We start from the raw sequence: 111,383 nt of genomic DNA on the forward strand, positions 1-111,383 counted from the left end.
CGGGTCAGCGGCCTGGTGGAGAAGCCCGAACCGGCCGACGCCCCCTCCCACTACGCCATCATCGGCCGCTACGTCCTCGACCCGGCCGTCTTCGACGTACTGCGCAAGACCGAGCCGGGCCGCGGCGGCGAGATCCAGCTCACCGACGCCCTCCAGCAGCTGGCCGCGGACGAGAAGATCGGCGGCCCGGTGCACGGTGTGGTCTTCAAGGGCCGCCGCTATGACACCGGCGACCGAGGCGACTACCTGCGTGCCATTGTCCGACTCGCGTGCGAACGTGAAGACCTGGGCCCGGACTTCCGGACCTGGCTCCGTCATTACGTCACCGAGGAGATGCAGGAACGTTGAGCACCGCCGCGCCCCGCACCGCAGGCCCGGACCACCTCTGGTCGGTGGACGAGCACCTGGACGACATCCTCGCCACCGTCCGCCCCCTGGAACCCATCGAGCTGAACCTCCTCGACGCCCAGGGCTGCGTCCTGGTCGAGGACGTCACGGTGCCGGTGTCGCTGCCGCCGTTCGACAACAGTTCCATGGACGGGTACGCGGTGCGGGTCGCGGACGTCGCGGGCGCGAGCGAGCAGTACCCGGCCGCCCTCGAGGTCGTCGGTGACGTCGCGGCCGGCCAGTCCGACCTGTTCCGGGTCGGGCCCGGCCAGGCGGTGCGCATCATGACCGGTGCCCCGCTCCCGCCCGGCGCCGAGGCCGTCGTCCCCGTCGAGTGGACCGACGGCGGGCTCGGCGAGGGCCCGGTCACCGCGATGCGGGCCCGCAGCCTGGCCCCCGAGGGCGCCACCGGGCAGGTGCTCGTCCACCGCCCGGCCCGGGCCCGCGCGCATGTGCGCGACCAGGGCAGCGACGTACGGGCCGGTGACCGCGCCCTGACGGCCGGGACCGTCCTCGGCCCGCCGCAGATCTCCCTGCTGGCCGCGATCGGCCGCGGCACGGTACGCGTGCATCCGCGCCCGCGGGTGGTGGTGATGTCCACCGGCAGTGAACTCGTCCAGCCCGACGAGGAGCTGAGCCCCGGCCGGATCTACGACTCCAACAGCTTCTCCCTCACCGCCTGCGCCCGGGACGCCGGCGCCATCGCCTACCGCGTGGGCGCCGTCGCGGACGACGCCGACACCCTCCGCGACACCATCGAGGACCAGCTGGTGCGCGCCGACCTGGTGGTCACCACCGGCGGGGTGAGCGTCGGGGCGTACGACGTCGTCCGGGAGGCGCTGTCGTCCGTGGGCGACGAGGACGAACCGGGCAGCGGCATCGACTTCCGCAAGCTCGCCATGCAGCCCGGCAAGCCCCAGGGCTTCGGCTCCATCGGCCCCGACCACATCCCGCTGCTGGCCCTCCCCGGCAACCCGGTCTCCTCGTACGTCTCCTTCGAGCTGTTCGTGCGCCCCGCCATCCGCACCCTGATGGGCCTCACGGACGTCCACCGCCCGAGAACCCGCGCGACCCTGACCGCGGACGGGCCGCTGACCTCGCCGAAGGGCCGCCGCCAGTTCCTGCGCGGCCGGTACGCCGACGGCGAGGTGACCCCGGTCGGCGGCGCCGGATCCCACCTGGTGGCCGCCCTCGCCCAGGCGAACGCGCTGATCGTCGTCCCCGAGGACACCGAGTCCGTCGCGCCCGGCACCGAGGTCGAGGTGGTCCTGCTCGGCTGAGCCGCACCGGTTGGCGGTACCGTGTCGCGCACAGCAGGCCCGTGCGCCGCACCGCGGCGGGCCCGGACCGGGAGCGCCACACGATCATGACCGTGCCTTCCCGGGGGGAGACCCCCGGACACCCTGACCAGCGCCGTCTGACGCACATCGACGAGACGGGCGCGGCCCGGATGGTCGACGTGTCCGGCAAGGACGTCACCGCGCGCACCGCCCGCGCCACCGGCCGCGTCCTGGTCTCGCCCCGCGTGATCGAACTGCTGCGCGGCGAGGGCGTCCCCAAGGGCGACGCCCTGGCCACCGCGCGGATCGCGGGCATCATGGGCGCCAAACGCACCCCCGACCTGATCCCGCTGTGCCACCCCTTGGCGGTGTCCGGTGTGAAACTGGACCTGTCGGTCGCGGACGACGCCGTGGAGATCACGGCCACGGTGAGGACGACGGACCGCACGGGCGTGGAGATGGAGGCGCTCACCGCGGTCTCCGTCGCCGCGCTCACCGTGATCGACATGGTCAAGGCGGTCGACAAGAAGGCGGTCATCACGGACGTGCGGGTGGAGGAGAAGACGGGCGGCAGGTCGGGCGACTGGAGCAGGGCATGACACTGGACGCATCCGTCGGCGGCGCACTTCTCGCGCCGTACAGCGCCCTGGTGGTCACCGCCTCCAACCGGGCCGCCGCCGGCGTCTACCGGGACACGGGCGGCCCCCTGATCGCCGAGGGCCTGCGGCGCTTCGGCTTCGCCGTCGACGGCCCGCGGGTGGTCCCGGACGGCGACCCCGTGGAGGCCGCGCTGCGCGCGGGCGCCGAGGCCGGGTACGACGTCATCGTGACCACCGGCGGCACCGGCGTCTCGCCCACCGACCGCACCCCCGAGGCGACCCGCGCGGTGCTCGACCACGAGGTGCCCGGCATCGCGGAGGCCATCCGGGCGTACGGCCGGGACAAGGTGCCCACGGCGGCCCTCTCCCGGGGCCTCGCGGGCGTCGCGGGCCGGACGCTGATCGTCAACCTGCCCGGGTCCAGCGGCGGGGTGGAGGACGGCCTGGCCGTCCTGGAACCGCTGCTGAAGCACGCGGTCGACCAGCTGCGCGGCGGTGACCACTCCAGAACCGGAACCAGTGGCGGGGGTGCGAGCTGAACGGTTCATCCTGGCCCGTGGAGCTGGTGGCCGGCGACGTCGTCCTCCGGCCGATAAAGCTGCGCGACCAGCGGGCCTGGCGCGAGGTCAACCGGCGCAACCGCGACTGGCTGCGCCCCTGGGAGGCGACGATCCCGCCGCCCACCCCGTCCGGTCCGATCGTGCACCGGCCGACCTACCGCCAGATGGTCCGTCATCTGAGGGCGGAGGCGCACGCGGGGCGGATGCTGCCGTTCGTCATCGAGTACCAGGGGTGCCTGGTCGGCCAGTTGACGGTCGCCGGGATCACCTGGGGTTCGATGTGCTCGGGGCACGTCGGCTACTGGGTCGACGAGGCGGTGGCCGGCCGCGGGGTGATGCCGACGGCCGTGGCGATGGCCGTGGACCACTGTTTCCGTACCGTCGGACTGCACCGCGTCGAGGTGTGCATTCGCCCCGAGAACGGGCCCAGCCGCCGGGTCGTGGAGAAACTCGGATTCCGTGAGGAGGGGCTGCGCCCGCGGTATCTGCACATCGACGGCGCCTGGCGCGACCATCTCGTCTTCGCGCTCACGGCGGAGGAAGTGCCCGAGGGGCTGCTCGGGCGCTGGCAACGGGCACGCGCCCGGAACGAGCGGGCGGGCGGGGACGAGTGGGCGGACGGTGACGAGCGACGTAATCCCGAAATCCCGCGCCGCCCAGGTAATTGAATAAATGTTCGAATTTGATCGCGTGATGACCGTCTGAAGGTGGGAAAATTCCCGGCTTAAGTGGTCGCCTGATCGCATCGTTCGCAAAAAAAGTTCGAAATATCAGCCGGATCGTGCGACACACCGGCTCAATTGGCGGATGGCCTCACCTAAACCCCTCTACCGTGTGAGGCGTGAGCAGCAGCGGCCTCATCTACGCAGTCATCGTCGGGGCCTGGGCCGCCTACTTGGTGCCGATGTGGCTCCGTAGGCAGGACGAGCTGAACGAGGCCCGTCCGACGGAACGCTTCAGCACCGCCATCCGATTGTTGTCCGGACGGGCGGGAATGGAGCGCCGGTACGCCAAGGACCTGCGGGCGCGCTCCGCCGACGAGGAGGAGCAGAGCGTCCACGACCCGGACGCGGTCACCGATTCGGTGGACGTCCGGGCCTTCGCCGTGTCCCAGACCCGTCCGCAGCAGGTGCAGGCGCCCGTGCGTCCGCACCCCGCGCAGCGGCCGGAACGGGCGGTACCCGAAGCGGTCCCCGACGAGCCGACCGGACGCGCCCCGCGCGAGCGCGTCCCGTCCGCCCGGCGCGGAGCGCCTCCGCGAAGGGCGCAGCCCGCGCTCCCGGCCCAGCAGGCCCCGCCGTCGCAGGCCACCCCGTCCGCCCAGCCGCCGCAGCCGTCCCCGCAGCCCTCCCTGTCGGCGCAGGCCGCCGCGGCGCGCGCCCAGCGCTCGAGGGTGCTCGCCCGGCGTCGGCGCACCACCACGATGCTCTTCCTCGCCTTCACGTTCGGCGCGGTCGTCGCCGCGGTCGGCGGGCTCACCTTCCTGTGGGCGCCCGGAGTGCCCGCGGTGCTGCTGAGCGTCTACATCGCCTACCTGCGCTCCCAGGAGCGCCGCCGTTTCGCGTACCAGATGGACCGTCGGCAGGCCGAGGCCGCGGCACAGCGGTTGCGGGAGCGTCAGCCGCGCCGCCGTCCGTCCGTCGACGACATCGACCCCGACGAACCGGAGGGACCCGCGCCGGGCCTCGACCCCGATGCCGAACCGGGTCCGGAGACCGACCCCGGCCTCCTGGCGCTCGCCGCCGACCGGCGCGCGCTCGTCGAGCAGACCGACCACGCCGAGTGGGTCGACCAGCAGCGGGAGCGCCGGCAGCGGCCCGGCCAGGGCGGCGACAGCTGGGACCCGGTCCCGGTGCCGCTGCCCACGTACGTGACCGCCCCGGTCGCCCCGCGCGCCACCAGCGACGTGGACCTCGGCGCCGCGGACACCTGGAGCTCGGCGCGTTCGAGCGCCGTGGTCCCGGGCCCGGAGGAGACGGCCGGCACCGCCGACGGCACGGCTCCGGAGGGGGACCGGGCCGTCACGGAGGAGCAGGCCGGCGCCGACGGGCACAACGACGCCCTCCCCCACGCTCGAAGGCGCTCGCGCGGAGGGACCCCCACCGCGGCCTCCGCCCGCCGTGCCCGTGAGCGCGGCCGCACCCCGCTGTTCGATCAGTACGAGGACGGCGACCGCCCCCGGGCCGTCAACGAATGACCTTGGAAAACCCGCGGCCGACCCCCCACCGGCCACGGATTTCCGAGCACCCCGATCGGGGTGCTAAGGTTTCTCTCGTTGCAAGGGCCTGTGGCGCAGTCTGGTAGCGCACCTCGTTCGCATCGAGGGGGTCTGGGGTTCAAATCCCCACAGGTCCACCGCAGCTGAAAGCCCCCGCCGGGAAACCGGCGGGGGCTTCTTCGTGTCGACACGAACAACCCCTTGCCCTCCGGGACGGGCGTCACGCCGCCCTCGTCAGTTGGACGGTCCCGCCCTGTCCGAAGCGTGCGGGGCTAATCGGCGGGAAGGGCTTCCCGCAGCGCCTTGGTGACGCCGGTCGGCTCGTAGCCCTCGGGTACGCCTTCGACCAGGATGATGTCGCCGTCGATGTGCCGCGAGCGCAGCGGGGCGATCTCCCGGTACGCGGGGGAGTCCCACCAGGCCCGCGCCTCGGCGACCCCGGGGAAGCCGATCATCACGACGTGTCCGGGCCAGCTGCCCTCCTTCACCTCGTGCTGCGTGGCGTGCACGAGGAAGCGTCCGCCGTACGACTCGAAGGTGGCGGGGATGCGCTCGATGTACTCGACGATCTCCGGGTGCGGAGCGGCCTCTTGCAGGTGGGCTATGACGTAGGCGGGCATGGTGTCCTTCCGGTCGGTCGAACTCCGTACACCGGGATCTTGGCACGCCGGGGCCCCGGGGGCGATGACCTGACGGGTGAGCGAACTCCGCCCGCGGTGTGGGCTGGTGGCGCACATGCCCCGGCCGCCCGGCCCTCCGCCCACGGCGGGCCCGTCGTCACAGCTGTCGTCGACCACCGCGCCGACGGGGCCGGGGAGGGCCGTGGCGACCTGCCGCGGGGCCTGTACATCGGGGTGGGCCGGGGACGCGCCTTCACGTACACCCGGTCCGCCCGGTCCGCCGCAATGGGTATCCTGCCGCTGCTGTCGCCCCGGGGTGCGGCCGGGCGCGTCCTCAGGGTGTACATCCCCGACCGGCTCGGCCTTCGTCGGGCCGCCGCCGACGCTCGTACCGTGGGATCCACGGAAAGGACCGACATGCGGCTTCGCTGTGCCGTGCTCGACGACTTCCAGGGCGTCGCCACCACCGTGGCCGACTGGAGCCCCCTCCAGGAACGTGTGGAGGTCGTCAGCTTCACCGAGCACATCGCCACCGAGGGTGAACTGGCCCTCGCGCTCGAGGACTTCGACATCGTGGTGACCCTTCGGGAGCGGGTTCCCTTCCCCGCCCCCCTGCTCGACAGGCTTCCCCGGCTCAAGCTGCTCATCGCCTCCGGCATGCGCAACTCGGTGATCGACTACGCGGCCGCCGAACGCAACGGGGTGACCGTGTGCGGTACGGAAAGCACGTCGACCCCGCCGGTCGAGCTGACGTGGGCGCTGTTGCTCGGCCTCGCCCGCGGCATCGTCACGGAGAACAACGCGCTGCGCGCGAACGGCCCCTGGCAGTCCACGGTCGGTGCCGACCTGCACGGCCGCCGGCTCGGCCTGCTCGGCCTGGGGAAGATCGGCAGCCGGGTGGCCCGGGTGGGCCTCGCCTTCGGTATGGAGGTGGTCGCGTGGAGCCAGAACCTCACCGAGGAACGCACGGACGAGGTCGGCGTCCAACTGGCCGGCTCCCAGGAGGAACTCCTCGCCACCAGCGACTTCGTCTCGCTCCACCTTGTCCTGAGCGACCGGACCCGCGGGCTGCTCGGCGCGCCCGAACTGGCCCTGCTCAAGCCGACCGCCTACCTGGTGAACACCTCACGGGCGGCCCTCGTCGACCAGGACGCCCTGCTCGCTGTGCTGCGGGAGGGACGGATCGCCGGAGCCGGAGTCGACGTGTTCGACGTCGAGCCCCTGCCCGCCGACCATCCCCTGCGCACCGCGCCCCGGCTCCTGGCCACCCCCCACCTCGGCTACGTCTCGCAGAACAACTACCGCACCTATTACGGCCAGGCCGTCGAGGACATCGAGGCATTCCTGGCGGGCGAGCCCGTACGACGTCTTGGCTGAGCCATGTGGTGGTAAATCCGTGAGCACTTCGGCCATCACTGTCCCTCTGCCGCTCGTTTGAGCGGTAAAGGGACACTTGCCCTCCAACTGCTCACAACTTTCAGCAAGCCCCCCGCCCCCGGCCTCGGGTTCGGGGCGCCGAACCGTCGGGTGTGGCCGAGCGGTCGGCGGAACGAATGGACGTGGTGTGGATCCCGTGGGGCGGCCTGATCCTCGCGGCTTTGCGCGAACTGGCCACGGAGTGCTCAGGGGAGGCGGTGCCCCATCTTCGCCGACTGACGGTTGTGGCCCTTCGTGTCCCACCACTCCTCCAGCAACGCGCGCACGATGTGCACAAGTTGCTCAAGCCGGTCGGGGTCCGGGGCCGACGAGACGAGGACGTCGACGAAGGAGCTGTCGTCCCAGGGGAGCGTGACCGCCCAGCGTTCGTCCTGTCGTCCCGGGCGCTCCACCGTGATCCGGTATTCCAGCACGGCGGCGCCACCCGGACGGTGCTCCACCGACAGCTCGGCGATGGCGAACCTCATACTGCCGTCACCGGTCGTGTACGAACGGGCGAGCGCCTGCTCGGCCGGTTTCCTGGCCGTCATGCTCGCTCCTTTTCCTCGGTGTGGCGGGAGTGTCAGTCGGCGGTTCCGTTCCCCTCCGGTGCGTTGGCGGGTGGCTGCTGCACGACGAAAGACCCCTTGCCCCGTACGGTCACGATGAGCCCTCGCTCGCGGAGTTCTTGTGCCGCCCGCCGTGCGGTGAGCCGTGCCACCCCGTACTCGTCGGCGAGGTGATTCTCCGAGGGGATCGGCCTGTCCGGTGCCAGCTCGCCCGACTCGATCTTCTTCGCGATCACGTCGGCCAGTTGAACGTAGAGCGGTCGTGCGCTCATCGGATCCAGAGTCGGCGTCGACTCCTCTGTATCGCTCATATGTCCAACATAGGTATGCTCTCATGTCCACTAACGAGTGGATCCCTCTGTACTTGTCTGCAGAGGGCTGTAGCTCGATATAGCTTCATAGCCAAGAAAGCCCCGGCGAGGTGGATCAGACCTCCCGGGGCGCGGCCAACGCTGTATTGGGAGCGTCGACATGCATGACCTTATCCACCGCCTCGCCCATCGGCTGGGCCTTCTCTTCGGTCCCGGCACCGGAGCCCACCGGGCGGGCAGCCCCCGTCCCGCGCATCTTGCCGCCGGCCCCGTGCCCGCCACAGACTCCGCCTGCCTCCCCCCGCACCGTTCCCCGTACTGCCTGCACCTCCCCCTCGACGGCACCGACTCCCGGCTCGTCCGCCCCTACCTCGCCGCCCACGAACAGGAGCGGGCGGCACGTCAGTGGCGTCGCAGAGTCGCTCTCGTCCTCGCCGCCGACTTCGGGATCGACCTCGACCAGCACACCGTCGGCGCGGGGAAGGTGGCCGCGTGATGAAGTCGTACCCCTCGCTCCGGCTGCTGCCCTGGTCCTCGCCGGACGGAAAGCCCTGCTTCCTCGCCGACGGCGGTGAGGGCGGATACGTCTCGCGGCTGGCTGACGAGACGGAGGCCCGGCAGCTGGCCGACGGCCTGGACGTGCTCCGCCGTGCCCGGCGGGTGCTGGAGGACCCGATGTCCCCGTACGTCGAGGTGCGGTACGCCGGTGTCCGTCTCACCGAGTGCCTCGCCGGCACCCTGCGCGTCGCGGAATCCCGCGGCCGACGCCTGCCCTCGCCGGAAAGCACGGAAGGCGGAGGGGCGGACGAGTAGTCGGTGAACGGCGGTGCCGAGTGCCGCTACAGCGGCTTCGCGTAGCAGAGGCTGCTGTCGTGGAAGCGGTAGTAGCCGAACTTCTCGCAGGGCTCGTAGCCGCTGGAGGTGTAGAGGGCGACGGCCTCCGGCTGCTGGGTGCCGGTCTCCAGGACCATGCGGAGGCGGCCGGCCGCGCGGGCGTCCTCCTCCAGGGCGGCCAGAATGCGGCGGGCCAGGCCCCGGCCGCGCATCCCCTCGGCCACGTACATCCGCTTCAGCTCGGCGTCCCCGTCGCGGTTGCCCTCGCCGTTGGTGTTCTGGACGCGCCAGCCGCCGGAGGCGACGGGGGTGTCGTTCTCGTCGTAGGCGAGCAGGTAGACGCCGTTCGGCGGGCGGAAGTCCGCGGGGTCCATGGGGGTGGCGTCACCGCCGTCGCCGTAGCGGACGTGGTACTCGGCCTGGACCTCGTCGTTCAGCTTGACGGCGTCGGGGTGGTCGTAGGAGACGCGGCGGATATTCATGCGAAGTAAGGTATATCAATCCGGGTGAGGTGAGGGTCCGTTTTCCGGGCCCGGAACGGGACCCGTCCAGTGTGCCGGTATCGTGCCCTGATGTTCACTGTGACCTCCGTCAACGTCAACGGACTGCGTGCCGCCGCGAAGAAGGGCTTCGTGGAGTGGCTGGAGCGGACCTCCGCCGATGTGGTGTGTCTGCAGGAGGTGCGCGCGGAGCCGCAGCAGCTGCCCGAGCACGTCCGGGAGCCCGAGGGGTGGCACGTGGTGCACGCGCCCGCCGCGGCGAAGGGGCGCGCGGGGGTCTCGCTGTACACGCGGCGCGCGCCCGATCGCGTCCAGGTCGGCTTCGGGTCGGCCGAGTTCGACGGCAGCGGGCGGTACGTGGAGGTGGACCTGCCCGGCGTCACCGTCGCCTCGCTCTACCTGCCCTCCGGTGAGGTCGGCACCGAGCGGCAGGACGAGAAGATCCGCTTCATGGGGGAGTTCCTCGCCTATCTGAAGGGCCTGCGGGAGCGGGCCGCCGCCGACGGCCGGGAGGTCGTGGTGTGCGGGGACTGGAACATCGCGCACCAGCAGGCCGACCTGAAGAACTGGCGCGGCAACACCAAGAACTCCGGGTTCCTGCCGGAGGAACGGGAGTGGCTCTCCCGCGTCCTCGATCCGGCCGAGGGCGGGTACGTGGACGTCGTCCGGGCGCTGCATCCGGGTGTCGACGGGCCGTACTCGTGGTGGTCGTACCGGGGGCGGGCCTTCGACAACGACGCGGGCTGGCGCATCGACCTCGCCGTGGCCACGCCCGGGCTCGCCGCCCGCGCGGTCGAGGGCCACGTGGAACGCGCGGCCACGCACGCCGAACGCTGGTCGGACCACGCTCCGGTGACGGTGGTGTTCCGGCCCCGGGACTGAGGCGCCCGCCGCCCGGTGGGGTGGTGTGCCGGTGTTCCGGCCTCGGGGCTGACGCCCGGTGGGGGTGGTGCGCCGCGGGTATGCCGCGCGGGCGGAGTGCCACCGGGTCCCGGCCGCTGCCGGGGCCCCGGGCGCCGGCCCGCCGTGGGGGTCAGCTTCCGTCGGGGGGTGGGGGCAGGATGCGGCAGAGGGCGTCGAGCGCCGCTCCGAAGCCGTGGTCGGGAGGGGCGGCGTAGCCGACGACCAGGCCGTCGTGCGCGGGCATGGTGGCGGCCGGGTGCCGGAAGCCGGCGAGCCCGTCCACGGCGACGCGCTCCCGGGCCGCGGCCCCGGTCACCGACCGCTCGGTGCCGGGTGGCAGGCCCAGCACCGCGTGCAGCCCGGCGGCGATGCCCGTGAGGGCGATGTGCGGCGCCCGGTGGGCGAGAAGGCCGACGAGACGGTCCCTGCGGTCCCGGTAACGCTGCCGGGTCCGGCGGATGTGCCGGTCGTAATGGCCCGATTCGATGAAATCGGCGAGCGTCAACTGGTCCGTGACACCGGCCCACGCCTCGCGCTCGCCCTTGACGCGCAGGACGGGCTCCACCAGGTGGTCCGGCAGGACCATCCACCCCAGCCTCAGCGCGGGGGAGAGGCTCTTGCTGAGCGAGCCCAGGTACACGACACGCTGCGGATCGAGACCCTGGACGGCACCCACCGGCTCCCGGTCGTAGCGGAACTCCCCGTCGTAGTCGTCCTCCAGCAGCAGGCCCCCGCTCCCGCGTGCCCAGTCCACCGCGGCGGCCCGCCGCTCGGGGTGGAGCGGCCCTCCCGTCGGGAACTGGTGGGCGGGGGTGAGCAGCGCCGCCCGTACGCCCTTCAGCGCGGACAACTCCGCGGTGCGCGCCCCGTGTTCGTCCAATGTCAGAGGTACGGTCCGGACGCGCGCGGCCTGCAGGACCGACCGGTGGAAGGGCAGTCCGTAGGACTCCACCGCCAGGGGGCCGCGCAGCACCTTCCCGTCGAAGAGGAGCCGTAGGGCGGGTGCGAAACCGGAGCACACGACGATGGTCTCGGGGCTGGTGCGCACGCCTCGCGCGCGTGCCAGGTACTCGGCGAGGGCACGTCGCAGCTCGGGCCGGCCCCGGGGGTCACCGGGCCCGAACGCCTCGTGGGGCGCCGCGTTCAGCGCCCGCCGCGCGGCGGCCAGCCAGGCCGTACGGGGGAAGGACGCGGCGTCCGGCAGGCCTTGCCGCAGGTTGTGGGCGGGCGGCTCCGGCTGTGCCGGCGTCGGTCGGGGCGCCCGCGGGGGAGTGAGCGGCTTCGCTCTGGGGGCCACCCGTGTCCCCGACCCCTGGCGGGCGACCAGCCAGCCCTCGGCGACGAGTTCGGCGTAGGCCTCGGCGACGGTGTTGCGGGCCAGACCGAGGTCGGCGGCGAGCGACCGGTAGGGAGGGAGCCGGGTGCCCGGGGCCAGCCGTCCGTCCCCTATCGCCTCGCGCAGCGCGCGACCGAGCGCGGCCCGGCGGCCACCGCCTCCGGACATGTCCGGCTTCAGGTCCACGTACAGGTCGCTGCCGATGCGTTCGGCTGGATTGACCCATGAATCAGCCACGGGAATGCACCCTACACAGGGTCTTTCGGGTGCGTAGCGTGGTGGTCATGAGGACGGGGGGACGGAGTGAGGCCGGGATCCGGAGACGGCCCGGACACGGCCCGGGGCTACCCGGGCGGACCTGCTCCCCGCAGTTCACCGACCGACCGCAGCCGAGGAGAACCTCATGAACGCGTCCGCCCGCCCCGTCCTGGTCCGTGCCGGTTCCGCCGAGACGTTGCAGGACGGGGCCACCAGTCTCATCACGCTGCTCGCCGACTCCGACCGGACCCAGGGGGCGCTGACGGCCAACCGGGCCGGTCTGCGCAAGGGGTCGCCGGGCGCTCCCGCCCACTTCCACACCAAGGCGACCGAGATGTTCTTCGTGCTCGGTGGCAGCCTGCGGGTACTGCTGGGCGACCGGATCATCACCCTGGAAACCGGCGACTTCGTGACGGTGCCGCCGCGGCTGCCGCACGCTTTCGCTCCGGCCCGGGGCGAGGAGGCCGACGTGCTGGTCGCCTTCACCCCCGGTATGGACCGCTTCGACTACTACCGTCTGCTGGAGCGGGTCCACCTGGGGGAGGCCACCGTCGAGGACATCAAGGCCAGTTCCGAGCAGTACGACAACCATTACTACGCCAGCTCCCTCTGGGAGGCAGAGCTGGCCGGCGACTGACCGGCGACCGGTCGGGGACCGACGACCGGCGGCCGGCCGCCGGCCGTCAGTCCCGCTGGTGCAGGCGGCGGTCCATCGCCAGGGAGAGTTCGGCGTCGACCACGCTGCGGGCCAGGGGGCGCAGGCGGTGGACGGCGTCCTCGGGGGCGTGGCGGAGGATCAGCTCGGCGAAGAGGCCGGCCATGGTCTCGGCGTGGGCGCGGACCTCCCGGCCCGCACGCAGCACCTCGGCGAGCGGGATGCCCTCACGGACCAGGGCGGAGGAGACCTCCAGCAGGCGGCGGCTGATGTGGACGATCTCCTCGCCGTCGGTGCCGAGGTAGCCGAGGTCCATCGCGGCGGCGAGGTTCTCCGGGGTGACCTCGCCGGTGAAATGGTCGGCGAGTTCCTCGGGGGTGAGGCGGACCGGGGTCTCCTCGGTGGGAGTGTCCATGCCGAGGAGGTCGCCGACGTCGCGGCCGTGGTCGAAGGCCTCGGCGAGTTCCGCTATGCCGTTCAGGGTGTGGCCGCGCTCCAGCAGGGCCGTGATGGTGCGCAGGCGGGCCAGGTGCCGGTCGTCGTACCAGGCGATGCGGCCCTCGCGGCGGGGCGGCGGGATCAGCTTGCGTTCGCGGTAGAACCGCAGCGTGCGCACGGTGATCCCGGCCCGTCGGGCCAGCTCCTCCATGCGGTACTCGCGCCGCTCACCGGATCCTGCGTTCTCCTCTGCCACGCCAGCAGCCTAGGGCCTGCGCGCCGGACGGGCCCCGGGGCGTACCAGCGGTAACTTTCCTTGTGCGCCCCCTACCCATCGGTACGGCCCTGCCCTACTCTCCCCATTGCGCCAGTGTTCACTGGCGGGGTTTTCGGTGGTGCGCGAGGGCTGGAGGCTTCGGGATGGCCGAGCACGAGCATGTACGGGTCGCGGTGGTGGGGTCCGGGTTCGGCGGGCTGGGGGCCGCCGTGCGGCTGCGGCGCGAGGGGGTCACCGACTTCGTCGTCCTGGAACGGGCCGGCAGCGTCGGCGGCACCTGGCGGGACAACAGCTATCCCGGGTGCGCGTGCGACGTGCCGTCCCACCTGTACTCGTTCTCCTTCGCGCCCCATCCCGACTGGCCGCGCTCCTTCTCGGGGCAGGAGCACATCCGCGCCTACCTGGAGCACGTCACCGACACCTTCGGCCTGCGCCCGCACCTCCGCTTCGACTCGGAGGTGAAGCGGATGGTGTGGGACACAGAGCGGCTGTGGTGGGAGATCGAGACCGGCAACGGCACCCTCACCGCCGATGTCGTGGTCTCCGCCACCGGGCCGCTGTCCGAACCCAGGGTCCCCGACATCCCCGGGCTCGACACCTTCCCCGGCAAGGTCTTCCACTCCGCCCGCTGGGACCACGACCACGACCTGCGCGGCCGGCGGGTCGCCGTGGTCGGCACGGGGGCCTCGGCGATCCAGATCGTGCCGGCGATCCAGCCGCTCGTCTCCCGGCTCACCCTCTTCCAGCGCACCCCGCCCTGGGTCCTGCCCCGCATGGACCGGGCCATCAGCGGCGCCGAACGGGCCCTGCACCGGGCGCTGCCCTTCACCACCCGGCTGCGCCGCGGACTGCTGTGGGGCGTCAGGGAGTTGCAGGTGCAGGCGTTCACCAAGCATCCGGGCGAGCTCGGTCTCGTCGAGCAGTTGGCCAGGCGCAACATGGCCCGTGCCGTCAAGGATCCGGCCCTGCGGGCCAAGTTGACCCCCGACTACCGCATCGGATGCAAGCGGATCCTGCTCTCCAGCACGTACTATCCGGCGATCGTCCGGCCCAACGTCGATGTCGTCGCCGGCGGGTTGAGCGAGGTCCGCGGGTCGACCGTCGTCGCCGCCGACGGAACCGAGGCCGAGGCCGACGTGATCGTGTTCGGCACCGGGTTCCACGTGACCGACATGCCCATCGCCGAGCGGGTCGTCGGCGCGGAGGGCAGGACCCTCGCCGAGACGTGGACGGGCGGGATGGAGGCCCTGCGCGGCGCCTCGGCCGCCGGGTTCCCCAACTGGATGACGCTCATCGGGCCGAACACCGGCCTCGGCAACTCGTCGATGATCCTGATGATCGAGTCCCAGCTGAACTACCTCGCCGACTACCTCCGCCAACTCGACCTCCTGGGCGGCCGGGCGGCCCTCGACGCCCGCCGGAGCGCCGTCCGCGTCTGGAACCACCGGGTGCAGCAGCGGATGAAGCACACGGTGTGGAACACCGGTGGCTGCACCAGCTGGTACCTGGACGCGAACGGCCGCAACACCACCGTCTGGCCGGGCACGACCGGTGAGTTCCGGCGCGCGACCCGGCGCGTGGACCTGTCCGAGTACGCCGTCCTGCGCGCACCCGCGAAGAAGACCACCGCGCCCCACGAGAACACCGAGGTGGCCGCATGAGCAGGGGCAGTCTCGGGGGAAAGGTCGCCGTCGTCACCGGAGCGGCCCGCGGAGTGGGGGAGTTGCTCGCCCGCAGGCTCTCCGCGCGCGGGGCGACGGTGGCACTGGTCGGGCTGGAGCCGGACGCGCTCGAACGGGTCGCGGAGCGACTGCACGGCGAGAGCGGCCACTGGCACGCCGACGTCACCGACCACGAGGCGATGGCCCGGGTCGCGGGGGAGGTCGCGGAACGGTTCGGGCGGGTCGACATCGTGGTCGCCAACGCCGGTGTGGCCAACGGCGGTCCGTTCGCCGACTCCGATCCGGGAGCCTGGCGGCGGGTCGTCGAGGTCAACCTGATCGGATCGGCGGTCACCGCCCGCGCGTTCCTGCCCCTGCTGATCGCGAGCCGCGGCTACCTGCTCCAGATCGCCTCGCTCGCCGCGATCACCCCGGCGCCGATGATGACCGCGTACTGCGCCTCCAAGTCCGGTGTGGAGGCGTACGCGCACTGTCTGCGGGCCGAGGTCGGACACCGGGGAGTACGGGTCGGCGTCGGCTATCTCTCCTGGACCGACACCGACATGGTGCGCGGGGCCGACCAGGACGAGGTGATGCGGGAACTCAGGCAGCGGCTGCCGTGGCCGGCGAACAAGACCTATCCGCCGGGGCCCGCGGTGGACCGGATCGTGGCCGGGATCGAGCGGCGCTCGAGCCATGTGTACGGGCAGTGGTGGCTGCGCGGGATGCAGGGCGTGCGCGGATACCTGCCCGGCGTGATCGGGACCGTCGGGCAGCGGGAGATGCGGCGGTTCGCGGATCGCCTCACCGGCATGCGCACGGGCCTGGTCGGAGCCGGCGGCAACGCCGACGAACAGCATCGGACTACGGTGCGTGACTGATCGACATGCGCGGGGTGACCGTCCGTGTGAATCTGGTCGGGCAAGATCCCCCACACCCCAACGGGAGTGAACCCACATGGGCATGAAGGACCAGTTCCAGGAGAAGTCCGAGCAGATGCAGCAGCAGGCCAAGCGGAAGGCCGACCAGGCCAAGGAGCAGATCCAGAACCGCGGTCGCCGTCGCGAGGAGGACCCGAACAACCCGCAGCGCGGGCGGGAGAAGTCCGAGGAGCGTTACGATCGGGACCACGACGCCTGACGTCGTGTGCTGCTGAACACCACTGCTCGGCACGGCCGGTGAAGGCCGTTTGCTGAAGCGGGAAGGGGCGCCTCCGCGGGGGGTGCCCCTTCCCATGTCTCCAGGCCCCTCGCACCCCTCGCACCCCTTGTGCCTCCTATGCGCCTTGCGTCCCTGGTCCCTTCACGCCTCGTGTGTCCTCGGTGGCAGCTTCGGGCGGGAGCGGTCGGGGACGTCGCTGTAGGTCGGGGGAGTGGCCGGGGGCTCCGTCTCCAGGAGTTCCAGGGCCAGCCGGACCGCGTCGTCGAGCACCGGGTACCGGCCCTCCGCCCAGTCCAACGGAGTGCGCAGCGCCTCGAGATCGGGGGCGACGCCCCTGTTCTCCACCGACCAGCCGTACGCGTCGAACCAGGCCGCGTTCATCGGCACCGTGATCACCGTGCCGTCCCCCAGCCGGTGCCGGCCGGTCATGCCGACCACCCCGCCCCAGGTGCGCTGCCCGACCACCGGCCCCAGCTTCAGCAGCTTGAACGCGGCCGTGATCATGTCGCCGTCGGAGCTCGTCGCCTCGTCCGCGAGGGCGACCACCGGCCCGCGCGGGGCGTTGGCCGCGTACGACACCGGCTGGGCGTCGCGGGTGAGGTCCCAGCCCAGGATGGTGCGGGTCAGCGTCTCGACGACGAGTTCGCTGATGTGGCCGCCCGCGTTGCCGCGCACGTCGACGATCAGCGCCGGGCGGGACACCTCCATGCGCAGGTCGCGGTTGAACTGGGCCCAGCCCGAGCCGCCCATGTCGGGGATGTGCAGATAGCCGCACCGGCCGCCGCTCAACTCCCGTACGACCTCACGGCGTTTGGCCACCCAGTCCTGGTAGCGCAGAGGGCGTTCGTCGACCAGCGGGACGACGGCGACCCTGCGGGGCGGGCCCGTGCCCTCGGCCGGGGCGAACGTCAGCTCCACCGTCGTACCGCCCGTCCCCGCGAGCAGCGGGTAGGGCCCGGCGACCGGGTCCACCGGGCGGCCGTGGACATGGGTGAGGACCGCGCCCTCACGGATGCCGGTGCCGGCCAGCGGCGAACGCGCGCGGGAGTCGGAGGAGTCACCGGACAGGATGCGTTTGACCGTCCAACCGTCCTCCCGGGGCACCAGGTTGGTGCCGAGGAAGCCCTGGCGACGCTGGTAGTGCGGCGGGCCCTCGTTGCGGCGGGCGGCGGTGACGTAGGCGTGGGAGGTGCCGAGTTCGCCGAGCAGTTCACGCAACAGGTCCGCGAACTCGTCCGGGGAGGCGACCCGTTCGATCAGCGGACGGTACTGGTCGAGCGCCGCGTCCCAGTCGATGCCGCACATGCCGGGTTCCCAGAAGTAGGCCCGGATCAGCCGCCCGGCCTCCGCGTACGACTGCCGCCACTCGGCCACCGGATCGGCCTCGTGCAGGATGCGGCGGACGTCGATCCAGACGGTGGAGTCGCTGTCGCCCGGCTCGGTCGCGGGCACCGCGCGCGGCTCGCCCCCGTCGGCCACGACCAGCCGCGTCCCGTCGCCGCTGACCGCGAAGAGGTCCAGGTGATCGACGAGTTCGGACTTCTTCGCCTTGCTGATGTCGAAGTGCTCGAGAGTCGGCCGGCCGCTGGTGTCGTCCGGGTTCACGAACGTCTCGCCGAGCGCGCCCGAGATCGGCCAGCGCAGCCAGACCAGCCCGCCGCCCGCGACCGGGTGCAGCGCCGAGTACTTGGAGGCGGTGACCGGGAAGGGGGTGACCCTGCTCTCCAGGCCCTCGGTCTCGACGGTCACCGGGCCGCCGTCGCCGAGGTCGTCCTCCTCGGCCTCCACCGGGTCCAGGCCCCCGGCGGCCGGCCGGCCCTCGGGGCTGAGGGCGAACGGGGAGAGGGTCGCCGAGGACAGCGGCACCAGGTACGGGCGGCAGCCCAGCGGGAAGGACAGGTCACCGGTGTGCACGTCGTAGACCGGGTCGAAGCCGCGCCAGGACAGGAAGGCGAGGTAGCGGCCGTCCCGGGTGAAGACCGGGTTCTCGTCCTCGAAGCGGCCGTTGGTGACGTCGATGACGAACCGGTCCTTGAGCCGGGCCAGTTTGATCTGCCGCAGCGTCCGCCCGATACCGGGATGCGACCAGGTGAGCCACCCGCCGTCGGGCGAGAACGCGAGGTCGCGCACGGGCCCGTTGACGGAACGGATCAGCTCGGTGACCGGGGCGTCGGGGACGGGGTCGGGGTCGGGGGCGGAGCCCGGGCCGTCGTCGGCCTCGGCGGGGTCGGCCCCGCCGGTACCGGCCCCGCCGGTACCGGCCCCGCCGGTACCGGCCCCGCCGGTACCGGTCTCACGGGGGTCGACCTTGCCAGGGCCGGCCTCGCTGGTGTCGATGAGCAGCAGGCGGCCGTCGTGGGAGGCGACGGCGAGGCGTTCGCCGTCCGGGTCGGCCACCATCTCCAGCACCCGGCCCAGCCTCCCCGGGGCCAGTCGTCGGGTGGGGCGGCGGCCGCTCGCCCGGGGCAGGGAGACGATCTCGATCGCGTCCTCGCCCTCGGCGTCCGTCACATACGCCACCCGCCCGCTCGCGCCGAGCATCTCCGGCAGCCGCACCCGCACGCCGGGGGTGTCGGTGAGGGTGCGCGCGGGGCCGTCGCGGTGGGTGAGCCAGTACAGGCTGCCGCGTACGACGACGGCACTGGCCCGGCCCGTCTCGTCCACCGAGACGCCGTCCAGGTGGTGCGCGGCGGGCACCTGGTAACGGCGCCGCCCGGCGCGCGGCCCGCTCAGCGTGATGTCCAGCCGGCGCGGCACGGAGTCCGGGGACAGGCCGTCGACGATCCACAGGTCACCGGCGCACTGGTAGACGACCCGGGTGCCGTCGCTGGACGCGTGCCGGGCGTAGAACGCGTCGTGGTCGGTGTGGCGGCGCAGATCGGAGCCGTCGTACGCGCAGGAGTACAGGTTGCCGACGCCCTCGTGGTCGGAGAGGAAGGCGACCCGGCCGCCGACGAGCATCGGGGACTGCAGATGCCCGTCGACCTTGGCGAACACGCCGTGCCCGTCCTGCTCGTCGTCTCCGCCGTCTCCGTCGAGCAGGCGCCGTCCGTGCAGCCACAGCCTGCCCGTCGCCCCGCCCCGGTACCGCTTCCAGCCGGCCGGTTCGTGCGGCGGGGTACCGGTGAGCAGCAGGGTCCTGCGTTCCCCGTCGATCTCGGCGACCTGGATGTCGCTCACCGGCCCCCAGGGCAGTTTGCGCCCCGGATCGCCGTCGGTGGAGAGCTTGTAGGACCAGGAGAAGTACGAGAACGGCTGGCCGTGCGAGGCGACGGCGAGGATCTCGGGGCTCTCGTCGCCGTCGGGGCTCGGGGGCGTCCAGCCGCAGACCCGGGTGTCGGGGCTGCCCCAGTAGGTCAGCCGGCGGCCCGGCCCGCCGTCCACCGGCACCAGATGGACCTCGGGGTCGAGGCTGCGCCAGCTCGTGTACGCGATGTGGCGGCCGTCGGGTGAGAAGCGGGGGTGGCCGAGCTTGGTGCGGTCGACGGTGAGCCGCCAGGCCCGGCCCGGGGCGTCGAGTGGCGCGAGCCAGAGGTCGTCCTCGGCCACGAAGCACAGCAGGTCGCCGTTGAGGTGGGGCAGGCGCAGATAACTCACCCTTCCCATGCTTTTCCCGGTGACGGACCACAGCAACTCGTGGGGAGCGACGGCGGCTCTCCCGACGTGACCCAGCACACGTACGAAACGGTTTCGTTCCCTTAGAGGGGTGCGGTACATTCTTCGTGTACGAAACCGTGTCGTTCGGCGCGGTGAGACCCGGAGCGAGGAGAGGTGGGCGGGATGACCGAGGACGCGGCAGTGCGGCGCAGCCGGATCACCCCGGAGCGCGTGGCCGAGATCTACGCGGCCGTGCTCGACCTGCTTCGCGAGGTCGGGTACGACGCCCTCACCATGGACGCCGTGGCCGCCCGCACCCGGTCCAGCAAGGCCACTCTCTACCGCCAGTGGGGCGGCAAGGCCGAGCTGGTGGTGAGAGCCATGCGGTGCCAGAAGCCGGGCAGCACCGGTGACGTCGACACCGGTTCCCTCCAGGGGGACCTGCACGGACTCATCGGCCGTGAGGGCGACTACGTCATGGAGCAGAACGCCGCCCTGATGCGGGCGCTCGCCATGGCGGTGCACACCAACGACGACCTGCGGCGCGCCTTCAGGGACCTGCTCGTGGAACCCGAGATCGACGAGTTCCGGGGGATCGTCCGGCGCGCGGTCGAACGCGGCGAGGTCCACCCGGACAACCCGGCGCTGGACTACATGGTGCACATGCTCGTCGGCGCGTTCGCCACCCGGACGCTGATCGACGAACAGCCGCCCACGCGGGACTTCCTCATCTCGTACATCGACGCCGTGGTCCTCCCCGCCCTCGGCGTGTCCCCCCGCTGACCGCCCCGGTCGGCTCTCCCCGCACGACCCTCTCCATCCCACCATCACCACCTGACGGACGACACCGCTCACGTCGTCGGGCTGGACCCCCCTGCCCTGAGAATCCACGACCTGACCGGGAGTACTCCCTCGTGGCCACATTCCTCTATCGACTCGGACGTTTCGCCTTCAGGCGACGACACTTCACCGCCCTGTTCTGGGTGGCGCTGCTGGCACTCGCCGGCGTCGGCGCGGCCGGCGCTCCCGCGGCCGGCAACACCTCGTTCTCCATCCCCGGCACCGAGGCCCAGAAGGCCTTCGACGTGCTGGAGGAACGCTTCCCCGGCACCAGTGCCGACGGAGCGACCGCACGCGTCGTCTTCAAGGCGCCCGCCGGCGAGAAGATGACCGACGCCGGCAACAAGGTGACCGTCGAGAAGACCGTCAAGGAGCTCTCCGGCGACTCCCAGGTCGCCTTCGTCGCCGACCCGTACCAGGGCGGAGGCCTCAGCCAGGACGGCGCGGTCGCCTACGCGTCGGTGAGCTACAAGGTCTCCGGCATGGAACTGGAGGACTCCTCGCGCGACTCCCTGGAGGCCGCCGCCGAGGACGCCCGCGACGCCGGACTGACCGTGGAGATCGGCGGTGACGCGCTGCAGGCCGTCCCGGCGACCGGCACCGCCGAGATCATCGGCATCGGTGTCGCCGCGGTCGTCCTGGTCATCACCTTCGGCTCGCTGCTCGCGGCCGGCCTGCCGCTGCTCACCGCGATCATCGGTGTCGGCATCGGCGTCGCGACCATCACCGCGCTGGCCTCCACCCTGGAGCTCGGCTCCACCACCTCCATCCTGGCCACGATGATCGGCCTCGCCGTCGGCATCGACTACGCGCTGTTCATCGTCTCCCGCTACCGCACCGAACTGGCCGAGGGCAGGGAGCGCGAGGACGCCGCGGGCCGCGCCGTCGGCACCGCGGGCTCCGCGGTGGTCTTCGCCGGACTCACGGTCGTCATCGCCCTCGTCGGTCTGTCGGTCGTCAACATCCCGATGCTGACCAAGATGGGCATCGCCGCCGCCGGCACCGTCGCCATCGCCGTCCTCATCGCACTCACCATGGTCCCGGCGCTGCTCGGCTACGCGGGCGGCAAGGTCCGCCCGGCAGGCGAGAAGAGCAAGCTGCTCGGCGGCGGCCGCGCCAAGAAGACCGGCACGGAGACCGCCACGGAGACCGGCACGGCGCAGCGCCCGAACATGGGAACCCGCTGGGCGAGCTTCGTCGTACGCCGTCCCGTGGCCGTCCTCCTGCTCGGCGTCGTCGGCCTCGGCGCGGCGGCCGTCCCGGCGGGCTCCCTGGAACTGGGACTGCCCGACGACGGTTCGCAGCCGACGTCCACCACCCAGCGCCGCGCCTACGACCTGCTGTCCGAGGGCTTCGGCCCCGGCTTCAACGGTCCGCTGGTCGTCGTGGTCGACGCCAAGAACAGCGACGACCCGCAGGCCGTCTTCCAGCAGACCGGCGACGAGATCAAGGGCCTCGACGGCATCGTCACGGTGGCCCCGGCGCAGCCCAACGAAGCCGGCGACACGGCCACGATCACCGTCATCCCGGACTCCAAGCCGTCGTCCGTGGCGACCGAGGACCTGGTGCACGACATCCGGGACACCGGAGCGGACATCAAGGCCGACGTCGGCGCCGACATCCTGGTCACCGGCGCCACGGCGGTGAACATCGACGTGTCGCAGAAGCTCAACGACGCACTGCTGCCGTATCTGACCCTGGTGGTCGGGCTGGCGTTCCTGCTGCTGATCGTGGTCTTCCGGTCGATCCTGGTCCCGCTGAAGGCGGCCCTCGGCTTCCTGCTCTCCGTGATGGCCGCCCTGGGCGCCGTGGTCGCGGTCTTCCAGTGGGGCTGGCTGGCCGGCCTGATGGGCGTGGAGGAGACCGGCCCGGTCATGTCGATGATGCCGATCTTCATGGTCGGCGTGGTCTTCGGACTGGCCATGGACTACGAGGTGTTCCTCGTGACCCGGATGCGGGAGGCCTTCGTCCACGGGGAGAACCCCAGCCAGGCCGTGGTGACCGGCTTCCGGTACAGCGCCCGGGTCGTGACCGCCGCCGCGGTGATCATGATGGCCGTCTTCTCCGGCTTCATCGGTTCCAGCGAGGCGATGGTCAAGATGATCGGCTTCGGCCTCGCCGTCGCCGTCCTCTTCGACGCGTTCGTCGTCCGCATGGCGATCGTCCCGGCGGTGCTGGCGCTGCTGGGCAAGAAGGCCTGGTGGCTCCCGAAGTGGCTGGACCGCGTCCTGCCCAACGTGGACGTCGAGGGCGAGGGCCTGCGCACGCAGGACGACAGGAAGGGCGAGGACCGGGAACTGGTCCACGCCTGACACCACCGGACCGCAGGAGCCGACAGCCCTGCGGTCCCCCGTACCAGCCGGTGAGGGCCCCGTGGGGACGGGGAGCCCTCACCGGCTTCCCCGTTCCGTGCCCGCCGTGCCCGCCGCACCCGCCGTGCCCGCCGTGCCCGTCACCGGGACGAACCCGGTCGCCCGCCGTCCGCGCCGCCCGCTAGCGTGCCCCGCATGACGACAGCCGCCACTGACCACGAGGGCTCCGCCGCCCACCCCCGATTCGCCGAGGCCCTGCGGGAGATGGGGCTCTTGGAGGTGATCGGGCAGGTCCGGCGCTTCCCCGACGCCGCCCGTACCGCACCCGAGGCCGCCGCCGCGATCGGCTGCGAGCTCAGCCAGATCTGCAAGTCGCTGATCTTCGCTGTCGATGACGTGCCCGTACTGGTCCTGATGGACGGCGCCTCCCGGGTGGACCTGGAACGGGTCCGGCAGGAACTCGGCGCGCAGAAGGTCACCCGCGCGAAGGCGGACGTCGTACGGGAGACCACCGGGTACGCCATCGGCGGCGTGCCGCCCTTCGGACACCGCACCACGACCCGCGTCCTCGCCGACCGCTCCCTGCTCGACCACGACCTCGTGTGGGCCGCGGCCGGCACCCCGTACACCGTCTTCCCGATGGAACCCAGGACGCTGATCGCCCACGCCGGCGGCATCCTGGCGGACGTGCGCGAGCGCTCCGAGTGACCCCCCGAACGCTTTGGTGCTCCGCGGATCGCCGCGGCCGGGCTGCTGGTCGTCGGGATCGGGCTGATGCTGCGCGCCGGGTAGTGGTGGCGGGCCGGGTCCGATGGGGTGCGGGCGGGCGGGAGGAGGGGCACCCTGGAAGCAGGACTTCCGGAGGTGACCGTCATGACGAGCACGATGCGCACCACGGTCGGGTGGCACGTCGAGATGGAGTTCATGGAGGACGACCAGCACACGCGCGCGGCGGCGCTGCTCCGACTGCCCGACGGGACCGAGGTACGGGCCCACGGGCACGCGAGCCGGCACCACGTCGACGCGAACCAGCCCAGGGTCGGGGAGGAGGTCGCCGGCGCACGCGCGTTGAACGAACTCGCGATGCAACTGCTGACCAAGGCGCACGACGAGATCGACGAAGTGTCCGGCCGGACCTCGCACCCGATCCACGTGTGAGCGACGCGGGGTGAGCTAGCCGGCCAGGGCCGAGCGCACCGCCCGTACCAGGGCCTGGGCGCGGGGATCGGAGGTCACCGTCGTGCGGAAGCCGTTGGTGACGTAACCGAAGGCGACGCCCGACTCCGGGTCGGCGAAGCCCAGGGAGCCGCCGCGGCCGGGGTGGCCGAAGGAGCCCGGGGCCAGGAACGGCGACGCGCCGCCGTGCAGCATGTAGCCGAGGCCGAAGCGGGTGTCGACGATCAGGACGCGGTCCGGGCCCGCCGACCCCTCGGCGCGGGCGCGTTCGACGGTGGCCGTCTCGAAGAGGCGTACGCCGTCGACCCGGCCGATTAGCGAGGCGTAGAAGCGGGCGAGTCCGTCCGCCGTCGCGATGCCGTTGGCGGCGGGCTGGGCCACCGCGCGAAACGCCGGGTCGTTCGGGTCCGGGGACGGGCTGATCGCGGCGAAGGCCCGGCGGGTGACGGAGGCGGGGTCGTCGTAGGCCGCGGTGACCGAGCGCTTGGGGCGGGCGCGGAGCGCGCCGGACGGCTCGGGCCCCTCGACCGGGCCGACCCGCCCCACCCGGTGGGCCTCCGCACCGGGCAGTCCCAGCCAGAGGTCGAGCCCCAGCGGAGCGGCGATCCGGTCCGCGATCCACTCGCCGGCTCCCTGTCCCGTCACGCGCCGGACCAGTCCGTCGAGCAGCCAGCCGTAGGTGAGGGCGTGGTAGCCGTGGTCGGTGCCCGGCTCCCACAGGGGCGCCTGGGCGGCGACCGCCTCGGCGCCCCGCAGCGGGTCGAGCGCCTCCGCCGGGGTGAGCGGGCGGTCGAGGAGCGGGAGCCCGGCCCGGTGGTTCAGCAGGTGCCGGACCCGTACCCGCTCCTTGCCGTGGGCCTTGAACTCCGGCCAGTGGTGGCCGACCGGTGCGTCCAGGTCCAGTTCGCCGTACTGGTGCAGCAGCAGGGGGACGGCGGCGGCGACGCCCTTGGTCGCCGAGCGCACGACCTGGGCCGTGTCCCGCCGCCAGGGCTCGGTGCCGTCGGTGCCGTTGACGTCCTTGACCCCGGCCCACAGGTCGACGACCCGGCGCCCGTCCCGGTAGACGGCGACGGCGGCGCCCCGGTCCCCGAGGTGCTCGAAGTTCCGTGTGAATGCTTCCCGGACCGGCTCGAAGCCCTCGGTCACTGTGCCGTGCACCTCGACGCCCATGTCCGCCTGTCCTCTCGGTTCACCTCTGACATGGGGTGCAACAGCGGCCGTCCGCCTGTGATTCCTTGGGAGGAGCCTGGGTCAGCCCAGCACGATCGTCACATCGATGTTGCCGCGGGTGGCGTTGGAGTACGGGCAGACCGCGTGGGCCGCGTCCACCAGCCCGGCCGCGAGGTCGGCGTCCAGGACCGGGAGGGAGACGCTCAGGGCGACCGCGAGCCCGTAGCCGCGCTGCTTGTTGGGGCCGATGCCGACCTTCGCGGCGACGGTGGAGCCGGTGAGGTCGTAGCCGGCCCGGTTGCCCACCAGGATCAGGGCGTTGTGGAAGCAGGAGCTGAAGCCGGCCGCGAACAGCTGCTCGGGGTTGGTGCCGTTGCCGTCGCCACCCAGGGCGGGAGGCATCGCGACCTTCAGGTCCAAGTAGCCGTCCTGGCTGGTGACATAGCCGTTCCGGCCGCCGTGCGCGGTGGCCTCGGCGACATACATGATCTTCGTCGGACGGGTGTCGGTGGCGGCGACAGCGGTGCCCTCGGTCATGGCTGGACCTTCCCGGAATCAAGTGTGCGCAAATACATCGTGCACAAGGTACTGGTGGGTAGTAACTTGCCGCCACCAGGGGGGAGGAACTACGGGTAACGTGCGGTCGGTGCGTGTGGTCAGTCCGAGCGCTCCGCTGCCGCGTCCGCCCTCCGGGCCAACTGCCACAGCTCCTCGCGCAGCCTTGCCACCTCGGCACCCGTGAGCCCGGTCGTCGTGAGCAGCGCACCGGGTACCAGCGCCGCCCGCTCCCGCAGCTCCTCCCCGCGCCCGGTGCACGCGATCAGCACCGAGCGCTCGTCGTGCGTCGCCCGTTCCCGGCGGACCAGGCCCGCGCCCTCCAGCCGTTTCAGCAGCGGCGACATCGTGCCGTAGTCGAGGCGCAGGGCCGACGCCAGCTCCTTGACCGTCGTCTCCCCCCGCTCCCACAGCACCAGCAGCACCAGATACTGCGGGTAGGTCAGCCCGAGCTCGTCGAGAAGCGGGCGGTACGCGGCCGTCACCGCGCGCTGGGCGGCGTACAACGCGAAGCACAACTGCTCGTCCAGCAGCAGGGAGCCCTCGGTCTCCTCGTTCGTCACACGCCCATTGTCACGGACGGCCGGGCGCGCCGGGCGCGGCCGGTACCGATCGGGGGTCGAAGCCGTACGGCAGTTCCAGGCGGTGCGCGCGCATCAGGGCGTCGTCGGCGAGCAGGTCGGCGGTGGGGCCGTCCGCAACGATCACCCCGTCGCTGAGGATCAACGAGCGCGGGCACAGCTCCAGGGCGTACGGCAGATCGTGGGTGACCATCAGGACGGTCACGTCCAGCGAGCGCAGGACGTCGGCGAGTTCGCGGCGGGAGGCGGGGTCCAGGTTGGAGGACGGCTCGTCCAGGACCAGGATCTCCGGCTCCGTCGCCAGCACCGTCGCCACGGCCACCCGCCGCCGCTGGCCGAAGGAGAGATGGTGCGGGGGCCGGGCCTCGAAGGCGGCCATGCCGACCCGGGCCAGCGCCCGGTCCACCCGTTCCTCCAGCTCCGGGCCCCTGAGCCCGGCCGCCGCCGGACCGAACGCCACGTCCTCCCGCACGGTCGGCATGAACAGCTGGTCGTCCGGGTCCTGGAAGACGATGCCGACCCGGCGCCGGATCTCGGCCATGTGCCGCTTGCCGACGGGCAGCCCGGCGACGGTGACCGTGCCGGTGCCGCCGGACAGGATGCCGTTGAGGTGCAGGACCAGGGTCGTCTTGCCGGCGCCGTTGGGACCGAGCAGCGCGACCCGCTCGCCGCGCGCGAGGGAGAAGTCGACGCCGAACAGGGCCTGTCGGCCGTCCGGATAGGCGAAGGCGAGGCCGGAGACCTCGAGGGAAGCCGTCACTGCACCCGTATCAGCACTCATCACGACTCCCGTCACAGCACCCGGCCCAGCACGCAGACGACGAGGGCTGCGGCCGGGAGGGACAGCGCGTAGGACCACTGCGACCGGTCCACGGCCACCTCGTCGACGAGCGGCATCGCACCGGAGTAGCCGCGGCTGAGCATGGCCAGGTGCACCCGCTCGCCGCGTTCGTAGGAGCGGATGAACAGCGCGCCCGCAGACTTCGCCAGCACACCCCAGTGCCGGACACCGCGCGCCTCGAAGCCGCGCGACTCACGGGCGATCCGCATGCGCCGCATCTCGTCGGCGATCACGTCGCCGTAGCGGATCATGAACGAGGCGATCTGCACCAGCAGCGGCGGGAGCCTCAGACGTTGCAGGCCCAGCAGCAGCTCGCGCAGTTCGGTCGTGGCGGCCAGCAGGACGGAGGCGGCGACGCCCAGGGTGCCCTTGGCCAGCACGTTCCAGGCACCCCACAGTCCGTTCACGCTCAGGGACAACCCGAGGACGTCGACCCGCTCGCCCTCGGCCACGAACGGCATGAGCACCGCGAAGGCGACGAACGGCACCTCGATCAGCAGCCGCCCCAGGACGAACCCGGCCGGGACCCGGGCCGCGTACGCGACGAGGCCCAGCAGTACCGCGTACGCCCCGAACGCCCACAGGGCCTCGCGCGAAGTGGCCACCACGATCAGCACGAAGGCGAGGACCGCGGTGAGCTTGGTGTGCGGCGGCAGGACGTGCACGGGGGAGTGTCCGTGCCGGTACAGCCGGTGGGTGTGGCCGCCGCTCATGTCAGACGTTGGTCTCGGTGTTCGTGGGCGTGTTCGTGGGCGTGTCCGTCGGCGAGGACGCGTCCGTCCCGTGGCCCGTGCGGCGCCTGCGGGCCACCCAGAAGACCCCGGTGCCCGCGACGACCGTGACACCGACGCCGATCACGCCCGCGAGGCCGCCGGAGAGCCGGACGTTCTCGACGTCCTTGACGCCGTAGTCGGCGAGCGGGGAGCCGGCGGCGTCGTGCTCCTCGGCCTTCTCGTCGATGCCGTGGTCGGCGGCGACCCGCTCCAGGCCGTCCGGATCGGCGGAGGCGTAGAAGCTGACGCCTCCGGCGAGGACCAGCGAGGCGACCAGACCGGCGATCCAGACCCCGCGCGGGGACCGGGCGGCGGCCGAGGCAGGGGACGGCTCGGGCTCCGGGGCGTCGACCAGCTCGCCGTGCACCCGCAACTTGAGCCTCTGCCCCAGTCCGCGCGCCCCGTACACCAGGTCCGGGCGGACGGTGAGGACGGCGCCGACGGTCAGGGCCGTGATCACGGCCTCGCCGAGGCCGATCAGGAGGTGGACGCCCACCATGGCGGTGGCGACCTTGCCGATCGCGACGTCCGTGGTGCCGCCGATCGCGTAGATCAGGGTGAAGGCGAGCGCGGAGGCCGGGACCGAGACCAGGGCGGCGACGAAGGACGCCGCGGTCACCGACCGGCGGGTGCGCGGCAGCACCTTCACCAGCCCGCGGAACAGCGCGTACGCGACGACCGTCGTGACGAGCGCCATGCAGGTGATGTTCACGCCGAGCGCGGTCAGGCCTCCGTCGGCGAAGAGGACGGCCTGCATCAGCAGGACGACCGAGACGCACAACACCCCCGTACAGGGGCCCACGAGTATCGCGGCCAGCGCGCCGCCGAGCAGATGGCCGCTGGTGCCTCCCGCCACCGGGAAGTTCAACATCTGCACGGCGAAGATGAACGCCGCCACCAGCCCCGCCAGCGGTGCCGCCCGTTCGTTCCCGAGTTCACGGCGCGCGCCGCGCAGGCTCACGGCCACGGCGCCGGCGGCGACCGCGGCGGTGGTGGCGGACACGGGGGCGTTGATGAATCCGTCAGGGACATGCACTGTTCGATGATGCTCGCTCTTGCAACTTGCTCGCAAGAGCGAGGGAGTGGCCTTGGCGCATTCGTGACCGGCCCCGCACGGAGAGTGGGATTCCGGAATGTGTGCGACATTGGGGATGCGGGCGGGTATACGGCTTTCGTACAGGTAGAGCACCGTGAGGGGCCACCCATGAACGCAGTCGAGCAGTACGCACGCGCGCAGATCGTCACGGACGCGGACGCCCCGCAGGCCGCGGACCGCGGGGCGGTGCCCGTGACGCTGTGCTACGACGCCGAGCGCGCCCCCCGCACCGTGACGGTGCGGATGCCCGGCCCCGGGAACCACGAGTGGACCGTCCCCCGCGCGCTGCTCGAAGAAGGGCTGCGCACTCCCGTGGGAAGCGGCGACGTGCGGGTGTGGCCGTGCGGCCGGGTGCAGACCGTCGTGGAGTTCCACTCCGCGCAGGGGGTGTCGGTGGTGCAGTTCGAGACGAAGGCCCTGACGCGGTTCCTGCGGCGTACGTACACGGCAGTGGCGGCCACCGCGCCGGTCCCGCACTGACCGCGCCGGCGGGCGGCGGCCGGTGAACCGCCGCCCGCGTCCGGGTCAGCCGTCGCCGAGCTTCAGCAGGCTCGCCACGATCGGGCCCGCCGTCTTGCCGCCGTGGCCGGCCGCCTGCACGACCCCCGCCGCCGCCAGGTCCCCGCGGTACGCGGTGAACCAGCCGTTGGGCTTCTTCTGACCGTCGACCTCGGCCGACCCGGTCTTCGCGCCCTTGTCACCGCTCACCCCGGCCATCGCCGTCGCCGCCGTGCCGCTGGTCGCCGTGTACGACATCAACTCCCGCAGCTGCGACAGCGTCTGCGGCGACATGGTGCGCGAGGCCGTGGCCAGCGTGCGGTTGTCCACCTCCGGCGCCACCAGGTACGGCTGGTGGAACACGCCCGCCTTGACGGTCGCCGACACCGACGCCATGTTCAGCGGGTTCATCCGCACCCCGCCCTGACCGATCAGGGAGGCCGCCATGGGGGCGTCCTTCTGCACCGGCACCGCGCCGTCGAAGGACGACACCCCGACCTGCCAGTCGTCCTTCGCGAGCCCGAAGACCTGCTGCGCCTGCTTGGTCAGGTCGTCGTCCGTCAACTCGGGCGCCTGGCTGATGAAGGCGGTGTTGCAGGAGGCGCCGAAGCTGTCCCGGAACGTTCCGCCCTTGATGTCGAACTTGTCGAGGTTCTGGAACTTCCAGCCGCCGTAGCTGAAGTACTTCGGGCACGGGTGCTTCTCGTCGATGGACGCGAGGCCCTTCTCGATCAGCATCGAGGCGGTGAGCACCTTGAACGTCGAGCCGGGGGCCAGTGACCCCTGGAGGGCGGTGTTGAAGCCGCGCGAGGCGTTCGCGGCGGCGAGGATCTCACCGGTCGACGCCCGCAGCACCACCACCGACGACCTGGCCTTCTTGGCCACCTGCTCCTCGGCCGCGGCCTGGAGCTTCGGGTCCAGCGTGGTCCGCACCGTGCCGGGAGTGCCCTTGCTCAGCTCCAGCACGGTCCTGTCGGAGGCCTCCGCCTTCTTGGACTCCTCGCCGCGGACCACACGCAGTTCGATGCCGGCCTCGCCGCCCGCCGACTTGCCGTACTTCTCGCGCAGCCCGTCCAGGACCAGCCCGATGGACGGATAGGCGGCGGTGGTCAGTTCGCCGCCGTCCCGGTCCAGCGCCTTGACCGGCGGGGTGCCCGCCTCCCCGGTGACCAGCCGGTCGCCGTCCTTGAGGTCGGGGTGCACGACGGAGGGCGCCCACGCGACCTGCGGTTCGCCGTCCCCGGCCCGGCGTACGACGGTCAGCGCGCTGTCGTAGGCGAGCGGCTCGGTGAAGTCCCCGTACGCCACCGTGCCCTTGACGGAGAACGGGACCTTGTCGCCGGTACGGGTGCCGGCGGTGAGGGTGACGTCCTCGACGCGGGCGTCCTTGGTGTAGCCGGTGAGCAGGGCGGTGGCCGCCTCCGGGTCGTCGGTGGCCTCGGCGGCCTCGCTCACCTTGCCCTGCTGCCAGGCGGTGAGGAAACGCTCGGCCGCGTCGGTGACCTCGGCGGCGGACAGCGGGCCGGTCCTGGCCTCCTCGGCCTGCTGGGCGGAGGACGTCCGGGTGCCGTCCCCGTCCTCGCCCCCACCCCCGAACAACGCGTAGGCGCCGAGCCCGGCACCGCCGACGACGACGGCGATCACCCCGCCGAGCACGGCGGGCGGGGTCTTCCGTCGCTCGGCGACGCGCTTTCTGTTGCCCACTGCTTGTCCGATCCTCCGCAAAAAACTCCGCCGGGCTCCCCCGATACCCGTACGCTGCCCTCGTGGCGTTCCTCCGCCATGGCTCTCACCCGCCATGGCGCTCACATGCCAACGACGGCCACCAGCCTAGAGTCCCCCCGCCCGCGCCTCGTGCTCAGCCACCTGCTCGTAGCACGGCTGCGACAATCGGACCGGCCGCGTCGCCGCCGTGGCCGCCCTGCTGGGCCATGGCCGCCGCCGCCACGTCGTTCCGGAAGCCGGTGAACCAGCTGTCGGAGGTGGCGTTGCCGTCGACCTCGGCGGAGCCGGTCTTCGCGCCGATGTCGCCGCCGAGCCCGGCCATGGCCTCCTGGGCGGTGCCCTGGGTGGCGGTGAGCCGCATCATCTGCTTCAACTGGGCGGCGGTGCCCGCCGGAAGGCCCTTCGCCTGCGCCAACTGCCGGCCGTCGAGCTCCGGGGAGACCAGGTACGGCTGGCGGAAGGCGCCGGTGATCGCGGTCGCCGTCACCGACGCCATGTTCAGCGGGTTCAGCTGCACCTGGCCCTGGCCTATGGCGTCGGCGGCACGGTCCGGACCCGCGACGGCGGGAACACTGCCGTCGAAGGAGACGATGCCGGTCTTCCAGTCGTCCCGGCCCAGCCCGAACCGCTCCTGGGTCTCCTGGGTGAGCGAGGCGTCCGTGAGCGGGTCCTCGTCGATGAGCTTGATGAAGGCCGTGTTGCAGGAACGCAGGAAGCTGTCGGCCAGGGTGGCGTTCTCGTTCGGGTCCATGCCGGTGAGGTTCTTGAACGTCTGGCTCTGCCAGGTGGCGGTGGGCGGGCAGGGAGCCGGGCCGTTCATCGAGGCCACGCCGTTGTCGATGAGCATGGCCGCGGTGACGATCTTCATGGTCGAACCGGGGGCGACCCGGCCCTGGAACGCCGCGTTGAACCCGTCCTCGCGGTGGTTGGCGACCGCCAGCACCTCGCCGCTGCTCGGCCGCACCGCCACCACCGACGACTCGGCGAACCCCTTCACCGCCTTCTCGGCCGCGGCCTGCACCCCCGCGCTGAGCGTCGTACGCAGCCGGCCGGGCTTGCCCTTGGCGAGAGTCAGCAGCGTCGTGTCGCCGGCGCCCTCGCCCGCGGTCCCGTCGGCGTGCCGGATCACCAGCTCGACGCCGGGGGTGCCGCCCGCCTCGTCGCCGTACTTCTCGCGCAGGGTGTCCAGGATCGGGCCGAGGGAGGGGTACTCCTCCTCGGTCAGCACCGTGCCGTCCCGGTCCACGGCCTCGATCGGCGGCTGCGCCGCCTCCCCGGTGACCAGGGTGTCGCCGTCCTTCAGATCCGGGTGGACCACGGACGGCTGCCAGTCGACCAGCGCACGCCCGGTGGTCTCCCCGCGCACGACGGTCAACTCACTCTTGTAGCTGAGGGGTTCGGACTTCCCGTCGTAGGAGACGGTCGCCTTCACCCGGAACGGCACGGTGGTGCCGGTGGCCGTGCCCGGGGTGATCTCGACATCGGCCAGATGGGCGTCCTCGCCGTAGGCAGCCAGTAACGGGCCCGCCTCCCCGGCGTTGTTCGTGTACGACGCGGCCTGCTCGGCCTGCGCCTTCTCCCAGGCCGCGAAGAACGCCCCGCTCGCCTTCGCGACCTCCTCCTTGTCCGGCGGCCCGGACTTCTTGGGCACGGCCGCGTCCGGACCGCCGCCGCCCCCGCCGCCGTTCACCGCCGACACGATGTTGTAGACCCCGTACCCGGCCCCACCCACCATGACCGCGAACACACCACCGATGACGGTGGCCTTGACCCCCTTGCCCATCGGGCTTGTCCCCTCCCCGCCGGACCCCCCACGCCTTCTGAACGTGTTCAGGACGTTCGGCGAGTGAGCACTCTATGCGTAAGGAGTGACGACCGGGACGGCTGTTTCCGATTGTTGTCCGAACGGAGACGGGTGGTCAGGAGGCCTGAGTCAGTCGCCCACCTTCTCCAGCCCGACACCCTCCGGTGCCCGGTTGACCGCAACGCTCACAAGGCCTGCGGTACGTTCGCGCTCATGGCGTGGAGACGATGGCTGCTGGTGGGGCTCGCCGCGGTGCTGACCGCCTGCTCGGGTCCGGACCGCACCCCCGGCGACCGGAACGCGGCGATCGAGGGGACATGGCAGAGCGCCGGGTACGGCTACGTCTTCGACATCGCCCGGGACGGTGCGGGAAGGACCCGGCTCACCTCCTACGACCGGACGGCGGGGAGCTGCCTCGGCGGGGACTCGTCGGCATCGGTGGGCCGTGAGGGTGACGCGACGTCCTTCGGTGAGGACGGTGAGGTCGAGCTGCTCGTCCACCGGCAGGGAGACCGGCTGATCGTGCGGGAACCGGGGTCGGCCGGGCAGATCCACATGAACCGGCTCACGGAGCTGCCCGACTGCCCGTCCGACATCCCGAAGGACGCGGCCGACCGCCGGCTGCAGACCTTCGACGTCTTCTGGCAGAACCTCGTCGAGAACTACCCGCCCTACCCGCACCGGAAGCTCGACACGGCGCGCAGGGAGCGCGACCGGGCCGCCCTCGCCGAGCACAACACCGACCGGACGCTCGGCGAGCTGCTGGGCGACACGGTCCGCGAACTCGGCGACATGCACACCGGCATCGAGGGGGAGGACCTCAGCCTCTACGGCAGACGGCCGGGCACGCGCGAATCCGACGACGTGGACACCGACGCCCTCCGGTCCGCGGCCGAAGCGAGGCTGGGCAAGCGGCTCACCCCCGTCATCGACGACGAGGTGGAGTACGCCTCCGGGCTGCCGGACGGTCCGGGATACCTGCGCATCACCCAGTTCGACGACTTCGCGGACGAGTCGTACGACGCCGACCGGAAGAAGTTCGAACAGGCCCTGGACACGGTGTTCGCCGTCGCGGAGCGGGACGGCTGGCGCGGCCTCGTGCTCGATCTGCGCCTCAACGACGGCGGTTTCGACGAGCTCGGCATCGCCCTCGCCTCCCGGCTGACGGACAAGCCCCACTTCGCGTTCCAGAAGCGGGCCCGCGACACGCAGGCGGCCTCCGGGTTCACGCCGTACGAGAAGCTGCGGGTGCCGCCCAGCACCCGCCCCGGCTTCCACGGGCCGATCGCGCTGCTGGTCAGCGACCTCACGGTGAGCGCGGGCGAGACGGCGGTCATGGCGCTGCTGAACCGCTCGCCGAAGCCCACCTTGATCGGCCGCCCGACGCAGGGCATCTTCTCGGACCAGCTCTCGCGGACCCTGCCCGGCGACTGGTACCTCGACCTCAGCAACGAGGACTACCGGGACGCGGCCGGGCAGAGCTTCGAGGGCCGGGGCATCCCGGTGCCGCGGGAGTTCCGCACCCCCGTCTTCACGGCCACCGAGCTCGCACACCACTGCGACTCGGCCGTCGCCCGCGCCCTCGACCACCTCGCCGACAACCCACCGGGAACGACGAAGCCGTGCCCGCGCGGATCCACCTGACATCGACGAGGCCGAACAGCGACACACCACAGCGCCCCCGGACGACCGTCGGGCCAGCCGACGACAGCAGAGGGGAGCCCGCTGGAAGTGGGCCGGCTGTGCCCCGGGCGGTCCGCGGGGCCGGCGGTAACCGCGAAAGAGCCCCGGCCGAGGCCGGGGCTCTTTCGCGGTTACCGGTTTCGCTGACCTGTTCCAGCGCGACTGATATCAGAATTTCGCCAAGGGCTCCTTCGGGTTCGCGCCGTACTTGTTCTCCCCCGGCGTGCCCTCGGTGGCCAGGAACACCAGCATCACGATGAAGCCGACGAGAGGGATGAGCGCGATGAAGATCCACCAGCCGGAGCGGTTGGTGTCGTGCAGGCGGCGGACCGTCACAGCGAGAGTCGGCAGCAGGACCGCGATGGCGTAGATGGGCTGCAGTACCTGGATTCCGATGGCGGCGTCCACAGCGGTGAGCACGATGGAGACGATCACGCTGAACAGCGTGAACATCCAGTACTCCTTGCGGCGCGCCCGTCCGTTGAACACCGCGTACTTCTTGAGGACCTCGATGTACCAGTTCATGGCGTCCCCCCTGGGATCGACGTTGTCTGTCCGGCTGGATCAGGACAGCCGCAGAACGTTTACACGTGGAAAGGGGCATGTCAATACACGCGATCGCGCTGCTCACGAGACGTGTGGGGTCGGCTCGGGCGCCGCGCACCCTGACCACTAACCGGCCATTTCGGGGCAGGTGCGGAGAACAGTATCGGGGGTTCTCCGAGCGGGCCCGAACTTTTCCGGCGCCGACTCCCGTCCGTCATCGAACCGAAGGCGATCCGTTGCCTGGGTTATACCGTTCCGGCATGGAAGCGATGGCCGATCGTTGCCCGAAACGGGGGGGGAACGGGGCGGCCGGAGGCGCAGCACCCCCTTGCCTCAGCCCCCCCTTGCCGCATCGACACAGGGCCTGCCGGGCCTCGCGTCGATGCTCCACTGAGAGGCGCTCCCCCGCTTCCCCCAGGCGTCCCCGACAGCGCGAAGAGTCCTCCTCTGGTCTGAGGCAACGCGGACCAGAGGGAGCGAGGGCGATCTCCTGGTGGCGATCACGCCATCCCGGTGTCGTCCGCCTGCTCGCCCTCCGCCTGGGACGGCTCGGTCCTGGGGACGTCCGGGTGCGCGGCCGCGCGCTCGGCGGGATCGTCCCGCTCGCCCTCGGCCTGCGAGGGCGTGTGGGAGTACAGCCACGGTTCGTAGGCCGAGTCTGCGGTGTCTCCGGTTTTCATGACAGGCCTCCTCGGTCGCCTGCCTTCCATCCTCCCCCGCTCCTGCGCGGACCGCAGCAGAGCCAGGGCCGTGCCCTCGTGCCGTGTCCGCCCCGGCTAGACCCAGGTGTCCAGCCACATCCGCGCACGCCAGTCGTCGATCGGGATGGAGGTGCCGGTGTAGATGGGCCAGAAGTAGATGAAGTTCCAGGCGATCAGGAGGACCAGGACGCCGGCCGCCGTCGCGCCCGCGACCCTGCGGGTGTCGTGGGAGCGGGGCGGGCCGACGAGGGCGCCCAGGAGCATCGCCACCGCCAGGCACAGGAAGGGGAGGAAGACGATGGAGTAGAAGAAGAAGATGGTGCGCTCCTGGTACAGGAACCACGGCAGATAGCCGGCCGCGACGCCGCAGGCGATGGCGCCCGCCCGCCAGTCACGGCGGAAGAACCAGCGCCACAGGACGTAGAGGAGCGCGAAGCAGGCCACCCACCACAGCATGGGCGTGCCCAGGGCCAGCACCTCGCGGGCGCACTTCTCGGCCGCGTCGGCCGGGCAGCCGTCCCTGCCGGGTGCCGGGGACTCGTAGAAGTAGGAGACCGGGCGGCCGGTGACGATCCAGCTCCACGGGTTGGACTCGTAGGGGTGCGGTGAGGACAGGCCGACGTGGAAGTCGTACACCTGGTTCTCGTAGTGCCAGAAGCTGCGCCACCAGTCGGGGAACAGCCAGGACCAGCTGCTGTCCTTGCCGTCGGTCGCCGCCCAGTCGCGGTAGTAGCCGCCGCTGCCGTCGTCCGCGGAGAGGAACCAGCCGAGCCACGAGGCGACGTACGTCGCGAGCGCGACCGGGACGGTGGAGAGGAACGCCCAGCCCAGGTCGCGCCGCACCACCGCCCGGTAGGGGTGACGGGCGCCGGCGGTCCGGCGCGCGCCGACGTCCCACAGCACCGCCATCACGCAGAGCGCGGCCATGACGTACAGCGCGTTCCACTTCGTGGCGAACGCCAGGCCCAGCATCAGCCCCGCCGCCAGCCGCCAGGGCCGCAGGCCCAGCCGGGTGTTCTCGGCGACGTCCGGGTCCGGCAGGGTCCGGCCGTCGGGGCCCACGGGCAGCGCGGCGGCGAGCCGCGCCCTGGCCCGGTCCCGGTCGACGAGCAGGCACCCGAAGGCCGCGAGCACGAAGAACATCAGCACCCCGTCGAGCAGCGCGGTGCGGCTCATCACGAAGTGCAGCCCGTCCACCGCCATCAGCGCGCCCGCGAGGCAGCCCAGGAACGTGGAACGGAACAGGCGCCGGCCGATACGGCACAGCATCAGGACGGAGAGTGTCCCGAGCAGCGCCGTCATGAACCGCCAGCCGAACGGGTCGAACCCGAACATCAGCTCGCCCAGCCCGATGACGTACTTGCCGACCGGCGGATGCACGACGTACGCCGCTTCGACCGGGATCGGGACGTCCCCGCCCTTGGAGAGGATCAGGTCGTTGGCGTTCTTGTCCCAGTTGACCTCGAAACCGCGGTGGACGAGCGCCCAGGCGTCCTTGGCGTAGTACGTCTCGTCGAATATCACCGCCTTGGGGCTGCCCAGGTTCCAGAACCGCAGCACTCCCGCGAACAGGGTGACCAGCAGCGGGCCGCCCCACGCCGACCAGCGGACGATCCGGTCGGCGAGCACCGGCGGCACCCCGAGCGTGCTCCACAGCCTGCCGGACGGCTCGGTGTACGGCGGGACCAGGCGGTCACGGATGCCGGGAGCCCCGGGAGCCCCGGGAACCTCGGGGGCACTGCCCCAGGTCCCCGTCGCCGGGTGGCCGAAGCGGCGCAGCCGCTGCTGCCACGACGGTTGCCGCTCCTGTGGCGACTGCTCCTGCCGGATGTCCGTGGAGGACGCGGTACTGGTCACCGCGCCATCGTAGGGAACAGCGCTGTGGGAGTCCCGCGCATGGGCGGTATGCCCGGCTCTCCTTCGGTTCCGCCCCTGGCCGCAACCTGCGGCCGCCGGGCCCTGGGAGGATGGGGGAGTGACCGGAACCCTCGTACTCGCAGGCACCCCCATCGGCGACGTCTCCGACGCCCCGCCCCGGCTCGCCGAGGAGCTGGCCGGCGCCGACGTCGTCGCCGCCGAGGACACCCGGCGGCTGCGGCGGCTGACCCAGGCGCTCGGCGTCACCCCCAAGGGCCGGGTGGTGTCGTACTTCGAGGGCAACGAGTCCGCCCGTACGCCCGAACTGGTCGAGGAACTGGCCGGCGGCGCGCGCGTGCTGCTGGTGACGGACGCCGGGATGCCCTCCGTGTCCGACCCCGGGTACCGGCTGGTCGCGGCCGCCGTGGAGCGGGACATCAAGGTCACCGCGGTGCCCGGACCGTCCGCCGTGCTCACCGCGCTCGCCCTGTCCGGGCTGCCCGTCGACCGGTTCTGCTTCGAGGGCTTCCCGCCCCGCAAGGCGGGGGAGCGGCTCGGGCGGCTGCGGGAGGTGGCCGGGGAGCGGCGCACCCTCGTCTACTTCGAGTCCCCGCACCGGCTCGACGACACGCTCGCCGCGATGGCCGAGGTGTTCGGCGCGGAGCGCCGGGCCGCCGTCTGCCGCGAGCTGACCAAGACGTACGAGGAGGTCAGGCGGGGCTCGCTCGCCGAGCTGGCCGCGTGGGCGGCCGAGGGGGTGCGCGGGGAGATCACCGTCGTGGTCGAGGGTGCGCCGGACCGGGGCCCCGAGGAGGTGGACGCCGCCGAGCTGGCGCGCAGGGTGCGGGTGCGCGAGGAGGCGGGGGAACGGCGCAAGGAGGCGATCGCGGCGGTCGCGGTCGAGGCGGGGGTGCCCAAGCGGGAGGTCTTCGACGCGGTGGTGGCGGCGAAACACCCCGCGGGGTGAGCGGGGGCCGGGGCGGCCCGGGACGTCCGTCAAGCGTTTGGGAGCCTTCGGCAACGAAACGCCCAAAACGGCTCCAATACTCTGCCTCCTCCACTGCTTTCGCCTCTGGGGAGGAGTCCACTGGAAACAGGGACGGGCCGCACCGGCCCGTGCCCGCCGTGGACCGACAGGAGGCAGGATGACCGAGATCGCAGGAAGGGCCGGACACCGCGCCGACGGCGTCGTCAGGGAGTCGTACTCGTTCGCCTGCATGCGCTGCGGGTACGGCTGGGAGCAGTCGTACGAGATAGAGCACCACACGGACACCGACGGCCGGGACACCGTGCGCTACGTGGCGGACGGCCGGGTCGTGCCCTCCCCGCTGAGCCGTCCGACGTGCCGGCACTGCGACGGCCACGTCGTGCGGATCATGCGCCCCGGCCGGGTCGCCTCGGCCCGGGACGCCGCCCACCGCGAACGTCTGGTGCCGGCCGCCGGGCCCGTCGAGGTGCCGTGGGGGCCCGAGGGGTCGACGCCCGCACGGGAGCGTCACCCGTGGCAGCTGTCCCACCTCCTGCACCTCTTCCACAGGGCGGGCTGACGCCCGCGCCGCTTCCGTAGGATCGGGGGCATGTCTTCGAACGCCCCCGACAAGAACGCCGCCCCGCCGCTCTCGGAGCCCCTGCGGGTACCGGTCGCGGATTCGCACACCCACCTCGACATGCAGTCCGACACCGTGGCGGAAGGGCTCGCCAAGGCCGCGTCGGTGGGCGTGACGACGGTGGTGCAGGTCGGCTGCGACGTCAAGGGGTCCCGGTGGGCGGCGGAGACGGCGGCGGCGTACGACGCCGTCCACGCGACGGTCGCGCTGCACCCCAACGAGGCCCCGCGCATCGTGCTCGGCGACCCCGACGGCTGGTCCCGGCAGGGGGCGCGGGAGCCGGGCGGGGAGGCCGCGCTGGACGAGGCGCTCGCCGAGATCGACCGGCTGGCCGCGCTGCCCCAGGTCAAGGGCGTCGGCGAGACCGGACTGGACTACTTCCGCACCGGGCCGGAGGGCAAGGAGGCGCAGGAGCGGTCCTTCCGCGCCCACATCGAGATCGCCAAGCGGCACGGAAAGGCCCTGGTGATCCACGACCGCGACGCCCACGCCGACGTGCTGCGGGTGCTCAAGGAGGAGGGCGCACCGGAGCGCACCGTCTTCCACTGCTACTCGGGCGACGCCGGGATGGCGGAGATCTGCGCCCGCGCCGGGTACTTCATGTCGTTCGCCGGCAACATCACCTTCAAGAACGCCCAGAACCTGCGCGACGCGCTCGCCGTGGCCCCGCCGGAGCTGATCCTGGTGGAGACCGACGCCCCCTTCCTGACGCCGGTGCCCTACCGCGGCCGGCCCAACGCCCCGTATCTGGTGCCGGTCACGGTGCGGGCCATGGCGGCCGTACGCGGTGTCGACGAGGACACCCTCGCCACGGCGCTCGCGGCGAACACGGCCCGCGCCTTCGGTTATCCACAGGCGTGACCCGGGAGTGCCCGCGCCCCGTACCCTTGTCCCGTGACCAGCCCCACCCCCGACGCCCTCCTGGGCCCCGCCGACGTCCGTGAACTCGCGGACGCCCTCGGCGTGCGGCCCACCAAGCAGCGCGGCCAGAACTTCGTGATCGACGCGAACACGGTCCGCCGGATCGTCCGCACCGCCGAGGTCCGCCCCGACGACGTGGTCGTCGAGGTCGGCCCGGGGCTCGGCTCGCTCACCCTGGCGCTGCTGGAGGCCGCCGACCGGGTCACCGCCGTCGAGATCGACGACGTGCTGGCCGCCGCGCTGCCCACGACCGTCGCGGCCCGCATGCCGGAGCGCGCCGAGCGGTTCGCGCTGGTCCACTCCGACGCGATGCACGTCACCGAGCTGCCCGGCCCCGCCCCGACCGCGCTGGTCGCCAACCTGCCCTACAACGTGGCCGTGCCGGTGCTGCTGCACATGCTGGAAACCTTCCCGAGCATCGAGCGCACCCTCGTCATGGTCCAGTCGGAGGTCGCCGACCGGCTCGCCGCTCCGCCCGGTTCGAAGGTGTACGGCGTGCCCTCGGTCAAGGCCAACTGGTACGCGCAGGTCAAGCGGGCCGGCGCCATCGGACGGAAGGTGTTCTGGCCCGCCCCCAATGTCGACAGCGGGCTGGTCTCCCTCGTCCGCCGGAGCGAGCCGCTGCGGACCACGGCCACCCGGCGCGAGGTCTTCGCCGTGGTCGACGCGGCCTTCGCCCAGCGCCGCAAGACCCTGCGGGCGGCCCTCGCCGGCTGGGCGGGCTCGGCGGCGGCGGCCGAGGCGGCCCTGGTCGCCGCAGGAGTGTCGCCGCAGGCGCGCGGTGAGTCCCTGACCGTCGAGGAGTTCGCGCGCATCGCCGAACACAAGCAGCCCGAGCAGTCCGAGGAGTCCGCCGCGTGAGCGTCACCGTCCGCGTGCCCGCCAAGGTCAACGTCCAGCTCGCGGTCGGCGCGGCCCGCCCCGACGGCTTCCACGACCTGGCCAACGTCTTCCTCGCGGTCGGACTGTACGACGAGGTCACCGTGGCCCCGTCGCCGGACGGGCTGCGCGTCACCTGCGCGGGCCCGGATGCCGTCGAGGTGCCCCTGGACCGTACGAACCTCGCCGCCCGCGCCGCCCTCGCACTCGCCGGGCGGTACGGCCGGGACGCCGACGTGCACCTCCACATCGCCAAGGACATCCCCGTCGCCGGCGGCATGGCGGGCGGCAGCGCGGACGGCGCGGGCGCGCTGCTGGCCTGCGACGCGCTGTGGGGGACCGGCGCCTCGAGGGCGGAACTGCTCGAGATCTGCGCCGAGCTGGGCAGCGACGTGCCGTTCGCCCTGATCGGCGGGGCGGCGCTGGGCACCGGGCGGGGCGAGAGGCTGACCGAGCTGGAGGTGGGCGGCGCCTTCCACTGGGTGTTCGCGATGGCCGGACGCGGGCTGTCGACCCCGGCGGTCTTCCGGGAGTTCGACCGGCTGGCGGAGGGCCGGGGCATCCCCGAGCCGGTGGCCTCGCAGGACCTGCTGGACGCCCTTGCCAAGGGCGACTGCGACGGGCTGGCCGCGGCCGTCTCCAACGACCTCCAGCCGGCGGCGCTGTCGCTCTTCCCGGAGCTGGCGGACACGCTGGCGGCGGGGCGTGCGGCCGGGGCACTGGCTTCACTGGTCTCGGGGTCGGGGCCGACCACGGCGTTCCTCGCCCGGGACGCGGAAGCGGCGGACGGGATCGCCCGCGCCCTGCGGGCCTCGGGCACCTGCCGCACGGTGCGTACGGCGGCAGGTCCCGTGCCGGGTGCGACGGTCGTCTGAGGGACTCAGGGCCGCGTTTCGACCGTGCCCAGATCGATGGCGATGGCGGAAGGTTTGTCGACCTTGATCCGGTCGCGCTGCATACCCATGTGCACGTAGGACCGCGTCATGGCGTCGAGCTCGTAGACATGGATGAGGGGACGGCCGGTGGTCCCGTCCTGTTCGACACGCCAGTAGTTGGGGATTCCCGCAGTGGCGTACTTGTGCGGTTTGGTCGTACGGTCGCGGGATTCCGAGTCGGGGGAGACGACCTCCACGGCGAGCAGGACGTCCTCGGCCTGAAACCTGGTCTGGTCCACCCCTGTGACCGCGTCGGCTCGAACCACGCTGATATCGGGTTCGGGGCCGTTGCGTTTGTCAAGGATGACGGTCATCTCCCGCTCGACACTGAACTCCGGGCCGAGAGAGCTGCGTAGCCCGTTGACCAGCAGGTCGATCACAAGGAAATGGAAGCGTCGCTGCGGACTCACGAAAACCAGGCTCCCGTCGATCAGCTCGGTGTGCGGCGGGAGATCCGGCAGGGTGAACAGGTCGTCCACGGTGTAACCGTCCACGGGCGGCACCGGCCAGTGGTGGCGGTGCTCTACGGACTCGGCGGTCATGGTTCCTCCCATGGACGAGATCCTGCTGCCTGATCTCCAAGGTAGCCGCCCGTTTCCGATCGCGTCATCACAAAGGGTGACTGCCCCCTCGCGCTCCGGCCGCCCCCGGGGACGCCCTACGCTTGAAAGCTGATCGACCCCCCAGGCAGGAGAGAAATGGCCGTCAATCTGGTCAATGTCGAGAACGTCAGCAAGGTGTACGGCACCCGTGCCCTCCTCGACGGCATCTCCCTCGGGGTCTCGGAGGGGGACCGCATCGGTGTCGTCGGGCGCAACGGCGACGGCAAGACCACCCTCATCCGGATGCTCGCCAAGCTGGAGGAGGCGGACACCGGGCGGGTGACGCACTCCGGCGGGCTCCGTCTCGGCGTGCTCACCCAGCACGACTCCCTCGACCCCGCCGCCACCGTCCGGCACGAGGTCATCGGCGACATGGCCGACCACGAGTGGGCGGGCAACGCCAAGGTCCGCGACGTGCTGACCGGGCTGTTCGGCGGGCTGGACCTGCCCGGGTTCCCCAAGGGCCTGGACACCGTCATCGGACCGCTGTCCGGTGGCGAGCGGCGCCGGATCGCGCTCGCCAAGCTGCTCATCGAGGAACAGGACCTGGTCGTCCTCGACGAGCCCACCAACCACCTCGACGTCGAGGGCATCGCCTGGCTCGCCCGGCATCTGCGCGAGCGGCGCTCCGCGCTCGTCTGCGTCACCCACGACCGCTGGTTCCTCGACCAGGTCTGCACCCGCATGTGGGACGTGCAGCGCGGCGACGTGTACGAGTACGAGGGCGGCTACTCCGACTACGTCTTCGCCCGTGCCGAACGCGAGCGCATCGCCGCCACCGAGGAGGTCAAGCGGCAGAACCTGGTCCGCAAGGAGCTGGCCTGGCTGCGCCGCGGGGCACCCGCGCGGACGTCCAAGCCGCGCTTCCGTGTCGAGGCCGCCAACGAGCTGATCGCGGACGTGCCGCCGCCGCGCGACAGCAGCGAGCTGATGAAGTTCGCCTCGTCACGGCTCGGCAAGACGGTGTTCGACCTGGAGGACGTCACCATCCAGGCGGGGCCCAAGGTGCTGCTCAAGCACATCACCTGGCAGCTCGGCCCCGGCGACCGGATCGGCCTGGTCGGGGTCAACGGCGCGGGCAAGACGTCCCTGCTGCGGGCGCTGACCGAGGCGGCCCGCACCGAGGGCGAGGCGCAGCCCGCGGCGGGCCGGGTCCGCGTCGGCAAGACGGTCAGGCTCGCCTACCTCTCCCAGGAGGTCGCCGAACTCGATCCCACCTGGCGGGTGCTCCAGGCCGTACAGGCGGTGCGGGAGCGCGTCGACCTCGGCACGGGGCGGGAGATGACCGCCGGGCAGCTGTGCGAGACGTTCGGCTTCAACAAGGACAAGCAGTGGACACCGGTCGGCGACCTGTCCGGCGGTGAGCGGCGGCGGCTCCAGCTGCTGAGGCTGCTCATGGACGAACCCAACGTCCTCTTCCTCGACGAGCCCACCAACGACCTCGACATCGAGACCCTCACCCAGCTCGAGGACGTCCTCGACGGCTGGCCCGGCTCGATGATCGTCATCTCCCACGACCGGTTCTTCGTCGAGCGCACCACCGACCGGGTCTTCGCCCTGCTCGGCGACGGCGCCCTGCGGATGCTGCCGCGCGGTATCGACGAGTACCTGGAGCGGCGCAAGCAGATGGAGGAGACCGCCGCGGCGGCCTCCCCCGTGGCGAAACCGGCCCCGGACGTCCCCGAGAAGAGCGCCGCCGACGTGCGCGCCGCCAAGAAGGAGCTGCAGAAGATCGAGCGGCAGCTGGACAAGCTCTCCGAGAAGGAGTCCACGCTGCACGCCGCCATCGCCGAGCACGCCACCGACTTCGGGAAGGTGGCCGAACTCGACGCGGAGCTGCGCGAGACGGCCGGTCAGCGCGAGGCGCTGGAAACGCGGTGGCTGGAACTCGCCGAGGACGCCTGACCCCCGTACCCGGGTCCGTACCGCCCCGCGCACAGGCCCGTGCGCGGGGCGCGCGTGGTGTGAAGGGCGTGTGGAGGGGCGTGGGGGCGCGTAACGAGGGCATCACGGGCCGGTCCTCCCTTGGGTACAGGGGCGGGCGGGGCCCGGTGGCCTGTCGGTACCGGGTGATAGAAAGGCCCCGTCTGAGAAAAGTAAGAACCGGCTTTATACGACTCTGGGGAACATCACGCACCTCAGGGCGTGGCTAAAAATCAGTGAGCAAGGGGGGAACGCGCTGATGGCTCAGCCGCCCGACCAGTCGCCGCAGGGCGGCTTCGGAGCACCACAGGATCCGTCCGCCTCGAGCGGAGGCTTCGGGGCTCCGACCCCGCCACCTCCGCAGGGGCAGCCCCAGACCCCGTCCACGCCGACGGGCCCGACGCCGCCGCCCGGGTACGGCTACCCCCAGCAGCCGGGCCCGTACGGCCAGCAGCCGGGCCCGTACGCCTCCGGGCCGTACGCCTCCGGGCCCTACGGTCAGCCGCAGCAGCCCGGCCCGTACGGCCAGCAGCCGGGGTACGGCTACCCGCAGCCGCAGTACCCGGGCGCGCCCGGCGCCCCGCAGCCGGGGCCCGGCTCCCGCAACCCCTTCAAGGGCAAGCCCGCCATGATCATCGGTGCCGCGGTGGTGACGGCGCTGCTGGTGGTCGGCGGCACCGTGTGGGCGGTCTCCGGCGACGACGGGAAGCAGGACAAGAAGCCCGTCGCCCAGCAGAGCGACGATCCCCAGCCCGACCCCTCCGGCCCCCCGGTCGATCCGGGCGACGGCAGCGGCGACGGCGACTCGGACCCGGAGGACCTCAACGCGGGCCGCCAGTCCGGCGAGTCCAAGGTGCTCTGGTACAAGGAGGCGCCCGACGCGCCCGGTTCCGGAGCCGAGGCCCCCGGCATGTGGATCACCGACAAGGCGGCGGTGAAGGCGGCCTACAAGGAGCTCTCCGCCTACAACGTCGCCGACGGCAAGCCGACCTGGGAGCCCATCGCCTTCCCCGAGAAGATCTGCGCGACCACCCGGGAGAAGACGTCCGACGACAAGATAGTCGTCGCGTACATGAGCGGCAGCAGCGACCGGGCCAAGTGCAACCAGCTCCAGCTCGTCGACCTCGACACCGGCGAGAAGGGCTGGACGCAGAAGGTCGAGGACGGCGCGCTGTTCGACTCCGTGACCTCCATCAAGATGACCCTCAGCGGCGAGACGCTGATGGTGAGCCGCTCGCAGTCCGGCACGGCCTTCGACGTCACCTCCGGCGACAAGATGTACGACAAGAAGAAGTACGGCGAGGCCTGCTTCCCCGCCGGTTTCGCGGGCGGTGAGGGGCTGTTCCAGGTCGCTTCCTGCGGTGCCGGCGGCAACAACGAGCACGACGAGCTCCAGGAACTCGACCCGAAGACCGGCAAGGTGAAGTGGACCCGGACGTTCGAGAAGGGCTGGCGCGTCGAGCGCACCTACTCCATCGACCCGGTGGTCGTCTACAGCACCAACAAGGACAAGAAGGCGTGGAACATCTCCACGCTCGGCGCCGACGGCTCGATCCGCTCCCAGGTCGCCGTCGACGAGGACTTCGCCGCCGAGTGCGGCTGGGCCATTTTCGCCCGTGACCTCCAGGGCTGCGAGGCCGTCGCGGCCGACGCGGACACCCTCTACCTGCCCACCAAGGCGACCACCGGGGCCAACGAGATCGTCGCGATCAGCCTCGCCACCGGCAAGGAGAAGTGGCGGGTGAAGTCCCCGGCGGCGGACTCGATGGTGCCCATGAAGGTCGAGGGCGGCAAGCTCATCGCCTACGTGGGGCCGTCGTACGACGCGGGCGGCAGGGTCGTGTCCATCCCGACCACCGGCAGCAGCCACGAGCCGGTCACGCTGCTGCAGAACCCGCAGGGCGTCGCGAGGATCGAGAACGGTTTCTTCAGCAAGGCGATCGACTGGGTCGACGGCCGTTTCTACATCTCGACGACCCGGCTGTCCGGCAACGACGAGGCGAAGGAGAAGCTGATGCTCGCCTACGGCAAGTGAGGCGCGCAGCAGCGGTGAGGCGCGCCGGCCGGGCACGGCCGGCGCCCTCGCTCCGTCCGGCCCCTTCCCCTCCGCCCGCCCCCTTCTTCGAGTCCTTCGGGTTCTTCGGGTCCTTCGATCCTTTCGAGGTCTACACGTCATGACGCAGCCGCCCCAGCCGCCCAACCAGCCTCCGCAGCAGCCCGAGCCGTCACAGCCCGAGCAGTCGGCCACGCCGGCCCCGCCGCCGGGCTTCGGTCCGCCGGTCGAACCGTCGCAGCCGCCGGCCCAGCAGCCGCCGGCCGCCCCGAGCGGGCCGAACCTCAGCAAGACCCCGGAACCGGGATACGGCTACCCGCAGACCCCGCAGCAGTCGCCGCAGGCCGCCCCGCAGACCCCGCCCACGCCGACGGGCCCGACGCCGCCGCCCGGGTACGGGTACCCGCAGCAGCCCCCGGCCGGTTACGGCTACCCGGGTCAGCCGGGTCAGTCGAGCCCGTACGGCCAGCCGCCGCAGCCGTACGGTCAGCCAGGTGCGTACGGACACCCGCAGCAGCCCTACGGCCAGCCCGGTCCCGGCTATCCGTACCCGACCGTGCCGATGCAGCCACACCCCGGCGGTGGGCCCGGCGGCGGGCGGAAGGTCAACGCGCAGCTGGCCATCATCGTCTCGGCGGTCGTGGCCATCGCCCTGATCGTCGGCGCCGGTGTCTGGTACTCGTCCTCGACCTCGTCCGGCGGCGACAAGGAGACCACCGCCGACTCGGGCGGCACCGACGGCGGTGACGGGGGTGAGAAGGACGCCGAGAACGGCGGCGGCTCCGCCGCCGGCGGCAAGGAGAAGGCCCCGGCCGACCCCTCCGCCAAGGTCCTCTTCCAGGTCCCGGCGCCGAAGGCCCCGAAGGACAGCACGAGCATCGCCGTCTCCGGTTCCTGGCTGACCGACACGGTGTACGCCAAGAGCGGCATCGCCGAGGTCGTCGGCTACGACGCCGTCAAGGGCAGCAAGGTGTGGACGCTCGACCTGCCCGGACCGGTGTGCGAGGCCAGCGACCACGTCACCGAGGACGGCAGGACGGCGATCGTCTACAAGCCGAGGATGCCCGCCAAGAACGATCCGCAGCGGTGCACCCAGGTCGCGGTCCTCGACCTCGCCACGGGCGAGAAGCTGTGGTCCGAGACGGCCAAGTCCGGCACCCAGGAGATCAGCTTCAACAACGTCACCGTCAGCGGGAACACCGTCGCGGCGGCCAGCACCAGCGGCGGCGCCGCCTGGGACCTCACCTCCGGCAAGCCCCTGTGGTCGCCCAAGACGTCCGACTCCTGCTACGACGCCGGCTACGGCGGCGGACCGAAGCTGGTCGCGGTGCGCAAGTGCGGTTCGTACGATCAGCGGCAGCTGCACATCCAGACCATCGACCCGAAGTCCGGCAAGGTGGTCTCCGAGTACAAGATGACCGAGGGCATCGAGTACGCCGCGGTCGTGTCCACCGATCCGCTGGTGGTGGCCGCCGACGTCGGCGACTCCGCCGGTGACGGCAGCGGCATCTCGGACTTCTTCTCCATCGACAACAAGACCGGCAAGCTGCGCACCCGCATCTCCGCGCCCGGTGAGGAGTTCGCGGCCCGCTGCGACGGCATCACCAGGATCGAGCACTGCAACGGGCTGGCGGTCGGCAACGACCGGCTGTACATCCCGACCGAGGAGCACGACGGCACGGCCGAGTACAGCAGGACCAACGAGGTCGTCGCCTTCGACCTGGCCACCGGCAAGCAGACCGGCCAGCGCGCCGACGCCGGCGACGGCTACACGATCACCCCGCTGCGCATGGACGGCGGCAACATCCTGGCGTACAAGCGGCCGCCCTACGACAAGGGCGGGCAGGTCGTGAGCATCGACGGCGGCACCTTCGAGCAGACCAAGCTGCTGGAGAACCCGGCGACGGATGCGGTGCGGGACGCGGAGACGGGGATGTCCCCCAGGAGCTCCGAGGTGCTGTTCGCGCAGGGACGCCTGTACATGTCGAAGGTGTACGCCAGCGACTCCTCCCTGGACAGGAAGGAGTACCTGGCGATCGCCTTCGGTACCGGATGATCGTTCTGTCGGCCCGTCCGTACGGCCCCGTCCCTGCTCAGGGGCGGGGCCGTACGCGTACCGCTCATCGGGTGCCCATCGCCACCGAATACGAGAATTTCGGTGATCCGGGGCGATTCTCACCGGTAGGGGGAGCGCAACGTCGAACAAGCGTGTAGCTTCCGGGACCGGACGGGGAGGCGGCGCACGGGGGTGCGCTCGCGGTATGGGGGGTTGATACATGGGTGTGCGGTTGATGGTGGTCGACGATCACCGGCTGCTCGCCGAGGCGCTGGCCTCGGCGTTGAAGCTGCGGGGGCACCGGGTGCTGGCCGCGGCGGCGCCGGTGGCGGGGGCGGCGGACCTGGTGATCAGCAGGGCGCCGGAGGTGTGCCTGCTGGGGACGGCGGCACCGGCGGAGGCCGGCATCTTCGATCCGGTGGTGAAGATCAGGCGGGAGCGGCCGCAGGTGGCGGTGCTGGTGCTGGGGCCGGTGCCCAGCCCGCGCGGGATCGCGGCGGCGTTCGCGGCGGGGGCGTCCGGCTATGTGCGGCACGACGAACGCATCGAGGGTGTGGAACGGGCGATCATGAAGGCGCGGGCGGGGGAGGCCGCGGTGGCGCCGCAGTTGCTGCAGGGGGCGTTCGGCGAGCTGTTGAATCCGGCGGCACAACCGGACGACGAGGGGCAGCGGCTGCTGCGGCTGCTGACCCCGCGCGAGGTGGAGGTCCTGGTCCGGGTGGCCGACGGCGAGGACACCCGGCTGATCGCGGAGGGCATGGGCATAGCGCCGTCCACGGCACGGACGCATGTGCAGCGCGTGCTGATGAAACTGGGGGTGGGCTCCCGGCTGGAGGCGGCGGCGCTGGCGGCCCGGACGGGACTGCTGGACCGGGTGGGGCCGGTGCGGGGGACGGCGCGCTCCGGGCAGTAGGAGCAGGGAGCAGAGGTGGGGGTGTCCGCGGTGCCGGACACCCCCACCTCTGCTCCCTGCTCCTTTTTCTCCGGCGTGATGCCCGCGAGGGTGACATTGACGGTTGTGGTGTGTTGTGTTTTGGTGTGTTGGGTTCTGTTGGAAGAGTATGAAGGCGGCGCTGTGCAGAAACAGTGCTGTGCAGAAACAGTGCTGTGCGGAAAGCAGTGCGGTGAACGGCTCGAATGGAGCGTCCGGAGTGAAGAAGACCTCGACCCGGCTGGCCGACGGTCGCGAACTCATCTACTACGACCTGCGCGACGACACCGTGCGCGACGCGGCCGACCGCCGCCCCCTGGCCGCCACCGTCACGACGTCCGAGATCCGCCGCGACCCGCTGCTCGGCGACCGGGTCGCCGTCGCCTCCCACCGCCAGGGCCGCACCTACCACCCCCCGGCCGGCGAATGCCCCCTGTGCCCCTCCGAGGGCGACCGGCTCAGCGAGGTCCCGGACTCCTCGTACGACGTCGTGGTCTTCGAGAACCGCTTCCCCTCACTGGCCGGTGACTCCGGCCGCTGCGAGGTCGTCTGCTTCACCTCCGACCACCACTCCTCCTTCGCCGACCTGGGCGAGCGGCAGGCCCGGCTGGTCCTGGACGCCTGGACGGACAGGACGTCGGAGCTGTCCCATCTGCCCTCCGTCGAGCAGGTGTTCTGCTTCGAGAACCGGGGCGCCGAGATCGGCGTCACCCTCCAGCACCCGCACGGGCAGATCTACGGCTACCCGTTCACCACCCCCCGCACCGCCCTGATGCTGCGCCAAGTGGCCCTGCACAAGGAGGCGACCGGAGGGGGAAACCTGTTCGACGCCGTCCTGGCGGAGGAACTCGCGGGCGAGCGGGTCGTCCTGGAGGGGGAACACTGGGCCGCCTTCGTGCCGTACGCGGCGCACTGGCCCTACGAGGTCCACCTGTACCCGAAGCGCAGGGTGCCCGACCTGCTCGGGCTCGACGAGGAGGCACGCGCGGAGTTCCCCCGGGTCTACCTGGAACTGCTGCGGCGGTTCGACCGGATCTTCGACGGGGAGGGCGAGTCCCCGACGCCGTACATCGCGGCCTGGCACCAGGCCCCGTTCGGCACACTGGCGGAGTCCGACGGGGTCACCCGCGACGACTTCGCGCTCCACCTCGAGCTTTTCACCATTCGCCGCACCTCCGGCAAGCTGAAGTTCCTCGCGGGTTCCGAGTCCGGTATGAACGTGTTCATCAACGACGTGCCGCCGGAACGCGCGGCCGAGCGACTGCGGGAGGTAGCGAGTCCATGAGCGGGAAATACCTGGTCACCGGTGGTGCGGGCTATGTCGGAAGTGTCGTGGCCCAGCATCTGCTGGAGGCCGGCCACGAGGTCGTCGTCCTCGACGACCTCTCCACCGGAGTGCGCGAGGCCGTCCCGGCCGGTGCGTCCTTCGTCGAGGGCGACATCCGCGGTGCCGCCACCTGGCTGGACGCCTCCTTCGACGGCGTCCTGCACTTCGCCGCGTTCTCCCAGGTCGGTGAGTCGGTCGTGCGGCCCGAGAAGTACTGGGAGAACAACGTCGGCGGCACCATGGCGCTGCTGGACGCGATGCGTTCGGCGGGCGTGCGCCGGCTGGTCTTCTCCTCCACCGCGGCGACCTACGGCGAGCCCGACCAGGTCCCGATCCCCGAATCCGCCCCGACCCGGCCCACCAACCCCTACGGCGCCTCCAAGCTCGCCGTCGACCACATGATCACCGGCGAGGCGGCGGCGCACGGCCTGGGCGCGGTCTCGCTGCGCTACTTCAACGTGGCCGGTGCGTACGGCCACTTCGGCGAGCGGCACGACCCCGAGTCCCACCTGATCCCGCTCGTCCTCCAGGTCGCCCAGGGCCGGCGCGAGGCGATCAACGTCTACGGCGACGACTACCCGACGCCGGACGGCACCTGCGTCCGCGACTACATCCACGTCGCCGACCTGGCCGAGGCGCACCTGCTGGCGCTGAAGGCGGCGGCCCCCGGCGAGCACCTGATCTGCAACCTCGGCAACGGCAACGGCTTCTCCGTCCGCGAGGTCGTCGAGACGGTTCGTCAGGTCACGGGCCACCCGATCCCCGAGGTCGTGGCCCCCCGCCGGGGCGGCGACCCGGCGGTCCTGGTGGCCTCGGCCGCCACGGCCCGCGAGAAACTGGGCTGGAAGCCGTCCCGCGCCGACCTCACGGGCATCGTCGCGGACGCGTGGGAGTTCGCGCAGCGGCACACCGGACAAGGCGTTTAGCAGTACGTGACGAACGTGACGAAGGGTCAGGGGCAGGGCATGAGCGAGTCCAACGTCGGCGGGGCGGCCGCGAAGACGGTCGGCGAGCGGTTCCGGGAACTGTACGGAGCCGCACCGCACGGCGTCTGGGCGGCGCCGGGCCGGGTCAACCTCATCGGTGAGCACACCGACTACAACGACGGCTTCGTCATGCCGTTCGCCCTGCCGCACACCGCGGTCGCGGCGGTCTCCCGGCGCGACGACGGCGTTCTGCGCCTGCACTCCGCGGACGTGGACGCGCCCGTCGTGGAACTGACGGCGGACTCCCTCACCCCCGGCACGGACAAGCACTGGACCGCCTACCCGGCGGGCGTCGTCTGGGCCCTGCGCGAGGCCGGCCACCCGGTGACCGGCGCGGACATCCACCTCGCCTCCACGGTCCCGGCCGGCGCCGGCCTGTCCTCCTCGGCGGCCCTGGAGGTCGTCGTCGCCCTGGCCCTGAACGACCTGTACGAACTGGGCCTGCGCGGATGGCAGTTGGCCCGACTGTGCCAGCGCGCGGAGAACGTCTACGTCGGCGCCCCCGTCGGCATCATGGACCAAACGGCGTCCGCCTGCTGCGAGAGCGGCCACGCCCTGTTCCTGGACACCCGCGACCTCTCCCAGCGGCAGATCCCCTTCGACCTGGCCGCCGAGGGCATGCGCCTGCTGGTCGTCGACACCCAGGTCGAGCACAGCCACAGCGAGGGCGAGTACGGCAAGCGTCGGGTCGGCTGCGAGAAGGGCGCCGCCCTGCTGGGTGTCGACGCCCTGCGCGACGTGGCCCACGCGGACCTGGACGAGGCCCTGGCCCGGCTGGGCGACGAGGAGGAGGCCCGCCGCCTGGTCCGCCACGTCGTGACCGAGAACGAGCGGGTGGAACGGGTGATCGCCCTGCTGGAGTCGGGCGACACCCGCGCCATCGGCCCGGTCCTCACCGCCGGCCACGCCTCCCTCCGGGACGACTTCCGCGTCTCCTGCCCCGAACTCGACCTGGTCGTCGACACGGCCCTCGCCTCCGGCGCCCTGGGCGCCCGCATGACCGGCGGCGGCTTCGGCGGCTCCGCCATCGTCCTGACCGAGACCACGGAGGCGGCCGCCGTCACCGAGGCGATACGGAAAACCTTCACGACGGCCGGCTTCAGGACCCCCCGCATCTTCGAGGCGGTGCCCTCGGCGGGGGCACGACGGCTCCACTGAGCACCGGACGCACCACCGCCCCGCGCACCGGGGAAGCACTCGGGCGCCGCATGGCGTGCTGCGGTGGCGGTGCGGCCCTCGGCCGGTTCAGCGGGTTCAGTGGGTCCGGCGGGTTCGGCCGGTTCAGCGGGTCCGGTGAATTTCAGTGGTCGGCCCCAGGTGCTTGGTCAGGGTGTACTCCGTGATGCCCGGGGGGTAGTCGGGGATCGTGCAGACCACCTCGTAGCCATGGCGCCGGTAGAAGTCCGGGGCCTGGAAGTCCCAGGTCTCCACGCGGGAGGAGCGGCAGCCGCGCCGGTCGGCGGCGATGCGCTCCGCCGTGGTCAGCAGGAGGGTGCCGAGGCCCGCTCCCCGGTGGCGTTCGTCGACCCAGAGGTACGTCACGTGCAGCCAGGTCGTCCAGGTGTGGCCGACCAGTCCGCCCGCCAGAACGCCGGCCGGGTCCGATGCCCACACGTGTAAAGGGGACTCGCGTTCGCCAGGGGTTCCGCGCAGGGCGCGCAGCACCGGTGAGGCGGCCGTGTCGGTGTCCCGCAACCGCCTGCGGAGCAGATCACGTCGGGCTCTGTCGACTTCTGCCTCAAGACGAAACATGCGGCTCACCATAAACGCGCAAGGACGCCAGTTCTGCAAATAACCTTCCGCCGGCCGCCCCCGCCCGTACTCTGATGAACAGCGCCGGTGGGGGCCGGCGCCGTTCAGGGGGCGAGACACTCGGGTGCGAAACCCGGGGCGGGGCGGCGGGGGCGCACGGCGGCGGCCGGGCGGTGTCGAGCGGCCCGCCCCGGGTCCGGTCGGGGCCGGACCGGTGCGTCCGGGGCCGGGTTTCGGCCTCGCACCCGCCGGGGTGGGTGTCGTCCTTTGACTTCGGGGTAGTCCCCAGCTCTGCAGAGAGCTCGGGGAAGGGGGTTTCGTGCAACGTGTCCGAGTCCTGGTCGTCGACGACCATCGCATCTTCGCCGAGTCGCTCGCCGCGGCCCTGGCCGCGGAGCCCGACGTCGAGGTGTCCGCGGCGGGCAGCGGCCCGGCCGCGCTGCGCTGTCTGGAGCGCGCCGTGGGCGAGGGGCGGCGGTTCGACGTGATCCTCGTCGACGCCGACCTGGGCGGCACGGTGACGGGCGGCCGGTCCGCCGTACCGGTGCAGGCGGCCGGTGAGGACGGCCTCGTCGACGGCATGTCCCTGGTCACCGGGGTGCGTTCGGTCCACCCGAAGGTCCGGATCGTGGTGCTCGCCGAGAAGGACGACCCGCGCCGTGCCGCGCTCGCGCTGCAGGCCGGGGCCGGCGGCTGGGTGGCCAAGGACTGCTCGCTGAGCCGGCTGCTCACCGTCATCCGGGGCGTGCTGCGCGACGAGACGCATCTGCCGCCCGCCCTGCTCACCGGCGTGCTGCGCGAACTGACCGCCGCGCGCAAGCACCGCACGGAGAGCGAACGGCTCGTGGAGTCCCTGACCCCGCGGGAGCGGGAGGTGCTGCGGTGCATGGTCGCGGGCCTGGGGCGCAAGGCCGTCGCCGAGCGCCTGTACCTGTCCCCGCACACCGTCCGTACGCACATGCAGAACGTGCTCGGCAAGCTGGGCGTGCACTCCACGCTCGCCGCCGTCGCCCTCGCCCGGCGGGCGGGCGTGGGGCCCGCCGACCTCGGGCCGGCCTCAGCCCGGGACGTTGTCGAACGGGGCGGTCAGCCGGCGTAGCAGGCCCGCCAGTTCGCCGCGCTGGATGCGGGAGAGCTCGGCGAGGATCGCCCGCTCCTGCGCCAGCAGCCCGGCCAGCGCCTGGTCGGCGCGGTCGCGGCCCTCGTCCGTGAGGCGGACCAGGACGCCGCGCCGGTCGTTGGGGTCGGGCAGCCGGGCGACCAGACCCTTCTTGGCCAGGCGGTCGATGCGGTTGGTCATCGTGCCCGAGGTGACCAGCGTCTGGGTGAGCAGCTGTCCCGGCGAGAGCTGGTAGGGGGTGCCCGCGCGGCGCAGCGCGGTCAGCACGTCGAACTCCCAGGGCTCCAGGCCGTGCTCGGCGAACGCGAGCCTGCGGGCCCGGTCCAGGTGCCGGGCGAGCCTGCTCACCCGGCTGAGGACCTCGAGCGGTTCCACGTCGAGGTCCGGACGCTCCCGGCGCCATGCTGCGACCAGCCGATCGACCTCGTCCTCCATGGCGATCAGTGTAGTGGTTGTGTCGACGTGAAGTCTCTTGGTGTCAAGTTTCTTGACCGCGAGACAACGTGTGGGGGAGGGTGGGCACCCGTCGGCCGACTCCAGGAGGCTCCATGCCCGCGGCCACCGATCCCACCTGGGACCCCGCCCAGTACCTGCGCCACGCGGGCCCGCGGACCCGCCCCTTCCTCGACCTCCTGGCCCGCGTCCCCGGGCTCCCCGGCGACCCGCCCCGCATCGCCGACCTCGGCTGCGGCCCCGGGAACGTCACCGCCCTGCTCGCCGACCGCTGGCCGGCCGCCCGCATCACCGGCTACGACAACTCGCCCGAGATGCTCGACCGGGCCCGCGCCGACCACCGGGGCCCGACCCCGGGCGGCGGCCGGCTGGACTTCGCCCGCGCCGACGTCCGCACCTGGACGCCCGACCGGCCGTACGACCTGATCGTCAGCAACGCCACCCTGCAGTGGGTCCCCGGGCACGCGGACCGGTTCGCCGACTGGATCGCCTCACTCGTCCCCGGCGGCGCCCTCGCCCTCCAGGTGCCCGGCAACTTCGACGCCCCCAGCCACACCCTCCTGCGCGGACTCGCCCACTCCCCGCGCTGGCGGGCCCGCCTCTTCGGCACCCTGCGCCACACCGGCGCCGTCCTCACCCCCGCCGCCTACCTGGACCGCCTCACCGGTGCCGGCTGCACGGCCGACGTGTGGGAGACGACGTACCTCCACCTGCTGCACGGGCCGGACCCCGTCCTGGACTGGGTCAGGGGCACCGGCCTGCGACCCGTCCTCACCGCCCTCGCCGACGACCCCGAGGCCCGGGACGCCTTCGTCGAGGAGTACCGCACCGCCCTGCGCGCCGCCTACCCCGCAGGCCCGCACGGCACCCCGTTCCCCTTCCGCCGGCTCTTCGCCGTGGCGCGGAAGGGCAAGTGACCGGTTTCAGGGCGTGCGGCCCAGGTGGGTGACGAGGATGTGGATGACATCGTCATCGATGATGTACAGCACGCGGTAGTTGCCGACGCGCAGGCGGCGGGCTGTCGGTCCGTAGGCGACGGAGTTGGCTGGTCGGGGTTCCTTGGCGAGAGTGTCGACTGCCTCATAGACCGAGGTCAGCCCGGCCGGGTCATCCCGGAGGAACCGCACAGCCGCGTCAGTGGCGTTCGGCTCCCAGATGATGCGGTAGGTCACGGGCGCAACCCCAGCATGCGTCCGACCTCTTCGTGCGGGACGCCCTCACCGAGCGTGCCCTGAGCCTTGCGTCGCTCGTAATCGGAAAGCGCCAGGGCGTCTTCCAGATCCTCTATCACCTGGGGGGAAACGAGCAGTGCGGCGACGTGTCCGTGGTCAGTGAGGGCGATGGTCTCGCGGCCGTGGGCGGCGCGACGCACCAGGTCGCCGAGGTGGGCACGGGCCGCGCTGATCGTCATCTCGGTCATGCGCACAAGATTACACAAGATTAATCTCTTGCGCTCTTGGTTCAGTTCTTGCGGTGCCCGATCAGCCGCGGCTTCGGCTCCAGGCCGTCCAGGCCGTGCCAGGCCAGGTTCACCAGGTGCGCGGCCACCTCCGCCTTCTTCGGCTTGCGCACGTCCAGCCACCACTGGCCGGTCAGCGCGACCATCCCCACCAGCGCCTGCGCGTACAGCGGAGCCAGCTTGGGATCGAAGCCGCGGCTCTTGAACTCGCGGCCCAGGATGTCCTCCACCTGGGTGGCGATGTCCGAGATGAGGGAGGCGAAGGACCCCGTCGACTGCGGGATCGGGGAGTCGCGGACCAGGATGCGGAAACCGTCCGTGTACTCCTCGATGTAGTCCAGCAGCGCGAACGCCGCCTGCTCGCACAGCTCCCGCGGATGCCCCGCGGTCAGCGAACTCGTCACCATGTCCAGCAGACGCCGCATCTCGCGGTCCACCACCACCGCGTACAGGCCCTCCTTGCCGCCGAAGTGCTCGTACACCACCGGCTTGGAGACCCCGGCCTTCGCCGCGATCTCCTCCACCGACGTGGCCTCGAAACCCTTCGCGGCGAACAACGTACGGCCGATCTCCAACAACTGCTGACGGCGCTCCGCACCGGTCATCCGGGTACGGCGCGTCCGCCGCGGCTTGTCGTTGCTCGACGTGCTGCTGGAGGTGTTGCTGGAGTCGGTCGCCACAGCGACCATCATGCCGCCTCGGCCGTCTCCTGCCCGCGCCGGGAGCCGCCCTCCCCGGTATTACGGCGGTCACGGCGCGAATCGATACGCGAGCGTGACGGCCACCGCACGTCGTACGCCCAGCCCACCTGCTCGAACCAGCGGATCAGTCGGGCCGAGGAGTCCAGCTGACCCCGCTCCACCCCGTGCCGCGCGGACGTCGGATCGGCGTGGTGCAGGTTGTGCCAGGACTCACCGCAGGACAGGACCGCCAGCCACCACACGTTGCCCGAACGGTCCCGCGACTTGAAGGGCCGCTTGCCCACCGCGTGACAGATCGAGTTGATCGACCACGTCACATGGTGCAACAAAGCCACCCGAACGAGTGACCCCCAGAAGAAGCCGGTGAACGCGCCCCACCACGACATCGTCACCAGACCACCGATCAGCGCCGGCAGCGCCAGCGACACCATCGTCCACAGAATGAACTGACGGGAGATCGCACGCAGCGTCGGATCCTTGATCAGATCCGGTGCGTACTTGTCCTGCGGGGTCTGCTCCTCGTCGAACATCCAGCCGAGATGAGCCCACCACAGCCCCTTCAGCAACGCCGGCAGCGACTCCCCGTACCGCCACGGCGAATGCGGGTCGCCCTCCGCGTCCGAGAACCTGTGGTGCTTGCGGTGGTCCGCCACCCAGCGCACCAGCGGCCCCTCCACCGCCATCGAACCCGCCACCGCCAGCGCGATCTTCAACGGCCGCTTCGCCTTGAACGAACCATGCGTGAAGTGACGGTGGAAACCGATGGTGATGCCGTGGCAGCCGAGGAAGTAGAAAAACACCAGCAGCCCGAGATCCAGCCAGCTCACCCCCCAGCCCCACCCCAGCGGCACCGCGGCCAGCAGCGCCAGGAACGGCACGACGATGAAGAGCAGCAGAGTGATCTGCTCGATGGAACGCTTGCGCTCGCCACCCAGCGTGGCGGACGGAACGGCGGCGGCATCGGAGCGGGAGTCGGGCGCGGGCCTCCGGGAGGCTTCGTCGATGACATCGGGACCTGAGGTCATGCGTGTCCCCTGTGAGGTGTGAGGGTCGAGGGTGACGCCGGGCAGCGGAACCGCGCGAGACTTCCTACGGCCCCGTAACCTACGGCAACGTAAGTATGGCAGTGCGTGGCCCGGCGGCACGAGCCCACGAGCCTGTGCGTCCCGGCCGACACCTATCCTGGAAGCCGGTCGGACAGCGCGGTCCGCTCTGATTCCTTCCCGGACGACCGGCCCGTATGCGGCACCAGCCGCCCGAGACGCCGTCCGGGTCCCCTCCAGACCAGCTTCCACACTGCAAGGAGCCGCACCTGTGAGCAGTGCCGACGACCAGACCGCCGCCACGGCGACCACGAGCAGCGAACTGCGGGCCGACATCCGCCGATTGGGTGACCTCCTCGGAGAGACCCTGGTCCGGCAGGACGGCCCCGAACTCCTCGACCTCGTCGAAAAGGTCCGCCGACTCACCCGCGAGGACGGCGAGGCCGCAGCCGAACTGCTGCGCGGCACCGAACTCGAGACCGCCGCCAAGCTGGTCCGCGCCTTCTCCACCTACTTCCACCTGGCCAACGTCACCGAACAGGTCCACCGCGGCCGCGAACTGCGCGCCCGGCGCGCCACCGAGGGCGGACTGCTCGCCCGCACCGCCGACCGCCTCAAGGACGCCGACCCCGACCACCTGCGGGAAACCGTGCGGCACCTCAACGTGCGCCCCGTCTTCACCGCCCACCCCACCGAGGCCGCACGCCGCTCCGTCCTCAACAAGCTGCGCCGCATCGCCGCCCTCCTCGACACCCCCGTCATCCCCTCCGACCGGCGCCGCCTCGACATCCGCCTCGCCGAGAACATCGACCTCGTCTGGCAGACCGACGAACTGCGCGTGGTCCGCCCCGAACCCGCCGACGAGGCCCGCAACGCCATCTACTACCTCGACGAACTCCACGCCGGCGCCGTCGGCGACGTCCTCGAGGACCTCACCGCGGAACTCGAACGCGTCGGCGTCAAGCTCCCCGACGCCACCCGCCCCCTCACCTTCGGCACCTGGATCGGCGGCGACCGCGACGGCAACCCCAACGTCACCCCCCAGGTGACCTGGGACGTCCTCATCCTCCAGCACGAACACGGCATCAACGACGCCCTGGAGATGATCGACGAACTCCGCGGATTCCTCTCCAACTCCATCCGCTACGCCGGAGCCACCGAGGAACTGCTGACCTCCCTGCAGGCCGACCTCGACAACCTCCCCGAGATCAGCCCCCGCTACAAGCGCCTCAACGCCGAGGAGCCCTACCGGCTCAAGGCCACCTGCATCCGGCAGAAGCTCGAGAACACCAAGCAGCGCCTCGCCAGGGACACCCCGCACCAGAGCGGCCACGACTACCTCGGCACCGGCGAACTCCTCACCGACCTGCGGATCATCCAGACCTCACTGCGCGAACACCGCGGCGGCCTCTTCGCCGACGGCCGACTCGCCCGCACCATCCGCACCCTCGCCGCCTTCGGCCTCCAGCTCGCCACCATGGACGTACGCGAACACGCCGACGCCCACCACCACGCCCTCGGCCAGCTGTTCGACCGGCTCGGCGAGGAATCCTGGCGCTACGCCGACATGCCCCGCGACTACCGCACCAAGCTCCTCGCCAAGGAACTGCGCTCGCGCCGCCCCCTCGGCCCCATCCCCGCACCCGTCGACGCGGCCGGCGAGAAGACCCTCGGCGTCTTCCAGACCGTCAAGCGGGCCCTGGAGATCTTCGGCCCCGAGGTCATCGAGTCCTACGTGATCTCCATGTGCCAGGGCGCCGACGACGTCTTCGCCGCCGCCGTCCTCGCCCGCGAGGCCGGACTCGTCGACCTGCACGCCGGCTGGGCGAAGATCGGCATCGTCCCGCTCCTGGAGACCACCGACGAGCTGAAGGCCGCCGACACCATCCTCGAGGACATGCTCGCCGACCCGTCCTACCGGCGCATGGTCGCGCTCCGGGGCGACGTCCAGGAGGTCATGCTCGGCTACTCCGACTCCTCCAAGTTCGGCGGCATCACCACCAGCCAGTGGGAGATCCACCGCGCCCAGCGCCGACTGCGCGACGTCGCCCACCGCTACGGCGTCCGCCTGCGCCTCTTCCACGGCCGCGGCGGCACCGTCGGCCGCGGCGGCGGCCCCACCCACGACGCCATCCTCGCCCAGCCCTGGGGCACCCTCGAGGGCGAGATCAAGGTCACCGAACAGGGCGAGGTCATCTCCGACAAGTACCTCATCCCCGCCCTCGCCAGGGAGAACCTGGAACTGAGCGTCGCCGCCACCCTCCAGGCGTCCGCCCTGCACACCGCACCCCGCCAGTCCGACGACGCGCTCGCCCGCTGGGACGCCGCCATGGACGTCGTCAGCGACGCCGCCCACGCCGCCTACCGCCGGCTCGTCGAGGACCCCGACCTGCCGGCCTACTTCTTCGCCTCCACACCGGTGGACCAGCTCGCCGACCTGCACCTGGGATCGCGGCCCTCCCGCCGCCCCGACTCCGGCGCCGGCCTCGACGGACTGCGCGCCATCCCCTGGGTGTTCGGCTGGACCCAGTCCCGGCAGATCGTCCCCGGCTGGTACGGCGTCGGCTCCGGACTGAAGGCCCTGCGCGAGAGCGGCCTCGACACCGTGCTCGACGAGATGCACGAGCAGTGGCACTTCTTCCGCAACTTCATCTCCAACGTCGAGATGACCCTCGCCAAGACCGACCTGCGCATCGCCCGGCACTACGTCGACACCCTCGTCCCCGACCACCTCAAGCACGTCTTCGAGACCATCCGCGTCGAACACGACCTCACCGTCGCCGAGGTGCTCCGCGTCACCGGTGAAAGCGAACTCCTGGAGGCCGAACCGGTGCTCAAGCAGACCTTCACCATCCGCGACGCCTACCTCGACCCCATCTCCTACCTCCAGGTGGCCCTGCTCAAGCGCCAGCGCGACGCCGCCACCGCCGGCACGGAACCCGACCCCCTGCTCGCCCGGGCCCTCCTGCTCACCGTCAACGGAGTCGCCGCCGGCCTGCGCAACACCGGCTGACCCCCGCGGCACACGACGGTGCCCCCGAGCCGCTCACCGGCTCGGGGGCACCGTCGTGTCGTACACCGGACCCGCGCACGGGCCCGCCCTCAGATCACCAGGAACGCCGCCGTCACCAGCGCCACGCCCGACACCCCCATCACCCACGCCGGCCGCGTCCGCAGCAACCCGCCCGCCACCACCACCGACGCCAGCATCAGCGCCCCGCCCAGCGGAACCCACGCGTGGAGCACCCCCGCCGGACCCGAACGCACCACCTCGGTCCCGCCCGGCTTCACCAGCACCGTGTACGTGCGCCCCTCCGCCACCGCCACCGTGTCCTCCAGCACGACCTCGGCCCGCGGCTGCGACCCCGGCGACAACGGCGTGTACGCACCCTTGCAGGTCCCCGCACCGCAGGACGTCACGGCGACCGTGCCCCGCTCCCGGCCCTTCGTCAGCATCACGTACTGCGCCGTACCCCACGACGCCCACACCCCCGCGATCAGGATCAGCACGGTGACCACGCCCATCGCCGCGAGCCGGACCAGCCGCAGCACGGCGGAGGAACGCCGGGAGACACGCCGGGAGGAGTGCCGGGAAGAGCTCCGGGAGGCGGAGACGGCAGGAGGCATGGCCGAGATCCTTGGCCATGCCTGTACGGTCGGTCAACCTCGGCCGGGTGCGAGGCACCGGAACCGGCTCACGAGTTGTACGTGCCCTGCGCCCGCTCCAGCCCCTCGATCACCAGACACTCCACCGCGTCCGCCGCCCGGTCCACGAAGTAGTCCAGCTCCTTGCGCTCCGCCGACGAGAAGTCCCGCAGCACGTAGTCCGCCACCTGCATCCGCCCCGGCGGACGCCCGATCCCGAACCGCGCCCGGTGGTACTCCCGCCCGAACGCCTTCGTCATCGACTTCAACCCGTTGTGACCGTTGTCCCCGCCACCCAGCTTCAGCCGCAGCGTCCCGTAGTCGATGTCCAGCTCGTCGTGGACCGCCACCACATGGGCCACCGGCACCTTGTAGAACTCCCGCAGCGCGTTCACCGGACCGCCCGACAGGTTCATGAACGACATCGGCTTCACCACGATCACCCGCCGGCTCGCCGGACCCGGCGGCCCGATCCGCCCCTCCACCACCTGAGCCTGGGCCTTCCCGGCCCGCTTGAACCGGCCCCCGACCCGCTCCGCCAGCAGGTCCGCCACCATGAACCCCACGTTGTGCCGGTTCATCGCGTACTCCGGCCCCGGATTGCCCAGCCCCGCGATCAGCCAGGGCGCCGCCGCGTCATCGGTCGTCACGTCCGTTTCTCCCTCATCCACGTATGCACGCATGCACGCGTCCATGCATCCGTACATTCACGCATCGGTGCATCCGCGTCCTGAACGCGTGTCCTGAATGCGCGTCGGCCGCTGCTCCGCACGGGAACAGCGGCCGACGCGCATCGAAGAATACGAAGCCTCCGCGGGCGACGAGGCCCACGAGGACGATCAGGCCTCGGCGGCCTCCTCGCCCTCCGAGACCTCCTCGGCCTGCGCGGCCAGCACCTGCAGCACGACGGTGTCCTCCTCGACCGCCAGCTTGACGCCCTCCGGCAGCACCAGGTCCTTGGCGAGGACCGCGTCACCGGCCGCCAGGCCCTGCACCGAAGCGGTCAGGCTGTCCGGAATGTTCGTCGCCTCCGCCTCGACCGGCAGCGCGGAGAGGACGTGCTCCAGCAGGTTGCCACCCGGGGCCAGCTCACCCTCGGCGTGCACGGGGATCTCGACGGTGACCCGCTCGCCCCGCTTCACCATCAGCAGGTCCACGTGCACCAGGTCACCGCGCAGCGGGTCACGCTGCACCGCCTTCGGGATCGCCAGCTGGCTGCCCTCGCCGTCGATGACCAGATCGATCAGCACGTTCGACGTACGCAGCGCCATCAGCAGCTCGTGGCCCGGGAACGTCAGGTGCAGCGGCTCGAGACCGTGCTCGTACACCACACCCGGGACCTTGTTGTCACGACGGACACGACGCGCGGCACCCTTGCCGAACTCGGTACGGGTCTCGGCGTGCAGCTTCACATCGGCCATACTCATCACTCCTCGAAGACAGTTGTGGACGTGGTCACCCGGCCACGAACGGCCTGCTACGAAGAGCGCGTCGATTACGGACCGCCGTACCCCGCCCCTCACGAAGCGGTACGGCCTCCCTCGCCGAGCAACTGCAGCAGTCTACTCGGACAGGAAGGCCGTACCCAAAACGATCACCCGGGCCATCATCGGGACCGGGCTGCAGAACCCTTACTGCTCGTCGAACAGGCTCGTCACCGAACCGTCTTCGAACACCTCACGCACCGCACGCGCGATCGTCGGCGCGATCGACAGCACCTTGATCTTGTCCAGGTCGGCAGCCAGCTCGTGCGGAGTCGGCAGCGTGTCCGTGAACACGAACTCACTCACCCGCGAGTTCTTCAGCCGGTCCGCCGCCGGACCCGACAGCACACCGTGCGTCGCCGTCACGATGACGTCCTCCGCGCCGTGCGCGAACAACGCGTCCGCCGCCGCGCAGATCGTGCCACCCGTGTCAATCATGTCGTCCACCAGGACGCAGACGCGGCCCTTCACCTCACCGACCACCTCGTGGACCGTGACCTGGTTCGCCACGTCCTTGTCCCGCCGCTTGTGCACGATCGCCAGTGGCGCGCCCAGCCGGTCGCACCAGCGGTCCGCCACCCGCACCCGGCCCGCGTCCGGCGAGACCACGGTCAGCTTCTCCCGGTCCACCTTCGCGCCCACGTAGTCCGCGAGCAGCGGCAGCGCGAAGAGGTGGTCGACGGGACCGTCGAAGAAGCCCTGGATCTGATCCGTGTGCAGATCCACCGTCAGCACCCGGGTCGCGCCCGCCGTCTTCATCATGTCCGCGATCAGGCGCGCCGAGATCGGTTCACGGCCCCGGTGCTTCTTGTCCTGCCGCGCGTAACCGTAGAACGGCACGATGACCGTGATGGACCTGGCCGACGCGCGCTTCAACGCGTCGATCATGATCAACTGCTCCATGATCCACTTGTTGATCGGTGCCGTGTGGCTCTGGATCAGGAAGCAGTCGGCACCACGGGCCGACTCCTCGTATCGCACGTAGATCTCGCCATTGGCGAAGTCGAAGGCCTTCGTCGGGACGACCCCGACCCCCAGCTGGTGGGCGACCTCCTCGGCAAGCTCGGGGTGGGCGCGGCCGGAGAAGAACATCATCTTCTTCTGGCCGGTCGTCTTGATCCCGGTCACAGCACTTTCTCCTCAGAGGTTTCGCAGGTATCGCGGGGACTTGCGGGTTGCGCGGGGTTACACGGCTCGGTCACGAGCGGCCTCTCGGTCCGTACGCGAGGAGCCGTCTCGGCAGATGGGGTGTAGATGTGCATTTATCACGGTACGCCGAATCGGACGCGCCGCTCTCCGGTCACCCCTCCTCGGCCGACCCTCCCGAAGCGGCCTCCGCGGCCTTCGCGGAAGCACTCCCCGGACGCTTACGAGCCACCCAGCCCTCGATGTTCCGCTGCTGGCCACGGGCCACAGCCAGTGAACCGGGCGGCACATCCTTCGTGATCACAGAGCCGGCAGCCGTGTAAGCACCGTCCCCGACGGTGACAGGTGCCACAAACATGTTGTCCGACCCCGTCCTGCAGTGCGACCCGACCGTCGTGTGATGTTTGTCCTGTCCGTCGTAGTTCACGAACACACTCGCCGCACCGATGTTCGAGAAGTCGCCGATCGTGGCATCCCCCACGTACGACAGATGCGGAACCTTCGTCCCCTCACCGATCGACGCGTTCTTCGTCTCCACGTACGTACCGATCTTGCCCTTGCGCCCGAGCCGCGTCCCCGGACGCAGGTACGCATACGGCCCCACGGTCGCCTCCGGGCCGATCTCGGCACCCGCCGACACCGTGTTGTCCACCCGCGCGCCGGCCCCCACCCGGGTGTCCGTCAACCGCGCGTTCGGGCCCACCTCGCAGCCCTCGGCGAGATGCGTCGCCCCCTGCAACTGCGTCCCCGGATGCACGAGCACGTCCTGCTCGAACGTCACCGTCACATCCACCCACGTCGTCGCCGGATCGACCACCGTCACCCCGGCCAGCATGGCCTCCGTCAGCAACCGGTCGTTGAGGATCCGCCGCGCCTCGGCGAGCTGCACCCGGTTGTTGATCCCCGCGATCTCCCGGTGGTCACCCGCCACCGACGCACCCACCCGGTGCCCGGCCTCCCGCAGGATGCCCAGCACATCGGTCAGGTACTCCTCGCCCTGGCTGTTGTCCGTCCGCACCTTCCCCAGCGCGTCGGCCAGCAGCCGCCCGTCGAACGCGAACACCCCGGAGTTGATCTCCCGGATCGCCCGCTGCGTGTCGGTGGCGTCCTTGTGCTCCACGATCGCCGTCACGGCACCGGTGTCGTCCCGCACGATCCGGCCGTACCCGGTCGCGTCCGGCACCTCGGCCGTCAGCACGGTCACCGCGTTGCCGTCGGCGGAGTGCGTGGCCGACAGCTGCCGCAGCGTCCCACCGGTCAGCAGCGGGGTGTCGCCGCAGACGACCACCACGGTCCCCTCCACCGAACCGCCCAGCTCCTCCAGCCCCATCCGCACGGCGTGCCCGGTGCCGTTCTGCTCCGCCTGGACGGCGGTGCGGACGGCGGGGGAGACCTCGGCGAGGTGCGCGGCCACCTGCTCGCGGGCGTGGCCCACGACGACGACCAGGTTCTCCGGCTCCAGCTCACCGGCGGCGGCGAGCACATGGCCCACCAGGGAACGGCCGCAGATGTCGTGCAGGACCTTCGGAGTGGCCGACTTCATACGGGTGCCCTCACCCGCTGCGAGAACGACGACGGCTGCCGGGCGGTTGGCGCTCACAAGGATGCCCTTCGGCTGTAAGGGGGTGGGGGTGACAACCGCAGGATACCGGGGGTGTTCGAGGAGGGTACGAGTGTGGGTCCTGACCGGGGGTTGGCCGGTCAGGACCCACACTGAGGACGCTGTTGCTGTGGGCTCCCGGAGAAGGATTCGAACCCTCATTCAACGGACCAAAACCGTTTGTCCTGCCTTTAGACGATCCGGGATAATCTGTACGCTATGTCCGATTCGGGTGATCGGCTTCGCGTGCCGCTCCTACTATGCCGTACCAGGCGCCTTCCACGCGACGATACAAGTCGGCTCCTCCGAGTACGCGGATGACCAAGCAGCCTTTGTAGGCCTCTGCGGTGTTCTTTCGGTTCGTCTTCGGGTTGTGCCGCTTGATGGTCGCCTTCTGGAAGTCGGCAGCGTCCACGCCTGCGAGGTCGGCCCAGAACGCTTCTGCCGTTGTCGTGTCCGCCGACTCATGGATGCTCACCCGGAAGCGCAGGCGCTCGCGCTCCACGCCCAGTACGTCGAGCCAGCGCAGGTAGAAGCGGATGACGTTCGGATCGCTGTTGACGAACTGCAGTCTCTCGCAGCGTCGGTACGGCTTGTCCTTGGTGCCCTCTGCCCAGTAAAGGGCGACGCCGGCCAGAAGCACCTCCCGGTCGCTCATGTCGCCGATCTCTGCCATGGCTGTGGCTTTGGTCTGCTGTCGTTCCTCCTCGCGCACTCGCAGTTTCGCCTCCCAGCCTCGCCGTGCGATCGCCGCCGCCTCTTCGGAGCTCCGCTTGCGCTCCGGCTTCGGCAGGTCCCGTACCCACAGTGAGATCGAACCCTTGGAGCAGCCCAGCTCCACCTGGATCCGGTCGTACGTCCAGCCCTGGAGTCGGAGCTCCCTCGCCTTGGCCCGTAGGTCGTCCTTCGCGTTCGGGCGCTTCGTCCACTCCGGGGGCGGCTCGCCCTCCAGGAGGCGGTTGAGGATGTCGTTGTTGTCGACGTGGAGTCGGTCGCGGATCTGGCGTCGGCTCAGTCCCGCCCGCCGCAGCGCCACCGCCTGCTCCCGCAGTCCCTCGAAGTCGGCGTACTTGCCCGGTGCATGTGTCATACGCATACCGTCCGGGCGGAATGCGGGCTTCCGGGATCGAACGGTGTGCGATTCAGCAGTTCGAGTGATTTCGGCCCGTATCGCATCCGAACGGTCACGGATCGTGAGGGAGTGCGGTCGGGGAAACTGCCCGGAAAACCGGCACCTCGCGCCCGTAGGCTGGAGGGCATGACCACGACGGGGGAAGACCACGGGGCGGCCGGCGGAGGGCCGTGGTGGTGGGGAAGGCGGCGGAGTGCCGCGCTGGATGTGAGCCTTGCGGCGGTGTCCGCGCTGGAGTGCGGGCTGGAGGGGATCCCGTTCGCGCGGGACGCGGGGATCCCGGTGGCCGCGGGGGTGCTCTTCGGGCTGCTGGTGGGTTCCGTGCTGGTGGTGCGGCGGCACTGGCCGATCGCCGTGGTGCTGGTGGTGATCGCCGTCACGCCGGCCCAGATGGGCTTTCTGATGGGGCTGGTCGGCCTGTACACGCTGGCCGCGTCGGAGTTGCCGCGCCGGATCATCGGGTCGCTGGCGGGGATGTCGCTGGTGGGGACGCTCATCGTGACGTTCGTGCGGGTGCAGCAGGACATGGCGCGCGGGGAGCTGACCCTGGGGGACTGGTTCGTTCCGTTCGCGTCGATCACGACGTCGCTGGGGCTGACCGCGCCGCCGGTGCTGCTGGGGCTGTACGTGGGGGCGCGGCGGCGGTTGATGGAGAGCCTGCGGGAGCGGGCGGACAGTCTGGAGCGGGAGCTCCAGTTGTTGGCGGAGCGGGCCGAGGAGCGGGCCGAGTGGGCGCGTGACGAGGAGCGGAGGCGGATCGCGCGGGAGATGCATGACGTGGTCGCGCACCGGGTGAGTCTGATGGTGGTGCATGCGGCGGCGTTGCAGGCGGTGGCGCGGAAGGATCCGGAGAAGGCGGTGAAGAACGCCGCGCTGGTGGGGGACATGGGCCGGCAGGCGTTGACGGAGTTGCGGGAGATGCTCGGGGTGCTGCGGTCCGGCGGGAGCGGCGGGAGCGGCGGGGGCCGGGGCGCGGGGGATGCGGTGCCGTTGGTGGCGGTGGGTGTGGCGGCGGCCGCGGCCGCGTCGCGGGCGGTGGACGAGGCGCGGGGTGCGGGGGGTGAAGGGCCGAGGCTGGTGGAGATCGGCGAGTTGGTGGAGCAGTCGGCGGCTGCGGGGGTGGTGGTGGATCTGTCGGTGGAGGGCGAGGGCCGGCCGTATGCGGGGGAGGTGGAGTCGACGGCGTACCGGGTGGTGCAGGAGGCGTTGACGAACGTCCACAAGCACGCGCCGGGGGCGAAGACGTATGTGCGGCTCGCGCATCGGGTGGCGGAGATCGCGATGCAGGTGGAGAACGAGCCGCCGCCGGAGGCGGGGGCGTCGGCGCGGTTGCCGTCGGGTGGGAACGGTCTGGTGGGGATGAAGGAGCGGGTGTCCGCGTTGGGCGGGGTGTTCGTGTCGGGGCCGACGGATGCGGGGGGCTTCCGGGTGTCGGCGGTGATTCCGGCGTCGTAGCCGGGGCCGGAGCAGGGCCGGAGCGGGAGCTGGGCCGGGGCCGGGTGCGTGGGCCTGGAGGTGAGGGTGAGGTCAGCCGGTGGTGAGGCGGGCGGGCCGGGTGCCGGTGACGAGGGCGGTGAGGGCCTGGTCGATGTGGTGGCCGAGGTACCAGTCGCCGGTGTGGTCGAGGGCGTAGACGCGGCCCTGGGTGTCGATGGCGATGAGGGTGTGGGTGTCGGTTTCGGCGCCGATGGGGCAGACCTCGGTGTCGAGGGCGCGGCCGAGGTCGCCGAGGGTGCGGGCCAGGTGGAGGCCGTGCAGGGGGTCGAGGTGGAGGGTGGCGGGGGCGAGTTGGCGGCCGGTGCCGGCGGGGGTGATGCGGAGGCCGCCGAATTCGGCCCAGACTTCGGCGGCGGAGGGGAGGACGGAGTGACGGTGTCCGGCGGGTGAGGTGTGGTCGCGCAGGGTGTCGGCCCAGATCTCGGCTTGGTTGATGTCCCAGCGGCCTGGTTTCCAGCCGGCGGTGCGCAGGGTGGTGTCGACGGGGGCGGGGAAGCGGGGTGAGGTCCCTCCGGGCTCGGGTGGGGCCGGGCGGTGGGGGGCGGGGGTGCGGTCGGTGTGCATCTGCCGTTCGTTCGTCGTCGGGGTGGTGGTGGCCGGTCGGTGCCGGGGAGGGGGGAGGGGGGAGGGGGGCGGGGGTTATCCGGGGTCGACGACGCGGACGCCGAAGTGGGCGGTGAGGGCGGTGCAGGCGCGGCAGGGGGTGGCGAAGCTTCCGTGGAGGGGGTCGCCGTCCTCGCGGATGTGGCGGGCGGTGAGTTTGCCCTGCTTGAGCGCTCTGCGTGCTTCGCCGTTGGTCATGGGTTTGCGTGCGGCGCGCTTGCTGCGGGCGTTGTCGGCGGCGGTGATGTGCCGGGAGATGAGGATGGTCTCGGCGCAGCGGCCGGTGAAGCGGTCGCGTTGGCCGCTGGTGAGGGTGTCGAGGAAGTCCTGGACGAGGGGGTGCAGGTCGGGGGGTGTGTCACCGCGGGCGGCGGTCCCGGTGAGGATGGTGCCGCGGATGGAGAGGGCGGCGGCGATGGTGGGCAGGATGCCGTCGCGGCGGTGGTGGAGGAGGGGGGTGTGGGCGGCGTCGGCGGCGCTCCAGTCGACGCGGGGGTCGCCGGTGCGGGGGTCGCCGGTGCGACCGGTGTGGGCCCCCTGGTGGGTCCCTGTGTGCGTCATATTCATGATCGTCTTTTCCTCCCGCGCATCCCCCGGAAGGTCACAGGGTGCCAAATGGCGTGGCTGATGGGGAAGCTGGGGCGAGGTGACACGCCCAGGTTCGGGCTGACCGTCACGGGAGGGTGACGGTTGGTCACGGAGGCGGGGGAGTGAGCGGCCGGTGCCCGGTGACCGGTGCCGCCGTACCGCATAGGCTGTCGGCACCGTGATTCCTGCGGTGATCCGTGCGGAGGGCGTGCGGGGAGCCGGTGGGGATGCGGCGGTAAGCAGTCGAAACAGACGTGACAGTCGAATACGTTCCGTAACGGTCCGAGGGTGGGCGGTGCGGGGCGTACAGAGTGCCGCAGGGGGCAACCGCCATGACGACAGGTCGGCTCGGGCTGGGGGCACCTCCCGGCCGCCAGGCTGGGGGAAAAACCGTGCCGCCGAACGCGGCCTATGCCGGGCAGGTCGTGCACTTCCCGGATCCGGTGCGGGCGGCCCGTCACCCGAGAGGGGTACGGGTGGACGAGCGTGGTTACCCTGATTTCTCTCCGTACGCGCGTGCGGCCGCGGAGATCGCGGAGCCGCCGGAGGGTTTCGGTGTCGACGAATTGCGGCTGACGGACTACGTGTCGGCGAACGCGACGCTGGCGGCGACCGGTCATGAGCTGTGGGACACGGTGCCGGCGGTGGCGACGCCGCACGGCTGGACGTGGCACCACGCGGTGGCCTCGCGGCGGCTGGAGCTGGTGCCGGTCGAGGTGAAGGCGTTGCTGCGGCACCACGGTGGTGTGGTGACGTCGGGTGTGGACCAGGACAAGCGGGGGACGCGGCCGTTGCAGGAGACGCGGCCGGCGCACTTCGGGCTGCCGAAGTCGGGGCTCGCGGTGACCGAGGCGCAGGTGCTGGAGGTCGAGGAGGACCTCGGGTACCGGCTGCCGGGCGCGTACCGGTCGTTCCTGAAGGTGGCGGGTGGTTGTGCCCCGGTGGGGACGGCGCTGGACGCGGAGCTGGGGCTGCTGGTCGACCAGCCGTTCTTCACGGTGCGGGACGAGGCCGCGGTCAACGACCTGGTGTACGTCAACAAGTGCCTGCGTGATCACCTCACCAAGGACTACCTGGGGGTCGCTTTCGTCCAGGGCGGTCTGCTGGCGGTGAAGGTGAAGGGCGACCGGGTGGGTTCGGTGTGGTTCTGCGCGTACGACGACGCGCGGGACGTGGATCCGTCGTGGACGCCGGCGGAGCGGGTGGAGCGGCTGCTGCTGCCGTGCGGGGACGACTTCGACGCGTTTCTGGCACGGTTGGCGGGGTCGCCGCCCGAGTTGGAGACGGTGGCGAATCTGATGGTGGACGGCGGCTTCGCGCAGGTCGTTCCGGTTTCCTCCGCGGGGGAGTGAGGTCTGGCGATGGTGACGTTCGCGCAGGCGCAGGAGCGTGCGGAAGAGTGGATCAACGGGGATGTGCCGTCGTATCAGCACCGTGAGGTGCGGGTGCGGGAGTTCGATCTCGGGTTCGTGGTGTGGGCGGAGGACCGCGCGGACGGGCCGCGTTCGGAGGGCGGCGCGCAGCGGCTGGTGATCGCCCGGGACAGTGGTGAGGCTTCGTTGTGGCCCGCGCTGGCGGTGGGTGAGGTGATCCGCCGGTACGAGGAGGAGTACGGCCGTGCGGAGGCGGTGCCGGAGCCGGCGCCCGCGGCGCGGGTGGATCTGAATCAGACGTCGTTCCTGCTGAGTCCGCCGGAGTGGTTGCAGGAGGCCGCGGACCGGCTGGGGATCCCGGATCGCCGGGGGGAGACGTCGGGCGGTGCGGCGGGGGCGGGCGGTACCGCCGGTACCGCCGGTGGTGCTGCCGTGGCGGCGGGTCCGGGGGCCGGTTCTTCCGGTGCCGTCTGGCCTGCTGCCGGCGGGGGCGACTCCCGGGCGGGGACTGCCGGTGCCGGTTCCGGTGCGTCGGGTGAGACGGCCGGGGCGACGCCGTGGGCCGGTACGGATACGAACGCCGATGCCGGTGAGGACCGTTCCGTGCCGCTGCCGGAGACCGTGTTCGCTCCGCCGCTGAGCCAGTCGGACGAGGGCACGCCGCCGCCGGCTGCGCCGGAGGCGCAGACGGCGCTGATCTCGGGTGGCAGCCGGCTCCCGCCGACGGCGGTGAGCCCGGCGCTCCAGGCCCCGGGTGCGCAGGTTCCGCCGGGTACGCAGGCGTACCCGGCGGCGCCGGGCGCCAGGGACATCGCCGATGCCGCGACCAGCAAGGCGCCGCCGCCGCGTCGTGCCTCCGGGCCGACGACGCCGCCTCCGCCGGGTGTCCCGGGTACGCCGGGCGTGTGGGCGGGGACCACGCCTCCGCCGCCGGCCGCGCCCCCGTCGGGCCCCGGCACGCCGGGTGGTCCGGCGGGCGGGTACGTACCGACGCAGATGATGTCGTCGCCGGGGTCCAACGGGCTCAGCGGCCTCGAGGGTCCGGAGGGACCGGGAGGGGCCCCGACGCCACCGCCCGGCGCTCCGACCGCGCCGCCGGGTACTCCGCCTCCGCCCGGGGCGCCGTCCGCGCCCGGTGGTACGCCGCCCGGTGGGGTGCGTCCCGCCGCGACGATGTTCGCCGACCCCGGCCGTCCGGGTGCCCCCGGTGCGCCGCAGCCGCCCGGTCCGCCGGGTGCTCCGGGGGGCGCGGGTGGGCGTGGTTCCGTGCACCACGCCGAGACCGTGCTGGGCGGTCCTACGGTCGGCAGCCCCGGCGCGCCTCCGCCTCCGCCGCCTCCCGCACCCCCCGGTGCCCCCGGCGGTGTGCCCGGCGCGGTGCCTCCGGCGTACGGCTATCCGCCGCCGCCCGTCGGACAGCCGACGGTCGGCCCCGGCTATCAGGCGGTCCTGCGCTACCGCGCGCAGGACGGTTCCGAGCAGCAGCTGATCCGGCGTTCGGCGCCGGGTACGCCGCACCCGGAGTGGCAGATCTTCCACGAGCTGCGTGCGATGAACGTGCCGCCGGGCCAGGTGCTGGAGCTGCACACGGAGTTGGAGTCGTGTGAGCTGCCGGGTGCGTACTGTGCCCGGATGATCCGGGAGCAGTGGCCGCAGGCGCGGATCACGAACATCGCCCCGTACGGCACGGATCACGCGAGCCGGCAGCAGGGCATGCAGCAACTGCTCGCACATCAGGGTGAGCTGCATCAGGTGGCGGACGGTCCTGCCCGGCCGGCGCCGGTGCGTGCGCCGTTGACGCCGGTCACGCCGGCGCCGCCGGTCCCGCCGGAGGTCATCGGGCAGGAGCTGGCGGGGGCGTTCGGGCCGGGTGTGTTCCGGTTCGAGCAGGCCGCGGTGTCCCGGCAGGGGGTGCCGCCGGTGGTGGCGCACACGCTGGTGGTGGCCGGACTGCCGCTGGACATGGGCCCGTTCTTCTGGGCGCAGGCCCAGCCGGGCCGTCCGGTGCCCACGCTGGCGGAGCTGGCCGCGGAGCGGGGCGTGCAGCCGGCCGCGGACGCGGGGTCGTACCTGGTGATGGGCAGCGACTTCGGCAAGGCGATCTGTGTGCAGTACGGCACGGCGAACATCGTCGCGGTGCCGGTGGAGCCGGGGCCGGGCGGTGCGCCCGTACCGCCGCAGTTCGTGAACACGGGTCTGCCGGAGTTCGCGCGCTGCCTGGCGTTGCTGGGGCGGATGTGGCGGCTGCGGTTCGGCCTGAACCAGGAGCAGGCGGGCCGCTGGACCGTCGACTTCCAGATGCAGCTGGCGGCGCTGGACCCGGCGGCCCTCGGTTCGCCGGACAGCTGGTGGTCGGTCCTGCTGGAGCAGATGTGGGACGGCCTGCTGTGACCTCTCGCCGCTGAGGGCGGCGGACAGGCGGGAGCCGGGCCCGGTCGGATGCGTCGACCGGGCCCGGCTCCCTGTGTGTTTGCCCGTCCGCCCCGCTCGTGCGGCGTCCTCGAGGCGTCTCAGGGTGTGTCCCGGCCTCCGAGGTCCCGGCGGACGTAGCTCACCCCGGGGCGGCCGTCGACCGTGATGTCCCGCACGCGGGTGAAGCCGTTGCGGGTGAGGACGGTCATCGACGCGGGATTGTCCGACGTGGTGACCGCGGTCAGTGTCGTGAGGCCGTACGGCCGCGCTGCCAGACGGCAGACCTGGGTCACCGCCGCCGTCGCCACGCCGCGGCCCGCCGCGCGCTCCCCCACGCGGTAGCCGAGTTCGGCCGAGCCATCCACGACGTCGATCAGGTTCACCCGGCCGACGACCCTCCCGTCCTCCTCCAGGAGGACGTGGAAGTGGCAGGTGCCCGCCTCCTGTTCGGCCAGGAGCGAGGCGTGGCGGGCGGCGAAGCCGGACGGGGTGAAGTACGCGTCCCCCCGGTCCGGTATCGAGCGGGCGAAGTAGGCGCGGTTGTCGTGCTCGAAGGCCAGCAGTGCGGGCGCGTGCTCCACGCGGAGGCGTTCCAGGGTCGGCATGCCGGAACGGTACGCGGGGGCCGCGACCGGGGCACCGGGGTTTTCGCGGCTTGACCCTGACGCGGCGGAAGGGTGGAGGCTGAGGGGGCCGTCGGGAGGAGGCAACCCTGAGACGCGCTCCGCCTGCCGGGGGAGAGCCCTTAGGGGTACCTCCGTACTACGGCTCGGGGAGGGTTCGTACCGACGGATGACGAGACGGGGCGGTGTCGGTCCTTAACCTGGCTTTACGCCGCTGGGGGGTGGCGGAGCACACCGCCGGGGGTGGGGTTTTCCTCAGGAGAAGACTGCGCCGGGCACCAGGGCGCACGATCCTCCCCGCCGCCAGACTGAACCACGTCGAACGAACACGCACGCAGCGGCCGTCGGGCACGACGGCGGTCGCGCCGGGCACTGCTGTCCCACCTGCTGACCGACATAGGAGAATTACCGTGACATCGGCTGTGACCATTCCCGGGCACGGGGGCGATTCGGAAGGTGCGGCGCGAAGCGCCTCGATGAGGGGTGGTGGCCGGGCGACGGGAGGGAGTACGGCCGTTGCCGCGCGGGCGCGGCAGGTCGTGAAGGCGTACGGGGCCGGTGAGACCCGCGTCGTCGCGCTCGACCACGTCGACGTGGACATCGCCCGCGGCCAGTTCACCGCGATCATGGGCCCCTCGGGGTCCGGCAAGTCCACACTGATGCACTGCCTGGCCGGGCTCGACACCGTGACCAGCGGGCAGATCCATCTGGACGAGACCGAGATCACCGGCCTGAAGGACAAGAAGCTCACGCGGCTGCGCCGGGACCGGATCGGGTTCATCTTCCAGGCGTTCAACCTGCTGCCGACGCTGAACGCGCTCGAGAACATCACGCTGCCCATGGACATCGCCGGCCGCAGGCCCGACCAGGAGTGGCTGGACCGGGTGGTGGAGACCGTGGGGCTCGCCGGGCGGCTGAAGCACCGGCCCACCCAGCTGTCCGGGGGTCAGCAGCAGCGCGTCGCCGTGGCGCGGGCGCTGGCGGCCCGGCCGGAGATCATCTTCGGTGACGAGCCGACCGGAAACCTCGACTCGCGGGCCGGTGCCGAGGTCCTCGGCTTCCTGCGCCGCTCGGTCGACGACCTGGGCCAGACCATCGTGATGGTCACCCACGACCCGGTCGCCGCCTCCTACGCGGACCGGGTGCTGTACCTCGCCGACGGCCGCATCGTCGACGAGATGCACCAGCCGACGGCCGAACAGGTCCTGGACCGGATGAAGGACTTCGACGCCCGGGGGCGCACGTCATGACCGTGTTGAAGACCTCGATGCGCAACTTCCTCGCGCACAAGGGGCGGATGGCGCTGTCGGCCGTCGCGGTGCTGCTGTCGGTGGCCTTCGTCTGCGGGACCCTCGTCTTCACCGACACGATGTCCACGACGTTCGACAAGCTGTTCGCGGCCACGGCGTCGGACGTCACGGTCAGCGCCAAGGACGCCTCCGACGGCGGCGAGACGACCTCCGACAACGGCAAGCCGCCGGTCATCCCGGCCTCCGTGCTCGCCGAGGTGCGGAAGGTGGACGGGGTGAAGTCGGCCGAGGGGGCGCTGCACTCCACCTCGCTGACCGTCGTCGACGGCGACAAGGAGAGCCTCTCGCCCACCAGCGGCGGCCCGACCATCGTCGGCAACTGGACCGCCAACGACGCCCGCACCATGAAGATCACCTCCGGTGCGGCGCCCGAGGGCCCCGACCAGATCCTGGTCGACGCCGACACCGCCGACAAGCACGGCCTGGAACTCGGTGACGAGATCGGCGTGATCAGCGTGGTCGGCACGCACACCGCGAAGGTCTCCGGCATCGCCGACTTCACCGTCACCAACCCCGGTGCCGCGATCTTCTTCCTGGACACGAAGACCGCCCAGCAGGCCCTGCTCGGCGAGAGCGGCGTCTTCACCAACGTCAACGCCACGGCCGCCGACGGCGTCAGCCACGCGCAGCTGAAGAAGAACGTCGCCGCCGCGCTGGACGGCGACTACAAGGTGCTGACCGCGAAGGAGAGCGCGGAGGCGGGCCAGAAGGACGTCGAGGGCTTCATGAGCGTCCTGAAGTACGCGATGCTCGGCTTCGCCGGGATCGCGTTCCTCGTCGGCATCTTCCTGATCATCAACACCTTCTCCATGCTGGTCGCCCAGCGCACCCGGGAGATCGGCCTGATGCGGGCCATCGGCTCCTCCCGCAAGCAGGTCAACCGCTCGGTGCTGATCGAGGCGCTGCTGCTCGGCGTCGTCGGTTCGGTGCTCGGGGTGGGCGCGGGCGTGGGACTCGCCGTCGGGCTGATGAAGCTCATGGGCATGGCGGGCATGGAGCTGTCCACGGACGACCTCACCGTCGCCTGGACGACTCCGGCGATCGGACTGCTCCTCGGTGTCGTCGTGACCGTCCTGGCCGCCTATCTGCCGGCCCGGCGGGCCGGCAAGATCTCCCCGATGGCCGCGCTGCGTGACGCGGGTGCCCCCGCGGACGCCAGGGCCGGCCGGATCCGGGGCGGCGTCGGCACGCTGCTGACCGCGGCCGGCGCGTTCGCCCTGTACCTCGCGGCGGCCGCGGAGAAGGCCGCGGAGGGCTCGATGTGGCTGGGCTTCGGCGTGGTGCTGTCGCTGATCGGCTTCGTTCTCATCGGTCCGCTGCTCGCCGGTGGTGTGGTCCGTGTCCTCGGCGTCGTCGTGCTGCGGGTCTTCGGCCCCGTGGGGCGGATGGCCGAGCGCAACGCGCTGCGCAACCCGCGCCGCACCGGTGCCACGGGCGCCGCGCTGATGATCGGGCTGGCCCTGGTGGCGTGCCTGTCGGTGGTCGGCGCCTCCATGGTGGCCTCGGCCACCGACGAGCTGGACAAGAGCGTCGGCACGGACTTCATCATCCAGTCCGACAGCGGCCAGCTGATCACCCCGCAGGCGGTCCAGGCCGTGCAGGACGCCCCGCAGGTGGAGCGGGTCACCGAGTACAAGTGGACCGAGGCCGACTTCACCACGCCCGACGGCAAGACGCTCAAGAACACGGCGATCACGGCGGCCGACCCGACGTACGCCACCGACCTGCGGGTCGAGACGGTCGAGGGGAAGCTGGAGGACGCCTACCGGCCCGACTCGATGTCCGTCCACGAGAAGTTCGCCGAGGACCACGGCATCGGCCTCGGATCGAAGATCGACGTCGCGTTCAAGGACGGGGAGACCGCCGGCCTGACCGTCCGGGCGATCACCAGCAGCGACGCCGTGGTCGACGCGGGCGCGATGTACACGTCGATCGACACCATGGCCAGGTACGTCCCGGCCGACAGGATGCCGCTGGACATGCTGCTCTTCGTCTCGGCGAAGGACGGCCAGCAGGACGCCGCGTACACGGCGCTGAAGGACTCGCTGCACGAGTACCCGCAGTACACCGTGCGCGACCAGACCGACTACAAGGAAGCGCTCAAGGACCAGATCGGCCAGCTGCTGAACATGATCTACGGTCTGCTGGCCCTGGCGATCGTCGTCGCGATCCTCGGTGTGGTCAACACCCTGGCCCTGTCGGTGGTCGAGCGGACGAGGGAGATCGGCCTGATGCGGGCCATCGGCCTCTCGCGCCGCCAGCTGCGCCGCATGATCCGCCTGGAGTCGGTCGTCATCGCCCTCTTCGGTGCCCTGCTGGGCCTGGGGCTGGGCATGGGCTGGGGCGCCACCGCCCAGCAGCTCCTCGCGCTGGAGGGCCTGAAGGTCCTCGAGATCCCGTGGCCGACGATCATCGGTGTGTTCATCGGCTCGGCGTTCGTGGGTCTGTTCGCGGCCCTGGTCCCGGCGTTCCGGGCGGGCCGGATGAACGTCCTGAACGCGATCGCCACCGAGTGACCACCGCCCGGCCACCGCGCACGGGGGCAGCGGGGGAGCGCCCGGCGCCGGGAAGTCCTGAGGGACTTTTCGGCGCCGGGCCCGTTGACGCCCGGACTTGTGGCCGACCGGCCGGCCGACCGGCTCGGGCGGCGCACCGGCCCCGGGCGCCGGACGCCATCCATGGGCTTCGGCCGTGTCGTCCGCGGGTTTCGGCCGTGTCGTCCGTGGGCTTCGGGCGTCGTCCACAGGCTTCCGGCGTCCAGGGGCTCGGCGTCGTACGCTTGGACACCCCCGGCCCGCGGCGCGCGTCGGGCCTGTCGTGATGCACACCCCCGGATGGAAGCGCCTCGAATGAGCCTGCACGGTCTGCTGGACGCCGTCGTCAAGGACACCGCCCTCGCGGAAGCGATCGCGGCGGCCGCCGACGGCAACCGGATGCACGTCGACCTGGTCGGCCCCCCGGCCGCCCGCCCCTTCGCGGTCGCGGCCCTGGCCCGGGACACCGGCCGTACCGTGCTGGCCGTGACGGCGACCGGCCGTGAGGCGGAGGACCTGGCGGCGGCCCTGCGCTCCCTCCTCCCGCCGGAGGGGGTCGTGGAGTACCCGTCCTGGGAGACGCTGCCGCACGAGCGGCTCAGCCCCCGCAGCGACACCGTCGGACGCCGCCTGGCGGTCCTGCGCCGGCTGGCCCACCCCCGGCCGGACGACCTCGAGACCGGCCCCGTCTCGGTCGTCGTCGCGCCCGTGCGTTCCGTGCTCCAGCCGCAGGTCAAAGGGCTGGGCGAACTGGAGCCCGTCGCGCTGCGGACGGGACAGACCGCCGATCTGAACGAGACCGTCGAGGCGCTCGCCGCCGCCGCGTACGCGCGGGTGGAACTGGTCGAGAAGCGCGGCGAGTTCGCGGTGCGCGGCGGCATCCTCGACGTGTTCCCGCCCACCGAGGAACACCCCCTGCGCGTCGAGTTCTGGGGCGACGACGTCGAGGAGATCCGCTACTTCAAGGTCGCCGACCAGCGCTCCCTGGAGATCGCCGACCACGGCCTGTGGGCCCCGCCCTGCCGGGAGCTGCTGCTCACCGACGAGGTGCGGGAGCGCGCGCGGGTCCTCGCCGAACAGCACCCCGAGCTGGGCGAGCTGCTCGGCCGGATCGCCGAGGGGATCGCGGTCGAGGGCATGGAGTCCCTGGCCCCCGTCCTCGTCGACGACATGGAGCTGCTGCTGGACGTGCTGCCCGAGGGCGCCATGGCCGTCGTCTGCGACCCGGAGCGGGTGCGCACGCGGGCCGCCGACCTGGTGGCGACCTCGCAGGAGTTCCTGCAGGCCTCCTGGGCGGCCACCGCCGGCGGCGGGGAGGCGCCCATCGACGTCGGCGCGGCCTCCCTGTGGTCCATCGCGGACGTCCGCGACCGGGCGCGCGAGCTGGACATGATGTGGTGGTCGGTGTCGCCGTTCGCCGCCGACGAGGAACTGGACAACGACACCCTCAAGCTCGGCATGCACGCCCCCGAGACCTACCGCGGGGACACCGCGCGGGCGCTCGCCGACACCAAGGGCTGGCTCGCCGACGGCTGGCGCACGGTGTTCGTCACCGAGGGCCACGGCCCGGCCTCCCGCACGGTGGAGGTGCTGGGCGGCGAGGGCATCGCGGCCCGGCTGGAGGCGGACCTCGGCGCGATCGCCCCGTCCGTGGTGCACGTCGCCTGCGGCGGCATCGACCACGGCTTCGTCGACCCGGCGCTCAGGCTCGCCGTGCTCACCGAGACCGACCTGACCGGCCAGAAGGCGTCCGGCCGCGAGGGCGCCCGGATGCCGGTCCGGCGCCGCAAGACCATCGACCCGCTCACCCTGGAGCCGGGCGACCACATCGTCCACGAGCAGCACGGCGTGGGCCGCTACGTCGAGATGGTGCAGCGCACCGTGCAGGGCGCGACCCGCGAGTACCTGGTGGTGGAGTACGCCCCCGCCAAGCGCGGCCAGCCCGGTGACCGGCTCTACATCCCCACCGACCAGCTGGAGCAGATCACCAAGTACGTCGGCGGCGAGGCACCCACCTTGCACCGGCTCGGCGGCGCCGACTGGACCAAGACGAAGGCGCGGGCGAAGAAGGCCGTCAAGGAGATCGCCGCCGACCTGATCAAGCTGTACAGCGCGCGCATGGCGGCCCCCGGGCACGCCTTCGGCGGGGACACGCCCTGGCAGCGCGAGCTGGAGGACGCCTTCCCGTACGCGGAGACGCCCGACCAGCTGACCACGATCGCCGAGGTCAAGGAGGACATGGAGAAGTCGGTCCCGATGGACCGGCTGATCTGCGGCGACGTCGGCTACGGCAAGACGGAGATCGCGGTGCGCGCCGCGTTCAAGGCGGTCCAGGACGGCAAGCAGGTCGCCGTGCTCGTCCCCACCACGCTGCTGGTGCAGCAGCACTTCGGGACGTTCGGCGACCGGTACGCGCAGTTCCCGGTGAACGTGCGGGCGCTGTCCCGGTTCCAGACCGACACCGAGGCGAAGGCCGTCCTGGAGGGCCTGAAGGACGGCTCGGTCGACGTCGTCATCGGCACCCACCGGCTGTTCTCCTCCGAGACCAGGTTCAAGGACCTGGGCCTGGTCATCGTCGACGAGGAGCAGCGCTTCGGCGTCGAGCACAAGGAGCAGCTGAAGAAGCTGCGGGCCAACGTCGACGTGCTGACCATGTCGGCCACCCCCATCCCGCGCACCCTGGAGATGGCGGTCACCGGCATCCGTGAGATGTCGACGATCACCACGCCGCCGGAGGAGCGCCACCCGGTGCTCACCTTCGTCGGCCCCTACGAGGAGAAGCAGATCGGTGCGGCCGTCCGCCGTGAACTGCTGCGCGAGGGGCAGGTCTTCTACATCCACAACCGGGTGGAGTCGATCGACCGCGCGGCGGCCCGGCTGCGGGACATCGTGCCCGAGGCGCGGATCGCGACCGCGCACGGGCAGATGTCGGAGTCGGCGCTGGAGCAGGTCGTCGTCGACTTCTGGGAGAAGAAGTACGACGTACTGGTGTCGACGACGATCGTCGAGTCCGGCATCGACATCTCCAACGCCAACACCCTGATCGTGGAGCGCGGCGACAACTTCGGCCTCAGCCAGCTGCACCAGCTGCGCGGCCGGGTCGGCCGGAGCCGGGAGCGCGGATACGCGTACTTCCTGTACCCGCCGGAGAAGCCGCTGACGGAGACCGCGCACGAGCGGCTCGCGACGATCGCCCAGCACACCGAGATGGGCGCGGGCATGTACGTGGCGATGAAGGACCTGGAGATCCGCGGCGCCGGAAACCTGCTCGGCGGCGAGCAGTCCGGCCACATCGCGGGCGTCGGCTTCGACCTGTACATCCGGATGGTCGGCGAGGCCGTCGCGGACTACCGGCGCCAGCTGGAGAGCGGGGAGATCGAGGAGGAGCCGCCGCTCGAGGTCAAGATCGAGCTGCCCGTCGACGCGCACGTCCCGCACGACTACGCGCCCGGCGAGCGGCTGCGCCTGCAGGCGTACCGGGCGATCGCCTCCGCGAACTCGGAGGAGGACGTCAAGGCGGTGCGCGAGGAACTCGTCGACCGCTACGGCAAGTTGCCGGAGCCGGTGGAGAACCTGCTGCTGGTGGCGGGCCTGCGCATGCTGGCGCGCGCGTGCGGCGTCGGGGAGATCGTCCTGCAGGGCAACACCATCCGGTTCGCCCCGGTGGAGTTGCGCGAGTCCCAGGAGCTGCGCCTCAAGCGGCTCTACCCCGGCACGGTCCTCAAGCCGGCCGCCCACCAGGCGCTGGTGCCCCGGCCGAAGACGGCGAAGGTGGGCGGAAAGCCGCTGGTCGGCCGGGAGTTGCTGGCGTGGGTCGGGGAGTTCCTGACCTCGGTCCTGGGGTCGTGACCCGGGGGCCCCGCCGGTCAGGCCAGGTGCGCGGGGTGGACGGGGCACACGGGGTGCACGCGGCACTCGGGGCATGAGCGAAGCCGCCCACGGCAGGGGGTTCCGTGGGCGGCTTCCGGCCCGGACGCACGCCTATGGCTGATCGGGGCGGTCGCGCTTCATGCCGAGCCGCTCCTCTGCCTGCCGCTGCCCGGCGTCGATCTGGTCCTCGTACTTTCCGCCGGTCCGCTCGTTGAGCTTCTTCTCGGCGGCGTCGGAGGCTTTCCTGGCCTTCTCCTGTGCCGACTTGTTGCTCTTGAACTTGTCGAAGATGCCCATCCGGAGCTCCTTCCGAGGTGACTCAGCATCGACCCTACGCGCGACATGCGAGGAATGCTCCTTTTGGGCCCGTATGGTCTGGACCTCTCTCTGGCTACGGTGGACCGGGCGCGATATCGCTCCTGCGCGAGCGGGTAAGAAGAACGTGCAGCACGGAACAGCAAGGGAGGGGTGCCGTGACGCGGTACTCGACGTGGGACGGGGCACGACGTACGGGGCGGGCCGGCGGGCGAATACGCCGCGGCGGCGGACCGGGGCTCTCACGCCGTACGGGGACCGCGGTGTCGGCGCTGGCCGCCGTGGCGCTCCTCGCCGGCTGCGAGGGCGTGGTGGACACCGGTTCCCCCGCCGGGGACAGCCCGGCGGCAGTGGACGGACGCGCCGTCAGCCCCCTGGACAACCCGGACGGCACCGCGCCGGGCCTCGCACCGCTGACCGGGGAGACGGACCGGGCGGCGGCCGTCGACCTCATCGAGAAGGTGACCACCAAGGGCCGCGGACCGAAGACGGGTTACGACCGCGACGAGTTCGGCTACGCCTGGAAGGACACCGCCGACGGCGTCCCCCTCGCGCGCAACGGCTGCGACACCCGGAACGACCTGCTGCAGCGCGACGGGCAGGAGGTGCGCTTCCGCTCCGGTTCCGACTGCGTGGTGGTGGCCATGACCCTGGCCGACCCGTACACCGGCAAGACCATCGAGTGGCGCAAGGAGAACGCCTCCGAGGTCCAGATAGACCACGTGGTCCCGCTCTCCTACAGCTGGCAGATGGGCGCCTCCCGCTGGTCGAAGGAGAAACGGGAGCAACTGGCGAACGACACCCTCAACCTCATCCCGGTCGAGGGCCGCGCCAACTCCGCCAAGAGCGACTCCGGGCCCGCCGCCTGGCTCCCGCCGAGCAAGCCCGTACGGTGCTCGTACGCGGTCCGCTTCGCGCAGGTCGCCGTCAAGTACGAGATGCCGGTGACCACGGCCGACAAGCGCATGATGCTGGAGCAGTGCGGCGGCTGACCGCCGCCGGGTGAGGGACGGCGAAGGGATCGGGACGACAACGGTTCGGTACAACCCGGACCAGTTGTCCCCGGTGGCCTATACGCTCGGACTTCCACCCGAGTTCCGCCCCCGTGCGGACTTATCACCCGTCCCATCGGCCACACCGGTTCAGGAGCAGTCATGTACGGCCACGGCGTGGCACCGCCCACCCGCAGCACGGCAACGGTCATCACCCTGCGCGTGCTGTTCGTCGCCGCCGGTTTCCTGTCCTGCGGGCTGCTCGCCTGCGTGCCGCTGTTCCGGGTCGCGCTCCTGCGGGGGCGCGTCGCCGACTGGGTGGCGGCCTGGGCGAGCCTGCCCGTGTCCGTCGTCCTGCTGATGGTGATCGGTACGCTGCCGGAGTCGGACACCCGTACCGACGTCGCCGTGGCCATGCTCCTGATCCTCGGCACCGGCGCCGCCGCGTACTACCTGACCGTGGACATCCGCTTCCACCACAGGCTGCGCCAGTACGGGGTGCACGGCCCGCCGTCGCCCCACGCCACGACGATGCACGCGTCGGGCCCCGGCACTCCCTCCCCGTACGGCTATCCGCAGCCCGCGTCGCCGTACGCGCCCACAGTCGTGTCGCGGCCCCAGGCGCAGATGCCCGGGACACCCGGGCCGTCCGCACCGCCTCCCACGCCCGGACCGCACCGTTCCACGCCGTCCGCCCCCGTGCCCCCGATGCCGCAGCAGCATCCCGGGCAGCCGGCCCGTATCGACCAGGTGCGCGCCGAACTCGACGAGCTCAGCGACTACTTGCGCAGGAGCGACGGGCACGAGGGCGGCGACCAGGGCCACGGCCACGGCCACGGTGGACGGTGAGTGTGACGGCGAAACGGGTCATCGCCGGCCGCTACGAACTGTCCACGCTCATCGGGCAGGGCGGCATGGGCCAGGTCTGGACGGCCTACGACAAGCGGCTGGACCGGCGGGTGGCGGTCAAGCTGCTGCGCCCGGACAAGGTGGCCGGGCAGGAGGCCGACGAACTGCGCCGCCGTTTCGTGCGCGAGTGCCGGGTGACCGCCCAGGTCGACCACCCCGGTCTGGTCACCGTGCACGACGCGGGCAGCGCGGGCGAGGAACTGTTCCTCGTCATGCAGTACGTCGACGGCGCCGACCTCGGCGACCACCTCGCCGAGCACAACCCGTACCCGTGGCAGTGGGCGGTGGCGGTCGCCGCGCAGCTGTGTGCCGCGCTGAGCGCGGTGCACGCCGTGCCGATCGTCCACCGCGACCTCAAGCCGCGCAACGTGATGGTCAAGCAGGACGGCACGGTCACCGTGCTCGACCTGGGGGTCGCCTCCGTGATGGACAGCGACACCACCCGCCTGACCCACACCGGTTCGCCCATCGGCTCACCCGCCTACATGGCCCCCGAGCAGGCGATGGGCGGCGCGGTCGGCCCCTACACGGACCTGTACGCACTCGGTGCGCTGCTGCACGAACTGCTCAGCGGCGACGTGCCCTTCGCGGGCTCGACCGCGCTCGGCGTGCTGCACCGGCACCTCTACGAGGCACCGCGGCCGGTGCGCCAGATCCGCCAGGAGGTCCCCGAGGCCCTGGAGGCTCTGGTGCTGCGCCTGCTCGCCAAGGACCCGCAGCACCGCCCCGCCTCCGCCCAGGAGGTCTACGAGCACCTGGCGCTGCTGCTGCCGTCGCGGGGCACGCCCACCGGGGCGCCCCTCGACCCCACACGCCCCTTCCTGCGCCCGCACGCCCCCTGGCCGGACCTCGCGCGCACGCCCGCGCCCCAACCCGCCCCCGTCGTACCGCCCGCGCCCGTCGCGGAGAAGGCCGATGTCGCCGCCGCCGTGGACGAGGTCAAGCGGCTGCTCGGCGAGGGCCGGATCACCCAGGCCGTGGACATCCTCGGCAGGATCCTGCCGATCGCCGCGGAACAGCACGGCGAGCGCTCCCCGGTCGTGCGCACCCTGCGCAAGCAGTACGCGGCCACCCTCCTGGACGACGGCCAGTACCGGCGCGCGCTGCCCGAACTGCGCCGCCTCGCCTCCGAACGCGCCGCCGAGGCGGGCCAGGCCGACCCGGAGTCCCTGCGCCACCGCTACGAGGCCGCCCAGTGCCTGGAGCAGCTCGGCGACCCGGCGGCGGCGCTCGCCGAGTACCGGGCCCTGCTGCCGTACTACGAGAACCGGTACGTGGCCGCGGGCGACCCGCAGCTCGCCCATGACGTCCGCCGCCGCATCGGCCACCTCCTGCTCGCCCTCGGCGACCGCCCCGCCGCGCACGAGACCCTGGCCCGGCTGCTGCACGACGTGGAGCGCGCCCAGGGCCCCGGCCACCCCCTCGCCGCCGACATCCGCCGGACACTGGGCTGGCTGGGACAGATGCGCGGATGACCTGAACGAACCGGAGGGAAGCCCCGGTCCCGGTGCGCGAGTACGCCGGATGTCAGGTGTCGAAGTCTGCATGCAGCGAGAGAGTTCCGCCGAGGGCGGCGACATAGGCGGCGAGGGTGTCCAGCTGGGGGTTGTTGGCGCCGCTTTCGAGGCGAGCCACGCGGGCCTGGCTGACTCCGAGCCGGGTGGCCAGGGCACGTTGGCTGAGGCCATGGGCTTCGCGGAGCTGCCGGAGGAAACGGGCGACGTCTTCGGGGCCGGTACGCAGTTGGGTCTTGGTATGCATAAGAGTGCCTCTACGGGGCCTCAGTCCACCGAACCGCGTGGAGCGATCCAACGGTGCGGCTGTCCGGTGGCCTTGGCGATCGCTTCGAAGTCGGCGTCGTAGTGGAGGAGGACCAGGCCGGAGAGTTCCGCGGTTGCGGCGACCATCAGGTCCACTGCTCCCGGGCCGTGGTGTTGTCCTGAGGTGACCAGGAGTTCTTGGACCTGGCGGGCGCGCAGGAGGGTGCGTTCCGGAGCGGGAGTCCAGCCGAAGGCATCGTGGAGATAGCGATCCAGGAGAGCACGTTCTTCGCGACCTCCGGCAGCCCGCACCAGCTCGAGTTCGGTCACCTCGCATACGCTGACGCGTCCGGCGTCGAGCACCTGGGCCCATTCCCGCTCCACGCCCGGCAGGCGGAACAGGCGATTGCAGGCACTCGTGTCGATGAGGAAGGCCTTGCTCACGCTGACGGAGCCTCACCGAACGCTCCGCCTTCGTGGGCGAGTTCGCTGAGCCGACGCCGGGCGGCCCGGCGTTGGTAGATGGCCCCGGCCGCGATCTCGACGGCCCGGGTAAGGGTCTCGCTGTCGTCCTCGGTGTCCAGGAGCTGCTTCATCTCGGTGAGACGGTCGTCGTCGATCTCGATGGTGATCGTGGCCATGGAGTCCTCCCGCTGTGGTTCCGTACACCGTCATGATAACAAATGAGTTATTTTTGCACGGGCAGTCGTGTGCCCCACGCCATCCCCACCCCCAAGGCGCTGCAAGGAGGCAAGGTCAAGCAATCGGGCGGCACAAGCGGGCCCGGCCAGGAAGTCTGCTGCACGTTCTTCGGCGCGTCCGCCGCCCTCTGCCCCGGGGATCCCGGTGATCTCTTTCCCAGCGGTGTCGCCGGAGTCCCCGGCCTTGCTCGGGCCGACGGTGAAACCGGAGCGCCGATGTCGGCAGTGCTCGAAGTCGCGGTGAATCGTTGGTCGAATGGGTTGGCCAGAGCCCGGCCGCTGCCTACTATCGATCACCGCAGGACTTTGTGCACCGCCGCACAAGCTCTCCTCAGGAGGTTTCCTTGCACCGCCGTCGTCGCACCGCGCTCCTCCTCACCGCCGCCCTCACGATGGCGGCCCCCCTGCTCACCGCCTGCGGGAACGACGCGCATCCCGGCGCGGCGGCCGTCGTGGGCGGACAGCGGATCACGGTGTCGCAGCTGGAGGACCGGGTCGGCGAGATCCGCGCGGCCCAGCGGGAGGCGGTGCCGGAGGCGCAGTACGAGCAGGCCGTCGCCCGCACTGGCAGCCTCACCCGCGACACCCTGCACGGCATGGTCCTGGACCGTGTGCTGGAGCGCGCCGCGCGCGACGCCGGGGTGAGCGTCACCCCCAAGGAGGTCCAGCAGATGCGGGCCGGTCTGGAGCAGCAGGCCGGCGGGGCCGAGGCGCTGGAGACGGCCTGGCTGCAGCAGTACGGCATCCCGCCGCAGCGCCTCGACGACAACCTCCGCCTCCAGGTCCAGGCGCAGAAGCTCGCCCAGCGGCTCGGCGCCGACACCAGCCGGCCCGAGTTCTGGCAGGCCCTGTCCGAGGCGAGCAGGAAGCTCGACGTCGACCTCAATCCGCGCTACGGCACCTGGGACGACGAGAAGAGCAGCCGCGTCGACGCCAGGACCCCGTGGGTCCGGGACGTCACGGTGGACGGAGTCCAGCCGATCGCCTGAGGCGGCAGGCTTACTGTCACACCGCGTCGGCCTCCCTGTGGACAACTTTCGGGGGCCGGCGGTTCCGTGGGTTAGTTTCGGATCGTGAACGCAACCAGTCCCGCAGCCCCCTCCGCCGTACTGCCCGGCCGCATCGTCCTGCTCACCACCAGCCACCGTGTCGCGCCCGGCCTGCTGTCCTGGCCCGCCTGGCAGGCCCTGCACGCGGCCGACCGGGTGCTGTGCGCGGACGGCGCCCATCCGCAGCTGCCGTACCTGCGGGAGGCGGGCATAGCCGTCGAGGAGGCGGCACCGGCCGCCCGGGACCTGGTCGAGGCCTGCGCCGGCGGGCGGACCGTGGTCGTCGTGGCGACGGGCGAGGGCGAACCCGCCCTGACCGACGGACTGGCCCGCCTCGCGGGCACCGGCCGCGTGCGGATGCCGGAGCTGGAGCTGCTGCCCGCCTCCTACGACCTGCCGGGCGCCCGCCTGCTCGACCTCGTCCAGGTCATGGACCGCATCCGCGCCGAGTGCCCCTGGTCGTCACTGCAGACCCACAAGGGCCTGGCCAAGTACGGCATCGAGGAGGCGTACGAACTCGTCGAGGCGATCGAGGAGGGCGACCGGGAGGAACTGCGCGAGGAACTGGGCGACGTTCTCCTCCAGGTCGTCTTCCACGCCCGGATCGCCGAGGAGCACCCGGAGGAGCCCTTCTCCGTCGACGACGTGGCCGGCGGCATCGTCGCCAAGCTCATCCATCGCCACCCGCATGTCTTCGGCGGCGAGACGGCGACCACCCCCGAGGAGGTCAAGGCGCACTGGCTGCGCACCAAGGCCGTCGAGAAGCAGCGCACCTCGGTCACCGAGGGCATCCCCATGGGCCAGCCGGGCCTGGCCCTCGCCGCCAAACTGGCCTCCCGCGTCCGCACCGCCGGCCTGGACGTCCCCCTGCCCCGGGTCGAGGGCATCGGCTACGAGCTGCTCGCCCTGGCGGTACGGGCCGAAGCGGAGGGCGTCGACCCGGAGGCGGCCCTGCGCGCGGCGGCCCGCGCGTACCGGGACGCGATACGGGCCGCGGAAGGGACCGGCGAGGAGGCCGGCGGGGAAGCAGCCGGGGAGTAGGGGAGTAACCGGGGGAGTAAGGGGAGGGCTTTCGGGGAGAAGGGGACAGATACGGTCGGGGCGTGACCGACCAGCCCCAGCACCAGCACCAATCCGAGAGCACCGCGCCCGAACTCTTCACCTGGGAGTTCGCGAGCGATCCGTACCCCGCCTACGCCTGGCTGCGCGAGCACGCGCCCGTGCACCGGACGCGGCTGCCCAGCGGGGTGGAGGCCTGGCTGGTCACCCGGTACGCCGACGCCCGGCAGACCCTCGCCGACCCCCGCCTCTCCAAGAACCCGGCGCACCACGACGAGCCCGCCCACGCCAAGGGCAAGACCGGCATCCCCGGTGAGCGCAAGGCCGAGCTGATGACGCATCTGCTCAACATCGACCCGCCGGACCACACCCGGCTGCGCAGACTGGTCAGCAAGGCGTTCACACCGCGCCGCGTCGCCGAGTTCGAGTCCAGGGTGCAGGAGCTCACCGACGGGCTCATCGACCAATTCGCGGACCGCGGCTCCGCCGACCTCATCCACGAGTTCGCCTTCCCGCTCCCCATCTACGCCATCTGCGACCTGCTCGGCGTCCCCCGGGAGGACCAGGACGACTTCCGGGACTGGGCGGGCATGATGATCCGGCACCAGGGCGGGCCCCGGGGCGGGGTCGCCCGGTCGGTGAAGAAGATGCGCGGCTACCTCGCCGACCTCATCCACCGCAAGCGCGAGGCGCTGCCCGCCGAACCCGCCCCCGGCGAGGACCTCATCTCCGGCCTGATCCGCGCCTCCGACCACGGCGAGCACCTCACCGAGAACGAGGCCGCCGCCATGGCGTTCATCCTGCTGTTCGCCGGTTTCGAGACCACCGTCAACCTCATCGGCAACGGCACCTACGCCCTGCTCACCCACCCCGAGCAGCGCGAGCGCCTGCAAGCCTCACTCGCCGCCGGGGAGCGCGGGCTGCTGGAGACCGGTGTGGAGGAACTCCTGCGCTACGACGGGCCCGTGGAGCTGGCCACCTGGCGGTTCGCCACCGAGGCGCTCACCCTCGGCGGACAGCACATCGCGGCCGGCGACCCGGTCCTCGTCGTCCTGGCCGCCGCGGACCGCGACCCGGAGCGGTTCGCCGATCCCGACGTGCTCGACCTCGCCCGGCGCGACAACCAGCATCTGGGGTACGGCCACGGCATCCACTACTGCCTGGGCGCCCCGCTGGCCCGGCTGGAGGGCCAGACCGCGCTCGCCACGCTGCTGACCCGGCTGCCGGACCTCAGGCTCGCGTCGGATCCGGCCGAACTGCGCTGGCGCGGCGGGCTCATCATGCGCGGACTGCGGACCCTGCCGGTGGAATTCAGCCCATGGCCGAAGTGATTTCCTGAACGGTCACCGGACATTTGACGTAGCGATCCGCCGGACGGGCCCGTGACGGCCGCCGGGTTGCCGCCGAAGTGGCTTTTGTGCAGCCTCCGCACACCTCCGGCGTGACCGTCGGGACCCCTCCGGACACGGTCCGTCGCCTCGTCGCCGAAGTGGCACAAACGTGACACCCACTCAACTCTGTGATCTTCATGTGATCTGCGCGGCATGAACTTGTGACAAGTGATTGTCTGCGGCTACGTTCACCCATCAAGCACGGTGCATCGGTTGCACAGCTGCGCAGTTCGACTCGCCGTGCGGGTAACTGTTGTCCTGCGAAAGGTCTCCGCATGCTCTCCGGGAACGGGCGTCACCGTCGCCCCCGCCAGGCTCCGGCTCTCGTCGTCGCTGCCGGAGTGACCGGCTCAGCCATCGCGATTCCGCTTCTCGGGGCCAGCGGCGCCAGCGCGGCCGAGGGTCCGACCTGGGACCGGGTCGCGGAGTGCGAGACCGGTGGCTCATGGAGCCAGAACTCCGGCAACGGCTACTACGGCGGCCTGCAGTTGACCCAGGCGGACTGGGAGAAGTACGGCGGCCTCGACTACGCGTCCAGTGCCGACCAGGCCAGCCGTGGGCAGCAGATAGCCGTGGCCGAGAAGGTCCTCGCCGACCAGGGGGTCGGTGCGTGGCGGGCCTGCGGCCTGCTGTCGGGCCTGGGCGGCGACTCGGGCAAGGCCGGCGCCGACACCGGCGCGGACGGCGGCTCGTCGTACGACTCGTCCGGCACCGGAGGCTCCGCCACCCCGGCGCCCTCGCAGTCCTCCGGCGCCTCGTCGGACGGCAAGGGCGGCAACGGGGGCAACGGCGACAAGAGTGCTGAGGGAGGTAAGGGGCAGGAGGTGGACGAAGGGTCCAAGTCCGGCGGTTCGGACGCCGAGCCGGACGCCTCTCCCTCCGCTTCCGCTCCTCCCTCCGCCTCGGCCTCCGCCAAGGGGGGCGACTCGGGCAAGTCGGGACAGAAGGCGGGTTCTTCGGACACATCCGCGAGTGAGGCCCCCACCGGCCGTCACCGCGGCGCCAGCGCCGAGGAGCAGGTGCGCGAGGACCGCGAGTCCGGAAGCTCCGGCCGGCACGCCTCGCGTGGCGGTCTCGGCCTCTCGCGCGGCCTCGACGGCTCGCCCCGGACCGACAGGGCTCCCGTGGGTGCCGGAATCGGTCCCTCGGTCGCCGCCGACTCCCTTGCGCTCGGCGGTGGATGGCTCACCCAGTACAGCGGGGGCGACGAGGCCGCGGGCGCGGCGGTCTCCGACCCCATCCTTCCCGGTCAGGCGCTTGTGTTCGGATTCGGGTCGGGCGAGGGCTGACATTCGAAAAGGCGCGTCGATGGCGGCAGTTGAGGTCATATTTCGTGCTGAATGTCCGTTATAAAGGCGATGAGAGATAGGTCTCAGAAGCCCTGATCGTCTTTGATTATCCGCAGGGCGCGTGTCTACGGTCAGGACCGCTCGCCACCGCGGGCCCCGGCTGCCGCCACGCCGAATCCTGCCAGTGGCAGCACGGGAACACTCGTCGCGTCATGCGCCGTAGGCAGGAGCGGGGGAACCAAGGTAGGCGCCGCATCCGGAGATTGACGCCGGATCGGCTAGGGGTGAAGCCGTGTCCCGGGAGGGACGCGGCCGGGCAACTCAACCGGCCCGAACCCGACAGCTCACCTCGTAGGCGTCGGTGAGGGGATCCTCCATGCTGTTTTCCGGCAAGGGCAAGCACCGTCGTCCGTCCAAGGCCACCCGGGTCATCGCCGTCGCCGGCGTCACGGGTGCCGCCGTCGCCGCCCCGCTGATGGCGGCCGGCAACGCTTCCGCCGCCACCGCCTCCGAGTGGGACACCGTCGCCCAGTGCGAGTCCGGCGGCAACTGGTCCATCAACACCGGCAACGGCTACTACGGCGGCCTGCAGTTCTCCGCCTCCACCTGGGCCGGCTACGGCGGCACGCAGTACGCCGCCACCGCCGACCGGGCCAGCAAGTCCCAGCAGATCGAGATAGCCGAGAAGGTCCTCGCGGGCCAGGGCAAGGGCGCCTGGCCGGTCTGCGGCAAGGGCCTGTCCAACGCCGCCCACACCGGTGGCGGCTCCGGCAACCAGAACGCCGGCAACCAGAACAGCGGTTCCTCGCAGAACACCCAGAACTCGCAGAACACCCAGAAGCAGGACGCTCAGGAACAGAGCGCCCGGAAGCAGAGCACTCAGAAGCAGAGCACCGGCTCCGCCCCCGAGCGCTCCACCGAGCAGAAGGCCTCCCGCTCCGACGAGCGTCCGGCCGCCGAGAAGAAGACCGTCACCACCCCGACCGGCGAGAAGGTCGAGAAGGGCGACGGCGAGTACAAGGTGGTCAAGGGCGACACCCTCAGCTCGATCGCCGAGGAGCACGACGTCAAGGGCGGCTGGAACAAGGTGTTCGAGCTGAACGACGACATCGTCGAGGACGCCGACCTCATCTACCCGGGTCAGCAGCTGCACCTGAAGTAAGGCGCGGCCGCAGGCCCAGGGGGCTCCGTCCCCACGGAGCCCCTCCCCGTCCCCACGGGGTTTCCCCCGCCCCGGTGCGTGTTCCCCGTACGCACCGGGGCGGGGCTTTTCCGTACGGGCGGGTCCTTGCCGACGCCCGGTGCCCGACGTCCGGTGCTCGGTACCGGTCGGCGGACACGAGGGACCCGGTTTCCGGATCCGTCTTTGTTCCATTCGGAAACAATTTACTCTCGGTTCCGTCCGAGGGGCGGCCGACCGGATGGCCGATCGCCCGGAGCCGGATAGGCTCGGTTCCGCAGGGCCCCGTGGCCCGGCTGATCCACGTCACATCCATGAAGGAGATGCTCGTGCCGTCCATCGACGTCGTCGTAGCCCGGGAAATCCTGGACTCCCGAGGCAACCCCACCGTCGAGGTCGAGGTCGGCCTCGACGACGGCAGCACGGGTCGTGCCGCCGTTCCGTCCGGTGCCTCCACCGGCGCCTTCGAGGCCATCGAACTCCGTGACGGTGACCCCGACCGTTACCAGGGCAAGGGAGTGGAGAAGGCCGTCCTGGCCGTCATCGAGCAGATCGGCCCGGAGCTGGTCGGCTACGACGCCACCGAGCAGCGCCTGATCGACCAGGCGATGTTCGACCTGGACGCCACCGACAACAAGGGCTCCCTCGGCGCCAACGCCATCCTCGGCGTCTCCCTGGCCGTCGCCCACGCCGCCTCCGAGGCCAGCGACCTGCCCCTCTTCCGCTACCTGGGCGGACCCAACGCGCACCTGCTGCCGGTGCCGATGATGAACATCCTCAACGGCGGCTCGCACGCGGACTCCAATGTGGACATCCAGGAGTTCATGATCGCCCCGATCGGCGCGGAGTCCTTCTCCGAGGCCCTGCGCTGGGGCACCGAGGTCTACCACACGCTGAAGAAGGTCCTGAAGAGCAAGGGCCTGGCCACCGGCCTCGGCGACGAGGGCGGCTTCGCCCCGAACCTCGGCTCCAACCGCGAGGCCCTCGACCTCATCCTCGAGGCCATCAAGGAAGCCGGTTACACCCCCGGCGAGCAGATCGCCCTGGCGCTCGACGTCGCCGCCTCCGAGTTCTACAAGGACGGCTCGTACGTCTTCGAGGGCAAGGAGCGCTCCGCCGCCGAGATGACGGAGTACTACGCCGAGCTGGTCGAGGCGTACCCGCTGGTCTCCATCGAGGACCCGCTGTTCGAGGACGACTGGGACGGCTGGAAGGCCCTCACCGACAAGCTCGGCGACAAGGTCCAGATCGTCGGCGACGACCTGTTCGTCACCAACCCGGAGCGCCTGGCCCGCGGCATCGAGGAGGCCACCGCCAACGCGCTGCTGGTGAAGGTGAACCAGATCGGTTCGCTGACCGAGACCCTGGACGCCGTCGAGCTGGCCCAGCGCAACGGCTTCAAGTGCATGATGTCGCACCGCTCCGGCGAGACCGAGGACGTCACCATCGCCGACCTGGCCGTCGCCACCAACTGCGGCCAGATCAAGACCGGCGCCCCGGCCCGTTCCGAGCGCGTGGCCAAGTACAACCAGCTGCTGCGCATCGAGGAGATCCTCGACGACGCCGCGGTGTACGCGGGCCGCAGCGCCTTCCCGCGGTTCCGCAACGCCTGACGACCCGGCTCCGCCAGTCGTCCGTACGTCCCCGGAGACGGTCCCGTACCGTGTCCGGGGACGTACGCGCGTATGAAATGTGAACGGGAGACGGGGACATGGCCGTGAAGGACCGGGACCGCTTCTCCACCGCTACCAGGATCCGGCTGATCGGTGAGCAGACCGCGGCCCGGGTCTACCGTTCGCAGACCAGACGCCAGGCCCGCCGTTCCCGGCTGACCGGCCGGGCCGCGCTGCTCGCCCTGGTGGTCTGCTCGCTGATCGTGGCGCTCGCCTACCCCATGCGGCAGTACGTGTCCCAGCGCGCCGAGATCGCCGACCTCCAGCAGGAGCAGGACGAGGCCCGCCGGCGGGTCGAGGAACTGCGCGACCTCAAGGCACGCTGGCAGGACGACGCCTACGCCGAGCAGCGGGCCCGCGAGCGGCTGCACTACGTCATGCCCGGCGAGACCGGCTACATCGTGATCGACCCGGGCACGGCCGAGAAGTCGCGCACCGACCTCGGAGCGGCCGACCGCCCCTGGTACGCGAACGTCTGGGACGGGGTCGACAGGTCCGACGCCGCCGCGCGGTGAGCCCCGGGTTTAGCCTTACTACCCTCAGCCGTCGTTCCGGGCCACCGCCTTCCGGAGCCCTCTGGGCCCGCTGAAGCCCTTCAGGAGCCCTCCAGGAGTCCGGGAGGGCCGCACGTCCCGTACAGAGACCCGCAGAAAGACACGTATGGACACCCCTCCGCCCACGACCCCGCGCACCGAGCCGACCGACGCGGACGTCGAGGCCTTCAAGCAGCAGCTCGGGCGGCCCCCGCGCGGGCTGCGCGCCATCGCGCACCGCTGTCCCTGCGGACAGCCCGACGTCGTCGAGACCGCGCCGAGGCTGCCCGACGGCACCCCCTTCCCGACGCTGTACTACCTGACGTGCCCGAAGGCGAACTCCGCGATCGGCACGCTGGAGGCGAACGGCGTGATGAAGGAGATGACGGAGCGGCTGGCGGCGGACCCGGAGCTGGCGGCCGCCTACCGCGCGGCGCACGAGGACTACATCCGGCGCCGCGACGAGATCGAGGAACTGAGGAACTTCCCGAGCGCCGGCGGGATGCCGGACCGGGTGAAGTGCCTGCACGTCCTGGTCGCCCACTCGCTGGCCGCCGGCCCCGGCGTCAACCCGCTGGGCGACGAGGCGCTCGCGATGCTGCCCCAGTGGTGGCGCAAGGGCCCGTGCGTGACCCCGCCCGGCGACGAGCCGGCCACTTCCAAGGAGGACGACCGATGACCCGGGTCGCCGCCGTCGACTGCGGTACGAACTCCATCCGGCTCCTGGTGGCCGACGCCGACCCCCGGACGGGTGAACTCGTCGACCTGGACCGGCGCATGACGATCGTCCGGCTCGGCCAGGACGTCGACCGCACGGGCCGGCTCGCCCCCGAGGCGCTGGAGCGGACGTTCGCCGCCTGCCGTGCGTACGCGGAGGCCATCAAGGAGCACGGCGCGCAGCGCCTGCGCTTCGTCGCCACCTCCGCCTCCCGCGACGCCGAGAACCGGGACGAGTTCGTGCGCGGGGTGCTGGACGTCCTCGGCGTGGAGCCCGAGGTCGTCACCGGCGACCAGGAGGCCGAGTTCTCCTTCACCGGCGCCACCAAGGAACTGACGGGGCGGGCTGACCTGCGCCGCCCGTTCCTGGTGGTGGACATCGGCGGCGGCTCCACCGAGTTCGTCGTCGGCGACGACCGCGTGGGCGGGGCCCGGTCCGTCGACGTGGGCTGTGTGCGGATGACCGAGCGGCACCTGGTGCGGGACGGGGCGGTGGCGGACCCGCCGACCGAGCGGCAGATCGCGGCGATGCGCGCCGACATCGAGGCCGCCCTCGACCGGGCCGAGGAGACGGTCCCGCTGCGCGAGGCGCGCACCCTGGTCGGCCTGGCCGGCTCGGTCACGACGGTCTCGGCGATCGCCCAGGACCTTCCCGCGTACGACTCGGCGGCCATCCACCACTCCCGGGTCTCCCGGGAACGCGTCCGCGAGATCACCGAGTGGCTGCTGCGCGCCACCCACGCCGAGCGCGCGGCGGTCCCGTCCATGCACCCGGGCCGCGTCGACGTGATCGGGGCGGGTGCCCTCGTCCTCCTCTCGATCATGGAACGGATCGACGCGAAGGAGGTCGTGGTCAGCGAACACGACATCCTGGACGGCATCGCGTGGTCCTTGGCGATCGACGAGGGATGAGAGAGGGGACGGGGCGCTACAGGTTGCGGTAGACGTCCCGTCGGTCGCCCACTTTGACGACGAGGATGACGAGTTCGCCGTCGTTGATCTGGTAGGCGACCCGGTAGCTGCCGACCCGCAGCCGGTAGAGCCCCGACGGGCCGGTGAGCTTCTTGACGTCGGCGTCCTCGCGGTACGGATCGTCGCCGAGCGCGGTCAGTGCGGTGAGGATGCGCATCGCGTCGTGCCGGCTGATGGACCGGAGCTGCCGCTGTGCTGCCGTGGTGAACCGGAACGCGTACTTCACGCCGCGCCTTCACCGCGCTCGCTGAACAGGTCCGCCAGCAACTCGGCCATGGAAACGGTGGGCCCGCCGTCGGCCAGAACTGCTTCCGCCTCGCGGGCCAGCATCACGTCAGCAGCCTCCTCCAGTGCTTCGAAGTCGGAGATCGGCACGACTGCGGCGACCGGGGCGCCGTTGCGTGTGATGACCGTCGGAGTGCCTTCCTCGGCCCGGTTGATGTGTTCCGAGAGGTGTGCGCGTGCGTCCCTGACGGTCACGGTGTTATCGGTCATGAGTCAAGTGTACGCGCTCGCGTGTACACGCTGCTGGATACGGGAGCCGCGTCCGTGGGGCATCCTGGACGGCATCGCGTGGTCCGTCGCCGTCGGTGAGCAGGACTCTGCTGAGCAGGGTGGATACCGTTTGAGCGGTGATCGGTAGGGCCGATGGGCCCCTTCCGGCGGGTGTCGGCGGGAAAGTTCGTGAAGTTCTTCACAAGGAATCGGCCTCCGTGAGTCGAAGAAGAGGGCCCGGTTGACCCTTTCGGGCACCCAAACCCCCTTTGAACACGTTCAGAAGGGGCGGGCGGATACCCCCGGACCGGTCGCCGCGGAAGCCCTGCTCATGGTCTCGCGGTGCCCGAAAATCCAAAGAGATGCAGCTCACGAGGTATTGACAACGGATCGGGCCGAGTACTCGTTCCCGTTTCCCGGCGTGGACTTGATCACAAAAGTCGGGAAGTGTAACACAGGCACTGACCGAGCTTGTGAAGGGGCGCACGAGCTCACCCCTGAGGGCGGGGGGATACTCGATGGCATGAGCACCACGGAGCGTCCCAGGATCCTCGTAGTAGGCGGTGGGTACGTAGGCCTGTACGCAGCTCGGCGCATCCAGAAGAAGATGCGCTACGGCGAGGCGACCGTCACCGTCGTCGACCCGCGGTCGTACATGACCTACCAGCCCTTCCTGCCCGAAGCCGCCGCCGGCAACATCTCCCCGCGGCACGTCGTCGTCCCCCTGCGACGCGTGCTTCCCAAGGCGGAGGTCCTCACCGGCCGGGTCACCACCATCGACCAGGACCGCAAGGTCGCCACGGTCGCGCCGCTGGTCGGCGAGGCCTACGAACTGCCCTTCGACTACCTGGTGATCGCGCTCGGCGCGGTCTCCCGCACCTTCCCGATCCCCGGCCTCGCCGAGCAGGGCATCGGCATGAAGGGCATCGAGGAGGCCATCGGCCTGCGCAACCACGTCCTCGAGCAGCTCGACAAGGCCGACTCCACCACGGACGAGGAGATCCGCCGCAAGGCGCTCACCTTCGTCTTCGTCGGCGGCGGCTTCGCGGGCGCGGAGACCATCGGCGAGGTCGAGGACCTGGCCCGGGACGCGGCCAAGTACTACAAGAACGTGTCCCGTGAGGACATGCGCTTCATCCTCGTCGACGCCGCCGACAAGATCCTCCCCGAGGTGGGTCCGAAGCTCGGCCAGTACGGCAAGGAGCACCTCGAGAGCCGCGGCGTCGAGGTCTACCTCTCCACCTCCATGGACTCCTGCGTCGACGGCCACGTCGTGCTGAAGAACGGCCTCGAGGTCGACTCCCACACCATCGTGTGGACGGCGGGCGTCAAGCCCAACCCGGCCCTGGCCCGCTTCGGCCTGCCGCTGGGCCCGCGCGGCCACGTCGACACCCAGCCGACCCTCCAGGTCACCGACAGTGACTACATCTGGGCCGCGGGCGACAACGCCCAGGTGCCGGACCTCGTGGGCCGCAAGGCCGGCAACGAGAACGCCTGGTGCCCGCCGAACGCCCAGCACGCGCTGCGCCAGGCCAAGGTGCTCGGCGACAACGTGGTCTCCGCCATGAGGGGCTTCCCGCAGAAGGAGTACAGCCACGCCAACAAGGGCGCGGTGGCGGGCCTCGGCCTGCACAAGGGCGTCGCGATGATCGTCGTCGGCAAGATGAAGATCAAGCTGAAGGGCCGGCTGGCCTGGTACATGCACCGCACGTACCACGGCATGGCGATGCCGACCTTCAACCGCAAGATCCGTGTCTTCGCCGACTGGACCCTCGCCATGTTCCTCAAGCGCGAGGTCGTGTCCCTGGGCGCGATCGAGTCCCCGCGCGAGGAGTTCTACGAGGCCGCGAAGCCGGCGCCGGTGCCCGCGGCCGCGGAGCCGGTGAAGACCGAGAAGACGGAGAAGGCCGAGGCCAAGGCTTCCTGAGCCGCCGGTCCCCGGACCGGTCCCGGACCCGTCCGGTCCCAGGCTCATCGGTCACCCGAAGGGGTCGCCCGCCATCCGTGGTGCGGGTGGCCCCTTCGGTGCTTTTGCCTGTTTCTGACGCGTGCCGGGTACGTTCCGGCGGCCGCAGGTGTTTACGTGGTGAGGACATTCCGGGATCGCCTTCCCCGAGCTCTCGACCTCGCTCGAGCAGGGGACGCACCTAGCGGAGGTGTACACCATGAGAGACGCCGCTCCGCGGCTGAAGGGCCTCGTCGAACAGTTGCTGGGCACGCCCGTCCCGCTGCGCATCCGCGCCTGGGACGGATCACAGGCCGGCCCCCCGGGCGCACCGACCCTCGTCGTACGCAACCGCCGGGCCGTGCGCCACCTGCTGTGGAAGCCGGGCGAACTCGGCCTCGCCCGCGCCTGGGTGGCCGGCGACCTGGGCGTCGACGGCGACCTCTACACCGCCCTCGACCTGCTCTCCGGCCTCCTCTGGGAGCGCGCTGAGGGCGCCCCCGCCCCGGCCCGGTCGCTGCGCGACCCCGAGGTCCGTTCCGCCGTCCGCGGCCTCCTCGCGCTGGCCGGCCCGCCGCTGCCGCCCGGCCCGCCCCCGGAGGAGGCCCGCAGGCCCCGCCGCGGCCTGCACACCAAGCGCAGCGACCGACGCGCCATCAGCCACCACTACGACGTCGGCAACGACTTCTACGAGATCGTCCTCGGCCCGTCCATGGTGTACTCCTGCGCCTACTGGCCGGCCCCGCCCCCGCGGGGCACCCTCGAGGAGGCCCAGCGCGACAAGCTGGAACTCGTCTGCCGCAAGCTCGCCCTGACACCGGGCCGGCGCCTGCTGGACGTCGGCTGCGGCTGGGGCTCCATGGCGATCCACGCCGCCCGCGAGCACGAGGTGGACGTCGTCGGCATCACCCTCTCCGGGGAGCAGGCCGCCTACGCCCGTAAGCGCGTCGCCGACGAAGGGCTCACCGACCGCGTCGAGATCAGGGTCCAGGACTACCGGGACGTCCCGGACGGCCCCTACGACGCGATCTCCTCGATCGGCATGGCCGAACACGTCGGCTCCCAGCGGTACCTGGAGTACGCCACGGTCCTGCACCGCCTCCTGAAGCCCGGCGGACGGCTGCTGAACCACCAGATCGCGCGCCGCCCGCAGCGGGACGAATCGGCGTACCGCCTGAACCCGTTCATGGACGCCTACGTCTTCCCCGACGGTGAACTCGCCCCCGTGGGCACCACGGTGTCCCTGCTGGAGCGGGCCGGCTTCGAGGCGTGTGACGTCGAGTCGCTCCGCGAGCACTACGCCCTCACCCTGCGCCGCTGGGTGGCGCAGCTGGAGGCGGGGTGGGACCGGGCCGTCGAACTCGCCGGCCCGGGACGTGCCCGCGTCTGGCTGCTGTACATGGCCGCCTCCGCGCTCGCCTTCGAACACGGCCGCATCGGCGTCAACCAGGTGCTGGCCGTGAAGACCCCCGCCTCCGGCACCTCCGGCCTCCCCCTGCGCGCCCGCACCTGGAACTGACCGGCTCACCCCGGGCCCCGACGCGGAAGGGGCGGGCCCCGTCGCGGTGACCGGTCGTCGGTCACCGCGACGGGGCCCGCCCGCGCGTGCTGTTCGGCCGCGCGTGCCGCGCCTCCTGCCCGGTCACTCGGTCTTGATCGCCTGCAGCATGTTCAGCCGGGCCGCCCGCCGGGCCGGCCACAGCGCCGCCAGCACGCCCACGACACCGGCCAGCAGCAGGAAGAGCGTCAGCCGCTCCCAGGGCAGGACCAGTTCGTACGTCGGCATCCTGGCACCCAGGAGCTGACCGGCCGCCCAGCCGAAGAACACGCCCAGCCCGATGCCGAGCACCCCGCCGAACAGGGAGATCACCAGGGACTCCAGGCGGACCATCCGCTTGACGCCCTGGCGGTCCAGGCCGATCGCGCGCAGCATGCCGATCTCCTGGGACCGCTCGAACACCGACATGGCCAGGGTGTTGATGACCCCGATCACCGCGACCAGCACGGCCATGGCCAGCAGGCCGTAGACCATGTTCAGGATCAGCGTGAACATCTGCGCCAGCTCGTTGGAGAGGTCCTGCTTGTCCTGGACCTTGATCGCGGGGTTGGCGCCGAGGGCCTTCGCCAGACTGTCCTTCGCCGCGTCGGAGGCGCCGTCGGAGGTCTTCACCAGGAGCAGCATGTCGTCCGGGTCCGACTGGTGCGGGGCGAGCGTCGCGGTGTCGAGCATGATGCCGCGGAACATCTCGTTGCCCTCGTAGACACCGGCGACCGTCAGCTTCTGCTTCTTGCCGTCCTCGTAGGCGATGGTGAGGCCGGAACCGGCCTTCCAGCCGCGGCGCTCGGCCGTCTCGTGGTCGACGACGATCCGCGTGCCGCCCACCTCGAAGGCGCCCTCCCGGACCGGGAACTCGGTCAGCCCGCCGATCGCGGCGCCGTCGACACCGGTCAGGAACGCGGTCTCCCCGTCGATGCGGGCCGCCGCGTTGCGCATGGGGCTGACGGCGGTGACGCCGTCGGCCTCCCGCAGCATGCGCCCCACGTCCGGCGTCAGCCCGTGGCCGTTCGCCATGGACACCACGTAGTCGGCCTTGATCGAGGAGGACGCCATCTTGTCGATGGACTTCTGCAGGCTGCCCGCCACCACCGTCATACCGGTGATCAGGGTGAGACCGATCATCAGCGCGGACGCGGTCGCGGCGGTACGGCGCGGATTGCGCACCGAGTTCTGCCGGGCCAGCTTCCCGGACACCCCGAAGAGGCGGAGCACCGGAGCCGCGGCGGCGATCAGCGGGCGGGACAGCAGGGGCGTCAGGACGAACACACCGATGATCAGCAGCACCGCGCCGAGCCCCATGGGGGCCTGGCCGTCCGAGGCGTCCATCGTCGTGGCCACGAGGACCACCGCGACACCGGCCCCCGCGAAGAGCGCGCCGAGCGTGTTGCGCAGCACCAGCGACCTGGTCGTCGCCTGGGCGTGCACCGAGCTCATCGCCGCCACCGGCGGGATCTTCGCGGCCCGCCGCCCGGGCAGCCAGGCGGCGAGCATGGTGATCAGGATGCCGACCGCGAACGCGGTGCCGACGGTGCCCGGCGTGACCACCAGGGGGCCGTCGGGCATGGTCGCGCCCAGCGACCCCACCAGGGACCGCAGCCCGGCGCCGATGCCGACACCGGTGAGCAGCCCGACCACGGCGGCGACCGCACCCACCAGGAACGCCTCGATCAGCACCGACCGCGTGACCTGCCGGCGGGAGGCGCCGACCGCGCGCATCAGCGCCAGTTCCCTGGTGCGCTGGGCGACCAGCATGGTGAAGGTGTTGGCGATGATGAACGTACCGACGAACAACGCGATACCGGCGAACACCAGCAGGCCCTGCTTCAGACCGCTCATCGACGAGGCGATCATCTCCGCCTGCGCGTCGGCGAGTTCGCCGCCGGTTCTGGTGCTGACGGTGCCGGCGGGCAGCGCCTTCTCCAGCTGCGACTGCAGCGCCGCCTCGGAGACGCCGTCCTTCGCCTTGACGGCGATCTCGTCGAACGTGCCCGCCTTGCCGAACATCCTCTGCGCGGTCGCGGTGTCGAACAGGGTGAGGCTTCCACCGGCCGCGACATTGCCGTCGTCCGTGGTGAAGACACCGGTGACGACCGGCTCCAGCACGGGACCGTCGACCGACATCCGTACGGTGTCACCGACCTGGTAGCCGGTGCGCTTCGCGGTCTCGGAGTCGATGAGGATCTCGTCGGCGCCCTTGGGCGCGCGTCCGTCGGTCAGCGGGTAGCGGGGGTCGTCGTCGCCCCAGTAGTTGCCGCCCTGCGACTGGAAGCCGTCGCCGACCAGCTTGCCGTCCTTGCCCGCGAGGGCGGTGAACCCCTGGACGACCCCGATGGCCCGCGCGGCACCGGGCACCCCGGCGCTGTCGTCGACCATGGCCGGAGTCAGCTCGTGGTACTCGCCGGGCTTGTCGCCCTCGGGCTCCCTCCACTCGGCGGTGACGGCGACGTCGATGTGGTCGAAGCCCTTGGCGGACTGCTTCTGGAGAGCGTCGGAGATGGTGTTGGTGAAGACCAGGGTCCCCGACACGAAGGCCACGCCGAGCATCACGGCGAGCACGGTCATCAGGAGCCGGGCCTTGTGCGCGAGCACGTTGCGCAAGGCGGTACGGAACATGGGTGTCTTCTCGGGTATGTAGGTATGAGGGTGGGGATGCGGGCCGCGGGAGGTGCGGCGGGGCGTCGGCATCGGGGCGTCGACCGCTGACGGAACCTCGATCAACGGCGGACGTGACCCTGCTGACGTTGTCTCAGCTGGTGCGCCCCTTGGCGTCGAACTTCTTCATGCGGTCGAGCACCGAGTCGGCCGTCGGCCCGTGCATCTCGTCCACGATCCTGCCGTCCGCGAGGAACACCACCCGGTCCGCGTAGGCCGCGGCGACCGGGTCGTGGGTCACCATGACCACCGTCTGCCCCAGCTCGCGCACGGAGTTGCGCAGGAAGCCCAACACCTCGGCGCCGGAGCGGGAGTCCAGGTTTCCGGTGGGCTCGTCGCCGAAGATGATGTCGGGCTGGGAGGCCAACGCCCGCGCCACGGCCACCCGTTGCTGCTGCCCGCCGGACAGCTGCGCGGGCCGGTGGCTCAGCCGGTCGGACAGGCCGACCATCCGGATCACCTTCTCCAGCCACTCCTTGTCCGGCTTGCGCCCCGCGATGTCCATCGGAAGGGTGATGTTCTCCAGGGCCGTGAGGGTCGGCAGCAGGTTGAACGCCTGGAAGATGAAGCCGATCTTGTCCCGGCGCAGCTTGGTCAGCTGCTTGTCCTTCAGGGAGCCCAGCTCGGTGTCACCGATGCGCACGGAACCGGACGAGAACGTGTCGAGACCGGCGACGCAGTGCATCAGCGTGGACTTGCCGGACCCCGACGGGCCCATGATCGCGGTGAACTCTGCCTGCTGGAAGCCGACGGAGACCTGGTCGAGGGCGACCACCTGGGTCTCGCCCTGGCCGTAGATCTTCGACAGGTCCGTGGCGCGCGCGGCCACGGTGGTGATCCGGTCGGCGGGGGGTCCCCCCGGGCGGAGTCCGGGGGAGGGTGCGGTGGTCACGGGATGGACACTCCTGTCGGGACGGCTGTTTCGCCGGAACGGGGACGTGGTCCATCGTTTCGCGTGTTCACCGCCGTGTAGTCAGCCGCTGCTCCGGTTGTGGGGGGCGACTCGGGGCTGACCGCCGGGGCGGCGGTCATACCTGGGGATGACGCCCGCCCCTGCCTCCGGGAGGAGACGGCCCGAGCGGTGGACATCGGCAGAACGGGTGGAGCGCCCTTGTTCGTACGGTGAAATTCCGTCATTCCGCATGCGCGGCCGGCCCTGGTCAACAAGGCTTGTGGCAAGTGCTGATGGCGCTTTCCGTGGCCTGATGCTCCCTCAGGCGCCAATAAAATAAGACAACATGGGGTCACCGCCCTGCTGTGGGGGAGAGGGGTCCCGATAGGCTCGGCGGGTGCCCGACGCGGAGCCCTTGGCCTGCCCGGATGGTGGAATGCAGACACGGCGAGCTTAAACCTCGCTGCCCCGGCGAGGGGCGTGCCGGTTCAAGTCCGGCTCCGGGCACTATCACCCCCACCGTGGCCGATCCGTGGGAATGCCGAGCCGGTGGCGCGGTGGTGGACCTGTCGCCCGGTGGGACCTGGGCCTCGTACTCGATGCCCTGGATCGTGCGCTCCAGCTTGTCGGCGTCGCGGGCGCAGACGGCTTCCAGGGTTTTCCGAGTCTCGTAGACCTCGGACCTGGGTACCGCCCACACCCTTTGTGAGTACGACGACTCATCGGAAACGGGTCAGGGGGATGTGATGATCCGGGTGTCCGGGGCGGTTCGTGCCTCGGGGGTTTCTCGACGGGGGTGGGGGCTGTGGTCGGTTCGGTGTGGCTGCGGGTGCTGGTCGCGGGGGTGGCCGTGCTCGGGCTGGCCGGGTGCAGCAAGGCGGACCGGGCGGTGATCGGGGCGCCGGGCTGTCCGGACGGGGGGTCCGCCGGGCGTCCGGACCCGGCGCGGCCGCAGACCGGTGCGGTGTGGGCGTACGGGCCGCACTCCGGTCTGCCCGACGGTGCGCGGGCCGGGGGCGCGGTGCCGGGGTGGTCGGACGTCGTCTCGGTCGCCGACAGCGGCTACACCACCGTGGCGGTGAAGGCCGACGGCACCGTCTGGGCGTACGGCACCAACATCAAGGGCTCCCTGGGGCAGGGTGCGCACGAACGCGTCTACGAGGGCGAGCCGCGCCGGGTGGCCGGGATCAGCGACGCGCGCTCCGTCCACGTCGGCGGTGAGACGTTCTTCGTCGTACGGCGGGACGGCACGGTGACGGCCTGGGGGTCGCAGAACATCCTGGTCAACGCGGGGAAGAGGGAAGGGCACCAGGGGGTGCCCACGCCCCGCACCGTCCCCGGTGCCGAGGACGTCGTCTCCATGGGGCCGGGGTCCCTCACCACGTTCGCCCTGCGGTCCGACGGGCGGGTGCTCGGGTGGGGCATCAACCTCACCGACGTCCTGGGGGACGAGAACGGCACCGGCCTGACGGAGGTCGACGGCGTCGAGGGCGTCGTCGACGTGGCCTCGGCGGGCGGCGCGGTGGTCGCGGTGAGGGGCGACGGCCGGGTCTGCGCCTGGGGGAACAACGCTCACGGACTGCTCGGCGTGGAGCCGCACGGCGGCCAGACCGGGCGTCCGGTGCTGGTGCCGGGGCTGGAGAACATCGTGCGGGTGGCGGGCGGCGAGGACCTCGCGTTCGCCCTCGACGAGGACGGTGCCGTCTGGGCCTGGGGGCGCGGGGCGAGCGGTGTCCTCGGCGACGGCGACACCTCGGAGCACTCCTCGGCGAAGCCGGTCCGGGTGCGGGGCCTTCCCGCCGTCCGGAGCATCGCGGCCTTCCAGTACACCGGCCTCGCCGTCGACACCGACGGCGGGCTCTGGGGGTGGGGCTCCGGGCTGGTGCTGGGCGACCACGGCAAGGGCCGGGCCGATGGGACGCCCGTGCGCATCACCGTTCCCGGGCCGGTCCTCGAGGTCTCCGGCCGGCATGTGATCGTCGAGGCGGCCTCCGAGGAGACCGGGGACGGTGCGGGAGCGGCCGACCGCGGGTGATCTCCGGCCGGTTCCGGACAGGTTCCAGGTCGGTCATGGTTCGAGCCCCTGCGGTGAGGGGAATCACGTGGCCGCGTAGCGTGTTGCGCAGCATGACGAGGGAAAGATCCTTCCTAGGCAGGGGGTCTTTCCTTTGCCTACCCATTACTCTTGAGCCCAAGGCCATGCTGTGTGGCCATGGAGGAGTGCAATGAGGAGCAGAAACCCGGTCTTCTCGCGACGGGGGTTCAGCCGCGACAACGGCTACGCGGGCTTCAACACCGCGCCGCAGGCCGGGGGTCCCGCTGTCGCCACGCAGGGCAACCCGTACGCGCAGCCCACCGGTAGCCCGTACGCGCAGAACCCCTACGCGCAGAACCCGTACGGACAGCAGGATCTGCAGCACGGCGCGCCGCCGCAGGCGCCGGCCGCGACCGGCCGGATGACCATCGACGACGTCATCATGCGCACGGCGAGCACGCTCGGCCTGCTCATCGTCGCCGCGGCCCTCTCCTGGGCCCTGTTGCCCGTCGACGAGGCCAACATCAGCCGGGCCTACGGCATCGGCATCGGCGCCGCGCTGCTCGGCATGGTCCTGGCGCTCGTGCAGTCGTTCAAGCGCAAGGCCTCGCCCGCGCTGATCCTGACGTACGCCGCCGTCGAGGGTGTCTTCCTCGGCGTCATCTCCAACATCGTCGACACCCATGTCGCCAACGGTGCGGCCATGCAGGCCGTGCTCGGCACCATGGCGGTCTTCGCCGGCGTGCTGGTGGCGTACAAGGCGGGCTGGATTCGCGTCAACCGCCGTTTCTACGGCTTCGTGATGGCGGCCGCGCTCGGCTTCATCCTGCTGATGGGCGTGAACCTGCTGTTCGCGGTGTTCGGCGGCGGTGACGGCCTCGGCTTCCGCAGCGGCCCGCTCGGCATCGTCTTCGGCATCGTCGGCATCATCCTCGGTGCCTGCTTCCTCGCCCTGGACTTCAAGCAGGTCGAGGACGGCCTCGCCTACGGCGCTCCGCGCGAGGAGGCATGGTTCGCGGCCTTCGGCCTCACGCTGACGCTGGTGTGGATCTACCTCGAGTTCCTGCGGCTCATCGCGATCTTCAACAGCAGCGACTGACGCCACGCCACAGTGGTGGCACGTGCACGCGAAGGGCCCCGGGGTCTCCCCGGGGCCCTTCGCCGTGGTGCGGACGGTGGGACGTGCCGGCCAGGGGGCGCGTGTGCCTAGAGCAGTTTGCGCGCGGCCCTTCTCAGGTCGTACTCGTGGACGATCGCCTTGGCGTGGCCGTACGCCAGGTCGTACTCGTGGCGGAGCCAGCTGACCTTCTCCTCGAAGCGGAAGAGGGACGGGCCTTCTTCGACGGTGCGCAGCCAGTCGGAGATCTCACGACCGGTGCAGCGCGGGATACGGGCGAGCAGGTTGCGATGGGTCTCCTCGGAGAAGACTTGGGACATCGGCGCCTCCAGCGCAGGGGTGTGAGCCGGTCCTTCAGGTCACCGTGCCTGAGTGTTCGTCCGTTGGCAACAGCCCTGCCACGCCGCGTACGCTCACCGCGTGCTTGATACGACGCCGCTCACCCGTGCCGTGGACCATTTCGCCGACCGCCTGCGGGCCGCGCCGCAGAGCCGGCTGCAGCGGGGAGCCGCTGCCGAGGCGCTCGCTCTGGCCAGGGAGTTGGCGCGGTGGACCCAGCGTGTCGAGGAGCCGGGCACCGAGCCCCGCGAGATGCCCGACGCGGGCATGTTCGCCGCCGCCGACCAGATCTCCGTCGCCGGCCACGACCTGGCCCTCGTACTGAGGGACGAGAGGGAGGTCGAGGAGGCGGTGCGGCTCGTGGAGGAGGCGCAGAAACGCGCCGGGGTGTAGGCGACCGCGGAGGAGGCGCCCCGGGTCAGCCCTGGAGCAGCGCCGGGTCATCCCCGGGTCATCCCCGGGTCATCCCCGGGTCATCCCCGGGTCAGAGGGACGCGATGACGCGGTCCGCCAGGATGTAGACGTTCTCCTCGCCGCAGGCGAAGGTCAGGGTGTACGCGCCCGAGACGCCGGAGCCGCCGAGCAGGAACGGGGTCTCGCCCTCGCGCAGGGCCGCGGCCAGGCGCTCCGCGGTCTCGCGGTGGCCCGGTGTCATGCACAGCGTCGTGCCGTCGGCGAAGACGTAGACGTCCAGCGTGCCCAGCGGGCCGGGACGGACGTCGGTCAGCTCCACCTCGGAGGCGGCCAGCTCCTCCAGCGTGGACACGGTGCGCTCGTCGTCGGCGACGGCCGGGACCGGAACGGGAACGAAGTCCGGGTGCGAGGGGTGCCGTCGGCGGGCCGCGGCCAGCTCGGGGGAGTCCGCGGAGGTGCCGCCCTGGACGAGGTCCTTGGGATCCTTGGGGTCCCTGAAGTCCTTGGAGTCCTTGGGCGCGTACGGGTCGGCGTCGGTGCCCGGCTCGGTCACCGGCTCCAGACCGACGAAATCGGCCTGCCGCGGCAGGAACAGCTCACTGTCGGCCAGACCCAGCAGGGTCGGCGCGTCGGAGACGTCACGGGCCTCCTGGGCGGCCCAGAACGCCCGCGCCTCGGCGAGCTCCCGTTCCCGTTCCTCCGCGAGGGCCTCGGCCACGGCCACGCGTATCTCCTCGGCATGGGCCGAGCGGGCGGCGGGCAGCAGCGCGCGCAGGGCGGCGGCGTTGTTCCTGGCCAGCTCGGTGTGCAGAGCCGCGACCTGTCGGCGCAGCACCCAGATGCTGCGCAGGACAGCGACGCCCACGGCGCCGGTGGCGACCGTGGTGACCAGCAGGGCGATCGGCATGGCGCTCACTGACGTACTCCCGGTTCAAAGTCGACCCCCGACTTCCTACATCAGCTTGAAGGGCGGACTAACCATCTGTCAGTGCGTAACGTCACGAAACGGACAGAGTGTGGTTTCCGGACTGGGTGGGGACAGGGCTCTGACCTGCGAGGATCCCCTCGGCGAGGGAGATAGGTCACATCCTGGGGGAGATTGGATCACGGAACGGCCCGGAACCCCGGTGGTACGGGGGTTCCGGGCCGTCGTCTCACCGACCGTTCCGCTCCGGCTACTGTGCGGCTCGCTGCGGCGGTCGGCCGAGGAAGCCGGTCGAGGGGGTCGAGGCGGTCGGCCGGGTCGGGCCGATCAGCTGAGGCGCTCGATGACCATGGCCATGCCCTGGCCGCCGCCGACGCACATCGTCTCCAGGCCGAACTGCTTGTCGTGGAACTGCAGGGAGTTGATGAGCGTGGCGGTGATGCGGGCGCCGGTCATGCCGAAGGGGTGGCCGACGGCGATGGCGCCGCCGTTGACGTTCAGCTTCTCCAGCGGGATGCCGAGCTCGCGGTAGGAGGGGATCACCTGGGCGGCGAACGCCTCGTTGATCTCGGCCAGGTCGATGTCGTCGATGGTGAGTCCGGCGCGGGACAGGGCCTGCTTGCTCGCCTCGACCGGGCCGAGGCCCATGATCTCGGGGGAGAGGCCGGAGACGCCGGTGGAGACGATCCGGGCGAGCGGGGTCAGACCGAGCTCACGGGCCTTGGTGTCACTCATGATGACGAGGGCGGCGGCACCGTCGTTGAGCGGGCAGCAGTTGCCGGCGGTGACCAGGCCGTCGGGGCGGAAGACGGGCTTGAGGCCGGAGACGCCCTCCAGGGTGACCCCGGCGCGCGGGCCGTCGTCCTTGGCGACGACGGTGCCGTCGGGCAGCGTCACCGGGGTGATCTCGCGCTCCCAGAAGCCGTTCTTGATGGCCTCCTCGGCGAGGTTCTGCGAGCGGACGCCGAACTCGTCCATGTCCTGGCGGGTGACGCCCTTGGCGCGCGCCAGGTTCTCGGCGGTCTGGCCCATCGCGATGTAGGCGTCCGGGACGAGACCGTCCTCGCGCGGGTCGTGCCAGGTGGTGCCCTCCTGCTCCGCGACGGCGGCGGTACGGGCCTCGGCCTCGGCGAAGAACGGGTTGCGGGTGTCGGGAAGGCTGTCGGAGTTGCCCTTGGTGAACCGGGAGACCGTCTCGACGCCGGCCGAGATGAAGACGTCGCCCTCCCCGGCCTTGATGGCGTGCAGCGCCATGCGGGAGGTCTGCAGGGACGACGAGCAGTAACGGGTGACGGTGCAGCCGGGGAGGTGGTCCATCCCCATCTGCACGGCGACGATGCGGCCGAGGTTGTTGCCCTGCTCGCCGCCGGGCAGGCCGCAGCCGAGCATCAGGTCGTCGATGTCCCTCGGGTCCAGCTCGGGGACCTTGGCGAGGGCGGCCTGGATGATCGAGGCAGTCAGGTCGTCCGGGCGTACGTCCTTCAGGGAGCCCTTGAAGGCACGGCCGATGGGGGAGCGGGCGGCTGAGACGATCACGGCTTCGGGCATCACGGCTCCTGAGGGGAGGGGCGGCGCGTAGCGCCTCGTTGGGGGGTGGTCGGACGGCGGAAGGACGTACCGGATGGTCGGACGGGGCTGCTTGGGAAGTTACCCGGACGTAAGCCGTCGGTCACGGCCATCAGCGTGTGATCCGGACCTCTTCTCTAAGCGCCTGCTTAGGGTGTATGGCGGCCGGGGCGGACGGGGGCGTCGCCGCGGGCGCCGGGGAGGCCGCCGGGGGTGCCGCGGCGGGGGCCGGGGCCAGCAGCCGGCCCACCGGCGGCCGGGTCAGCGGCCGGACGAGCCTGCGGACGAACGGCGAGGCGAGGACCATCGTCAGCAGGACTCCGAAGGCGACGAGCGCGACCAGCTCCAGCGGGGTGTCCGCCCGGGCGATCAGGCCCTTCTCCCGCAGCGGCAGGATGACCAGTGGGTGCAGCAGGTAGACGGTGAACCCGCCCGCCCCGAGCGCGGAGACCAGCGGCACCCGCCGCCTGGGCATCAGCCGCAGCATGCAGAGCACCAGTGCCGCCGCCGAGGCCAGTACGGCCAGTCGGATCAGCCAGGCGCCCTCCAGGCCGAGCGGAGTGTCGGCCCGGTAGGCGTGGCGCATGGAGAGCCAGTAC

The 111,383-nt window shown here is 71.5% G+C and carries 104 protein-coding genes, 3 tRNA genes and 1 riboswitch (2 of these 108 only partly in view); of the genes, 60 read left to right on the forward strand and 47 right to left on the reverse strand.

Translation table 11 applies throughout. The features are described 5' to 3' along the window. From galU to ACTWJ9_RS19290, 7 genes are all read left to right on the forward strand, one after another. A protein-coding gene (galU, locus tag ACTWJ9_RS19260) for a UTP--glucose-1-phosphate uridylyltransferase GalU (RefSeq protein ID WP_279335476.1) crosses the window boundary here: on the forward strand, positions 1-348 show its end. The gene continues 564 nt to the left of window position 1, outside the view; 348 of the gene's 912 nt are visible here — the last part of the coding sequence; the start codon falls outside the window, past its left edge; the stop codon is at positions 346-348. After that, positions 345-1,667 (forward strand): molybdotransferase-like divisome protein Glp, encoded by a 1,323-nt coding sequence (gene glp, locus ACTWJ9_RS19265; RefSeq protein ID WP_279335477.1) that lies wholly within the window; start codon positions 345-347, stop codon positions 1,665-1,667. Before galU ends, glp begins: the two co-directional genes overlap by 4 nt. Before the next feature lie 86 nt (positions 1,668-1,753). Further along, positions 1,754-2,266 (forward strand): cyclic pyranopterin monophosphate synthase MoaC, encoded by a 513-nt coding sequence (moaC, locus tag ACTWJ9_RS19270; protein ID WP_279335478.1) that lies wholly within the window; start codon positions 1,754-1,756, stop codon positions 2,264-2,266. After that, positions 2,263-2,805 carry a MogA/MoaB family molybdenum cofactor biosynthesis protein gene (locus tag ACTWJ9_RS19275; protein WP_279335479.1) on the forward strand — a complete coding sequence of 181 codons (543 nt, stop codon included), beginning with the start codon at positions 2,263-2,265 and terminating at the stop codon, positions 2,803-2,805. The genes moaC and ACTWJ9_RS19275 overlap by 4 nt, the downstream gene beginning before the upstream one ends. A gap of 17 nt (positions 2,806-2,822) precedes the next feature. Continuing rightward, positions 2,823-3,494 carry a GNAT family N-acetyltransferase gene (locus ACTWJ9_RS19280; protein ID WP_279335480.1) on the forward strand — a complete coding sequence of 224 codons (672 nt, stop codon included), beginning with the start codon at positions 2,823-2,825 and terminating at the stop codon, positions 3,492-3,494. Between the two features lie 173 nt (positions 3,495-3,667). Next, positions 3,668-5,023: a divisome protein SepX/GlpR gene (gene sepX / locus ACTWJ9_RS19285; RefSeq protein ID WP_279335481.1), complete on the forward strand. Its 1,356-nt coding sequence runs from the start codon at positions 3,668-3,670 to the stop codon at positions 5,021-5,023. 84 nt (positions 5,024-5,107) lie between these two features. Beyond that, positions 5,108-5,181 (forward strand) — tRNA-Ala (locus tag ACTWJ9_RS19290). A 135-nt stretch (positions 5,182-5,316) separates the two neighbouring features. Here ACTWJ9_RS19290 and ACTWJ9_RS19295 read toward each other — a convergent pair. After that, positions 5,317-5,664: a DUF1330 domain-containing protein gene (locus ACTWJ9_RS19295; protein ID WP_443294499.1), complete on the reverse strand. Its 348-nt coding sequence runs from the start codon at positions 5,662-5,664 to the stop codon at positions 5,317-5,319. A gap of 417 nt (positions 5,665-6,081) precedes the next feature. Here ACTWJ9_RS19295 and ACTWJ9_RS19300 point away from each other — a divergent pair, with 417 nt between their 5' ends. Continuing rightward, a complete protein-coding gene (locus ACTWJ9_RS19300) occupies positions 6,082-7,041 on the forward strand; it encodes a D-2-hydroxyacid dehydrogenase family protein (RefSeq protein ID WP_279338024.1) in 960 nt (319 codons plus the stop codon). 245 nt (positions 7,042-7,286) lie between these two features. Here ACTWJ9_RS19300 and ACTWJ9_RS19305 read toward each other — a convergent pair whose 3' ends face one another. Together ACTWJ9_RS19305 and ACTWJ9_RS19310 are read right to left on the reverse strand one after the other, a co-directional pair. Then, positions 7,287-7,631, reverse strand: a complete 345-nt coding sequence (locus ACTWJ9_RS19305; protein ID WP_279335483.1) for a hypothetical protein — start codon at positions 7,629-7,631, stop codon at positions 7,287-7,289. 32 nt (positions 7,632-7,663) lie between these two features. After that, complete coding sequence (locus ACTWJ9_RS19310; protein ID WP_279335484.1) at positions 7,664-7,921, reverse strand: GntR family transcriptional regulator; 258 nt, start codon at positions 7,919-7,921, stop codon at positions 7,664-7,666. Between the two features lie 199 nt (positions 7,922-8,120). On the opposite strand from ACTWJ9_RS19310, the gene ACTWJ9_RS19315 reads away from it, so the two are divergent. Further along, positions 8,121-8,456 carry a hypothetical protein gene (locus ACTWJ9_RS19315; protein WP_279335485.1) on the forward strand — a complete coding sequence of 112 codons (336 nt, stop codon included), beginning with the start codon at positions 8,121-8,123 and terminating at the stop codon, positions 8,454-8,456. Then, positions 8,456-8,773: a hypothetical protein gene (locus ACTWJ9_RS19320; protein ID WP_443294500.1), complete on the forward strand. Its 318-nt coding sequence runs from the start codon at positions 8,456-8,458 to the stop codon at positions 8,771-8,773. Before ACTWJ9_RS19315 ends, ACTWJ9_RS19320 begins: the two co-directional genes overlap by 1 nt. A gap of 26 nt (positions 8,774-8,799) precedes the next feature. Here the strand turns inward: ACTWJ9_RS19320 and ACTWJ9_RS19325 are convergent, their stop codons facing one another. Beyond that, positions 8,800-9,276, reverse strand: a complete 477-nt coding sequence (locus ACTWJ9_RS19325; protein WP_279335487.1) for a GNAT family N-acetyltransferase — start codon at positions 9,274-9,276, stop codon at positions 8,800-8,802. 90 nt (positions 9,277-9,366) lie between these two features. Between ACTWJ9_RS19325 and ACTWJ9_RS19330 the strand changes: the two genes are divergently transcribed. Next, positions 9,367-10,176 carry an exodeoxyribonuclease III gene (locus ACTWJ9_RS19330; RefSeq protein ID WP_384203485.1) on the forward strand — a complete coding sequence of 270 codons (810 nt, stop codon included), beginning with the start codon at positions 9,367-9,369 and terminating at the stop codon, positions 10,174-10,176. A 151-nt stretch (positions 10,177-10,327) separates the two neighbouring features. Here ACTWJ9_RS19330 and pdxR read toward each other — a convergent pair whose 3' ends face one another. After that, the gene (gene pdxR, locus ACTWJ9_RS19335) at positions 10,328-11,770 is read right to left on the reverse strand and encodes a MocR-like pyridoxine biosynthesis transcription factor PdxR (protein WP_443294501.1); all 1,443 of its coding nucleotides are present in this window, start codon (positions 11,768-11,770) and stop codon (positions 10,328-10,330) included. A 166-nt stretch (positions 11,771-11,936) separates the two neighbouring features. Between pdxR and ACTWJ9_RS19340 the strand changes: the two genes are divergently transcribed. Next, positions 11,937-12,428, forward strand: coding sequence for a cupin domain-containing protein (locus ACTWJ9_RS19340; RefSeq protein ID WP_279335490.1), 492 nt, complete (start codon positions 11,937-11,939; stop codon positions 12,426-12,428). 46 nt (positions 12,429-12,474) lie between these two features. On the opposite strand, the gene ACTWJ9_RS19345 is transcribed toward ACTWJ9_RS19340, so the two are convergent. Beyond that, on the reverse strand, positions 12,475-13,095 hold the full coding sequence (locus ACTWJ9_RS19345; protein ID WP_279338025.1) for a MerR family transcriptional regulator: 621 nt from the start codon (positions 13,093-13,095) through the stop codon (positions 12,475-12,477). 209 nt (positions 13,096-13,304) lie between these two features. Between ACTWJ9_RS19345 and ACTWJ9_RS19350 the strand changes: the two genes are divergently transcribed. The 3 genes from ACTWJ9_RS19350 (at position 13,305) to ACTWJ9_RS19360 (ending at position 15,962) form a co-directional block, all read left to right on the forward strand. Further along, complete coding sequence (locus tag ACTWJ9_RS19350; protein ID WP_443294502.1) at positions 13,305-14,822, forward strand: flavin-containing monooxygenase; 1,518 nt, start codon at positions 13,305-13,307, stop codon at positions 14,820-14,822. Next, positions 14,819-15,703: an SDR family oxidoreductase gene (locus ACTWJ9_RS19355; RefSeq protein ID WP_443294503.1), complete on the forward strand. Its 885-nt coding sequence runs from the start codon at positions 14,819-14,821 to the stop codon at positions 15,701-15,703. The genes ACTWJ9_RS19350 and ACTWJ9_RS19355 overlap by 4 nt, the downstream gene beginning before the upstream one ends. A 76-nt stretch (positions 15,704-15,779) precedes the next feature. Further along, positions 15,780-15,962: a hypothetical protein gene (locus ACTWJ9_RS19360; RefSeq protein ID WP_279335493.1), complete on the forward strand. Its 183-nt coding sequence runs from the start codon at positions 15,780-15,782 to the stop codon at positions 15,960-15,962. 162 nt (positions 15,963-16,124) lie between these two features. Here ACTWJ9_RS19360 and ACTWJ9_RS19365 read toward each other — a convergent pair whose 3' ends face one another. Further along, the gene (locus ACTWJ9_RS19365) at positions 16,125-19,580 is read right to left on the reverse strand and encodes a S41 family peptidase (RefSeq protein ID WP_443294504.1); all 3,456 of its coding nucleotides are present in this window, start codon (positions 19,578-19,580) and stop codon (positions 16,125-16,127) included. A gap of 183 nt (positions 19,581-19,763) precedes the next feature. Here ACTWJ9_RS19365 and ACTWJ9_RS19370 point away from each other — a divergent pair, with 183 nt between their 5' ends. The 4 genes from ACTWJ9_RS19370 (at position 19,764) to ACTWJ9_RS19385 (ending at position 23,890) form a co-directional block, all read left to right on the forward strand. Then, positions 19,764-20,363, forward strand: coding sequence for a TetR/AcrR family transcriptional regulator (locus ACTWJ9_RS19370; protein ID WP_279335495.1), 600 nt, complete (start codon positions 19,764-19,766; stop codon positions 20,361-20,363). A 131-nt stretch (positions 20,364-20,494) separates the two neighbouring features. Then, positions 20,495-22,732 carry an MMPL family transporter gene (locus ACTWJ9_RS19375; protein WP_443294505.1) on the forward strand — a complete coding sequence of 746 codons (2,238 nt, stop codon included), beginning with the start codon at positions 20,495-20,497 and terminating at the stop codon, positions 22,730-22,732. A 195-nt stretch (positions 22,733-22,927) separates the two neighbouring features. Further along, on the forward strand, positions 22,928-23,440 hold the full coding sequence (locus ACTWJ9_RS19380) for a YbaK/EbsC family protein (protein WP_279335497.1): 513 nt from the start codon (positions 22,928-22,930) through the stop codon (positions 23,438-23,440). A 165-nt stretch (positions 23,441-23,605) separates the two neighbouring features. Then, positions 23,606-23,890: a DUF1876 domain-containing protein gene (locus tag ACTWJ9_RS19385; RefSeq protein WP_279335498.1), complete on the forward strand. Its 285-nt coding sequence runs from the start codon at positions 23,606-23,608 to the stop codon at positions 23,888-23,890. 15 nt (positions 23,891-23,905) lie between these two features. On the opposite strand, the gene ACTWJ9_RS19390 is transcribed toward ACTWJ9_RS19385, so the two are convergent. The 6 genes from ACTWJ9_RS19390 to ACTWJ9_RS19415 form a co-directional block, all read right to left on the reverse strand. Beyond that, the gene (locus ACTWJ9_RS19390) at positions 23,906-25,081 is read right to left on the reverse strand and encodes a serine hydrolase domain-containing protein (protein WP_443294506.1); all 1,176 of its coding nucleotides are present in this window, start codon (positions 25,079-25,081) and stop codon (positions 23,906-23,908) included. An 81-nt stretch (positions 25,082-25,162) separates the two neighbouring features. After that, entirely contained in the window at positions 25,163-25,618 is a 456-nt protein-coding gene (locus ACTWJ9_RS19395; protein ID WP_387041214.1) for an organic hydroperoxide resistance protein, read from the reverse strand. Positions 25,619-25,737: 119 nt separating this feature from the next. After that, entirely contained in the window at positions 25,738-26,199 is a 462-nt protein-coding gene (locus tag ACTWJ9_RS19400; protein WP_387041217.1) for a MarR family winged helix-turn-helix transcriptional regulator, read from the reverse strand. Positions 26,200-26,209: 10 nt separating this feature from the next. Next, positions 26,210-26,998, reverse strand: coding sequence for an energy-coupling factor ABC transporter ATP-binding protein (locus ACTWJ9_RS19405; protein ID WP_443294507.1), 789 nt, complete (start codon positions 26,996-26,998; stop codon positions 26,210-26,212). Between the two features lie 11 nt (positions 26,999-27,009). Beyond that, on the reverse strand, positions 27,010-27,771 hold the full coding sequence (cbiQ, locus tag ACTWJ9_RS19410) for a cobalt ECF transporter T component CbiQ (RefSeq protein WP_443294508.1): 762 nt from the start codon (positions 27,769-27,771) through the stop codon (positions 27,010-27,012). Position 27,772: 1 nt separating this feature from the next. Further along, a complete protein-coding gene (locus tag ACTWJ9_RS19415) occupies positions 27,773-28,867 on the reverse strand; it encodes an energy-coupling factor ABC transporter permease (RefSeq protein ID WP_443294509.1) in 1,095 nt (364 codons plus the stop codon). Between the two features lie 168 nt (positions 28,868-29,035). On the opposite strand from ACTWJ9_RS19415, the gene ACTWJ9_RS19420 reads away from it, so the two are divergent. Then, positions 29,036-29,407 carry an SsgA family sporulation/cell division regulator gene (locus tag ACTWJ9_RS19420; protein ID WP_387041228.1) on the forward strand — a complete coding sequence of 124 codons (372 nt, stop codon included), beginning with the start codon at positions 29,036-29,038 and terminating at the stop codon, positions 29,405-29,407. Positions 29,408-29,452: 45 nt separating this feature from the next. On the opposite strand, the gene ACTWJ9_RS19425 is transcribed toward ACTWJ9_RS19420, so the two are convergent. Together ACTWJ9_RS19425 and ACTWJ9_RS19430 are read right to left on the reverse strand one after the other, a co-directional pair. Then, the gene (locus ACTWJ9_RS19425; protein ID WP_279335501.1) at positions 29,453-31,129 is read right to left on the reverse strand and encodes a penicillin-binding transpeptidase domain-containing protein; all 1,677 of its coding nucleotides are present in this window, start codon (positions 31,127-31,129) and stop codon (positions 29,453-29,455) included. Between the two features lie 154 nt (positions 31,130-31,283). Continuing rightward, entirely contained in the window at positions 31,284-32,933 is a 1,650-nt protein-coding gene (locus tag ACTWJ9_RS19430) for a penicillin-binding transpeptidase domain-containing protein (protein WP_443294510.1), read from the reverse strand. A 234-nt stretch (positions 32,934-33,167) separates the two neighbouring features. On the opposite strand from ACTWJ9_RS19430, the gene ACTWJ9_RS19435 reads away from it, so the two are divergent. Continuing rightward, positions 33,168-34,598, forward strand: a complete 1,431-nt coding sequence (locus ACTWJ9_RS19435; RefSeq protein ID WP_279335503.1) for a S41 family peptidase — start codon at positions 33,168-33,170, stop codon at positions 34,596-34,598. Between the two features lie 207 nt (positions 34,599-34,805). Here ACTWJ9_RS19435 and ACTWJ9_RS19440 read toward each other — a convergent pair whose 3' ends face one another. The 3 genes from ACTWJ9_RS19440 to ACTWJ9_RS19450 all read right to left on the reverse strand — a co-directional run bounded on the left by ACTWJ9_RS19440 (position 34,806) and on the right by ACTWJ9_RS19450 (position 37,741). Beyond that, positions 34,806-35,162 carry a DUF805 domain-containing protein gene (locus ACTWJ9_RS19440; protein WP_279335504.1) on the reverse strand — a complete coding sequence of 119 codons (357 nt, stop codon included), beginning with the start codon at positions 35,160-35,162 and terminating at the stop codon, positions 34,806-34,808. A gap of 521 nt (positions 35,163-35,683) precedes the next feature. Then, on the reverse strand, positions 35,684-35,863 hold the full coding sequence (locus ACTWJ9_RS19445) for a hypothetical protein (RefSeq protein WP_279335505.1): 180 nt from the start codon (positions 35,861-35,863) through the stop codon (positions 35,684-35,686). A gap of 96 nt (positions 35,864-35,959) precedes the next feature. Next, positions 35,960-37,741 (reverse strand): dolichyl-phosphate-mannose--protein mannosyltransferase, encoded by a 1,782-nt coding sequence (locus ACTWJ9_RS19450; RefSeq protein ID WP_279335506.1) that lies wholly within the window; start codon positions 37,739-37,741, stop codon positions 35,960-35,962. A 118-nt stretch (positions 37,742-37,859) separates the two neighbouring features. Here ACTWJ9_RS19450 and rsmI point away from each other — a divergent pair, with 118 nt between their 5' ends. The 5 genes from rsmI to ACTWJ9_RS19475 all read left to right on the forward strand — a co-directional run bounded on the left by rsmI (position 37,860) and on the right by ACTWJ9_RS19475 (position 42,023). After that, positions 37,860-38,708, forward strand: a complete 849-nt coding sequence (rsmI, locus tag ACTWJ9_RS19455) for a 16S rRNA (cytidine(1402)-2'-O)-methyltransferase (RefSeq protein ID WP_279335507.1) — start codon at positions 37,860-37,862, stop codon at positions 38,706-38,708. Positions 38,709-38,886: 178 nt separating this feature from the next. Next, entirely contained in the window at positions 38,887-39,288 is a 402-nt protein-coding gene (locus ACTWJ9_RS19460; protein ID WP_443294511.1) for a hypothetical protein, read from the forward strand. Positions 39,289-39,318: 30 nt separating this feature from the next. Then, complete coding sequence (locus ACTWJ9_RS19465) at positions 39,319-40,209, forward strand: TatD family hydrolase (protein ID WP_443294512.1); 891 nt, start codon at positions 39,319-39,321, stop codon at positions 40,207-40,209. 33 nt (positions 40,210-40,242) lie between these two features. Next, positions 40,243-41,130 carry a 16S rRNA (adenine(1518)-N(6)/adenine(1519)-N(6))-dimethyltransferase RsmA gene (gene rsmA, locus ACTWJ9_RS19470; protein ID WP_387038528.1) on the forward strand — a complete coding sequence of 296 codons (888 nt, stop codon included), beginning with the start codon at positions 40,243-40,245 and terminating at the stop codon, positions 41,128-41,130. Continuing rightward, positions 41,127-42,023: a 4-(cytidine 5'-diphospho)-2-C-methyl-D-erythritol kinase gene (locus tag ACTWJ9_RS19475; RefSeq protein ID WP_387038530.1), complete on the forward strand. Its 897-nt coding sequence runs from the start codon at positions 41,127-41,129 to the stop codon at positions 42,021-42,023. Before rsmA ends, ACTWJ9_RS19475 begins: the two co-directional genes overlap by 4 nt. Before the next feature lie 5 nt (positions 42,024-42,028). On the opposite strand, the gene ACTWJ9_RS19480 is transcribed toward ACTWJ9_RS19475, so the two are convergent. After that, positions 42,029-42,625, reverse strand: coding sequence for a Uma2 family endonuclease (locus ACTWJ9_RS19480; protein ID WP_384203418.1), 597 nt, complete (start codon positions 42,623-42,625; stop codon positions 42,029-42,031). Positions 42,626-42,781: 156 nt separating this feature from the next. Here ACTWJ9_RS19480 and ACTWJ9_RS19485 point away from each other — a divergent pair, with 156 nt between their 5' ends. From ACTWJ9_RS19485 to galK, 7 genes are all read left to right on the forward strand, one after another. After that, positions 42,782-44,590: an ABC-F family ATP-binding cassette domain-containing protein gene (locus tag ACTWJ9_RS19485; protein ID WP_387038531.1), complete on the forward strand. Its 1,809-nt coding sequence runs from the start codon at positions 42,782-42,784 to the stop codon at positions 44,588-44,590. Positions 44,591-44,867: 277 nt separating this feature from the next. After that, a complete protein-coding gene (locus tag ACTWJ9_RS19490; protein ID WP_387038533.1) occupies positions 44,868-46,643 on the forward strand; it encodes an outer membrane protein assembly factor BamB family protein in 1,776 nt (591 codons plus the stop codon). A 139-nt stretch (positions 46,644-46,782) separates the two neighbouring features. Next, on the forward strand, positions 46,783-48,717 hold the full coding sequence (locus ACTWJ9_RS19495; protein WP_443294513.1) for an outer membrane protein assembly factor BamB family protein: 1,935 nt from the start codon (positions 46,783-46,785) through the stop codon (positions 48,715-48,717). 220 nt (positions 48,718-48,937) lie between these two features. Next, positions 48,938-49,630: a helix-turn-helix transcriptional regulator gene (locus ACTWJ9_RS19500; protein WP_387038537.1), complete on the forward strand. Its 693-nt coding sequence runs from the start codon at positions 48,938-48,940 to the stop codon at positions 49,628-49,630. A gap of 238 nt (positions 49,631-49,868) precedes the next feature. Further along, positions 49,869-50,933 (forward strand): galactose-1-phosphate uridylyltransferase, encoded by a 1,065-nt coding sequence (gene galT / locus ACTWJ9_RS19505; RefSeq protein WP_279335517.1) that lies wholly within the window; start codon positions 49,869-49,871, stop codon positions 50,931-50,933. Continuing rightward, a complete protein-coding gene (gene galE / locus ACTWJ9_RS19510) occupies positions 50,930-51,901 on the forward strand; it encodes a UDP-glucose 4-epimerase GalE (protein WP_279335518.1) in 972 nt (323 codons plus the stop codon). The genes galT and galE overlap by 4 nt, the downstream gene beginning before the upstream one ends. A gap of 39 nt (positions 51,902-51,940) precedes the next feature. Then, positions 51,941-53,119, forward strand: coding sequence for a galactokinase (galK, locus tag ACTWJ9_RS19515; protein ID WP_279335519.1), 1,179 nt, complete (start codon positions 51,941-51,943; stop codon positions 53,117-53,119). 123 nt (positions 53,120-53,242) lie between these two features. On the opposite strand, the gene ACTWJ9_RS19520 is transcribed toward galK, so the two are convergent. Then, positions 53,243-53,725, reverse strand: coding sequence for a GNAT family N-acetyltransferase (locus ACTWJ9_RS19520; protein WP_387040701.1), 483 nt, complete (start codon positions 53,723-53,725; stop codon positions 53,243-53,245). 307 nt (positions 53,726-54,032) lie between these two features. Between ACTWJ9_RS19520 and ACTWJ9_RS19525 the strand changes: the two genes are divergently transcribed. Next, positions 54,033-54,812 (forward strand): response regulator transcription factor, encoded by a 780-nt coding sequence (locus ACTWJ9_RS19525; protein ID WP_279335521.1) that lies wholly within the window; start codon positions 54,033-54,035, stop codon positions 54,810-54,812. Here ACTWJ9_RS19525 and ACTWJ9_RS19530 read toward each other — a convergent pair. Next, positions 54,771-55,268, reverse strand: a complete 498-nt coding sequence (locus tag ACTWJ9_RS19530; RefSeq protein ID WP_279335522.1) for a MarR family winged helix-turn-helix transcriptional regulator — start codon at positions 55,266-55,268, stop codon at positions 54,771-54,773. The genes ACTWJ9_RS19525 and ACTWJ9_RS19530 overlap by 42 nt on opposite strands. A gap of 113 nt (positions 55,269-55,381) precedes the next feature. Between ACTWJ9_RS19530 and ACTWJ9_RS19535 the strand changes: the two genes are divergently transcribed. Then, the gene (locus ACTWJ9_RS19535) at positions 55,382-56,203 is read left to right on the forward strand and encodes a trans-aconitate 2-methyltransferase (RefSeq protein WP_387040703.1); all 822 of its coding nucleotides are present in this window, start codon (positions 55,382-55,384) and stop codon (positions 56,201-56,203) included. A gap of 6 nt (positions 56,204-56,209) precedes the next feature. Here the strand turns inward: ACTWJ9_RS19535 and ACTWJ9_RS19540 are convergent, their stop codons facing one another. The 4 genes from ACTWJ9_RS19540 to ACTWJ9_RS19555 are packed head-to-tail and all read right to left on the reverse strand — an operon-like array spanning position 56,210 to position 58,471. Continuing rightward, complete coding sequence (locus tag ACTWJ9_RS19540; RefSeq protein ID WP_279335524.1) at positions 56,210-56,458, reverse strand: type II toxin-antitoxin system RelE family toxin; 249 nt, start codon at positions 56,456-56,458, stop codon at positions 56,210-56,212. Beyond that, positions 56,455-56,706 (reverse strand): type II toxin-antitoxin system Phd/YefM family antitoxin, encoded by a 252-nt coding sequence (locus tag ACTWJ9_RS19545; RefSeq protein WP_279335525.1) that lies wholly within the window; start codon positions 56,704-56,706, stop codon positions 56,455-56,457. The genes ACTWJ9_RS19540 and ACTWJ9_RS19545 overlap by 4 nt, the downstream gene beginning before the upstream one ends. 41 nt (positions 56,707-56,747) lie before the next feature. Then, the gene (locus tag ACTWJ9_RS19550; RefSeq protein ID WP_279335526.1) at positions 56,748-57,437 is read right to left on the reverse strand and encodes a TetR/AcrR family transcriptional regulator; all 690 of its coding nucleotides are present in this window, start codon (positions 57,435-57,437) and stop codon (positions 56,748-56,750) included. Beyond that, positions 57,434-58,471, reverse strand: a complete 1,038-nt coding sequence (locus ACTWJ9_RS19555; protein WP_279335527.1) for an acyl-CoA desaturase — start codon at positions 58,469-58,471, stop codon at positions 57,434-57,436. The genes ACTWJ9_RS19550 and ACTWJ9_RS19555 overlap by 4 nt, the downstream gene beginning before the upstream one ends. Before the next feature lie 289 nt (positions 58,472-58,760). On the opposite strand from ACTWJ9_RS19555, the gene ppc reads away from it, so the two are divergent. Further along, on the forward strand, positions 58,761-61,502 hold the full coding sequence (gene ppc, locus ACTWJ9_RS19560) for a phosphoenolpyruvate carboxylase (protein ID WP_279335528.1): 2,742 nt from the start codon (positions 58,761-58,763) through the stop codon (positions 61,500-61,502). A gap of 89 nt (positions 61,503-61,591) precedes the next feature. Here ppc and ACTWJ9_RS19565 read toward each other — a convergent pair whose 3' ends face one another. The 7 genes from ACTWJ9_RS19565 to ACTWJ9_RS19595 form a co-directional block, all read right to left on the reverse strand. After that, on the reverse strand, positions 61,592-62,116 hold the full coding sequence (locus ACTWJ9_RS19565) for a hypothetical protein (protein WP_279335529.1): 525 nt from the start codon (positions 62,114-62,116) through the stop codon (positions 61,592-61,594). A gap of 68 nt (positions 62,117-62,184) precedes the next feature. Beyond that, positions 62,185-62,817, reverse strand: coding sequence for an aminoacyl-tRNA hydrolase (gene pth, locus ACTWJ9_RS19570; protein WP_279335530.1), 633 nt, complete (start codon positions 62,815-62,817; stop codon positions 62,185-62,187). Between the two features lie 156 nt (positions 62,818-62,973). Continuing rightward, on the reverse strand, positions 62,974-63,555 hold the full coding sequence (locus ACTWJ9_RS19575) for a 50S ribosomal protein L25/general stress protein Ctc (RefSeq protein ID WP_279335531.1): 582 nt from the start codon (positions 63,553-63,555) through the stop codon (positions 62,974-62,976). Between the two features lie 210 nt (positions 63,556-63,765). Beyond that, positions 63,766-64,746: a ribose-phosphate diphosphokinase gene (locus tag ACTWJ9_RS19580; protein ID WP_279335532.1), complete on the reverse strand. Its 981-nt coding sequence runs from the start codon at positions 64,744-64,746 to the stop codon at positions 63,766-63,768. Between the two features lie 172 nt (positions 64,747-64,918). Next, a complete protein-coding gene (glmU, locus tag ACTWJ9_RS19585; protein ID WP_279335533.1) occupies positions 64,919-66,364 on the reverse strand; it encodes a bifunctional UDP-N-acetylglucosamine diphosphorylase/glucosamine-1-phosphate N-acetyltransferase GlmU in 1,446 nt (481 codons plus the stop codon). 135 nt (positions 66,365-66,499) lie between these two features. Further along, positions 66,500-66,570, reverse strand: a tRNA-Gln gene (locus tag ACTWJ9_RS19590). An 11-nt stretch (positions 66,571-66,581) separates the two neighbouring features. Beyond that, on the reverse strand, positions 66,582-67,454 hold the full coding sequence (locus ACTWJ9_RS19595; protein WP_279335534.1) for a hypothetical protein: 873 nt from the start codon (positions 67,452-67,454) through the stop codon (positions 66,582-66,584). A gap of 168 nt (positions 67,455-67,622) precedes the next feature. Here ACTWJ9_RS19595 and ACTWJ9_RS19600 point away from each other — a divergent pair, with 168 nt between their 5' ends. Then, positions 67,623-68,951, forward strand: coding sequence for a sensor histidine kinase (locus ACTWJ9_RS19600; RefSeq protein ID WP_387042346.1), 1,329 nt, complete (start codon positions 67,623-67,625; stop codon positions 68,949-68,951). A 72-nt stretch (positions 68,952-69,023) separates the two neighbouring features. On the opposite strand, the gene ACTWJ9_RS19605 is transcribed toward ACTWJ9_RS19600, so the two are convergent. Together ACTWJ9_RS19605 and ACTWJ9_RS19610 are read right to left on the reverse strand one after the other, a co-directional pair. Beyond that, on the reverse strand, positions 69,024-69,557 hold the full coding sequence (locus tag ACTWJ9_RS19605) for an SUKH-3 domain-containing protein (RefSeq protein WP_279335536.1): 534 nt from the start codon (positions 69,555-69,557) through the stop codon (positions 69,024-69,026). A 75-nt stretch (positions 69,558-69,632) separates the two neighbouring features. After that, complete coding sequence (locus ACTWJ9_RS19610) at positions 69,633-70,163, reverse strand: YwqJ-related putative deaminase (RefSeq protein ID WP_279335538.1); 531 nt, start codon at positions 70,161-70,163, stop codon at positions 69,633-69,635. A gap of 353 nt (positions 70,164-70,516) precedes the next feature. Between ACTWJ9_RS19610 and ACTWJ9_RS19615 the strand changes: the two genes are divergently transcribed. Both ACTWJ9_RS19615 and ACTWJ9_RS19620 read left to right on the forward strand, forming a co-directional pair. Further along, positions 70,517-71,536: an SMI1/KNR4 family protein gene (locus tag ACTWJ9_RS19615; protein ID WP_279335539.1), complete on the forward strand. Its 1,020-nt coding sequence runs from the start codon at positions 70,517-70,519 to the stop codon at positions 71,534-71,536. Positions 71,537-71,545: 9 nt separating this feature from the next. Continuing rightward, positions 71,546-73,948 (forward strand): SUKH-4 family immunity protein, encoded by a 2,403-nt coding sequence (locus tag ACTWJ9_RS19620; protein ID WP_279335540.1) that lies wholly within the window; start codon positions 71,546-71,548, stop codon positions 73,946-73,948. 119 nt (positions 73,949-74,067) lie between these two features. Here the strand turns inward: ACTWJ9_RS19620 and ACTWJ9_RS19625 are convergent, their stop codons facing one another. After that, positions 74,068-74,574: a GNAT family N-acetyltransferase gene (locus ACTWJ9_RS19625; RefSeq protein WP_279335541.1), complete on the reverse strand. Its 507-nt coding sequence runs from the start codon at positions 74,572-74,574 to the stop codon at positions 74,068-74,070. A 428-nt stretch (positions 74,575-75,002) separates the two neighbouring features. Between ACTWJ9_RS19625 and ACTWJ9_RS19630 the strand changes: the two genes are divergently transcribed. From ACTWJ9_RS19630 to mfd, 3 genes are all read left to right on the forward strand, one after another. Then, positions 75,003-75,842 (forward strand): ABC transporter ATP-binding protein, encoded by an 840-nt coding sequence (locus ACTWJ9_RS19630; protein ID WP_387039116.1) that lies wholly within the window; start codon positions 75,003-75,005, stop codon positions 75,840-75,842. After that, a complete protein-coding gene (locus ACTWJ9_RS19635; RefSeq protein WP_279335543.1) occupies positions 75,839-78,418 on the forward strand; it encodes an ABC transporter permease in 2,580 nt (859 codons plus the stop codon). Before ACTWJ9_RS19630 ends, ACTWJ9_RS19635 begins: the two co-directional genes overlap by 4 nt. 333 nt (positions 78,419-78,751) lie before the next feature. Then, positions 78,752-82,285 carry a transcription-repair coupling factor gene (gene mfd, locus ACTWJ9_RS19640; protein WP_279335544.1) on the forward strand — a complete coding sequence of 1,178 codons (3,534 nt, stop codon included), beginning with the start codon at positions 78,752-78,754 and terminating at the stop codon, positions 82,283-82,285. Between the two features lie 132 nt (positions 82,286-82,417). On the opposite strand, the gene ACTWJ9_RS19645 is transcribed toward mfd, so the two are convergent. Then, positions 82,418-82,603: an antitoxin gene (locus ACTWJ9_RS19645; protein ID WP_279335545.1), complete on the reverse strand. Its 186-nt coding sequence runs from the start codon at positions 82,601-82,603 to the stop codon at positions 82,418-82,420. 233 nt (positions 82,604-82,836) lie between these two features. Here ACTWJ9_RS19645 and ACTWJ9_RS19650 point away from each other — a divergent pair, with 233 nt between their 5' ends. The 3 genes from ACTWJ9_RS19650 (at position 82,837) to ACTWJ9_RS19660 (ending at position 85,997) form a co-directional block, all read left to right on the forward strand. Continuing rightward, positions 82,837-83,613, forward strand: a complete 777-nt coding sequence (locus tag ACTWJ9_RS19650; protein WP_387039119.1) for an HNH endonuclease family protein — start codon at positions 82,837-82,839, stop codon at positions 83,611-83,613. A 162-nt stretch (positions 83,614-83,775) separates the two neighbouring features. Continuing rightward, a complete protein-coding gene (locus tag ACTWJ9_RS19655) occupies positions 83,776-84,462 on the forward strand; it encodes a hypothetical protein (RefSeq protein WP_279335546.1) in 687 nt (228 codons plus the stop codon). A gap of 38 nt (positions 84,463-84,500) precedes the next feature. Continuing rightward, the gene (locus ACTWJ9_RS19660; RefSeq protein ID WP_279338027.1) at positions 84,501-85,997 is read left to right on the forward strand and encodes a serine/threonine-protein kinase; all 1,497 of its coding nucleotides are present in this window, start codon (positions 84,501-84,503) and stop codon (positions 85,995-85,997) included. Between the two features lie 52 nt (positions 85,998-86,049). On the opposite strand, the gene ACTWJ9_RS19665 is transcribed toward ACTWJ9_RS19660, so the two are convergent. Genes ACTWJ9_RS19665 through ACTWJ9_RS19675 form a run of 3 tightly spaced genes read right to left on the reverse strand, consistent with a single transcriptional unit; the run spans position 86,050 to position 86,923 of the window. Beyond that, a complete protein-coding gene (locus tag ACTWJ9_RS19665; RefSeq protein WP_279335547.1) occupies positions 86,050-86,283 on the reverse strand; it encodes a helix-turn-helix domain-containing protein in 234 nt (77 codons plus the stop codon). A gap of 20 nt (positions 86,284-86,303) precedes the next feature. After that, entirely contained in the window at positions 86,304-86,726 is a 423-nt protein-coding gene (locus ACTWJ9_RS19670) for a PIN domain nuclease (protein WP_279335548.1), read from the reverse strand. Then, on the reverse strand, positions 86,723-86,923 hold the full coding sequence (locus ACTWJ9_RS19675; RefSeq protein WP_387039112.1) for a hypothetical protein: 201 nt from the start codon (positions 86,921-86,923) through the stop codon (positions 86,723-86,725). The genes ACTWJ9_RS19670 and ACTWJ9_RS19675 overlap by 4 nt, the downstream gene beginning before the upstream one ends. Positions 86,924-87,327: 404 nt before the next feature. Between ACTWJ9_RS19675 and ACTWJ9_RS19680 the strand changes: the two genes are divergently transcribed. From ACTWJ9_RS19680 to ACTWJ9_RS19720, 9 genes are all read left to right on the forward strand, one after another. Then, on the forward strand, positions 87,328-87,972 hold the full coding sequence (locus ACTWJ9_RS19680) for a SurA N-terminal domain-containing protein (protein ID WP_279335550.1): 645 nt from the start codon (positions 87,328-87,330) through the stop codon (positions 87,970-87,972). An 84-nt stretch (positions 87,973-88,056) separates the two neighbouring features. After that, positions 88,057-89,073, forward strand: a complete 1,017-nt coding sequence (locus tag ACTWJ9_RS19685) for a nucleoside triphosphate pyrophosphohydrolase (protein WP_279335551.1) — start codon at positions 88,057-88,059, stop codon at positions 89,071-89,073. Positions 89,074-89,135: 62 nt separating this feature from the next. After that, positions 89,136-90,422 (forward strand): cytochrome P450 family protein, encoded by a 1,287-nt coding sequence (locus ACTWJ9_RS19690; protein WP_279335552.1) that lies wholly within the window; start codon positions 89,136-89,138, stop codon positions 90,420-90,422. A 335-nt stretch (positions 90,423-90,757) separates the two neighbouring features. Beyond that, on the forward strand, positions 90,758-91,771 hold the full coding sequence (locus ACTWJ9_RS19695) for a transglycosylase family protein (protein WP_443294514.1): 1,014 nt from the start codon (positions 90,758-90,760) through the stop codon (positions 91,769-91,771). Positions 91,772-91,976: 205 nt separating this feature from the next. Next, a riboswitch (cyclic di-AMP (ydaO/yuaA leader) is annotated at positions 91,977-92,144 on the forward strand. A gap of 3 nt (positions 92,145-92,147) precedes the next feature. Further along, positions 92,148-92,933: a transglycosylase family protein gene (locus ACTWJ9_RS19700; RefSeq protein WP_279335554.1), complete on the forward strand. Its 786-nt coding sequence runs from the start codon at positions 92,148-92,150 to the stop codon at positions 92,931-92,933. A 347-nt stretch (positions 92,934-93,280) separates the two neighbouring features. Further along, positions 93,281-94,564, forward strand: a complete 1,284-nt coding sequence (gene eno, locus ACTWJ9_RS19705; protein ID WP_279335555.1) for a phosphopyruvate hydratase — start codon at positions 93,281-93,283, stop codon at positions 94,562-94,564. A 98-nt stretch (positions 94,565-94,662) separates the two neighbouring features. Beyond that, entirely contained in the window at positions 94,663-95,139 is a 477-nt protein-coding gene (locus tag ACTWJ9_RS19710) for an FtsB family cell division protein (protein ID WP_279335556.1), read from the forward strand. 145 nt (positions 95,140-95,284) lie between these two features. Continuing rightward, positions 95,285-95,836 (forward strand): DUF501 domain-containing protein, encoded by a 552-nt coding sequence (locus ACTWJ9_RS19715; protein WP_279335557.1) that lies wholly within the window; start codon positions 95,285-95,287, stop codon positions 95,834-95,836. Next, on the forward strand, positions 95,833-96,786 hold the full coding sequence (locus ACTWJ9_RS19720; protein ID WP_279335558.1) for a Ppx/GppA phosphatase family protein: 954 nt from the start codon (positions 95,833-95,835) through the stop codon (positions 96,784-96,786). Before ACTWJ9_RS19715 ends, ACTWJ9_RS19720 begins: the two co-directional genes overlap by 4 nt. 16 nt (positions 96,787-96,802) lie before the next feature. Here the strand turns inward: ACTWJ9_RS19720 and ACTWJ9_RS19725 are convergent, their stop codons facing one another. Further along, the gene (locus tag ACTWJ9_RS19725) at positions 96,803-97,072 is read right to left on the reverse strand and encodes a type II toxin-antitoxin system RelE family toxin (RefSeq protein ID WP_279335559.1); all 270 of its coding nucleotides are present in this window, start codon (positions 97,070-97,072) and stop codon (positions 96,803-96,805) included. Further along, the gene (locus ACTWJ9_RS19730; protein ID WP_279335560.1) at positions 97,069-97,341 is read right to left on the reverse strand and encodes a type II toxin-antitoxin system Phd/YefM family antitoxin; all 273 of its coding nucleotides are present in this window, start codon (positions 97,339-97,341) and stop codon (positions 97,069-97,071) included. The genes ACTWJ9_RS19725 and ACTWJ9_RS19730 overlap by 4 nt, the downstream gene beginning before the upstream one ends. 523 nt (positions 97,342-97,864) lie before the next feature. Here ACTWJ9_RS19730 and ACTWJ9_RS19735 point away from each other — a divergent pair. Both ACTWJ9_RS19735 and ACTWJ9_RS19740 read left to right on the forward strand, forming a co-directional pair. Further along, on the forward strand, positions 97,865-99,268 hold the full coding sequence (locus ACTWJ9_RS19735) for an NAD(P)/FAD-dependent oxidoreductase (protein ID WP_279335561.1): 1,404 nt from the start codon (positions 97,865-97,867) through the stop codon (positions 99,266-99,268). Between the two features lie 238 nt (positions 99,269-99,506). Beyond that, complete coding sequence (locus ACTWJ9_RS19740) at positions 99,507-100,805, forward strand: cyclopropane-fatty-acyl-phospholipid synthase (protein ID WP_279335562.1); 1,299 nt, start codon at positions 99,507-99,509, stop codon at positions 100,803-100,805. Positions 100,806-100,928: 123 nt separating this feature from the next. Here the strand turns inward: ACTWJ9_RS19740 and ACTWJ9_RS19745 are convergent, their stop codons facing one another. Together ACTWJ9_RS19745 and ACTWJ9_RS19750 are read right to left on the reverse strand one after the other, a co-directional pair. Beyond that, complete coding sequence (locus tag ACTWJ9_RS19745; RefSeq protein ID WP_279335563.1) at positions 100,929-103,457, reverse strand: ABC transporter permease; 2,529 nt, start codon at positions 103,455-103,457, stop codon at positions 100,929-100,931. A 133-nt stretch (positions 103,458-103,590) separates the two neighbouring features. Next, positions 103,591-104,388 carry an ABC transporter ATP-binding protein gene (locus ACTWJ9_RS19750; protein WP_279335564.1) on the reverse strand — a complete coding sequence of 266 codons (798 nt, stop codon included), beginning with the start codon at positions 104,386-104,388 and terminating at the stop codon, positions 103,591-103,593. A gap of 422 nt (positions 104,389-104,810) precedes the next feature. Here ACTWJ9_RS19750 and ACTWJ9_RS19755 point away from each other — a divergent pair. From ACTWJ9_RS19755 to ACTWJ9_RS19765, 3 genes are all read left to right on the forward strand, one after another. After that, a tRNA-Leu gene (locus ACTWJ9_RS19755) sits at positions 104,811-104,895 on the forward strand. Positions 104,896-105,193: 298 nt separating this feature from the next. Further along, positions 105,194-106,423 carry an RCC1 domain-containing protein gene (locus ACTWJ9_RS19760; protein ID WP_443294515.1) on the forward strand — a complete coding sequence of 410 codons (1,230 nt, stop codon included), beginning with the start codon at positions 105,194-105,196 and terminating at the stop codon, positions 106,421-106,423. Positions 106,424-106,613: 190 nt separating this feature from the next. Then, positions 106,614-107,522 (forward strand): Bax inhibitor-1/YccA family protein, encoded by a 909-nt coding sequence (locus ACTWJ9_RS19765; RefSeq protein WP_279335566.1) that lies wholly within the window; start codon positions 106,614-106,616, stop codon positions 107,520-107,522. A gap of 107 nt (positions 107,523-107,629) precedes the next feature. On the opposite strand, the gene ACTWJ9_RS19770 is transcribed toward ACTWJ9_RS19765, so the two are convergent. Continuing rightward, complete coding sequence (locus ACTWJ9_RS19770; RefSeq protein WP_279335567.1) at positions 107,630-107,860, reverse strand: DUF4287 domain-containing protein; 231 nt, start codon at positions 107,858-107,860, stop codon at positions 107,630-107,632. Positions 107,861-107,960: 100 nt separating this feature from the next. Here ACTWJ9_RS19770 and ACTWJ9_RS19775 point away from each other — a divergent pair, with 100 nt between their 5' ends. After that, positions 107,961-108,272, forward strand: a complete 312-nt coding sequence (locus tag ACTWJ9_RS19775) for a hypothetical protein (protein ID WP_279335568.1) — start codon at positions 107,961-107,963, stop codon at positions 108,270-108,272. 91 nt (positions 108,273-108,363) lie between these two features. On the opposite strand, the gene ACTWJ9_RS19780 is transcribed toward ACTWJ9_RS19775, so the two are convergent. From ACTWJ9_RS19780 to ACTWJ9_RS19790, 3 genes are all read right to left on the reverse strand, one after another. Then, on the reverse strand, positions 108,364-109,209 hold the full coding sequence (locus ACTWJ9_RS19780; RefSeq protein WP_279335569.1) for a hypothetical protein: 846 nt from the start codon (positions 109,207-109,209) through the stop codon (positions 108,364-108,366). 336 nt (positions 109,210-109,545) lie between these two features. Then, a complete protein-coding gene (locus ACTWJ9_RS19785; protein ID WP_279335570.1) occupies positions 109,546-110,766 on the reverse strand; it encodes an acetyl-CoA C-acetyltransferase in 1,221 nt (406 codons plus the stop codon). Positions 110,767-110,896: 130 nt separating this feature from the next. After that, on the reverse strand, positions 110,897-111,383 hold the final stretch of the coding sequence (locus ACTWJ9_RS19790) for an acyltransferase family protein (RefSeq protein WP_279335571.1). 653 nt of this gene lie beyond the right edge of the window; the window shows 487 of its 1,140 coding nt (coding positions 654-1,140); the start codon falls outside the window, past its right edge — the gene reads right to left on this strand; its stop codon occupies positions 110,897-110,899.

Source organism: Streptomyces sp. GDS52, assembly GCF_052246875.1.
GTDB classification, from domain to species: Bacteria; Actinomycetota; Actinomycetes; order Streptomycetales; family Streptomycetaceae; genus Streptomyces; species Streptomyces cathayae.

Excerpts from the sequence above, each read along its gene's own strand:
- galE (WP_279335518.1), top strand. The coding sequence starts at position 50,930 with ATGAGCGGGAAATACCTGGTCACCGGTGGTGCGGGCTATGTCGGAAGT.
- mfd (WP_279335544.1), top strand. The coding sequence starts at position 78,752 with ATGAGCCTGCACGGTCTGCTGGACGCCGTCGTCAAGGACACCGCCCTC.
- ACTWJ9_RS19390 (WP_443294506.1), bottom strand. The coding sequence starts at position 25,081 with ATGGGCGTCGAGGTGCACGGCACAGTGACCGAGGGCTTCGAGCCGGTC.
- ACTWJ9_RS19740 (WP_279335562.1), top strand. The coding sequence starts at position 99,507 with ATGAGAGACGCCGCTCCGCGGCTGAAGGGCCTCGTCGAACAGTTGCTG.
- ACTWJ9_RS19770 (WP_279335567.1), bottom strand. The coding sequence starts at position 107,860 with ATGTCCCAAGTCTTCTCCGAGGAGACCCATCGCAACCTGCTCGCCCGT.
- ACTWJ9_RS19735 (WP_279335561.1), top strand. The coding sequence starts at position 97,865 with ATGAGCACCACGGAGCGTCCCAGGATCCTCGTAGTAGGCGGTGGGTAC.
- ACTWJ9_RS19480 (WP_384203418.1), bottom strand. The coding sequence starts at position 42,625 with ATGACCGCCGAGTCCGTAGAGCACCGCCACCACTGGCCGGTGCCGCCC.
- ACTWJ9_RS19520 (WP_387040701.1), bottom strand. The coding sequence starts at position 53,725 with ATGGTGAGCCGCATGTTTCGTCTTGAGGCAGAAGTCGACAGAGCCCGA.
- ACTWJ9_RS19320 (WP_443294500.1), top strand. The coding sequence starts at position 8,456 with ATGAAGTCGTACCCCTCGCTCCGGCTGCTGCCCTGGTCCTCGCCGGAC.
- ACTWJ9_RS19395 (WP_387041214.1), bottom strand. The coding sequence starts at position 25,618 with ATGACCGAGGGCACCGCTGTCGCCGCCACCGACACCCGTCCGACGAAG.
- ACTWJ9_RS19385 (WP_279335498.1), top strand. The coding sequence starts at position 23,606 with ATGACGAGCACGATGCGCACCACGGTCGGGTGGCACGTCGAGATGGAG.
- ACTWJ9_RS19315 (WP_279335485.1), top strand. The coding sequence starts at position 8,121 with ATGCATGACCTTATCCACCGCCTCGCCCATCGGCTGGGCCTTCTCTTC.
- ACTWJ9_RS19550 (WP_279335526.1), bottom strand. The coding sequence starts at position 57,437 with ATGATGGTCGCTGTGGCGACCGACTCCAGCAACACCTCCAGCAGCACG.
- ACTWJ9_RS19565 (WP_279335529.1), bottom strand. The coding sequence starts at position 62,116 with ATGCCTCCTGCCGTCTCCGCCTCCCGGAGCTCTTCCCGGCACTCCTCC.
- ACTWJ9_RS19460 (WP_443294511.1), top strand. The coding sequence starts at position 38,887 with ATGACCGAGATCGCAGGAAGGGCCGGACACCGCGCCGACGGCGTCGTC.
- ACTWJ9_RS19310 (WP_279335484.1), bottom strand. The coding sequence starts at position 7,921 with ATGAGCGCACGACCGCTCTACGTTCAACTGGCCGACGTGATCGCGAAG.
- ACTWJ9_RS19330 (WP_384203485.1), top strand. The coding sequence starts at position 9,367 with ATGTTCACTGTGACCTCCGTCAACGTCAACGGACTGCGTGCCGCCGCG.
- ACTWJ9_RS19305 (WP_279335483.1), bottom strand. The coding sequence starts at position 7,631 with ATGACGGCCAGGAAACCGGCCGAGCAGGCGCTCGCCCGTTCGTACACG.
- ACTWJ9_RS19720 (WP_279335558.1), top strand. The coding sequence starts at position 95,833 with ATGACCCGGGTCGCCGCCGTCGACTGCGGTACGAACTCCATCCGGCTC.
- ACTWJ9_RS19295 (WP_443294499.1), bottom strand. The coding sequence starts at position 5,664 with ATGCCCGCCTACGTCATAGCCCACCTGCAAGAGGCCGCTCCGCACCCG.
- ACTWJ9_RS19665 (WP_279335547.1), bottom strand. The coding sequence starts at position 86,283 with ATGCATACCAAGACCCAACTGCGTACCGGCCCCGAAGACGTCGCCCGT.
- ACTWJ9_RS19345 (WP_279338025.1), bottom strand. The coding sequence starts at position 13,095 with ATGGAGGAGCTGGCCCGACGGGCCGGGATCACCGTGCGCACGCTGCGG.
- ACTWJ9_RS19555 (WP_279335527.1), bottom strand. The coding sequence starts at position 58,471 with ATGACCTCAGGTCCCGATGTCATCGACGAAGCCTCCCGGAGGCCCGCG.
- ACTWJ9_RS19575 (WP_279335531.1), bottom strand. The coding sequence starts at position 63,555 with ATGGCCGATGTGAAGCTGCACGCCGAGACCCGTACCGAGTTCGGCAAG.
- ACTWJ9_RS19340 (WP_279335490.1), top strand. The coding sequence starts at position 11,937 with ATGAACGCGTCCGCCCGCCCCGTCCTGGTCCGTGCCGGTTCCGCCGAG.
- galK (WP_279335519.1), top strand. The coding sequence starts at position 51,941 with ATGAGCGAGTCCAACGTCGGCGGGGCGGCCGCGAAGACGGTCGGCGAG.
- ACTWJ9_RS19380 (WP_279335497.1), top strand. The coding sequence starts at position 22,928 with ATGACGACAGCCGCCACTGACCACGAGGGCTCCGCCGCCCACCCCCGA.
- ACTWJ9_RS19645 (WP_279335545.1), bottom strand. The coding sequence starts at position 82,603 with ATGGGCATCTTCGACAAGTTCAAGAGCAACAAGTCGGCACAGGAGAAG.
- ACTWJ9_RS19300 (WP_279338024.1), top strand. The coding sequence starts at position 6,082 with ATGCGGCTTCGCTGTGCCGTGCTCGACGACTTCCAGGGCGTCGCCACC.
- ACTWJ9_RS19745 (WP_279335563.1), bottom strand. The coding sequence starts at position 103,457 with ATGTTCCGTACCGCCTTGCGCAACGTGCTCGCGCACAAGGCCCGGCTC.
- ACTWJ9_RS19430 (WP_443294510.1), bottom strand. The coding sequence starts at position 32,933 with ATGGGCAAGGGGGTCAAGGCCACCGTCATCGGTGGTGTGTTCGCGGTC.
- ACTWJ9_RS19535 (WP_387040703.1), top strand. The coding sequence starts at position 55,382 with ATGCCCGCGGCCACCGATCCCACCTGGGACCCCGCCCAGTACCTGCGC.
- ACTWJ9_RS19490 (WP_387038533.1), top strand. The coding sequence starts at position 44,868 with ATGGCTCAGCCGCCCGACCAGTCGCCGCAGGGCGGCTTCGGAGCACCA.
- ACTWJ9_RS19600 (WP_387042346.1), top strand. The coding sequence starts at position 67,623 with ATGACCACGACGGGGGAAGACCACGGGGCGGCCGGCGGAGGGCCGTGG.
- ACTWJ9_RS19435 (WP_279335503.1), top strand. The coding sequence starts at position 33,168 with ATGGCGTGGAGACGATGGCTGCTGGTGGGGCTCGCCGCGGTGCTGACC.
- ACTWJ9_RS19545 (WP_279335525.1), bottom strand. The coding sequence starts at position 56,706 with ATGACCGAGATGACGATCAGCGCGGCCCGTGCCCACCTCGGCGACCTG.
- ACTWJ9_RS19700 (WP_279335554.1), top strand. The coding sequence starts at position 92,148 with ATGCTGTTTTCCGGCAAGGGCAAGCACCGTCGTCCGTCCAAGGCCACC.
- ACTWJ9_RS19370 (WP_279335495.1), top strand. The coding sequence starts at position 19,764 with ATGACCGAGGACGCGGCAGTGCGGCGCAGCCGGATCACCCCGGAGCGC.
- ACTWJ9_RS19325 (WP_279335487.1), bottom strand. The coding sequence starts at position 9,276 with ATGAATATCCGCCGCGTCTCCTACGACCACCCCGACGCCGTCAAGCTG.
- ACTWJ9_RS19730 (WP_279335560.1), bottom strand. The coding sequence starts at position 97,341 with ATGACCGATAACACCGTGACCGTCAGGGACGCACGCGCACACCTCTCG.
- pth (WP_279335530.1), bottom strand. The coding sequence starts at position 62,817 with ATGCGTGCATACGTGGATGAGGGAGAAACGGACGTGACGACCGATGAC.
- ACTWJ9_RS19610 (WP_279335538.1), bottom strand. The coding sequence starts at position 70,163 with ATGAATATGACGCACACAGGGACCCACCAGGGGGCCCACACCGGTCGC.
- ACTWJ9_RS19405 (WP_443294507.1), bottom strand. The coding sequence starts at position 26,998 with ATGAGTGCTGATACGGGTGCAGTGACGGCTTCCCTCGAGGTCTCCGGC.
- ACTWJ9_RS19275 (WP_279335479.1), top strand. The coding sequence starts at position 2,263 with ATGACACTGGACGCATCCGTCGGCGGCGCACTTCTCGCGCCGTACAGC.
- ACTWJ9_RS19715 (WP_279335557.1), top strand. The coding sequence starts at position 95,285 with ATGGACACCCCTCCGCCCACGACCCCGCGCACCGAGCCGACCGACGCG.
- ACTWJ9_RS19695 (WP_443294514.1), top strand. The coding sequence starts at position 90,758 with ATGCTCTCCGGGAACGGGCGTCACCGTCGCCCCCGCCAGGCTCCGGCT.
- ACTWJ9_RS19465 (WP_443294512.1), top strand. The coding sequence starts at position 39,319 with ATGTCTTCGAACGCCCCCGACAAGAACGCCGCCCCGCCGCTCTCGGAG.
- ACTWJ9_RS19360 (WP_279335493.1), top strand. The coding sequence starts at position 15,780 with ATGGGCATGAAGGACCAGTTCCAGGAGAAGTCCGAGCAGATGCAGCAG.
- moaC (WP_279335478.1), top strand. The coding sequence starts at position 1,754 with ATGACCGTGCCTTCCCGGGGGGAGACCCCCGGACACCCTGACCAGCGC.
- ACTWJ9_RS19350 (WP_443294502.1), top strand. The coding sequence starts at position 13,305 with ATGGCCGAGCACGAGCATGTACGGGTCGCGGTGGTGGGGTCCGGGTTC.
- ACTWJ9_RS19605 (WP_279335536.1), bottom strand. The coding sequence starts at position 69,557 with ATGCACACCGACCGCACCCCCGCCCCCCACCGCCCGGCCCCACCCGAG.
- ACTWJ9_RS19785 (WP_279335570.1), bottom strand. The coding sequence starts at position 110,766 with ATGCCCGAAGCCGTGATCGTCTCAGCCGCCCGCTCCCCCATCGGCCGT.
- ACTWJ9_RS19530 (WP_279335522.1), bottom strand. The coding sequence starts at position 55,268 with ATGGAGGACGAGGTCGATCGGCTGGTCGCAGCATGGCGCCGGGAGCGT.
- ACTWJ9_RS19655 (WP_279335546.1), top strand. The coding sequence starts at position 83,776 with ATGTACGGCCACGGCGTGGCACCGCCCACCCGCAGCACGGCAACGGTC.
- ACTWJ9_RS19495 (WP_443294513.1), top strand. The coding sequence starts at position 46,783 with ATGACGCAGCCGCCCCAGCCGCCCAACCAGCCTCCGCAGCAGCCCGAG.
- ACTWJ9_RS19625 (WP_279335541.1), bottom strand. The coding sequence starts at position 74,574 with ATGCCGACCCTGGAACGCCTCCGCGTGGAGCACGCGCCCGCACTGCTG.
- ACTWJ9_RS19595 (WP_279335534.1), bottom strand. The coding sequence starts at position 67,454 with ATGACACATGCACCGGGCAAGTACGCCGACTTCGAGGGACTGCGGGAG.
- ACTWJ9_RS19440 (WP_279335504.1), bottom strand. The coding sequence starts at position 35,162 with ATGAACTGGTACATCGAGGTCCTCAAGAAGTACGCGGTGTTCAACGGA.
- ACTWJ9_RS19420 (WP_387041228.1), top strand. The coding sequence starts at position 29,036 with ATGAACGCAGTCGAGCAGTACGCACGCGCGCAGATCGTCACGGACGCG.
- cbiQ (WP_443294508.1), bottom strand. The coding sequence starts at position 27,771 with ATGAGCGGCGGCCACACCCACCGGCTGTACCGGCACGGACACTCCCCC.
- ACTWJ9_RS19620 (WP_279335540.1), top strand. The coding sequence starts at position 71,546 with ATGGTGACGTTCGCGCAGGCGCAGGAGCGTGCGGAAGAGTGGATCAAC.
- ACTWJ9_RS19500 (WP_387038537.1), top strand. The coding sequence starts at position 48,938 with ATGGGTGTGCGGTTGATGGTGGTCGACGATCACCGGCTGCTCGCCGAG.
- ACTWJ9_RS19675 (WP_387039112.1), bottom strand. The coding sequence starts at position 86,923 with ATGGCCACGATCACCATCGAGATCGACGACGACCGTCTCACCGAGATG.
- ACTWJ9_RS19765 (WP_279335566.1), top strand. The coding sequence starts at position 106,614 with ATGAGGAGCAGAAACCCGGTCTTCTCGCGACGGGGGTTCAGCCGCGAC.
- ACTWJ9_RS19445 (WP_279335505.1), bottom strand. The coding sequence starts at position 35,863 with ATGAAAACCGGAGACACCGCAGACTCGGCCTACGAACCGTGGCTGTAC.
- ACTWJ9_RS19635 (WP_279335543.1), top strand. The coding sequence starts at position 75,839 with ATGACCGTGTTGAAGACCTCGATGCGCAACTTCCTCGCGCACAAGGGG.
- ACTWJ9_RS19710 (WP_279335556.1), top strand. The coding sequence starts at position 94,663 with ATGGCCGTGAAGGACCGGGACCGCTTCTCCACCGCTACCAGGATCCGG.
- ACTWJ9_RS19615 (WP_279335539.1), top strand. The coding sequence starts at position 70,517 with ATGACGACAGGTCGGCTCGGGCTGGGGGCACCTCCCGGCCGCCAGGCT.
- ACTWJ9_RS19355 (WP_443294503.1), top strand. The coding sequence starts at position 14,819 with ATGAGCAGGGGCAGTCTCGGGGGAAAGGTCGCCGTCGTCACCGGAGCG.
- ACTWJ9_RS19485 (WP_387038531.1), top strand. The coding sequence starts at position 42,782 with ATGGCCGTCAATCTGGTCAATGTCGAGAACGTCAGCAAGGTGTACGGC.